The sequence below is a fragment of the Parafilimonas sp. genome, assembly GCF_051953455.1.
GTDB lineage: Bacteria > Bacteroidota > Bacteroidia > Chitinophagales > Chitinophagaceae > Parafilimonas.
The window spans coordinates 173,015-288,357 of sequence record NZ_JBQCIT010000031.1 but is presented as its reverse complement, the minus strand read 5'-3'; the positions used below and the strand labels follow the sequence as shown (position 1 = coordinate 288,357).

The 115,343-nt window shown below is 40.4% G+C and carries 109 protein-coding genes and 1 riboswitch (2 of these 110 running past the window's edge); of the genes, 52 read left to right on the top strand and 57 right to left on the bottom strand.

Annotation, left to right across the window (positions count from 1 at the left end; translation table 11 throughout):
* A protein-coding gene (locus ACTHN6_RS13015) for an alpha/beta hydrolase (protein ID WP_440436203.1) crosses the window boundary here: on the bottom strand, nucleotides 1-541 show its 5' portion. It extends 14 nt beyond the left edge of the window; the window shows 541 of its 555 coding nt (coding positions 1-541); the start codon lies at nucleotides 539-541; the stop codon falls past the left edge of the window.
* A gap of 254 nt (nucleotides 542-795) precedes the next feature.
* Here ACTHN6_RS13015 and ACTHN6_RS13010 point away from each other — a divergent pair, with 254 nt between their 5' ends.
* The gene (locus tag ACTHN6_RS13010) at nucleotides 796-1,206 is read left to right on the top strand and encodes a DoxX family membrane protein (RefSeq protein WP_440436202.1); all 411 of its coding nucleotides are present in this window, start codon (nucleotides 796-798) and stop codon (nucleotides 1,204-1,206) included.
* A 24-nt stretch (nucleotides 1,207-1,230) separates the two neighbouring features.
* Nucleotides 1,231-1,584: a dimethylsulfonioproprionate lyase family protein gene (locus tag ACTHN6_RS13005; RefSeq protein ID WP_440436201.1), complete on the top strand. Its 354-nt coding sequence runs from the start codon at nucleotides 1,231-1,233 to the stop codon at nucleotides 1,582-1,584.
* 476 nt (nucleotides 1,585-2,060) lie between these two features.
* Here ACTHN6_RS13005 and ACTHN6_RS13000 read toward each other — a convergent pair whose 3' ends face one another.
* The 5 genes from ACTHN6_RS13000 to ACTHN6_RS12980 all read right to left on the bottom strand — a co-directional run bounded on the left by ACTHN6_RS13000 (nucleotide 2,061) and on the right by ACTHN6_RS12980 (nucleotide 5,777).
* The gene (locus tag ACTHN6_RS13000) at nucleotides 2,061-2,477 is read right to left on the bottom strand and encodes an EthD family reductase (protein WP_440436200.1); all 417 of its coding nucleotides are present in this window, start codon (nucleotides 2,475-2,477) and stop codon (nucleotides 2,061-2,063) included.
* Nucleotides 2,478-2,617: 140 nt separating this feature from the next.
* Nucleotides 2,618-3,259 (bottom strand): hypothetical protein, encoded by a 642-nt coding sequence (locus ACTHN6_RS12995; RefSeq protein WP_440436199.1) that lies wholly within the window; start codon nucleotides 3,257-3,259, stop codon nucleotides 2,618-2,620.
* 85 nt (nucleotides 3,260-3,344) lie between these two features.
* On the bottom strand, nucleotides 3,345-3,980 hold the full coding sequence (locus tag ACTHN6_RS12990) for a hypothetical protein (protein WP_440436198.1): 636 nt from the start codon (nucleotides 3,978-3,980) through the stop codon (nucleotides 3,345-3,347).
* A 107-nt stretch (nucleotides 3,981-4,087) separates the two neighbouring features.
* A complete protein-coding gene (locus ACTHN6_RS12985) occupies nucleotides 4,088-4,354 on the bottom strand; it encodes a DUF7683 domain-containing protein (protein WP_440436197.1) in 267 nt (88 codons plus the stop codon).
* A gap of 109 nt (nucleotides 4,355-4,463) precedes the next feature.
* Nucleotides 4,464-5,777 carry a cryptochrome/photolyase family protein gene (locus tag ACTHN6_RS12980; protein ID WP_440436196.1) on the bottom strand — a complete coding sequence of 438 codons (1,314 nt, stop codon included), beginning with the start codon at nucleotides 5,775-5,777 and terminating at the stop codon, nucleotides 4,464-4,466.
* Nucleotides 5,778-6,023: 246 nt separating this feature from the next.
* On the opposite strand from ACTHN6_RS12980, the gene ACTHN6_RS12975 reads away from it, so the two are divergent.
* From ACTHN6_RS12975 to ACTHN6_RS12960, 4 genes are all read left to right on the top strand, one after another.
* Nucleotides 6,024-6,500, top strand: coding sequence for a hypothetical protein (locus ACTHN6_RS12975; protein ID WP_440436195.1), 477 nt, complete (start codon nucleotides 6,024-6,026; stop codon nucleotides 6,498-6,500).
* 8 nt (nucleotides 6,501-6,508) lie between these two features.
* A complete protein-coding gene (locus tag ACTHN6_RS12970; protein ID WP_440436193.1) occupies nucleotides 6,509-7,288 on the top strand; it encodes a DUF1828 domain-containing protein in 780 nt (259 codons plus the stop codon).
* Between the two features lie 267 nt (nucleotides 7,289-7,555).
* On the top strand, nucleotides 7,556-8,047 hold the full coding sequence (locus ACTHN6_RS12965) for a BON domain-containing protein (RefSeq protein WP_440436192.1): 492 nt from the start codon (nucleotides 7,556-7,558) through the stop codon (nucleotides 8,045-8,047).
* 10 nt (nucleotides 8,048-8,057) lie between these two features.
* Nucleotides 8,058-8,426 (top strand): LysM peptidoglycan-binding domain-containing protein, encoded by a 369-nt coding sequence (locus ACTHN6_RS12960; protein ID WP_440436191.1) that lies wholly within the window; start codon nucleotides 8,058-8,060, stop codon nucleotides 8,424-8,426.
* Between the two features lie 209 nt (nucleotides 8,427-8,635).
* Here the strand turns inward: ACTHN6_RS12960 and ACTHN6_RS12955 are convergent, their stop codons facing one another.
* The gene (locus tag ACTHN6_RS12955) at nucleotides 8,636-9,874 is read right to left on the bottom strand and encodes a TCR/Tet family MFS transporter (protein WP_440436190.1); all 1,239 of its coding nucleotides are present in this window, start codon (nucleotides 9,872-9,874) and stop codon (nucleotides 8,636-8,638) included.
* A 75-nt stretch (nucleotides 9,875-9,949) separates the two neighbouring features.
* Nucleotides 9,950-11,128: a nicotinate phosphoribosyltransferase gene (gene pncB / locus ACTHN6_RS12950; protein WP_440436189.1), complete on the bottom strand. Its 1,179-nt coding sequence runs from the start codon at nucleotides 11,126-11,128 to the stop codon at nucleotides 9,950-9,952.
* 43 nt (nucleotides 11,129-11,171) lie between these two features.
* On the opposite strand from pncB, the gene ACTHN6_RS12945 reads away from it, so the two are divergent.
* Together ACTHN6_RS12945 and ACTHN6_RS12940 are read left to right on the top strand one after the other, a co-directional pair.
* A complete protein-coding gene (locus ACTHN6_RS12945; protein ID WP_440436188.1) occupies nucleotides 11,172-11,876 on the top strand; it encodes a methyltransferase domain-containing protein in 705 nt (234 codons plus the stop codon).
* Nucleotides 11,877-12,177: 301 nt separating this feature from the next.
* Nucleotides 12,178-13,233: a hypothetical protein gene (locus tag ACTHN6_RS12940; RefSeq protein ID WP_440436187.1), complete on the top strand. Its 1,056-nt coding sequence runs from the start codon at nucleotides 12,178-12,180 to the stop codon at nucleotides 13,231-13,233.
* On the opposite strand, the gene ACTHN6_RS12935 is transcribed toward ACTHN6_RS12940, so the two are convergent.
* Nucleotides 13,230-13,919, bottom strand: coding sequence for a Crp/Fnr family transcriptional regulator (locus tag ACTHN6_RS12935; protein ID WP_440436186.1), 690 nt, complete (start codon nucleotides 13,917-13,919; stop codon nucleotides 13,230-13,232). The genes ACTHN6_RS12940 and ACTHN6_RS12935 overlap by 4 nt on opposite strands.
* Nucleotides 13,920-14,058: 139 nt before the next feature.
* Here ACTHN6_RS12935 and ACTHN6_RS12930 point away from each other — a divergent pair, with 139 nt between their 5' ends.
* The 3 genes from ACTHN6_RS12930 to ACTHN6_RS12920 are packed head-to-tail and all read left to right on the top strand — an operon-like array spanning nucleotide 14,059 to nucleotide 17,583.
* On the top strand, nucleotides 14,059-15,945 hold the full coding sequence (locus ACTHN6_RS12930) for a chloride channel protein (RefSeq protein WP_440436185.1): 1,887 nt from the start codon (nucleotides 14,059-14,061) through the stop codon (nucleotides 15,943-15,945).
* A gap of 27 nt (nucleotides 15,946-15,972) precedes the next feature.
* On the top strand, nucleotides 15,973-16,398 hold the full coding sequence (locus ACTHN6_RS12925) for a hypothetical protein (RefSeq protein WP_440436184.1): 426 nt from the start codon (nucleotides 15,973-15,975) through the stop codon (nucleotides 16,396-16,398).
* Between the two features lie 48 nt (nucleotides 16,399-16,446).
* Entirely contained in the window at nucleotides 16,447-17,583 is a 1,137-nt protein-coding gene (locus tag ACTHN6_RS12920; RefSeq protein WP_440436183.1) for a trans-sulfuration enzyme family protein, read from the top strand.
* Nucleotides 17,584-17,589: 6 nt separating this feature from the next.
* Here ACTHN6_RS12920 and egtD read toward each other — a convergent pair whose 3' ends face one another.
* From egtD to ACTHN6_RS12895, 5 genes are all read right to left on the bottom strand, one after another.
* A complete protein-coding gene (egtD, locus tag ACTHN6_RS12915; protein ID WP_440436182.1) occupies nucleotides 17,590-18,558 on the bottom strand; it encodes an L-histidine N(alpha)-methyltransferase in 969 nt (322 codons plus the stop codon).
* 73 nt (nucleotides 18,559-18,631) lie between these two features.
* Entirely contained in the window at nucleotides 18,632-19,777 is a 1,146-nt protein-coding gene (gene egtB / locus ACTHN6_RS12910) for an ergothioneine biosynthesis protein EgtB (protein WP_440436181.1), read from the bottom strand.
* 87 nt (nucleotides 19,778-19,864) lie between these two features.
* The gene (locus ACTHN6_RS12905) at nucleotides 19,865-21,436 is read right to left on the bottom strand and encodes an ABC transporter permease/substrate-binding protein (RefSeq protein WP_440436180.1); all 1,572 of its coding nucleotides are present in this window, start codon (nucleotides 21,434-21,436) and stop codon (nucleotides 19,865-19,867) included.
* Nucleotides 21,436-22,389 (bottom strand): ATP-binding cassette domain-containing protein, encoded by a 954-nt coding sequence (locus ACTHN6_RS12900; RefSeq protein WP_440436179.1) that lies wholly within the window; start codon nucleotides 22,387-22,389, stop codon nucleotides 21,436-21,438. Before ACTHN6_RS12900 ends, ACTHN6_RS12905 begins: the two co-directional genes overlap by 1 nt.
* A 168-nt stretch (nucleotides 22,390-22,557) precedes the next feature.
* Complete coding sequence (locus tag ACTHN6_RS12895; RefSeq protein ID WP_440436178.1) at nucleotides 22,558-23,817, bottom strand: ABC transporter permease; 1,260 nt, start codon at nucleotides 23,815-23,817, stop codon at nucleotides 22,558-22,560.
* A gap of 163 nt (nucleotides 23,818-23,980) precedes the next feature.
* Here ACTHN6_RS12895 and ACTHN6_RS12890 point away from each other — a divergent pair, with 163 nt between their 5' ends.
* The 3 genes from ACTHN6_RS12890 (at nucleotide 23,981) to ACTHN6_RS12880 (ending at nucleotide 27,559) form a co-directional block, all read left to right on the top strand.
* Nucleotides 23,981-24,682: a succinate dehydrogenase cytochrome b subunit gene (locus ACTHN6_RS12890; protein ID WP_440436177.1), complete on the top strand. Its 702-nt coding sequence runs from the start codon at nucleotides 23,981-23,983 to the stop codon at nucleotides 24,680-24,682.
* A 38-nt stretch (nucleotides 24,683-24,720) separates the two neighbouring features.
* Entirely contained in the window at nucleotides 24,721-26,694 is a 1,974-nt protein-coding gene (locus tag ACTHN6_RS12885; RefSeq protein ID WP_440436176.1) for a fumarate reductase/succinate dehydrogenase flavoprotein subunit, read from the top strand.
* A gap of 115 nt (nucleotides 26,695-26,809) precedes the next feature.
* The gene (locus ACTHN6_RS12880) at nucleotides 26,810-27,559 is read left to right on the top strand and encodes a succinate dehydrogenase/fumarate reductase iron-sulfur subunit (protein ID WP_440436175.1); all 750 of its coding nucleotides are present in this window, start codon (nucleotides 26,810-26,812) and stop codon (nucleotides 27,557-27,559) included.
* 48 nt (nucleotides 27,560-27,607) lie between these two features.
* Here the strand turns inward: ACTHN6_RS12880 and ACTHN6_RS12875 are convergent, their stop codons facing one another.
* Nucleotides 27,608-28,060, bottom strand: coding sequence for a hypothetical protein (locus ACTHN6_RS12875; protein ID WP_440436174.1), 453 nt, complete (start codon nucleotides 28,058-28,060; stop codon nucleotides 27,608-27,610).
* Between the two features lie 326 nt (nucleotides 28,061-28,386).
* Here ACTHN6_RS12875 and ACTHN6_RS12870 point away from each other — a divergent pair, with 326 nt between their 5' ends.
* The 6 genes from ACTHN6_RS12870 to ACTHN6_RS12845 all read left to right on the top strand — a co-directional run bounded on the left by ACTHN6_RS12870 (nucleotide 28,387) and on the right by ACTHN6_RS12845 (nucleotide 35,272).
* Entirely contained in the window at nucleotides 28,387-29,082 is a 696-nt protein-coding gene (locus tag ACTHN6_RS12870) for a hypothetical protein (RefSeq protein ID WP_440436173.1), read from the top strand.
* Nucleotides 29,083-29,191: 109 nt separating this feature from the next.
* Nucleotides 29,192-30,031, top strand: a complete 840-nt coding sequence (gene ypfJ, locus ACTHN6_RS12865) for a KPN_02809 family neutral zinc metallopeptidase (RefSeq protein ID WP_440436172.1) — start codon at nucleotides 29,192-29,194, stop codon at nucleotides 30,029-30,031.
* Nucleotides 30,032-30,227: 196 nt separating this feature from the next.
* Nucleotides 30,228-31,604, top strand: a complete 1,377-nt coding sequence (locus ACTHN6_RS12860) for a Mur ligase family protein (protein WP_440436171.1) — start codon at nucleotides 30,228-30,230, stop codon at nucleotides 31,602-31,604.
* A gap of 258 nt (nucleotides 31,605-31,862) precedes the next feature.
* The gene (locus tag ACTHN6_RS12855) at nucleotides 31,863-32,969 is read left to right on the top strand and encodes a hypothetical protein (protein ID WP_440436170.1); all 1,107 of its coding nucleotides are present in this window, start codon (nucleotides 31,863-31,865) and stop codon (nucleotides 32,967-32,969) included.
* A gap of 22 nt (nucleotides 32,970-32,991) precedes the next feature.
* Nucleotides 32,992-33,999 (top strand): T9SS type A sorting domain-containing protein, encoded by a 1,008-nt coding sequence (locus tag ACTHN6_RS12850; protein WP_440436169.1) that lies wholly within the window; start codon nucleotides 32,992-32,994, stop codon nucleotides 33,997-33,999.
* Nucleotides 34,000-34,138: 139 nt separating this feature from the next.
* Nucleotides 34,139-35,272 carry a lactonase family protein gene (locus ACTHN6_RS12845; protein ID WP_440436168.1) on the top strand — a complete coding sequence of 378 codons (1,134 nt, stop codon included), beginning with the start codon at nucleotides 34,139-34,141 and terminating at the stop codon, nucleotides 35,270-35,272.
* 63 nt (nucleotides 35,273-35,335) lie between these two features.
* Here ACTHN6_RS12845 and ACTHN6_RS12840 read toward each other — a convergent pair whose 3' ends face one another.
* Both ACTHN6_RS12840 and ACTHN6_RS12835 read right to left on the bottom strand, forming a co-directional pair.
* Nucleotides 35,336-35,836 (bottom strand): methylated-DNA--[protein]-cysteine S-methyltransferase, encoded by a 501-nt coding sequence (locus tag ACTHN6_RS12840; RefSeq protein ID WP_440436167.1) that lies wholly within the window; start codon nucleotides 35,834-35,836, stop codon nucleotides 35,336-35,338.
* A 59-nt stretch (nucleotides 35,837-35,895) separates the two neighbouring features.
* On the bottom strand, nucleotides 35,896-36,225 hold the full coding sequence (locus ACTHN6_RS12835; protein WP_440436166.1) for a tRNA-binding protein: 330 nt from the start codon (nucleotides 36,223-36,225) through the stop codon (nucleotides 35,896-35,898).
* 78 nt (nucleotides 36,226-36,303) lie between these two features.
* Between ACTHN6_RS12835 and ACTHN6_RS12830 the strand changes: the two genes are divergently transcribed.
* The 12 genes from ACTHN6_RS12830 (at nucleotide 36,304) to ACTHN6_RS12775 (ending at nucleotide 47,436) form a co-directional block, all read left to right on the top strand.
* Complete coding sequence (locus ACTHN6_RS12830) at nucleotides 36,304-36,717, top strand: OsmC family protein (protein ID WP_440436165.1); 414 nt, start codon at nucleotides 36,304-36,306, stop codon at nucleotides 36,715-36,717.
* Nucleotides 36,718-36,758: 41 nt separating this feature from the next.
* Entirely contained in the window at nucleotides 36,759-39,224 is a 2,466-nt protein-coding gene (locus tag ACTHN6_RS12825; RefSeq protein ID WP_440436164.1) for a penicillin acylase family protein, read from the top strand.
* A gap of 73 nt (nucleotides 39,225-39,297) precedes the next feature.
* A complete protein-coding gene (locus tag ACTHN6_RS12820) occupies nucleotides 39,298-39,645 on the top strand; it encodes a hypothetical protein (protein ID WP_440436163.1) in 348 nt (115 codons plus the stop codon).
* Between the two features lie 69 nt (nucleotides 39,646-39,714).
* A complete protein-coding gene (locus tag ACTHN6_RS12815; protein ID WP_440436162.1) occupies nucleotides 39,715-40,830 on the top strand; it encodes a glycosyltransferase family 4 protein in 1,116 nt (371 codons plus the stop codon).
* A gap of 49 nt (nucleotides 40,831-40,879) precedes the next feature.
* Complete coding sequence (locus tag ACTHN6_RS12810; protein ID WP_440436161.1) at nucleotides 40,880-41,266, top strand: hypothetical protein; 387 nt, start codon at nucleotides 40,880-40,882, stop codon at nucleotides 41,264-41,266.
* A gap of 214 nt (nucleotides 41,267-41,480) precedes the next feature.
* Nucleotides 41,481-42,500, top strand: coding sequence for an aldo/keto reductase (locus tag ACTHN6_RS12805; RefSeq protein ID WP_440436160.1), 1,020 nt, complete (start codon nucleotides 41,481-41,483; stop codon nucleotides 42,498-42,500).
* A gap of 18 nt (nucleotides 42,501-42,518) precedes the next feature.
* Nucleotides 42,519-43,268 carry a prolipoprotein diacylglyceryl transferase gene (locus tag ACTHN6_RS12800; protein ID WP_440436256.1) on the top strand — a complete coding sequence of 250 codons (750 nt, stop codon included), beginning with the start codon at nucleotides 42,519-42,521 and terminating at the stop codon, nucleotides 43,266-43,268.
* Nucleotides 43,269-43,420: 152 nt separating this feature from the next.
* A complete protein-coding gene (locus tag ACTHN6_RS12795) occupies nucleotides 43,421-44,833 on the top strand; it encodes a radical SAM protein (RefSeq protein ID WP_440436159.1) in 1,413 nt (470 codons plus the stop codon).
* A gap of 4 nt (nucleotides 44,834-44,837) precedes the next feature.
* Nucleotides 44,838-45,119 (top strand): hypothetical protein, encoded by a 282-nt coding sequence (locus ACTHN6_RS12790; protein WP_440436158.1) that lies wholly within the window; start codon nucleotides 44,838-44,840, stop codon nucleotides 45,117-45,119.
* Between the two features lie 3 nt (nucleotides 45,120-45,122).
* Nucleotides 45,123-45,416, top strand: a complete 294-nt coding sequence (locus ACTHN6_RS12785; RefSeq protein ID WP_440436157.1) for a hypothetical protein — start codon at nucleotides 45,123-45,125, stop codon at nucleotides 45,414-45,416.
* 185 nt (nucleotides 45,417-45,601) lie between these two features.
* Nucleotides 45,602-46,144 carry an RNA polymerase sigma factor gene (locus tag ACTHN6_RS12780; RefSeq protein WP_440436156.1) on the top strand — a complete coding sequence of 181 codons (543 nt, stop codon included), beginning with the start codon at nucleotides 45,602-45,604 and terminating at the stop codon, nucleotides 46,142-46,144.
* Entirely contained in the window at nucleotides 46,141-47,436 is a 1,296-nt protein-coding gene (locus ACTHN6_RS12775) for a hypothetical protein (protein ID WP_440436155.1), read from the top strand. Before ACTHN6_RS12780 ends, ACTHN6_RS12775 begins: the two co-directional genes overlap by 4 nt.
* 41 nt (nucleotides 47,437-47,477) lie before the next feature.
* Here the strand turns inward: ACTHN6_RS12775 and ACTHN6_RS12770 are convergent, their stop codons facing one another.
* The 6 genes from ACTHN6_RS12770 to ACTHN6_RS12745 all read right to left on the bottom strand — a co-directional run bounded on the left by ACTHN6_RS12770 (nucleotide 47,478) and on the right by ACTHN6_RS12745 (nucleotide 54,179).
* Nucleotides 47,478-47,651, bottom strand: coding sequence for a hypothetical protein (locus ACTHN6_RS12770; RefSeq protein ID WP_440436154.1), 174 nt, complete (start codon nucleotides 47,649-47,651; stop codon nucleotides 47,478-47,480).
* 162 nt (nucleotides 47,652-47,813) lie between these two features.
* Entirely contained in the window at nucleotides 47,814-48,521 is a 708-nt protein-coding gene (locus ACTHN6_RS12765) for a peptidoglycan DD-metalloendopeptidase family protein (RefSeq protein WP_440436153.1), read from the bottom strand.
* Between the two features lie 54 nt (nucleotides 48,522-48,575).
* Nucleotides 48,576-49,544, bottom strand: coding sequence for an ARPP-1 family domain-containing protein (locus ACTHN6_RS12760; protein WP_440436152.1), 969 nt, complete (start codon nucleotides 49,542-49,544; stop codon nucleotides 48,576-48,578).
* A 119-nt stretch (nucleotides 49,545-49,663) separates the two neighbouring features.
* Nucleotides 49,664-52,276, bottom strand: a complete 2,613-nt coding sequence (locus ACTHN6_RS12755) for a TonB-dependent receptor domain-containing protein (RefSeq protein ID WP_440436151.1) — start codon at nucleotides 52,274-52,276, stop codon at nucleotides 49,664-49,666.
* Between the two features lie 158 nt (nucleotides 52,277-52,434).
* Nucleotides 52,435-53,139, bottom strand: a complete 705-nt coding sequence (locus ACTHN6_RS12750; protein WP_440436150.1) for a LytR/AlgR family response regulator transcription factor — start codon at nucleotides 53,137-53,139, stop codon at nucleotides 52,435-52,437.
* Nucleotides 53,139-54,179 carry a sensor histidine kinase gene (locus tag ACTHN6_RS12745; protein WP_440436149.1) on the bottom strand — a complete coding sequence of 347 codons (1,041 nt, stop codon included), beginning with the start codon at nucleotides 54,177-54,179 and terminating at the stop codon, nucleotides 53,139-53,141. The genes ACTHN6_RS12750 and ACTHN6_RS12745 overlap by 1 nt, the downstream gene beginning before the upstream one ends.
* A 326-nt stretch (nucleotides 54,180-54,505) precedes the next feature.
* On the opposite strand from ACTHN6_RS12745, the gene rho reads away from it, so the two are divergent.
* Both rho and dnaK read left to right on the top strand, forming a co-directional pair.
* The gene (gene rho / locus ACTHN6_RS12740) at nucleotides 54,506-56,188 is read left to right on the top strand and encodes a transcription termination factor Rho (RefSeq protein ID WP_440436148.1); all 1,683 of its coding nucleotides are present in this window, start codon (nucleotides 54,506-54,508) and stop codon (nucleotides 56,186-56,188) included.
* A gap of 187 nt (nucleotides 56,189-56,375) precedes the next feature.
* Nucleotides 56,376-58,298 (top strand): molecular chaperone DnaK, encoded by a 1,923-nt coding sequence (gene dnaK / locus ACTHN6_RS12735; protein WP_440436147.1) that lies wholly within the window; start codon nucleotides 56,376-56,378, stop codon nucleotides 58,296-58,298.
* 225 nt (nucleotides 58,299-58,523) lie between these two features.
* On the opposite strand, the gene ACTHN6_RS12730 is transcribed toward dnaK, so the two are convergent.
* The 6 genes from ACTHN6_RS12730 to ACTHN6_RS12705 form a co-directional block, all read right to left on the bottom strand.
* Complete coding sequence (locus ACTHN6_RS12730; protein ID WP_440436146.1) at nucleotides 58,524-59,753, bottom strand: T9SS type A sorting domain-containing protein; 1,230 nt, start codon at nucleotides 59,751-59,753, stop codon at nucleotides 58,524-58,526.
* Nucleotides 59,754-59,803: 50 nt separating this feature from the next.
* Entirely contained in the window at nucleotides 59,804-60,613 is an 810-nt protein-coding gene (gene murQ / locus ACTHN6_RS12725; protein ID WP_440436145.1) for an N-acetylmuramic acid 6-phosphate etherase, read from the bottom strand.
* 115 nt (nucleotides 60,614-60,728) lie between these two features.
* Complete coding sequence (gene lptC / locus ACTHN6_RS12720) at nucleotides 60,729-61,271, bottom strand: LPS export ABC transporter periplasmic protein LptC (RefSeq protein ID WP_440436144.1); 543 nt, start codon at nucleotides 61,269-61,271, stop codon at nucleotides 60,729-60,731.
* A gap of 19 nt (nucleotides 61,272-61,290) precedes the next feature.
* The gene (locus ACTHN6_RS12715; protein ID WP_440436143.1) at nucleotides 61,291-62,682 is read right to left on the bottom strand and encodes a hypothetical protein; all 1,392 of its coding nucleotides are present in this window, start codon (nucleotides 62,680-62,682) and stop codon (nucleotides 61,291-61,293) included.
* Nucleotides 62,675-63,400 (bottom strand): type III pantothenate kinase, encoded by a 726-nt coding sequence (locus tag ACTHN6_RS12710; protein WP_440436142.1) that lies wholly within the window; start codon nucleotides 63,398-63,400, stop codon nucleotides 62,675-62,677. The genes ACTHN6_RS12715 and ACTHN6_RS12710 overlap by 8 nt, the downstream gene beginning before the upstream one ends.
* A 5-nt stretch (nucleotides 63,401-63,405) precedes the next feature.
* Nucleotides 63,406-64,053, bottom strand: coding sequence for an LON peptidase substrate-binding domain-containing protein (locus ACTHN6_RS12705; protein ID WP_440436141.1), 648 nt, complete (start codon nucleotides 64,051-64,053; stop codon nucleotides 63,406-63,408).
* Nucleotides 64,054-64,148: 95 nt separating this feature from the next.
* Here ACTHN6_RS12705 and meaB point away from each other — a divergent pair, with 95 nt between their 5' ends.
* Complete coding sequence (meaB, locus tag ACTHN6_RS12700) at nucleotides 64,149-65,054, top strand: methylmalonyl Co-A mutase-associated GTPase MeaB (protein ID WP_440436140.1); 906 nt, start codon at nucleotides 64,149-64,151, stop codon at nucleotides 65,052-65,054.
* 10 nt (nucleotides 65,055-65,064) lie between these two features.
* Here the strand turns inward: meaB and ACTHN6_RS12695 are convergent, their stop codons facing one another.
* Nucleotides 65,065-65,310 (bottom strand): hypothetical protein, encoded by a 246-nt coding sequence (locus tag ACTHN6_RS12695; RefSeq protein ID WP_440436139.1) that lies wholly within the window; start codon nucleotides 65,308-65,310, stop codon nucleotides 65,065-65,067.
* Between the two features lie 38 nt (nucleotides 65,311-65,348).
* Nucleotides 65,349-66,002 carry a DUF1361 domain-containing protein gene (locus ACTHN6_RS12690; protein ID WP_440436138.1) on the bottom strand — a complete coding sequence of 218 codons (654 nt, stop codon included), beginning with the start codon at nucleotides 66,000-66,002 and terminating at the stop codon, nucleotides 65,349-65,351.
* Nucleotides 66,003-66,148: 146 nt separating this feature from the next.
* Here ACTHN6_RS12690 and ACTHN6_RS12685 point away from each other — a divergent pair, with 146 nt between their 5' ends.
* A complete protein-coding gene (locus tag ACTHN6_RS12685) occupies nucleotides 66,149-66,733 on the top strand; it encodes a hypothetical protein (RefSeq protein WP_440436137.1) in 585 nt (194 codons plus the stop codon).
* Between the two features lie 5 nt (nucleotides 66,734-66,738).
* Nucleotides 66,739-67,503 (top strand): CPBP family glutamic-type intramembrane protease, encoded by a 765-nt coding sequence (locus ACTHN6_RS12680; RefSeq protein ID WP_440436136.1) that lies wholly within the window; start codon nucleotides 66,739-66,741, stop codon nucleotides 67,501-67,503.
* Nucleotides 67,504-67,596: 93 nt separating this feature from the next.
* Here the strand turns inward: ACTHN6_RS12680 and ACTHN6_RS12675 are convergent, their stop codons facing one another.
* Both ACTHN6_RS12675 and rpoN read right to left on the bottom strand, forming a co-directional pair.
* Entirely contained in the window at nucleotides 67,597-68,259 is a 663-nt protein-coding gene (locus ACTHN6_RS12675) for a hypothetical protein (RefSeq protein WP_440436135.1), read from the bottom strand.
* 29 nt (nucleotides 68,260-68,288) lie between these two features.
* Complete coding sequence (rpoN, locus tag ACTHN6_RS12670; protein WP_440436134.1) at nucleotides 68,289-69,779, bottom strand: RNA polymerase factor sigma-54; 1,491 nt, start codon at nucleotides 69,777-69,779, stop codon at nucleotides 68,289-68,291.
* A 70-nt stretch (nucleotides 69,780-69,849) separates the two neighbouring features.
* Between rpoN and ACTHN6_RS12665 the strand changes: the two genes are divergently transcribed.
* The 3 genes from ACTHN6_RS12665 (at nucleotide 69,850) to ACTHN6_RS12655 (ending at nucleotide 72,487) form a co-directional block, all read left to right on the top strand.
* Nucleotides 69,850-70,164: a hypothetical protein gene (locus ACTHN6_RS12665; RefSeq protein WP_440436133.1), complete on the top strand. Its 315-nt coding sequence runs from the start codon at nucleotides 69,850-69,852 to the stop codon at nucleotides 70,162-70,164.
* A 64-nt stretch (nucleotides 70,165-70,228) separates the two neighbouring features.
* The gene (locus ACTHN6_RS12660; RefSeq protein ID WP_440436132.1) at nucleotides 70,229-71,332 is read left to right on the top strand and encodes a Gfo/Idh/MocA family protein; all 1,104 of its coding nucleotides are present in this window, start codon (nucleotides 70,229-70,231) and stop codon (nucleotides 71,330-71,332) included.
* 45 nt (nucleotides 71,333-71,377) lie between these two features.
* Nucleotides 71,378-72,487, top strand: coding sequence for a hypothetical protein (locus ACTHN6_RS12655; RefSeq protein ID WP_440436131.1), 1,110 nt, complete (start codon nucleotides 71,378-71,380; stop codon nucleotides 72,485-72,487).
* Between the two features lie 19 nt (nucleotides 72,488-72,506).
* Here ACTHN6_RS12655 and ACTHN6_RS12650 read toward each other — a convergent pair whose 3' ends face one another.
* From ACTHN6_RS12650 to ACTHN6_RS12635, 4 genes are all read right to left on the bottom strand, one after another.
* On the bottom strand, nucleotides 72,507-75,848 hold the full coding sequence (locus ACTHN6_RS12650; protein WP_440436130.1) for a VCBS repeat-containing protein: 3,342 nt from the start codon (nucleotides 75,846-75,848) through the stop codon (nucleotides 72,507-72,509).
* 24 nt (nucleotides 75,849-75,872) lie between these two features.
* Nucleotides 75,873-78,095 carry an FG-GAP-like repeat-containing protein gene (locus ACTHN6_RS12645; RefSeq protein WP_440436129.1) on the bottom strand — a complete coding sequence of 741 codons (2,223 nt, stop codon included), beginning with the start codon at nucleotides 78,093-78,095 and terminating at the stop codon, nucleotides 75,873-75,875.
* Nucleotides 78,096-78,215: 120 nt separating this feature from the next.
* On the bottom strand, nucleotides 78,216-79,748 hold the full coding sequence (locus ACTHN6_RS12640) for a RagB/SusD family nutrient uptake outer membrane protein (protein ID WP_440436128.1): 1,533 nt from the start codon (nucleotides 79,746-79,748) through the stop codon (nucleotides 78,216-78,218).
* Nucleotides 79,749-79,799: 51 nt separating this feature from the next.
* Complete coding sequence (locus ACTHN6_RS12635; RefSeq protein WP_440436127.1) at nucleotides 79,800-82,964, bottom strand: SusC/RagA family TonB-linked outer membrane protein; 3,165 nt, start codon at nucleotides 82,962-82,964, stop codon at nucleotides 79,800-79,802.
* Between the two features lie 492 nt (nucleotides 82,965-83,456).
* On the opposite strand from ACTHN6_RS12635, the gene ACTHN6_RS12630 reads away from it, so the two are divergent.
* Nucleotides 83,457-83,969: a GNAT family N-acetyltransferase gene (locus ACTHN6_RS12630; RefSeq protein ID WP_440436126.1), complete on the top strand. Its 513-nt coding sequence runs from the start codon at nucleotides 83,457-83,459 to the stop codon at nucleotides 83,967-83,969.
* A gap of 270 nt (nucleotides 83,970-84,239) precedes the next feature.
* Here ACTHN6_RS12630 and folE read toward each other — a convergent pair whose 3' ends face one another.
* The 5 genes from folE to ACTHN6_RS12605 form a co-directional block, all read right to left on the bottom strand.
* Nucleotides 84,240-84,836: a GTP cyclohydrolase I FolE gene (gene folE / locus ACTHN6_RS12625; protein WP_440436125.1), complete on the bottom strand. Its 597-nt coding sequence runs from the start codon at nucleotides 84,834-84,836 to the stop codon at nucleotides 84,240-84,242.
* Nucleotides 84,837-84,859: 23 nt separating this feature from the next.
* Nucleotides 84,860-85,273, bottom strand: a complete 414-nt coding sequence (locus ACTHN6_RS12620; protein WP_440436124.1) for a 6-pyruvoyl trahydropterin synthase family protein — start codon at nucleotides 85,271-85,273, stop codon at nucleotides 84,860-84,862.
* A 3-nt stretch (nucleotides 85,274-85,276) separates the two neighbouring features.
* On the bottom strand, nucleotides 85,277-85,687 hold the full coding sequence (locus tag ACTHN6_RS12615) for a 6-pyruvoyl trahydropterin synthase family protein (RefSeq protein WP_440436123.1): 411 nt from the start codon (nucleotides 85,685-85,687) through the stop codon (nucleotides 85,277-85,279).
* Nucleotides 85,688-85,868: 181 nt separating this feature from the next.
* Nucleotides 85,869-87,269, bottom strand: a complete 1,401-nt coding sequence (locus ACTHN6_RS12610; RefSeq protein ID WP_440436122.1) for a hypothetical protein — start codon at nucleotides 87,267-87,269, stop codon at nucleotides 85,869-85,871.
* Nucleotides 87,232-87,792: an RNA polymerase sigma factor gene (locus ACTHN6_RS12605; RefSeq protein ID WP_440436121.1), complete on the bottom strand. Its 561-nt coding sequence runs from the start codon at nucleotides 87,790-87,792 to the stop codon at nucleotides 87,232-87,234. Before ACTHN6_RS12605 ends, ACTHN6_RS12610 begins: the two co-directional genes overlap by 38 nt.
* Before the next feature lie 119 nt (nucleotides 87,793-87,911).
* Nucleotides 87,912-88,142, top strand: a riboswitch (cobalamin riboswitch).
* Between the two features lie 120 nt (nucleotides 88,143-88,262).
* Here ACTHN6_RS12605 and ACTHN6_RS12600 point away from each other — a divergent pair.
* Nucleotides 88,263-90,122, top strand: a complete 1,860-nt coding sequence (locus ACTHN6_RS12600) for a TonB-dependent receptor plug domain-containing protein (protein WP_440436120.1) — start codon at nucleotides 88,263-88,265, stop codon at nucleotides 90,120-90,122.
* Between the two features lie 313 nt (nucleotides 90,123-90,435).
* Nucleotides 90,436-91,155 (top strand): diphthine--ammonia ligase, encoded by a 720-nt coding sequence (locus tag ACTHN6_RS12595; protein ID WP_440436119.1) that lies wholly within the window; start codon nucleotides 90,436-90,438, stop codon nucleotides 91,153-91,155.
* 49 nt (nucleotides 91,156-91,204) lie between these two features.
* Here ACTHN6_RS12595 and ACTHN6_RS12590 read toward each other — a convergent pair whose 3' ends face one another.
* Nucleotides 91,205-91,774, bottom strand: a complete 570-nt coding sequence (locus ACTHN6_RS12590; protein ID WP_440436118.1) for a MarC family protein — start codon at nucleotides 91,772-91,774, stop codon at nucleotides 91,205-91,207.
* A gap of 78 nt (nucleotides 91,775-91,852) precedes the next feature.
* Here ACTHN6_RS12590 and ACTHN6_RS12585 point away from each other — a divergent pair, with 78 nt between their 5' ends.
* Entirely contained in the window at nucleotides 91,853-92,344 is a 492-nt protein-coding gene (locus ACTHN6_RS12585; protein ID WP_440436117.1) for a thioredoxin family protein, read from the top strand.
* Between the two features lie 21 nt (nucleotides 92,345-92,365).
* Here ACTHN6_RS12585 and trmD read toward each other — a convergent pair whose 3' ends face one another.
* Together trmD and ACTHN6_RS12575 are read right to left on the bottom strand one after the other, a co-directional pair.
* The gene (trmD, locus tag ACTHN6_RS12580; protein ID WP_440436116.1) at nucleotides 92,366-93,052 is read right to left on the bottom strand and encodes a tRNA (guanosine(37)-N1)-methyltransferase TrmD; all 687 of its coding nucleotides are present in this window, start codon (nucleotides 93,050-93,052) and stop codon (nucleotides 92,366-92,368) included.
* A 41-nt stretch (nucleotides 93,053-93,093) separates the two neighbouring features.
* Nucleotides 93,094-93,486, bottom strand: a complete 393-nt coding sequence (locus ACTHN6_RS12575) for an RNA-binding S4 domain-containing protein (protein ID WP_440436115.1) — start codon at nucleotides 93,484-93,486, stop codon at nucleotides 93,094-93,096.
* Nucleotides 93,487-93,639: 153 nt separating this feature from the next.
* On the opposite strand from ACTHN6_RS12575, the gene ACTHN6_RS12570 reads away from it, so the two are divergent.
* Both ACTHN6_RS12570 and ACTHN6_RS12565 read left to right on the top strand, forming a co-directional pair.
* Complete coding sequence (locus ACTHN6_RS12570; RefSeq protein WP_090654430.1) at nucleotides 93,640-94,095, top strand: FKBP-type peptidyl-prolyl cis-trans isomerase; 456 nt, start codon at nucleotides 93,640-93,642, stop codon at nucleotides 94,093-94,095.
* A 199-nt stretch (nucleotides 94,096-94,294) separates the two neighbouring features.
* Entirely contained in the window at nucleotides 94,295-94,981 is a 687-nt protein-coding gene (locus tag ACTHN6_RS12565; protein ID WP_440436114.1) for a hypothetical protein, read from the top strand.
* A 22-nt stretch (nucleotides 94,982-95,003) separates the two neighbouring features.
* Here the strand turns inward: ACTHN6_RS12565 and ACTHN6_RS12560 are convergent, their stop codons facing one another.
* From ACTHN6_RS12560 to ACTHN6_RS12545, 4 genes are all read right to left on the bottom strand, one after another.
* Nucleotides 95,004-96,449: an efflux transporter outer membrane subunit gene (locus tag ACTHN6_RS12560; RefSeq protein WP_440436113.1), complete on the bottom strand. Its 1,446-nt coding sequence runs from the start codon at nucleotides 96,447-96,449 to the stop codon at nucleotides 95,004-95,006.
* A 23-nt stretch (nucleotides 96,450-96,472) separates the two neighbouring features.
* The gene (locus ACTHN6_RS12555) at nucleotides 96,473-99,637 is read right to left on the bottom strand and encodes an efflux RND transporter permease subunit (RefSeq protein ID WP_440436112.1); all 3,165 of its coding nucleotides are present in this window, start codon (nucleotides 99,635-99,637) and stop codon (nucleotides 96,473-96,475) included.
* A gap of 22 nt (nucleotides 99,638-99,659) precedes the next feature.
* On the bottom strand, nucleotides 99,660-100,847 hold the full coding sequence (locus ACTHN6_RS12550) for an efflux RND transporter periplasmic adaptor subunit (RefSeq protein ID WP_440436111.1): 1,188 nt from the start codon (nucleotides 100,845-100,847) through the stop codon (nucleotides 99,660-99,662).
* Between the two features lie 366 nt (nucleotides 100,848-101,213).
* On the bottom strand, nucleotides 101,214-101,762 hold the full coding sequence (locus ACTHN6_RS12545) for a hypothetical protein (protein WP_440436110.1): 549 nt from the start codon (nucleotides 101,760-101,762) through the stop codon (nucleotides 101,214-101,216).
* A 195-nt stretch (nucleotides 101,763-101,957) separates the two neighbouring features.
* Here ACTHN6_RS12545 and pepT point away from each other — a divergent pair, with 195 nt between their 5' ends.
* The 4 genes from pepT to ACTHN6_RS12525 all read left to right on the top strand — a co-directional run bounded on the left by pepT (nucleotide 101,958) and on the right by ACTHN6_RS12525 (nucleotide 106,245).
* A complete protein-coding gene (gene pepT, locus ACTHN6_RS12540) occupies nucleotides 101,958-103,208 on the top strand; it encodes a peptidase T (protein ID WP_440436109.1) in 1,251 nt (416 codons plus the stop codon).
* Between the two features lie 366 nt (nucleotides 103,209-103,574).
* Nucleotides 103,575-104,519, top strand: coding sequence for an SPFH domain-containing protein (locus ACTHN6_RS12535; protein ID WP_440436108.1), 945 nt, complete (start codon nucleotides 103,575-103,577; stop codon nucleotides 104,517-104,519).
* A gap of 56 nt (nucleotides 104,520-104,575) precedes the next feature.
* Nucleotides 104,576-105,532: a CvpA family protein gene (locus tag ACTHN6_RS12530; RefSeq protein ID WP_440436107.1), complete on the top strand. Its 957-nt coding sequence runs from the start codon at nucleotides 104,576-104,578 to the stop codon at nucleotides 105,530-105,532.
* Between the two features lie 104 nt (nucleotides 105,533-105,636).
* Entirely contained in the window at nucleotides 105,637-106,245 is a 609-nt protein-coding gene (locus tag ACTHN6_RS12525; protein ID WP_440436106.1) for a 2,3-bisphosphoglycerate-dependent phosphoglycerate mutase, read from the top strand.
* Between the two features lie 68 nt (nucleotides 106,246-106,313).
* On the opposite strand, the gene ACTHN6_RS12520 is transcribed toward ACTHN6_RS12525, so the two are convergent.
* The 4 genes from ACTHN6_RS12520 to ACTHN6_RS12505 all read right to left on the bottom strand — a co-directional run bounded on the left by ACTHN6_RS12520 (nucleotide 106,314) and on the right by ACTHN6_RS12505 (nucleotide 110,590).
* Nucleotides 106,314-107,555, bottom strand: a complete 1,242-nt coding sequence (locus ACTHN6_RS12520; RefSeq protein ID WP_440436105.1) for a glutamate-5-semialdehyde dehydrogenase — start codon at nucleotides 107,553-107,555, stop codon at nucleotides 106,314-106,316.
* Between the two features lie 117 nt (nucleotides 107,556-107,672).
* Nucleotides 107,673-108,707 (bottom strand): glutamate 5-kinase, encoded by a 1,035-nt coding sequence (gene proB / locus ACTHN6_RS12515; RefSeq protein ID WP_440436104.1) that lies wholly within the window; start codon nucleotides 108,705-108,707, stop codon nucleotides 107,673-107,675.
* Between the two features lie 148 nt (nucleotides 108,708-108,855).
* Entirely contained in the window at nucleotides 108,856-109,047 is a 192-nt protein-coding gene (locus ACTHN6_RS12510; protein WP_440436103.1) for a hypothetical protein, read from the bottom strand.
* A 382-nt stretch (nucleotides 109,048-109,429) separates the two neighbouring features.
* Nucleotides 109,430-110,590 (bottom strand): MFS transporter, encoded by a 1,161-nt coding sequence (locus tag ACTHN6_RS12505; RefSeq protein ID WP_440436102.1) that lies wholly within the window; start codon nucleotides 110,588-110,590, stop codon nucleotides 109,430-109,432.
* Nucleotides 110,591-110,741: 151 nt separating this feature from the next.
* Here ACTHN6_RS12505 and ACTHN6_RS12500 point away from each other — a divergent pair, with 151 nt between their 5' ends.
* The gene (locus ACTHN6_RS12500; protein WP_440436101.1) at nucleotides 110,742-111,278 is read left to right on the top strand and encodes a pyridoxamine 5'-phosphate oxidase family protein; all 537 of its coding nucleotides are present in this window, start codon (nucleotides 110,742-110,744) and stop codon (nucleotides 111,276-111,278) included.
* 5 nt (nucleotides 111,279-111,283) lie between these two features.
* Here the strand turns inward: ACTHN6_RS12500 and ACTHN6_RS12495 are convergent, their stop codons facing one another.
* On the bottom strand, nucleotides 111,284-111,664 hold the full coding sequence (locus ACTHN6_RS12495) for a hypothetical protein (protein WP_440436100.1): 381 nt from the start codon (nucleotides 111,662-111,664) through the stop codon (nucleotides 111,284-111,286).
* Between the two features lie 302 nt (nucleotides 111,665-111,966).
* On the opposite strand from ACTHN6_RS12495, the gene ACTHN6_RS12490 reads away from it, so the two are divergent.
* A complete protein-coding gene (locus tag ACTHN6_RS12490; protein WP_440436099.1) occupies nucleotides 111,967-112,725 on the top strand; it encodes a L,D-transpeptidase family protein in 759 nt (252 codons plus the stop codon).
* Nucleotides 112,726-112,774: 49 nt separating this feature from the next.
* Here the strand turns inward: ACTHN6_RS12490 and ACTHN6_RS12485 are convergent, their stop codons facing one another.
* From ACTHN6_RS12485 to ACTHN6_RS12475, 3 genes are all read right to left on the bottom strand, one after another.
* Nucleotides 112,775-113,878 (bottom strand): glycosyltransferase, encoded by a 1,104-nt coding sequence (locus tag ACTHN6_RS12485; protein WP_440436098.1) that lies wholly within the window; start codon nucleotides 113,876-113,878, stop codon nucleotides 112,775-112,777.
* A gap of 68 nt (nucleotides 113,879-113,946) precedes the next feature.
* Complete coding sequence (locus tag ACTHN6_RS12480) at nucleotides 113,947-114,891, bottom strand: sulfotransferase (RefSeq protein ID WP_440436097.1); 945 nt, start codon at nucleotides 114,889-114,891, stop codon at nucleotides 113,947-113,949.
* Nucleotides 114,892-114,915: 24 nt separating this feature from the next.
* Nucleotides 114,916-115,343, bottom strand: the 3' portion of a protein-coding gene (locus tag ACTHN6_RS12475; protein ID WP_440436096.1) for a sulfotransferase. Its footprint extends 487 nt past the window's final position; only the last 428 of its 915 coding nucleotides appear in the window; the start codon falls outside the window, past its right edge — the gene reads right to left on this strand; the stop codon is at nucleotides 114,916-114,918.

Here is a 115,343-nt window from a genome sequence, read left to right as displayed (position 1 = left end):
TATCACGGGCCACTAATGCCAGGCCGTTAGTGAACTGATGCCCGCCGTTGCCTGTTTCGCGGAAAACAGCCCACGGCACCTGTTGCTGGTAAATGGTGAAATGTTGATAGGGAACAACTTCATCGTCTTTGCACTGATAGAAAAACAAAGGCGTATTTGCCGGAAGTTTTGCTGCAAAATCTTTCTTTAGTTTGAGCGGTTGCACCCAGTCTTCCGTGCCGCTCCAGAAAGGCGGCGCCATAAGAAAAACGCCTGTAATATTTTTACCGTCTTTATATTCTGAAAGATATTTCAGCAACATGGAAGCGCCGAGCGAATGCCCTGCCACAATAACCCCGTCTTCAAAAGAAGCGATCTCTTTTTCCATTGTATTCAACCATTGCGGAACAAAATCTTCAACGGTTTCATCAGGAAGCATGCGGGGATAATGCACTGTATAATCCTTGCCCAGTTCTGTTTGCAATGCGGCCACCAATGTTGCATCTGCTTCATAACCGCCATTGCCGCCGCCCTGTATAAATAATACCTGCTTTAGGTGCATCGTTTTGTTTTTATAGGTTAAATGTCCAGGTTATTATACCCGTTATCGTTTTGAACGGTTGTTTTTTCCACCCGGTCAAAAATAGCCAGTTTTATTTTGATGCCAGGTGCTGCTTCATTCATCGCTTTACTTCAACTATGAAGGCATGTTTTTATTTGAAATATTACATGCTTTTCCCGGGATTCTCTATTCTTATTTAAGCATGCCCTGGTGAATTTTGCAACTGTAATCATCATTCATAAAACAATACAAAAATGACGAACATTGCTTCTTTATTACTCCGCTTATCGCTGTCTGCCGGCTTCTTATCAGCAGTGGCAAGCCGCCTCAATATTTTTTATAAAAACGCCGCCGGTTGGCAGGGCTTTTTGCAGTATACGGCACAGGTGAACTCCTTTTTGCCACAAAGCTTTATACCTGTTGTAGCCGTTATAAGCACCATACTTGAAACCATTTTAGCGCTATTGCTGCTTTTCGGTTATCAAACGCGTTATGCGGCCACAGGCACTGCCATATTAACCTTATTGTTTGCAGTTGCCATGGCCATATCATCCGGCATTAAAGAACCCTTGGATTATTCCGTATTTGCTTTTAGTGCCGGTGCATTTTTATTGTCCACTTTGCCGTCTTACAGGTGGAGTATCGACCGGCTTTTATCACAATAATTAATTGAATAAAACACATAGATCATGAAAACAAACATCCAGGATTACATTGTAAAAACATCAGCAAAAACATGGGAACCGCTTATAGAAAAAGGCGTGCATTATAAAGGCGTATGGGTGCAATCGTTGCTGTATAATGAAGAAAAAGGACGATCCACCACGATTAAATTAAAGTTTGAACCCGGCGCTTCCTATCCTTATCACAATCATCCCGCCGGTGAGGAAGCTTTTGTTTTGGAAGGCGAAGCTTATTTTAACGATGCCAAACTTGCTGCAGGCGATTATCTCTATACACCACCGGGATTTAAACACGCTGTTACATCAGAAAAAGGGTGCGTCATATTTTTTATGTTACCGGAAGAAGTGGAGCTTTTATAAAGCTGGTACTGGAAAATGATTTGCTTACCCGCAATGTCTCCTGGCCCTGCTTTGTGCAGGAAAAGGACATCGCGGTTTCATGTAGGCAATCTTGTAATTTGTTTCAACCGTTAATTATAATCGTTTAAAAATTTATGAACACTGGCGCAAGTATAAGTAGCAATGGATTGTGCTGTTGGTACTTGTGCTTATACCTATTTAAACGTTGCGTGCAAGGCACACGTAGCTGCGCTCAAAAGCTCTGCGACTTATGTTTGCGCCAGTAGGTGGCAATCGCCTGCGCCTCGTCCGTACCTCGTTCGCTCCATCTTCGCTGTGGGGGTAAGCAAGGCGAACATGGTACGAAGGAGAAACGAAGAAAGGGTTTTTGGAAAAAATGTGTCTTATACTGAAAAAATTTACAGTTTTAGGGTTAATACTGAATGAGGTTTACAGCAGGTTCTTACCTCGCAGAAGGTAAATGCCGGCCGGCCATCCTATCGCCACTGTTTAATTTCACTTATTTGAATAGTAGGCTGGATATTGGTATACTTTTTTATGTCGCTGCGGATGGTATCTATGTTTTGCTCAATTGCTTTATTGTATTCGGTCACATCATGCACATAAAAATAGCCTACAGCTGTAAAAGGGGCTTTGCCATCGGCTGTACGGCCGGATATACCTTTATCAATTTCATAAAAAGCCAGGTTCTTTCCTATAAACCCTGCCACCATCGGCATGTGGTTTTGTTCATAATAATCCATGTCGAAGCTCGTATTTTCCCCGGCCGGGTAAAGTATCATCACTTTAAACATGCCGCGCTTTGGAATGGCCGTACTGGTTGGCCGGCTTGTCTGGCAGGCCGTTACAGCTGTTACGGTGAAGCATAGTAAGAGAAATTGTAGTTTAGTCATTTGTCTTTGTTTATGATGGAAAATGAATGGTTAGATGACCGGTGTTTGACTGCTGCAGGTAACTGCTAACATGAGATAAATATACGCAACTCTGAATTGCTGTTATTGACGCCTGTATTGTACGATTTCCGGCGGGCGTTTTATATTGTCACCCGAACGCGTTTTTTAATGCTGCTCTTTTTATCACCGTACTTATGTGGGGTTGTCCACTTATAGCAAAGTATTTTATTGCTGATGGTTACGGTGCCCAAACAGGCATCATTGTTTGCCGCATCACATGGCTTATCTTTTTCAATGATAAATTGCATTGCCCCTGTTTTTAAATTATGTACTACTAACACCGTATCTGACAACGCTTCTGTTACGAATAAGTTGTGTGCTTTGTCAAAATAAAGTCCATTATTAAACTCCTGCACTTGTTCTTTATTGTTCAACGGCATTTCCAAATTCAACCAGCTACCCGAGCCTGTGTTATAATCTAAAATCAAATAATCTTTATTATCCCACTTTATTCTTAAGCTTTCTGCAAACATTAAATCAAGTGGCGTGTCATAGATCCGTTTTACAGTATCGTTGCCCCAGGTTATTTTAACGGTACTGTCGGAGAATCGTGTCAGCATGTAATAATTGCCATTTTCCGTAACATGCTTTTTCTCAAGATCCTGGATTACCAAAGGGTAAAGGTCTGCATAGTGCGTGGCGCCTTGCCGTTCTGCTTCCTGCAAACTGTCTAACGGTAAACTGCTTTGTTGAGGTGATGAACAAGCAACAAATGTCAACATTATGAAAGATAAAAGTTTGAGAGGTATCATAGTAAATGCAGGCTGGCGAACAGGTTTTTGGGTGGGTTTGTAAGCAGCGTTTTTGTCACTTATAATCTTCAAATTCCTCATTTGTCAAGTTTAAAATTTCTATGGCAGGTTGCACATAATGTTTTTTAGCCTTATCAAGAAGTTGATGTTCTTCTCCCATAGCAAAGCCAATTTTATAACCGATATTATCTTGTGTCGTCATATAAACATTATCCTGTTCTGTGTCGTCAGTTGGTACAAAGAGCATTACCTTCTGGTTGGTACTATTTTCCGTTATCCAGGTGTCGCTGCTTTTGGTTGTTGCCCATGCTGTAACGTCCGGCGACCATTTTAGTTCCATTGGGTATTTAATATAGTTGATGAAATAACAGAAGATATCAAAGTTTATGTCATAAGGAAATGTAATCGCAAAAACTTGTTCTGTGAGTTTTACCAGTCGCGGTTGAGCCTGCAAGCTTTCTTTGTTGTACATATTGCAAGAGCCTGTTAATACCTGTTTTAATTCAGGGTGCGAAATACCCTTTACTATAACAAGTTTGTCGTTTTGCTTTGTTTGTGTTGGCAATGATGTTTGCAATGGTTGTCTTGTATCAGTATCTGGCCGTGATTCTGATTTTCTAACTCTTGTCCATAAAACATAGAAAATAATGACTGCCAAAACCAGCCCGGTTACAATTAGTTGAGGTTTCATTAGAATTGATTACAATTCATAAATATACATAAGTCTTAAATTACCTGCATTTGCGCTGCTGCGTTTTACATTAGGGTTGCAAATACCAGCAAGCCAGTGGCAAAGATTCACTCATAAATCCCTGTACACTCAAGAACATAATAGTCCTTCTTGAAATCAATATTTATATTACCGCTTAGCGCTTTATTAAATGCAATAACTTGTTCGTTCGTTAAAGGATATCCATCATATAACGCAGGATCATCTGCTTTAGGAACTACAATGGATATAATTTCTTTAAATGGAATCAAATCAATATTACAATATTCAACCGGTTCTTCCCTTTCCTTATCATAACTGACAATTTCTCTTTCAATTCTTACAGGCTGCTTCATTTCAAAGGTTTTATTTTTTGCAACTGCACGATTTGTTTCTATACTACTATGTAATGTGATGAAGATCGCAAATTCCGCCAGATTACCAATGGTTAAACGCCGCAGGGCATTACCGCTTGCTGTTAGCTGCTTTTTTATAAGCCTGCAAAGCGCGTTCCCGCGAAAAGGCATGTTCAACAATCGGCGGCGGATAATCAAAGGAATCCAATTCCGGCACCCACTGCCTTATATACTTCAAATCTTTATCAAACTTTTTTGCCTGTACAGCCGGGTTAAAAATCCTGAAATACGGCATGGCATCGCAGCCGGTGCCTGCACTCCATTGCCAGCCGCCATTGTTGGCCGCGTAATCATAGTCCAATAATTTTTGTGCAAAATACGCTTCGCCCCGGCGCCAGTCTATCAATAAATGTTTGCAGAGAAAAGACGCCGTTATCATACGCACCCGGTTATGCATAAAGCCGGTTGCATTCAACTGGCGCATGCCTGCATCCACAATGGGATAGCCGGTTTCGCCGGTGCACCAGGCTTTAAACTCTTCCTCGTTGTTGCGCCATTCGATGTTTTCCATTTCACTTCTAAAAGCATGTCCTTTACGCACATGCGGAAAATGCCAGAGTATCGCCTGGTAAAAATCACGCCATATCAATTCATTTAAATAAGTGCTGTTGAGTTGTTGCGCCGTTGCAACCAGTTCGCGGATGCTGATGGTGCCAAACCGCAGGTGCACACTCATCCTGCTCGTACCTTCTATGCCCGGGTTATCCCTCGTTTTATCATAACCGCGTATGGTATCCACCGGAATTTCTTTTGGCGGAAAAGGTTTCCTGCTTGCTTCAAATCCCAGGCTGGTTAACGACGGCATTTCCTGCGAAGCATCTTTATAAAAGTTGTGGAAATAGTTTTCCGTGGGATAAGGTTTCAGATGAAATGGCGTAAGGCTGGCCAGCCATCGCTTACTGTAAGGTGTAAAAACCGTGTAAGGACTGCCGTCATCTTTCCGCACTTCATCCTTCGCAAAAATTACCTGGTCTTTATATAGCAATAGCTGAGCATGATGTTGTTGCAGCAGGTTGGCAATGGCATCATCCCGGTCAATAGCATACTGTTCATAGTCTTCATTGGCGAAAACTTTTTCAATGGTATATTTTTCCAGGAGCTGTTCAAAAGCATGCTGTGGTGTGCTGTGCCATACCTGCAGTGATGCCTGGTGTTGCTTCAGTTGTTCATTCATTGCTGTGAGTGCCGTATGAATGAATTCTACGCGCCTGTCTCTTTTATCTTCCAGGTCGTTAAGAATGTTTTTATCAAAAATGAAAACAGGTATAACAGGATTGCCCTGTTTAAGCGCATGGTATAAGGCTGCATTATCGTGCAGGCGCAGGTCGCGCCGGAACCACATGATATTGACTGTTTTTTTCATGAGTGTATAAACTGCAGAACCATATAGCTATTATCATACCGGAGGGGGATACCAAGATTAAAAAGCATCATGCTAAATAGCTGGGAATTTTGCAAAGGAAAGAGGAATTTAGAGAGTAAGTTGTTGAATAATAGTTCGCCTTTGTTTATGCTTTCAAAGAATAAGAAAGAAATATATTATTGGAAATTATGAAATACAGATTAATACTTAATTTACAAAATAATCTTAAACCAAAAGAATTGCAACATGGGATATGAATCTGTTACTGATGATAAAATTAAAGAGCTTATAGAAATGAAGAAAACAGTTAAGAATGCGAATGCTCGAAGATTAGATAAAGGAAGCCATTATCAATACAATTATAATGTTGAAGGAGCTGAGGGCTATACCTTTCAATTATACTTAAGACAAAATAAAGAATTAGAGGATGATTTTAGTTGTGGCTTGTGTTGGTTAATGCCAAGTGGAGATGTGTTGACCCTTTGCAGATATAATGGTTCAAGTCATAGTCATCCTAATATTATTGAAAAGGAGGTCTTAGGTTATAATTGCCATATACATTATGCTACGGAAAAATATATTATTGCAAACAAGAAGCCAGACGGGTATGCAAAAGCGACTAAAAATTATAATACTTTAAGCGGCGCACTGTATTGTTTACTAAAAGATTGTAATATTGAAGGATTAAATAGTCAACCAGATTCGCCAACACTTTTTGATTAAATTACAATATGCACCTTGAAATAAAGCAGCTTCAAAATTCTCTTTGCAAAAGCTTTTGTGCAGATATACAATTAATTCCCAAGAATGAGGATTTGCTTTTGATTGAAACACCTTTTTATTTTCCAGATGGAGACCCATATCAGATATATTTAAAAGAACATTCTGCTGGAAGTTTGATGTTAACAGACATGGGGCATACTTTAATGCATCTCAGTTATGAAAACGATATTGACAAATATCGTGAAGGCACTCGCGGGCAACTGTTTGATAAAATTCTTTCAGAACTTGATATAAAAGAAAAAGACGGTCAATTTTATATTATCACTACGCCTGGAGAAGTTTCAAAGTCGATCTTTAGATTTGGGCAGGCATTGACTAAAATATACGATTTGACTTTTCTTAATCGTGTAAGAGTTCAGGCAACTTTTTATGATGACTTAAAAGAAGAATTATATCGTTACATACCTGCTGAAAAAATTCACCCTGATTTTGTTTATAGCAACATTGAAAATGCTCAAGATTACCCGATTGATTACTTAATTGAAGGCAAAATTGCTCCTTTATATGTTTTCGGCATTCCTAACCGGGACAAGGCGAAGCTTACAACTATTGTGCTTGAAAGATTATTAAGAGCAAAAGCAGATTTTGAATCAATAATGATATTTGCAGACCAAACGCAAATACCAAGGGCAGACTTGTCAAGATTATCAAATGCTGGAGGTGAAATGATCGCCTCTCTTGATGCAAAAGATGATTTAAGAAGAAAATTATTACGGCGAGTTGCTTAAAGTTTAAGCCCATGAAGACATTTTTGTAGTTATGACTATGTTGTAATCATGACAATCGTGTAAGACACCACATCTTTACTAACAACTTTAATTCCCATGCTGGTACAAGTATAAAAATTGATGGGCTACTATGGCAGCATAAGATGATTTTTCAGTATAGAGACTGACTTTTAGAGAATCCCCACCTTGGCATGATTTTTAACGATTCTTGAAAGCGTATTGCTTTGCCAGTAATGGTATGGCTATTTTTCATCTCAACATTTCATCATGAAAAACTTTAACTCCGGGTGGCTCGCATGCATTGCGGCGCTCTGTATCCTTTTTGCATCGTGCAGCCCTAAAGATGCCGACATTCAAAAAGCCGTAAGGACGGAACTCGATAAAGATCCAGGTTTTGCAGGCATCACCGCCTCTGTAACCGCTGGCGTGGTTACACTTACCGGCAGTTGTAAAACAGAAGGCTGCGATGCTTCGGCTGAAGAAGCGGTTAAGAACGTAAAAGGCGTAAAAGAAGTAAAGAACACCATTGAGGTTACACCGCCGGCACCAGTGCAGGCGCCTGTACAAATTTCACCGGATGATTCCCTGCAAACGGCTGTCAATGATATTGTTTCCGGCTATAACGGCGTAACGGCCACCATCAACGACGGTGTTGTAACGCTTACCGGGAAAATTAAAAGGGCTGATCTGCAGGCTTTAATGATGAAGCTGCATGCCATTAAGCCAAAGAAAATAGACAACAAATTAACCATTGAATAAAACCAACATCATGGCACTACAGGATAAATATAATGAACTGGTTACAGCCGCTCAAACAGCGGGCGTAACCGGACTCCAGGTACGCGAACAGGATAATGTTCTGTACATAGACGGGCAGGCGCCCTCAGAAGAGGTAAAAAAACAACTGTGGGATATCTATAATAAAATTGATCCTGATTACCGCGCCGGTGACCTGGTGTTAAATATTACAACCGCTGAAGGTGCAGCAACAGAATATGAAGTGCAGGCGGGTGATAACCTCACCAAAATCGGTAAGCAGTTTGGCGTAAGCTGGCAAAAGATTTATGAAGCGAATAAGGATGTTATTTCAAACCCGGATTTGATTCAACCGGGCTGGAAGCTGAAGATTCCACGTTAGCTATAAAAAGCCGCTTCTGAAAGGAAGCGGCTTTTGTTTAAGTATTAAGGCACTGTGTTGTTTGGAAATTGAACTATTATGTTGAGTGCAGATGCCCAATTGAATTGGGCATGACGTGCCAGTGTGTACACCTATACCTGCTCTTCAATGTAAATTTTTATCACGCTCATACACGTCTTTCCCGCGGAAGCGGGAACCTGCCTGCCACATTAATGTTTAACCCTTTCTACCGCCAGTCTTTTCTCCCTGCTTAATACAAACCATATAATTATAAGACTGAACAGCATAAACACAGCGCCCAGTAAAAACGACACGCCGGGGAATAGGAACGGTGCTTTCGGGCTGGTAAAGAAAGTAAACAGGTTATTCATCAACAAAGGCCCGAGCACCGTGGTAAGGCTCATCAGGCCCGTTAAAGCACCCTGTAATTCTCCCTGCTGGTTAGGTGGCACATGTCCTGCCAGTGTTGCCTGCAGCGAAGGCCCGGCAACGCCACCAAGGCAATAAGGAACGAGGAAGGCAAACATCATCCAGGTGGAGGTGGCGAAGGCGAATAATACCAACCCGATGGTATATAATGTTAACCCGAAATAAATGCTTTTGGCATCGCCGATTTTCGGGTTCAGCACGCGGGTTAAGCCTACCTGTACAGCGCCCACCAGCACGCCCACTACGGCAAGGGAAACGCCTACGAGACCAGGCGTCCAGTTAAAACGGTACATGGTAAAAAAACTCCAGTTGCCCTGTACAGACTGTGCGGCCATATAGATAAGGAAAAAACCAAAGGCGAGCCCGCTGATAGCCGGCGTTTTTCTCAAAAACTGCAAAGAACCAAAAGGGTTGGCTTTTTTCCAGTCAAAGGGGCGGCGATGTTCTTTGCTTAACGATTCAGGCAATACAAAATATCCATACAGTGTATTTAATAAACATAACCCTGCTGCCGCGAAGAAAGGCGCCCTGATGCCCCAGCCTGATAATAAACCACCTAATGCAGGGCCGATAATAAAACCTAACCCGAAGGCGGCGCCTATTAATCCAAAATTTTTTGCTCTTGTTTCCGGTGTGCTTACATCGGCAATGTAAGCGGAGCCTGTTGTAAAGCTGGCGCCGGTAATGCCGGCAATCACACGCCCAAGAAACAGCCAGCCGAATGTGGGCGCCAGTGCAAGAATAATATAGTCTATACCAAAGCCCAATAAAGAGGATAGGAGCACAGGCCTGCGGCCATACCGGTCGCTTAAATTGCCGATTACCGGGGAAAACATGAATTGTATGATGGCATAAGTAGATAATAAAAGGCCGCCGTAAGCGCTTGCCTCATTGATGGAAATATGTTTCAGTTCGGCTATCAACTCGGGCAGTACGGGAATGATAAGCCCCCAGCCCATAGTATCGATTAATAAGGTAATAAAAATAAATCCGACTGCTGCTTTTCTGTCGTTAGCCATGTGTTTTTCTTTTTGCTGTGCAAAGGTGTAAGATTTTTTGTAAAAGGCATTGCACAGCTAGGGGAAACTGTTTGCTTAATCTTCAATCTGCAGGATGGTTTTGGCAAGTGCAATGCTGCCGGCATCGCCGGTATATTTTCCTTTTTCATCCGACAGTTTTACTACGTTTGTCCATCGCCCGCATTCAGGATAGGCTTCGGTTAGCTTCATTACAATATTCATGGGCGGGAGGCCCGCATCATTGGTGAAATTGGTGCCAATGCCAAACGATATACCTATTTTGCCTTTGGCGAAATCAGCAATGCGTTTTACTTTTTCATAGTTCAGTCCATCAGAAAATATAATGGTTTTGGAAAGCGGGTCAATGCCCAGGCTTTTATAATGGGCGATGGTGGCTTCCGCGAAATCAATGGGGTCGCCGCTGTCATGACGCACACCATCAAACAGTTTGGCAAATTTTTTATCAAATTGCTGAAAGAAAACGTTTGTAGTGAAGGTATCGGATAAGGCAATACCCAAATCGCCGCGATAAGTTTCCGTCCAATGTTCCAGCGCCATGGAATTGGCCATTTTATAACCGTATTTGGCCGCATGAAACATAAACCATTCATGTGCATGCGTGCCGATGGGTTTTGTGCGGTAGAGCTGTGCAAAATGCACATTGCTCGTGCCTACGAATGAGGCACCTCCATTTTCCTGCAGTGCACGCATAACAATTTTGTGCACTTCGTAAGAATGCCTGCGTCTTGTGCCAAATTCTGCAATGGTGATCCCGAGTTGATTATAGTTTTCTATCTTTTCTTTTGTAACCGCATATACTTCGGCATCACTTATGCGCTGCAGGTTATTCAACTTGTAGTACAACTCACTGATCATGCACAGCAATGGCACTTCCCATAAAATGGTGCGGTACCAATAGCCTTCCACGGCAACCAATAATTCACCGCCGCTTTGCTGTATATGCACTTCATTTGGATTATAACGGTAGCCTTCCAGGAAATCGAGGTAAGTAGGCGGCAGGTAAGGACATGCACCTGCAAGAAACTGCCGCTCCTGTTTAGTGAGTTTTAAGTTGCACATGGCATCTACCGATTCCTGCAGCGCTGCGGCAAAACCTTCGGGGAAGCGATGATTGCCGCGATTGATAAAATGATATTTTGCTTTGGCCCGTGGAAACAAACGCACTACGGCAAACTGCATGGTGAATTTATAAAAATCGTTATCAAGTAGAGAAGCTAAATAAAATTTCTGCATGGCAATTACAAAGCAATTTATGTACTGAAATTTGTAACGGAATTTGAAAATAGCATTTATTATGGAGGATGTAATGGGCGAAGCATTAAAAGATTACCAGCAGGGCAACGATCGTTATAAACTTTGGATTCATAATACCTATGGCAGGAAAGAAGCAATGCCTGTAGATATTTATTTCAGGAGCGGTAAAGAAATGTCGCCGCTGGAGTTGCTGGCACTGGAAGGTTGTGCAGGCGATATATTGGATGTGGGCGCTGCTGCGGGCTGCCATAGTTTATTATTGCAGCAAAGAAAACAGTGTGTCACGGCAATGGATATTTCAGCGGGGGCGGTTTGGGTAATGCAGCAGCGTGGCATAAAAAAAGTGGTGCATGCAGATATTTTTTCGTGGAAAAAAAAGCAGTTTGATACCTTACTTTTTTTAATGAACGGCATCGGGCTTGCCGGAACACTGGATGGACTGCAAATATTACTGCATCATCTCAAACAATTACTGAAGCCGGGCGGCCATATCATATTTGATTCTTCGGATATACAATATCTTTTTATAAAAAAAGAGCGGCCTGCGCATTATTATGGCGAGATCGATTATCGTTATGAATATCGCGGCAAAATCTCCGATTGGTTTAAATGGTTGTATGTGGATCAGTCAACTATGCAATTAGTTGCTTCGCAGTGCGGCTTTACAATGGAAGTATTGGAGGAAGATGCGTCGGGGCAGTATCTTGGGCGGTTAATTCTGCAATGAACAACTTTTTCGCACAGAGCAAAGGAGTGAACAGAGTAATACAATACGTCTGTTGGCTCTGTATTCTCCGGGCGAAAAAATTTCAACAGCTTTAAATTTTTGAATGATATGATGTAAAGCATGGTTGTCTTTTAAATTTGCAACGCTGATTTTCCCGGGTTAGGCAAATTAAAATGTATGTTGCAAATAAAAATCAACCCCTTTTTGCTTATGAAATATCTCATTATTGCTGCAATTGTTATTATAGTAAGAATTATTATTTTCTTATATAGAAAATAGAAATCAGCCACGAGTTACAATATTGGGACGTGAAATTGCTGCCGCAGATGAAAAAGAAAAACAAAGAATAGTAACGGGAAATTTTAAAGAATCGCCTCTGCTTGGCCTTAGCTATAGAAATTGGAAGGACGAACAAAGCTTAATAAATCCTGTAAAAAATGAGTTAGACTTAACTATAATAAACTTGTGTAAAAAGTTTATAAATGGTGATGAAAGTATAAGGACCGAAATACGCAACTCACTTAGCCAGGAAGATATTTATACTTTAATTGAATTTATAAAAAGGGCAACCGTTTTTGCGATCAGGAACAAAGAAACGGGCTATATAAATAATGGATTTACTGCGGTATCTATGATTGAAACTGAAAGATGCGATTTCAGGGATGTTTGGGTTGTATTAAGTTTTTTAAACTATGGATTGAAAAAATTTAATGCAAACAATAAAGAAATTTATGAAGAAACTATGCAACGCGCTGAACAAAAGACGGCAGGTTTGATCAAGAATTTTTTTGAACCAGCATTGAAAAGCAAAAATGTTAAAGGGCCAGATGGTTATATGGAAGTACAAACACCTTATGGAAGCGGCTTTGTACATACTTATTTAAAGAAGTATAGCCCAAAGAAAGATATTGTAAAAATGTTGTTTGAAATTTCTGATTATCTCTCAAAAGATAAATATGAAAATGGAGAAATAGTTGTAGGTTCTGATATAGACGCGATTTGGTTTGGGGCGAGAAATGATAAAAATATTGAACGACTTAATGCTAAAGCTAATGGATGTGCATTTATAAGAGCAACATTAAAAGAAAGCTTAGGTGTAAATAATGGTGAACAAGACCTATATGTTTATTTAACTGAATTCAATGATTTGGATATATTAAACATATTAAAAGGGAAGGCTGAGAGTAATACTTCTTCAAGCTTTGCCTGGCTTTGTTTCTCTGAAGATAATTTATTATGCATGGTCATTCAAAGATCTGTAAGACATGGTGTGAAAGATTATGAAACCAACGAAAGCCTTAAACGATTAGAAGATGGCTTAAGAGAAATTATTGCTGCAAATACGCACTCATCCTAAATTTTTGAATACGCCTCAAGTTTTGAGGGCTTAAGTATTTTCACTCTCTTGCCCGAATAACGAATGATTTTTTGTTTGGCAAATTCATTTGCTATGCGGAAAAATGTTTCATAAATGGTACCGGCAAAGGAGGCTATATCCTGCCGTGTCAGCACTACATCAATAAACCCTTCTTCATCTGTGCCGAATTTCTTTTGCAGCATTAAAAAGGTATCGGCGATGCGGCCCCGCACATCCATGAGGGCAAGATCGCGTATGCGTTTTTCAGCATCCTGCAATTCATCAGAATAAAACATCATTAACTGCAGGGCAAATTCGGGGTTTACCTGTATGGAACGGAGAAAAAAGCTACGCTCAATAAAACAGGCGGTTATATCCTCGAGTGCCGTGGCTGAAACAGGATAAATGGTATCGGTGCCCAGCCCGCGATGGCCGATAACATCTCCCGCTTTAGCGAAGCGGATTACCATTTGCCTGTCTTCCTCCCATGATTTATGCACTTTTAATTTGCCCTGTTTTAAAAAGAATATACCTTTTACGGCATCGCCTTCCTTAAACAATTGCTCACCTTTTTTAAGCCGCACCGTTGTTTTAAACTGTTCAATGGAGGGTACCCATTCTTTTAAGCAATGTTTGCACAGAAAGCAGATTTCGGGGTTGCAATCATTTTTATTCCTGCCATTCATGGCTCAATAATAAAGAAAATTTTTAAGCCGGCTAAGCCATTAAAAATATTGCTTAAGATATTTAAATTGTCATAAAATTTAGCAAATCGCTTCTATAAATATATTTTATGATATACTTTTGCATCCTTTAAATTACAAAATGATTCGAGCGAATAGTATTCCGGTATCACCCACATTGGATGAAAACTTTAAGCCGGAGACTATACCTGAAAGTGAGCAACCTGTTACCGGAAGGGTATTTTTACTGAGCCTCCAGGCTATTTTAAATGCATTGGTCATCGGCTTTATAGCCAAAGGCCTTGTAATGCTGATTGACCTTATTACCAACATATCCTTTTACGGAAAATTCTCTTTTGAGCCTTCAACACCGTTGCATAATACATTAGGCTGGATGGTAATACTGGTGCCCATTGCCGGAAGTGTTATTGTGGGCATTATGGCGAGGTTTGGGTCTTCTGCCATACGTGGCCACGGCATACCCGAAGCCATGGAAAAGATCATAACCGGTGAAAGCAAGATACCGGTGAAACTTACTTTTTTAAAGCCCATATCAGCAGCAATCTCTATTGGAACAGGCGGCCCGTTTGGCGCGGAAGGCCCCATTATAGCCACGGGTGGCGCATTTGGTTCGGTGAGCGGGCAGATCATGCGCATATCATCAAGCGAAAGAAAGATCATGCTGGCAGCCGGCGCCTGTGCAGGTATGGCTGCCATTTTCGGAAGCCCACTGGCTGCTACTTTGCTGGCCATAGAATTATTGTTGTTTGAATTTTCACCCAAATCTGTAATACCTGTTGCTTTGTCCTGCGCCACCGGCGCGGCTGTGCACCTGGTATGTTTTGGAAACACACCGGTTTTTGCAATGCCGGATATACCGGTAGCTTCAGGCATCGCATTGGTTACCTACGTTGCTATGGGTTTGGCAATAGGCGTTATTGCCGCCATCATTTCAAAATCGGTTTACCTGCTGGAAGATTATTTTGAAAAGATTCCTGTGCACTGGATGTGGTGGCCGGCTATTGGCGCAGTTGTAGTGGGCATTACCGGTTATTTTGCCCCGTCTACATTGGGTGTAGGATACTCCAATATCACCAACCTCCTCACCGGCTCACTGCCTTTAAGCATGCTGTTTATACTGTGCTTTTTAAAGTACATTTCATGGGTGGTTGCTTTAAGCAGCGGTACTTCGGGCGGAACGCTGGCGCCTTTGTTCACCATAGGCGGCGCTACGGGTGCATTGATCGGCGTATTGGTATTGCAGGTATTCCCGGGAAGTGAAATAAATATTGCCACGGCAGCATTAATAGGTATGGCTGCTATGTTTGCCGGTGCATCAAGGGCTATACTTACCTCGATTGTTTTTTTGATGGAAACCACGGCGCAGCCACATGCATTATTACCACTGATTGGCGCCTGCACCGCTGCTTATTCTGTTTCTTTCTTTTTGATGAAAGGAAGTATTATGACTGAAAAAATTCAGAGACGTGGCATACGCACACCAGATGTATATAAGCCCGATGTTTTGCAAACCATTAATGCATTAACTGTAATGGATGATGCGCCGGTGCTTATTTGCATTGATAACAAAATAGGCGATATTAAACAGTGGCTGCTGGATAATATCAATACTTACCGGGACAGCTCTCTTATTATAACAGATAAAAAAGAAAACTTTATTGGCTATGTGGAAACCGGCAAGGTGTTTACTGCCGATGACAGCATTGCTTCCAACTCCATTCAAACCCTGATTTCGGAAAGGCTGCCGGTTGTGCAGGAACGGCAAAGCCTGGCCGCGGTTTCTGAAGTAATGGCTAATTACGATATGCAATGTGTTGCGGTAATAGAAGGCAATAACAAAAAAGTAAAAGGTGTTATTACTTCAAACGATATAGTGCAGGCTTACAGCAATCATTACAAACAGGAGAATGATTACCAGGTTTCCATTTCTGTAAAGAGAAGAACGAAAAAGTTTTTGATTAAAGGGAAGTATTTCATGCAGTCAAAATTCTCAAAAGAAGACATTTAATATTTATAAAAACTAAAACATTTTAGTATGAATTACGATTATGAGCAAACGGAATTCTCCAAATCAGTATTATCGGGGTTGTTTGCCGGCATATTTGCAACATTTGCCAATCTTATCTTCAATTTTGCTTACCGCGCCATAACAGAGTACAATCCTTCGGCGCTTATTAATGTATCCTCTATCATTATTATTTCTGTATTGGTGGTAACCATAAGCGGCGTGCTGTTTTATTTTTTCAATCACTATATAAAAGGTGGAAGCATTATATTCAGAATAGTGTTTATTGCACTTACCGGAATTGCTGTTTATTATTCATTACATGCACCACATTCAGGCGATGCTGTTGTTGTAAAACAGTTTGATGAACTGCTGGCCGGAACGGTTTTGATATTAGGCGCTTTTATTGTTTTTTATGTGCCTTATTTATTTACGCACGAGCATGTATATAGCTGAGCTGCATAATTATTGTTCTGTTTACGAATTTCATGAGTAGCTTTAGGCATGAGAAATTTTGATACAGATTGTGTTCATCCGCTTACTGATGAATTATATAATGGCGCAGTTACTTCGGGTATTCAGCCGGCAGTTGCGTACCGGTATATAGACCGCGAAACATTACAATACCCGGGCTTTTATTCTACCTATAACCAGCAAAGGCTGGGGCAGATTATCTGCAACCTGGAACAGGGTGCATGGGGCATGGTTTTTAGTTCCGGCATGGCTGCCATCAGTACGGCTATACTTAGTTTTTTGAATTATGAAGACCACATCATCTTCTCCAAAGATTTGTATGGTGGTACGCTGAAATTTGCTAATGATGAATTGCCGAAACGCGGTATTGCATGCAGTTTTGCAGGCGATGCACAGGCGTTTAAAAGCCTTATCCGCAAAAACACCCGCATCATTTATATTGAAACGCCTTCCAATCCTTTATTGAACATACTTCCGCTTGAAGAAATTGCAGCGATATCCAAAGCCAATAATATTCTTACTATTATCGATAACACCTTTGCTTCGCCTATAAATCAGTTGCCGCTCTTGCATGGATTTGATATTGTGGTACACAGCGGCACAAAATACCTCGGCGGCCATAATGATCTTCCTTATGGCGCATTGGTTTCCAACAGCCATGAAAACAAAGACGTGCTTTTTAATACGGCCAAAATGTATGGCGGCTCATTAACGCCGTATGAATGTTACATGGCAGAAAGAAGTTTGAAAACACTTTCATTAAGAATTAAAAAGCAGAATGAAAATGCATTGGCTATAGCAGAATATTTAAATGCTAATGCCAATGTGGAGAAAGTATATTATCCCGGTTTATTTTCTCATCCGCAATATAATATGGCAGTAAAGCAAATGAGTGGTTTTGGCGGCATGTTGTCTTTTGAATTAAAAACAGGCTTTGAAGGTGTAAGGGCATTCCAGCAGAAACTTAGCTTAATCAGTCCGGCCTTAAGCCTTGGTGGAGTAGAAAGCTTAATATGTTCACCGGCTGTTACCTCGCATCGTTATCTTTCCAAAGAAGAAAGATATGCGATTGGTATAAAAGATAACCTGTTGAGGTTGTCTGTTGGAATTGAAGATGCAAGGGATATCCTTGAAGATATTCAGCAGGCCATGCGGCAGGCTTTATAGCTGCTTCTATATGCATTTCCACAATACATCGGCAAACCATTGTTTTGAATCGTAAAAATATTCAACAGGCTTAAAACCGCTTTTCGCCGCCATTTCATTTGTTTGTTTTATGGAATATTTTATGGAGATTTCTGTGTGAATGGTTTCATAAGCATCAAGGTCTATAAATTCGGTATCGCCAATAAAAACGCGTTGTTTGCAATTGCTTACAAGATAACTTTTGCATTCACCGCTTTCGGGATTATACACAGGAAAATGCGTAAACTTTTCAATAACAAAATCCGCATTCAGTTCCCTGTTTATTCTTCGTAAAAGATTAAGGTTAAACTCACGTGTTATACCTTTTTTATCATTATAGGCATTCAGAATAATTGAAGGATCTTTCTTCAGGTCAAAACCAATCAGCAGGTAATCATCTTTTTTCAAACAGTTTCTCACTTCTTTTAAAAATGCAACTGATTCCTCGTTATTCATGTTGCCGATATTACTGCCCATAAACAGTGCTAATTTTCTTCTTGATGAAATGGCTCCTGATTGTTTAAGCATGTCTATGTATTCGCCGTTAAGCCCGTGAATGTTTAATGCTTTAATTTGTTTGGGAAGCTCTTTTTCAATAAGTTCAATAACATGTTTTGAAATATCAATTGGAAAAAAAGTAAAACTGTTGTCAAGCTCGAAAATCTTTTTCAGAAGATGTATGGATTTGCTGCAATCGCCAGCGCCTAATTCAATCACATCAAAATCCTTTTCCATATTTTTTATAGATGAAATAATATTATCTGATTGTTGTTGCAGTATTTCCATTTCGCAATTGGTGAGATAATATTCATCGCAATTCATTATCTGCTGAAATAATTTATCGCCGGTTGCATCATAAAAATATTTTGAATCAAGGCGTTTGGGAAACGATCGCAACCCTTTCAAAACATCTTTATAAAATTTTGTTTTCTGATGTGTTATTGTTGCCAACTCCATAATAAATGATTGATAATTTAAAATTTTTTGCTGCGGGCTTTGTGTTGGTTAACCTCAAAGCCCGCAGCTTAATTTATTTAGCTAATCTTATGCCTGTATATTGCCATCTTAACGGCGGATGAAAAAAATTCCGGTATGTAATGCGGCTATGATTTGGCGGAGTTACGTCGCTTGCACCGCGCAATACTTTCTGGCTCACCATAAACTTGCCATTGTATTCACCAATAGCACCCGGTGCTTTTGAAAATCCGGGATAAGGAAGATAAGCGCTTTCCGTCCATTCCCAACGTTTGCCCCAGTTAAATTTTGTAGCAGCTATTTCCCATTCAGCTTCTGTTGGCAAACGCAAACCCTTCCATAATGCATAAGCATACGCTTCATAAAAACTAATGTGGCAAACCGGTTCAGGCTCATCAACGGGCAATAAACCGTGTAAAGTATAATTCATCCATTCGCCATCAATAAAATGCCAGTACATGGGCGCATTAATTCCATTGGCTTTTACCCATTCCCATCCCTCCATGTGCCAGTAAACAAAGTTTTTATAACCGCCTGCATGTATAAATTCAAGGTATTCTTTATTGGTTACAAGCTCACTGCAAATGGAATAATCATTTAAATAAACCTTATGACGGTTTAGCTCATTATCAAAACAAAAACCTTCTCCTTCAAAACCTATTTCATATACACCTTCGTCAATCTTTATCCATGTGTTTTTTGTGGGCGCTGATAATAGTTTCTCTTCATGGTATAAAGGAGGAAAGAGCGGGTTATTGCCTAAAATATATTTGATATCGGTTGCCAACAGCTCCTGGTGCTGCTCTTCGTGATTGAGGCCAAGCACAATTAAATCCTGTAATGCTTCGCTCAAATTGTTTTTTAAGAAATGCAGCATGGCTTTATCTACATGTTTGCGGTATTGATAAATTTCTTCAACAGACGGCCTGCTTAAATTACCGCGGTCTGTTCTTATAACCCTCGTGCCTGCTGATTCGTAATAACTGTTAAAAACATAATTATAGTTAGAATTGAACTGCTCATAATTTTCATCATTCGGCTTTAACACAAACTCTTCCCAAAACCATGTAGTATGGCCGAGATGCCATTTAGGCGGGCTTACATCTACCACCGGCTGCACCACATAATCTTCCGTTTGAAGATTGGAGCAAATGTCAATTGAATGTTGACGTACCTGTTTAAAGCGTTCTTGTAAATTCATTGATCAATTTTTTATTTTGAATCGTCAAAACGTGAACCGTGAATGCAAGTTGGTGTTTGCATCTTTCACGATCACCTTTCACGAAAATTATTTCTGCTTATCTATATAATTCGTTAGTGCACTTATTGAATGCACATTCAGTTCATTACTTTGTTTTCTTCTCATCATTAAAGCATAAGCATTATTAAAACCTATCGGCTTTAACCATGTTAAATTATATTTTTGTTTGAACTGGCCAGCCACATAATTATAAACGCTGTCTTTATTTTGTTTTAATTTATCCAATGTATTGGCTGATGCATTTAAAATAGCCAGTAATCCCGTTCCCGTATATTCAGGATACATATCAATTTGATTATTGGTTAATGCATCAAAGCAAATTTTTGTGCCGCCCAAACCTGTTTTTGTTTCAACATTTAAATCGGTATAACCCCTGATAAGCATTGCATACATACTGATGAGAATGTATTGCTCACCAAAAATTTTTGAACCTAAGCGTATCGTTCCTTTACTGCCATTTTGCGGCGGCTTATACAAATTGGTTTTAAGCAGAAAATTCCTTGCCACTTTTTTCGGCGATTGTTTTAAATAATCTACTTCATAATTCAATGCTGTCATTATGGAATCATTTATTTTTTCCGAAAGCATATTCAATATATTTTCGAGCTGCGGGTATTTTTTCAGCACATCTGCGCGAATAACGGGCGCTGCATAATATGGTGGGAAGATATGCCTGTCATCATCCAGTACAACAAGATCAAAAGCCTTTAACCTGCCATCTGTACTATAGCCACTTATTATATCCAGCTTTTTTTCATAAGCCGCTTTATACATTACAGCATCGCTGATCACTACATTTTTAATGTTGAGTTTATAAACTGATTTTAAGCCGAGGTATCCATCCTGCCGGCCCATAAATTCCGGCGTAAATCCTGCCAACAGTTTATTTTTTTCAAATGAAGGAATGGCATAGAATGAGGATAACAATAAAACGACAGCGGGCATTATCCAAACAGCCAGCCTTAATTTTTTTAAGTTGATTTTTTGAATGCGTGATAATAAAAAATCAAACAGGATAGCAAGCAGTGCAGCAGGAATAGCGCCTGCCAAAATCATATTGGTATTATTAAGCGAAATGCCGCCAAATATAAATTCGCCCAGGCCGCCGGCAGCAATGTATGCCGCTAACGTGGCCACACCTACATTAATAACAGTAGCCGTTCTTATGCCGGCAAGTATAACCGGAAATGCAAGCGGCAGCTCTACTTTGGTTAATACCTGCCATTTGCTCAAACCCATTGCTGTTGCGGCTTCCAGCACGCTGGCATCTGTTTCTTTAATGCCCGTGTAAGTATTCCTTATAATCGGGAGCAACGCATATAGAAACAAAGCTGTTATAGCAGGCAAAGGGCCGATGCCCAATAGCGGGATCATAAAACCGAGTAATGCAATGCTTGGAATAGTTTGCAAAATACCTGCAATGTTTAAAACAATGCCTGCCGCTTTTCTTCTCCTGGCAATAAAAATGCCCAGCGGCAAACCAATGGCAACGGCAATAAGTAATGAGATAAATGTAAGCCCAATATGCGCAATAGTCTGATCGAGCAGTTTATCCCGCTGTTGTACAATGAAGTTCCAAAGGCTTTGTTGCTGTTCCATCAATTGTATTTTTTATATTGATTGAAAGCATGCAGGAGCGAAGCATAATTTATTTGCTTAACTGCGCCATTATCTTTTGCACGAATGCCGTCTTTATTATCTGTATTTAAATATTCAAGTACCCGCCAAACATTTGACTGCGACGGAACTTCTTTTAATGATGGCGATGTGGCATTGTTATCCTCCAAAAATGGCCAGAGCATTTGCAGTGTTACAGATTTATATTCCAGTTGCAATCTTTGTTCATCGAAAAAAGTTTTTACAAAATTATCAGCAGGTTTAAACAGCAATTCAGCCGGTGTGCCCGTTTGAATTATTTTGCCTTTATCCATTAAACAGATCCTGTCTGCAAGTTCAAAAGCTTCCTGCACATCGTGTGTAACGAGCACAATAGTTTTCTTTTTAAACTCTTCAAGATTTATAAAATCTGTACGCACTTTTGTTCTGGTTATAGGATCGAGTGCACCAAAAGGTTCATCCATTAATAATATGGCAGCATCAGCAGCCAAAGCTCTTGCCAATCCTACGCGTTGTTGCTGGCCGCCACTTAATTCATTTGGATAAGCATTGTAATATTCTTTTGCAAGGTGCAGTTTGTGCATCAGCGCTTCAACACGTAATTGTATCTTCTCTTTATCCCATTTAAAAAGATTAGGAACAACGGCAATATTTTCTGCAACGGTATAATGCGGAAACAGGCCTGTGTTCTGCAATACGTAGCCAATACTTCTTCTGAGTGTTTCGGCATTTTGCTCTTTAATATTTTTTTGGTTGATATAAATGGAACCGGTGGTAGGTTCTATTAACCTGTTGAGCATTTTAAGCGTAGTGGTTTTGCCGCAGCCGCTTGTGCCGAGCAATACAAAGTTTTCTCCTTCTTTAATGTTAAAAGAAATATTATCAACGGCGGCCTGTTGTTTGAATTTTTTAGTAATGTTCTTCGCTTCAATCATTATGTTGCTGCAAGCTACAACATAGCTTTTATAACAGCTATTAGCTTAAACTTACCGTTATTAATTTTTGTTTACCGCAGATAAAAAATTGTGCACCTGTGGCAATAATTTTTTTAATGATTTTATAGAGATAGCTGCGAAATGCGCGATAACCCAATGAGTTATAAACTATTTGCTTCTTATAGCTACCACAGGATTCATACGTGCTGCAATTGATGCGGGAATAATACCTGAAAGAATACCAAGTATTACGCAAATGGAGAAAGCGAGTAAAATTATTTTCCCGGAAATAACAATTGCAAAAGGCAGGAATGCACTTAAAATGGCAGCGAGGCCCCACACCATAAGCAGGCCAATAAAACCACCAATGATACAGAGAAAGGCGCTCTCCAGTAAAAACTCAAGTAATATCGTTCTGCTTTTTGCACCAATAGCTTTTTTCAATCCTATCTGGCTGGTACGTTCACGCACGGTAACAAACATAATGTTGGCAACACCAAATGCACCCACAATTAAACTTAAGCCTGCAATAGCCCAGCCGCCAATATTTACGGTGCCAAAGAAACCACTTACAGCTTCGGTCATGAAGTTAATGTCGTTGAGCGCAAAATTATCTTCCTGTTTGGGGCTTAACCTGCGTATTTGCCGCATTACGCCTTCCAGTTCATCCACCAGCGCGCCTGATGGTACATTGGCCCTGCCTTTTACCAATACATAATGCTGGTTAAAAGGCTGGTTGGCGCCATATACTTTTGTATAAAAATGATAAGGAAGAATCAGGGATTCATCAAAATTGTAACCGGGGCCAAAGCTGCTTCCCTGCTTTTCTATAACACCTATAACGGTGGCTTTAAAATTACTGAACGTTACCACTTTGCCAACAGCACTGTTGGCTGAACCAAACAACAGCCTGGCGTTTTCATAACCCATTACTACAACAGGGTTTCCATTATTAAATTCTGTTTCCGTAAAGTAGCGGCCCTGTATAAGATCAATAGTTTGAATTTGATTGAATTCTTCGCTTACGCCATAAATGCTGGAGCTTTTTACTTCCTGGTTTTTGTATTTAAGATCGGCATTGTCTTCAATAAAAAAAGCAACATTTTCGGCGAGTGTGCTGCGTTGTTTTACCAGCTTTACATCGCGGAATTTCGGATCGGGCCTGTTTACAAATTTCCACCAGGGATAATCGCCATCATCACCGGCGCCGTATTGCCATTTATCAATATAAATTGTATTGGTGCCGAGTGCGGCAATATCGCTTTGAATTTTATATTCGAGGCTGTTCACAGTTGTAAGCACGCTTATAATACAAAAAATACCAAACGCAACACCAATAAGCGAAAGCCCGCTGCGTAGCTTATTATTTTTTAATTCGCCCAGCGACATCTTAAAGCTGTTCCATAAAATATTCAAAAGCTTTCGCATACACCAAAAGTATAAAACAGATTGGTAGTGAAAATAAATTTTAGATAAGCGGAAACTTTACGTGATTATCCCTGCCACAATTGTATAAATCATTTTTTTGACATGATTGTGACAATCGTACTGTAATTTTGCGGGCGGATTTTTCTAAACTAATCTTGCAAATATGACTTGGAAGCAGGTTTTTACATCTTCAATAGGTCAGAAAATTACGATGGCCTTAACGGGAATTTTTCTTATTCTTTTTTTAATAGTTCATGTAGGTGTTAACGCACTCGTTTGGGCAAATGATAACGGCGAAATGTTTAACAGGGCCGCCAATTTTTTAGGCGCCAATGTTGTACCGCGTATCCTGGAAATAGGTTTATTTCTTTTTATCATACTGCATATTGTTCAGGGACTTGTGCTGGAAGCCGAGAACCGCAGCAAACGCGGCGTTGGGTATGCTGTAGATTATGGCAACCGCGGCAGCCGCTGGTACAGCCGCAGCATGGGTTTGCTCGGCACACTCATACTGCTTTTTTTAATTATCCACCTTATCGATTTCTGGGTGCCGTCACGCTTTAGCCACATGCCTGAAGCGAGTATTAATAACGGCACAAAAGAAGTGCACGACCTGTATTCTTTAATGTACTACCGTTTTCAAACCTTATGGATTGTAGTTGTATATGTTTTGGGGTGTATTTCACTCGCTTATCATCTTTTACATGGTTTTTACAGCTCGTTTAAAACGATAGGCGTTTATAATAAAAGATATCTTGTACTAATAAGGTGGTGCGGGTACATATTTTCTATTGTTGTATGCCTTGCATTTGCCATGATGCCTGTAAGTTTCTACCTGGGCTGGCTTAGTGCGCCGGTAAACTGATTGTTTTTTATTCTTTTCTAAATTTTGAAACTTTCAATATGCTTGATGCAAAAATTCCAGAAGGAAAATTAGAAGATAAATGGACAGATTACAAAGGCCATTGCAAGCTCGTTAACCCGGCAAATAAGCGTAAAATTGAAATTATTATAATTGGTACCGGTTTGGCGGGAGCATCGGCTGCCGCCTCACTGGGAGAATTAGGTTATAAGGTAAAAGCATTTTGCTTTCAGGATTCTCCCCGTCGTGCACACTCTATTGCTGCGCAGGGCGGTATTAACGCTGCGAAAAATTATCAGAATGACGGCGACAGTGTTTTCCGTTTATTCTATGATACGATAAAAGGCGGCGATTACAGAAGCCGTGAATCCAATGTGCACCGTCTGGCAGAAGTAAGCGCCAATATTATTGACCAGTGTGTGGCCCAGGGTGTGCCTTTTGCCCGCGAATATGGCGGCCTGTTAAGCAACAGGAGCTTCGGCGGCGTGCAGGTGCAAAGAACTTTTTATGCAGCAGGCCAAACGGGCCAGCAGCTTTTAATAGGTGCTTACCAGGCATTGGAAAGACAGGTTGCTTTAGGCAATGTAACCATGTACTCCCGCCATGAAATGCTTGATGTGGTTGTAATTGACGGAAAAGCCCGCGGTATAATCTGCCGCAATCTAATAACCGGTCAGTTGGAAAGGCATTTCGGCCATGCCGTAGTGCTATGCTCCGGCGGCTATGGCAATGTTTTCTACCTTTCAACAAACGCTATGGGTTGTAATGTTACAGCCGCATGGAAAGCGCATAAAAAAGGTGCTTATTTTGGCAATCCCTGTTTTACACAAATACATCCCACCTGCATACCTGTGAGCGGCGATTATCAAAGCAAGCTGACACTCATGAGTGAGAGTTTACGCAACGATGGCCGTATATGGGTGCCCAGGAAAAAAGGGGATAACAGGCCGGCCAACCAGATTCCCGAGGAAGAAAGGGATTATTACCTGGAAAGAAGGTACCCGGCTTATGGTAATCTTGTTCCAAGGGATGTTGCCTCAAGGGCTGCGAAAGAAAGATGCGATGCAGGCTACGGCGTTGGTTCATCCAAACAGGCCGTTTATCTTGATTATGCATCTGCCATAGAACGTTACGGTAAAATTGAAGCAGGCAAGCGCGGCATAGAAAATCCATCATCCGAACAAATTAAACAAATGGGTGATGAAGTGGTAAAGGAAAAATACGGCAATCTTTTCGATATGTATGAAAAGATCACCGGAGAAAACCCTTATGAAGTGCCCATGCGCATCTATCCTGCTGTGCATTATACAATGGGTGGTCTTTGGGTGGATTATGAATTACAAACCACTGTTCCCGGTTTATATGCACTGGGTGAATGTAACTTCAGCGACCATGGCGCCAACCGTTTGGGTGCAAGCGCCCTTATGCAGGGTTTGGCAGATGGTTATTTCGTAATTCCATACACAATAGGAAACTACCTGGCTGATGAGATAAGAACGGCTGCTATTCCCACCACACATCCTGCATTTGAAGAAGCGGAAAAGAAAGTAGCGGAAAGGATGCAAACGCTAATGAATATTAAAGGCAGTGAATCTGTTGAAAGCCTGCATAAACGCCTTGGAAAAATTATGTGGGATAAATGCGGCATGGCCAGGAATGCGCAGGGGCTGAGGGAGGCAATTGAAGAGATCCGTGCGTTGAGAAAAGAATTCTGGAGCAATGTAAAAATACCCGGAAGCATTGATGAATTTAATCCTGAACTAGATAAGGCCGGCCGCGTGGCAGACTTTATAGAACTGGGAGAATTGATGTGCATTGATGCGTTAGACCGTAACGAAAGCTGCGGCGGGCATTTCAGGGAAGAATATCAAACAGAAGAAGGTGAAGCACTGCGTGATGATGAACATTATATGTTCGTTTCAGCATGGGAATATAAAGGCGATGAAGACTGGATGCTGCATAAGGAAACATTAGATTACGAGGTAGTGCATCCTACACAACGTTCTTATAAATAAGCATCAGGCCTTCCCGGAATAATTTTCGGAAGGCATAATAAACAGAAACTCGTAAAATTTTAAAATAAAAACTCTCTCCATTGGAGAGGTGGAGGCGGCAATGGAACATTACAACATGAATCTCACACTAAAAGTGTGGCGTCAAAGAAATACTAAAGAAAAAGGAAAATTTGAAACCTATAAAGTGGAAGGCATTTCGAGTGAAATGAGTTTTCTTGAAATGTTTGATGTGCTGAATGAGCGGTTAATTACCGAAGGCGGGGATCCTATTGCTTTCGATCACGACTGCCGCGAAGGTATCTGCGGCATGTGCTCTATGTATATCGATGGCAAGCCGCACGGCCCCTGGCAGGCAAATACCGTTTGCCAGTTGCACATGCGCGCTTTTAAAGACGGCGATACCATTATTGTTGAGCCCTGGCGCGCCAAAGCTTTCCCTGTTATAAAAGACCTGGTGGTTGACCGCTCTGCCTTCGACAGGATTATACAGGCTGGTGGTTATATTTCAGTAAACACCGGTAATGCCGTTGATGCAAATGCTATTCCCATTGAAAAAGAAAATGCTGATAAAGCTTTTGCCGCAGCAGCCTGTATTGGCTGCGGTGCCTGCGTTGCAGCCTGCAAAAACAGTTCCGCCATGTTGTTTGTATCAGCCAAGGTTTCTCACCTGGCTTTATTGCCGCAGGGCGATCCTGAACGCAAAACCCGCGTGGTAGCCATGATTAATCAAATGGATAAGGAAGGCTTCGGCGCCTGCACCAATACTAATGCCTGCGAGGCCGCCTGCCCTAAAGAAATTTCGGTGACCAATATTGCCCGCCTGAACAAAGAATATGCGATGGCTGGTTTTAGCGCTGATAAATAATTGCGGGTTTAAACTGGGAGGTTATTAAATTTTGGACGGGTTTTATTATTAATAAATCAATAAACTTAATGGATAAAACCAAAGTAACCAGGTTGCAAGCATTGCCAGCGGAATTGCAATTATCGTTGAAATATAATTAGGCGTTGTTATGTTTTGGCTTACCTCATAAGTTGACAATTTTGTACCTGCAATATAATCACCTAATCTTCTTTCAGTATTAATTAGCGCCATAATTACTTCAACCGGCCACATTAAAATTGTCAAATTTCTTATTAAGCACTTAATTGAATTTGCCGGTTTATTAGTTTTGAAATCCACAACCTGAAATTTAAAAATTCGTTTTGCCATGCTTCGGCCTTGCAGTAAATCCTTATTAAAATAAAGCGAAAAAACAAATACTTCATACCAGTTATATCCGGAGAAACTTTCAGGCATTTGGCCATTGTTTAAAGATGATAAGGCTAACATGTTGTTTATTATGAATGGTGCTTCAAACAACATGAGCAAAAAGCCATCATAAAATGATCAATAATCATTGTCAACATGCGGTTAGTTTTAGTGATTGATCTCATAAACAATCGCCTTTTTTCTTTGCTTCAGAGAAATGTCTTTGTATTTGAATGATAAAAGGAAGTCCCTGCACGAAGTTAGGTTGATGGATTCAGCATCAATCAAAAATTCAAACATTGAAAACAATTCATAGAATTGGGAACGATGTTTGAATAGCAAAGAGAGCTTTCAATATAAACAGGGCATGTGAAAAAATTTTTGGGATATAAGGAATGATATATGAGGTTATGCGCCAAAAAAAATCAAAAACTATCCGGATGAAAAATCTTTTTTTAATAATTATACTACTGTTTTTTGGAGCCTGTAATCAACAACCCAATACAGAAAATAATACAGCAGATTCCACTGCTACAACGAATGACATAAATCTTCGTGAAAGAGATTCTTCATCAGGCATAACCAACAGTAGTAAAACAAATAGCGATACAATTACAAACGAAGAACCTGCTGCCAATAAAGGGATAGTCCCGGGCAAAAGCATCGGAAATATTGAAATTGGAATGGACGACAGCAGGCTTGAAGCTTTTGGAAAACCTGATATGAGTGATGCAGCTATGGGCAAAGCATGGCTTACCTGGTATGGTAAAAAGCCGGATGAACATAATAATAAAACGCAGTTGAATGTTTATACCGCTTATAAAGACACAAGCATGCGGGCCAAGACGGTACAGCAAATTCGTACCACATCATCTTTTTTTGAAACAGCCGGCGGCTTGCATGTGTATGCTTCTTTGAGTGATATAAAACAGCAATATCCAAAGCTGAAAAAAGTGGCTGTTTATACGGATGACGGAAGAAAAATTGATGTATATGATGCGCAGCAGCAAGGCATTGCATTTGAAATTGTAAATGCCAACCAGCAGCAAATATGCACCGGTATTATCATACACAAGAGCGGTGTTAAAGTAACACAGGTATATATTTCGCTGCACCCGGACATAAAGGTTTTATAGTTGCAAACACTTACTGATACGAAAGTTTTTTGCGGGGAAAGTAACATTCAATAATCCTGCACTTTAATTTTTACTAATTTTCAAATAACTTCATTAAAAAAATTTCAATATGCAATGGAGAGGCCGGCGCGGAGGCGGTAATATAGAAGACCGCCGCGGAATGTCAGGCGGCACCCTGGCTTTTGGCGGCATTGGTGGTTTAATTATAGCCGCCATCGTTTATTTCTTAGGTGGCGATCCAAGCCAGATACCGCAGCAGGATCCGGGCCAGCAAACCCAGAGCGGTTACCAGGACCCTGATGATCCCAACGATACATTAAAACAATACATGGATGTAGTGCTTACTTCTGCCAACGAAGTATGGACTGATCAATTTAATAAGATGGGCAGGCAATATAAAGAGCCTACACTTGTTTTGTTTACAGGCGAAACACAGGCTGGTTGCGGATTAGCCAGCGCAGCAACCGGCCCGTTTTATTGCCCGCCTGATCAGAAAGTATATATCGATCTTTCTTTTTTTAATGAATTAACCAATCGATTCGGCGCTGAAAAAGGCGATTTTGCAATGGCCTATGTTTTGGCGCATGAAATAGGCCATCATGTGCAGCACATGCTGGGCATTACCGATAAAGTAGATGGTATGCGGCAACATTTAAGCGAAACGGGATATAATAAACTGAGTGTGAAACTTGAGCTGCAGGCTGATTTTCTCGCGGGTGTATGGGCGCACTATAATCAATCCTACCTTGACCCCGGCGATATTGAAGAAGCATTAAGTGCTGCCAGTGCAGTAGGGGATGACCGCCTGCAGAAAGCCTCGCAGGGCCGTGTTGTACCTGATGCGTTTACACACGGCACTTCAGCACAGAGAATGTATTGGTTTAAGAAAGGTTATCAAACGGGTGATATAAGCCAGGGCGACACTTTTAATGATCCCAACCTGGATTGATTTTCTTATGACTTTTCTTCGATTATTTTATTCTGAATGGAATGGAGTTCGCACAGATAGCTCAGATTAACACAGAAGAAAAGCAAAGCTGGGTGCATCTATGTAACCTGTGAGCCATAAACCGATAAACAACAACGCTAAATCAATGTTTAGCATACATCCGCTTTCTTGCTATATTGCTTCCGTTTAATAAGTTATGATCACTTCAATAAACGATTTCCAGAATGTTTTTTTTATAGGCATTGCAGGCACAGGAATGAGTGCGCTTGCCCAATATTTAAAATCCATCAATAAAAATGTGAGCGGAAGTGACCGCTATTTTAAGCCGGGTAAATTCAATGAAACAAAAAACAAATTAGAGGCAGCGGGCATAAGCTGTTTTCTTCAGGATGGTGAAGGCATAAACAGCGATGTGCAGCTTGTTGTGATTTCAGCAGCGGTAGAAGATACCGTGCCGGAAGTGCAGAAAGCAAAGCATTTGAATATACCCATTATAAAGCGTAGTGAGTTACTGGCGCTTATTACACAAACCAAGAGAACAATTGCCGTGGGCGGCACATCCGGCAAGAGCACAACAGTGGCCATGCTATTTGAAATACTGGAATATGCAGGCCTGCAACCCGGCCTTATAAGCGGTGCGGGTTTAACGCGTTTAATAAAGCAGGGCAAGATAGGTAATGCAAAAGCCGGCAATGGCGAATGGCTTATAATAGAAGCCGATGAAAGTGATGGCAGCATTGTACAATATCATCCTTCAATCGGGATATTATTGAATGTTGATAAAGATCACAAAGATTATCCTGAGCTGATAAAACTGTTTGCACAGTTTAAAAATAACAGCGAAAAATTTATTGCTAACCGCAACAATAAACTTGCTGCGGAACTGTCTCAAAACATAACGCACGATTTTTCTGGTGATGAAAAAGTAGAGGCCGGTTATACTGCAAAAAATTTTCAGCAGCATGGGTTTGAAATAAATTTTGAGATTGAAAACATATCGTTCAAGATGCATGTGCTCGGAAAGCATAATGCAGAAAATGCATTGGCTGCTATTGCTGCGGCTAACATTATTGGTGTTGATTTAAAGGTTTGCGCCCAGGCCTTGCAGCATTATGAAGGCATCTATCGCCGCCACCAGGTTATTGGTAATAAAAAAGGCATTTGGCTGGTGGATGATTACGCGCATAACCCTGCTAAATGCGCCGCCAGCATTAAGGCCTGCCAGCCGGTTGCTGAAAAACTGATTGCCTGGTTTCAGCCGCATGGCTATACACCAACAAAATTTTTACGCGAAGATTATGTGAGAGAAATGGCTGCAGCTTTGCGCCCGCAGGACGAAATATGGATGAGTGAAATTTTTTATGCTGGCGGCACAACGGTAAAAGATATTTCGGCCAGTGATTTGATTAATGATATAAAGACGCTGCATAAGAACGCTTTTTTTATTGAAAACAGAAACGATTTTCCGGTTGCTGTTCAATCGCATCTTACCAATGATTGCGTTGTATTGCTCATGGGTGCAAGAGATCCTTCACTGGAAAAGTTTGCCTACTATGTATGGGATCATATTTGAGTTTTAATTTTTTGGTGCTCCTTCAACTACATAATCTGATATTTTTTTGCTGCATCATTTCAGCTTTCATTGTATTTGCAGCAAATAATAAACCATCCACCGCAAATAATAACTGTCGCTTTTTCCAGGTTTTTTAAAGTCGTCAATTTATACTTAAAACCGTATTACAATATGGTTTCGAATGTAAAACGCTTGTTGTTTTACCAATAAAGAAACCAGGGTTAACCGGCTATTTGCTTATTAAAAAACTATGAAATCATGAAAAAGATTTACTTTCTAATTATGTCAGCTGCTATCCTGTTGCTGAATGTTCATACTGCCAGCGCAAAAATCTGGCGGGTAAATAACAAATCCAATTATAATGGCACCAGTATATACGGTGATAACTTGGGCGGAACATCAACCTATCCGGTATTTAACCAGATAAACCAGGCTGTAGGCTGGGCAGCTGTTGTGGACAACGATACGCTTTATGTTGAAGGCTCAACTACCGTATATGCAAGCGCAACTGTTACAAAAAAGCTGGCTATTATAGGCGCCGGTTATTTTCTCACAGAAAACCCAAAGGTTACAAACGATGCACTCGAAGCAAAGGTTAGCCAGTTAACTTTAAATGTTCAGGGTTCTTCCGTTATAGGATTAAATATTGTGGTTAATGGTTATGCCTCCGATGGGAAGGTTTACGTTAATGCAAACGGTATTACTGTTAAGCGTTGCCGAATTGAAAGAGGCATTCAATTCGCTACAGAATTAACAGATGTATATATCCTTCAAAATTTCTTTTCAAACATATCTGCAACCAATGCTTTTTATACCAATGGTTATGCAAGTTTTATTGCACCAACAGGTATTATATTCAACAATAATATTTGCCAGAAAACACTTAACTGGAATGCCTGGCCTGTAAAGCAATGCAAGAACAATATTTTCGACGGGCCTGTAAATGCAAGTCCTAACCTGCAGCTTCAGTTTACTACTTCAGAATTTAGCAATAATATTTTGAAAACAACCAATGCCTCTGTGAATATAAATGGTGGCAATAAAGAAAAACTAACTTATAATATTGGCACCTTATCCACGCAGTTCGGAACTGCCAATAACAATAAAGTTATTGCTGATATGACAACATTGTTTATTGCTCCGGGAACAAGTGATGGCAAATACCAGCTTAAGACTAATTCACAAGGCAGCAAAAATGGTTCAGACGGAACAGACCGTGGTGCATTTGGCGGCGCTGTAGCTCAAAATCGTTATACGCTTTCAGGATTAGCTAATATCCCGGTAATATATAAACTCACCACATCCGGTGTTGCTACGCAGTCTTCAGGTTTATCCGTAACTATAAGCGCCAGGACAATCAAATAATCATCGATCTAAAAACACGATTATGAAAACATTGCTAACGATGTTTTGTATGGCCTGTGCTTTGCTTTTAAATGCACAAAACCTTAAACAGGCAGAATACTTTTTTGATAAAGACAAAGGTGTTGGACTGAATACAAAACTCAATATTGCTGTTGCACCTGATAGCAGTTATGCTTTAAATATTGTAACTACATCGTTAAAGCCGGGTATGCATAAGCTGTATATACGCATGAAAGACAGTAACGGAAAATGGAGCATTATAAACAGCAGCAACGTAGAGGTATTGACAGCCGATTTGGAGGCTGTAATTATGGGCGGTGAATATTTTTTTGATAAAGACCCCGGCTTTGGGAAAGGCAAACAGGTAGCTGTGGATAACAACGATACCTCAATCGTAAAAAGCTTTATAGCAACAACTGCTTCACTGGCAGCAGGCTATCACAAATTGTACACACGCTTTAAAGATAATTATGGTAAGTGGAGCAGCACTAACAGTCAAAGTATTGAAGTTATTAAAACACCAGATACGGTTCATGTAATTGCAGTGGAATACCTGTTTAAGAATGATAAAGGTTTTGGTAAAACAACAGTAAAAACTTTTGCAACAATTTCACAAGACAGTACTTTTAAATTTAAAATATTGTATAGCGAAATACCTGCCGGCGCTGATAGTTTGTTTGTAAGAGTTAAAGATGATAATGGCAAATGGTCAACCACAAAAATTGCTGCATTCAGCATACAAAAACTACTTGGTCAGACTGCTGCTACTGCCAACGTTTTTATTGAAGATGATGATCAGTTAAAAGTATATCCTAATCCTGCACGGGATTTTATTAATATTAGTTTTCAATCTAAAAAAGAATCGGTTGTAATACAAATTTTTGCCGAAACCGGGAAACAGGTATTCCAGGGTATAATCAAACCCGGTTTTGCTAATAAGATAAGTGTAAATAGACTTGCTGCGGGTACTTATTTTATAAAAATAATTGATGGAGAAACATCGCAATCTGCTGCTTTTATTAAACAATAAAATGCATGCTGATGTTGAAAAGGGTTGCCTTTGATTAAAGGCAACCCTTTTATTTTGATAACTTTCATGCTTAAATTAACAAGTCAATTTTCTAATCTTCTTTTACATTTACAACTATTAAAAAATTTATTGTTACTGTATGAAAAAAATATTTTTAATATTAATTGCGGCATTCGCTATCCTGAATCTGAATGCTCAAAATCCTATTCAATATTTATTTGTTGGCACTTATACAGATGGTGGCGCAAACGATGGCATTCACGTGTATAAATTCAATCCCAATAAAGGCGAGGCAACGCTTGTAAGTAAAACAAGCGGCGTGCAAAACCCCTCGTGGTTGTGTGTTACAAAAGATGGAAAATTTGTATATGCAGTAAACGAGAACGGTGGCGATAAACCCGGCGAACTGAGCGCCTTTGCATTTGATAAAAAAACAGGCCAGCTTACGTTTTTAAACAAGCAGCCGACAGATGGTTATGCACCTTGTTATGTGAGCATTGATGCATCAGGCAAGAATGTTATTACTGCTAATTATGCAGGTGGAAATATTACCGTGTTTAAAACAAACGATGATGGTTCATTGCAGCCGCATGTACAGTTGGTGGGCCACGAAGGCTATGGCGTAAACGTTACCCGCCAGGAAATGCCGCATCCGCACCAGGTTATTTTTTCTCCTGACCAGAAATTTGTTTTCTCTCCTGATCTTGGAACAGACCGTGTTTATCAATATAATTTTAATGGCACAGATGCAAAAGACGTGCTTACGCCGGCAAATGATCCCGGTTATGTTACTGTAGATGATGGTTTTGGGCCAAGGCATATGGTGTTCAGCCCTGATAGGAAAACAGCTTATTTAATAAATGAGCTTGCCGGTAATGTTATTGTTTATGGTTATGCAGATGGCAAGTTCACACCAAAACAAACCATCGCATCTACAACAGCAGGCGATAAAAATGACCGCGGTAGTGCAGAGATCGCTATTTCACCAAACGGTAAATTTTTATATACCTCTAACCGCGGGGCAGCCAATAATGTGGCTTTGTATAAAGTGCAAACAGACGGCACATTGCTGGAAAACGGTACGCAGGCTGTAAATGCCAACCCGCGTGGTATGATGGTTGATCCTACGGGAAGATTTTTATTAGTTGCCAGCCAAAACAATAATACCGTTCAGATATTTGTTATCAATAAAAACTTTGGCTTGCTGCAGGATACCAATGTTAAGATAGATGTACAGAAACCGGTTTGTTTGGTAATGACGCCGGTGAATTAAGATCATTAAACAGTTTTAAATTATTTAGCCGCAAATGCATTTGTGCATCTGCGGCTTTTTTTATTAATCAAACAGTGTTTGTATGCCGTGGGAAATTTTAAACTCATGTTGCAGCAGCCATTTTTTTCTCCAAACGCCACCGGCGTAACCAATCAGGCTTTTATCGCTGCCAATTACACGATGGCAGGGAATGATGATGCCAATCTTATTTTTCCCATTGGTGGCGGCCACAGCGCGTACGGCTTTTTCATCGCCTATGAGGCGGCTTAATTCAAGATAGGAAATGGTTTTGCCATAAGGTATCTGCAATAGTTCGCCCCAAACTTTCTGCTGAAAAAAAGTGCCGGGCTGGTGAACGGGAATATCAAACTCTTTACGCTTGCCGCTAAAAAACTCTATTAATTGTTCTGTACACTGATGCATCACCTCGCTTATGCCCGGTTCGCCATGTTTCATTTGCCCCGGCTTATCAATAAATGATAATTCAGCAATGTAATGATCGGTGCCTGCAATTTTTATCATGCCAATCGGGCTTTGATAATATGTGTAGTAGAGTTCTTCCATTTGGCTTTATGGTTCATAATTTACGGCTCAAAACCTGCAGCCCGTAGCGCACGGCTTCTCTATCCCACCTTCATCCCATTCCTTACATTCTGTTCCGGCTGCAGTAATACAACATCATTGTTTTCATCATACACACCCAGCACCAGGCACTCACTGAAGAAATTGGCTATTTGTTTTACAGGGAAATTTACAATGGCAACAACCTGCTTATCCTTTAAATTTTCTTTTGAATAATGCTGTGTTATTTGTGCTGATGATTTTTTAATGCCCAGTTCACCAAAGTCAATCGTTAACTGGTATGCAGGCTTTCTTGCATTGGGAAAATCATGTACTTCTGTAACCGTTCCGCAGCGTATATCGATCTTCTCAAAATCATCCCAGCTTATCATATTTTGTTATTAGTGAATTTTGTTTATAATTTGTACCTATAAATTGGTTCGTAAATTAATAACAAAAAAATAATCTTTATGAAAAGACATGCAACAGCCGTTTGGAGCGGTTCAGGAAAAGAAGGAAATGGCACAGTAACTACACAAAGCGGTATTTTAAGCAATACACAGTATTCTTATAAATCGAGATTTGAAGAAGGCACGGGCACTAACCCCGAAGAACTGGTTGCGGCGGCCCACGCCGGCTGCTTTACCATGAAATTAAGTTTTGTTTTGGGTGAAGCCGGCTTTACGCCTGAGAGCCTTGAAACAACTTCCAATATCAACTTTGAAAATGGTGTGCTTACAGAATCTCACCTCGTTGTAAAAGGCAAAGTGCCGGGTATAAGCAAGGAAAAGTTTGATGAGTGTGTAAAAAATGCAGAAGAAAATTGCCCTATCAGCAAAGCATTGAATATGAAGATTTCATCTGAAGCAACGCTTGAAGCTTAACTTTAGCTGTATTAATTTTATTAATTAAATAATCTCATTGCATGAGGATCACCGGGTGCGTTATTGCTGCCATTATAACGATTGTACTTATTTATTTTTTGGATAACCAGCAAACTTTAAGTGGCAGTAAAACGCCCCGTTTTGGTTTTTTTCTTTCGCCGCAAAAGGGTTTCTGGCAGAATGCGGAGCCTGCAAATGAAACCTTTAATGGTAATCTTAATTTTCCGCAGTTAAAAGGCGCCACGGAAGTTTTTTTCGATGAAAGATTAGTGCCGCATGTATATGCCGAAAACGAAAACGACGCCTGGTTTGTGCAGGGTTACCTGCATGCAAAATTCAGGCTGTGGCAAATGGAATTCCAGGTATATGCAGCAGGCGGAAGATTGAGTGAAATAATGGGCGATTCGGCCAATGGCACCAATTTCTTAAAGATTGATAAATTTTTCAGGAGGCTTGGAATAGTATATGGTGCAGAAAAAGCCCTGCATGCCATGGAAAACGATTCGGAGATGAAAGCGGCCTGCGATGCTTATACGGCAGGGGTAAATGAATATATTAAAACCCTGAAAGAAAAAGATTATCCGCTCGAATATAAACTGCTTAATTACAAACCTGAACCATGGACCAACCTGAAAACAGCATTGCTTACAAAATATATGGCTTACGATCTGTCGGGGTATGAAGAAGATTTTGAAAGAACCAATGTAAAATCATTTCTTACCAAAGCGCAGTATGAAGCGCTCTTTCCCTATGTGCAGGATTCTATGCAGCCTGTTATAACCAGCCCCCTGCCTAAAATAAATTCAATTAAATTTTCAACGCCGCCGGCCACAACTGATTCTTTATATTTTAGTTTCAAAACGGTTGTTTCACCGCAAAATCCCGCCATAAAACCTGATAAAAATAATGGCAGTAATAACTGGGCTGTTGCAGGCAGCAAAACAAAAAGCGGCCGGCCTATTTTATGTAACGATCCGCATTTAGGGCTTAACCTTCCTTCGCTTTGGTATGAAATGCAGATATCTACGCCGGCGTTTAATACGTATGGTGTTTCGCTGGCGGGTGCGCCAAATATACTTATCGGGTTTAACGAAAATATTGCCTGGGGTTTAACCAATGCAGAACGTGATGTAAAAGATTATTACGAAGTAAAGTTTCGCGACAGCACCATGCAGGAATATTGGTTTAATGATGGCTGGCGCAAAGCAGAATTGCGTAATGAAATAATTAAGATACGCAACAAGCCAAGCGATACGGAACATATTGCCATTACGGTTTGGGGGCCGGTAATGTATGATCCTCATTATCCTGATAAACTGCATACAAATAAGTATTATGCTGTGCACTGGCAGGCGCATGAAGAAAGCGATGACCTTGCCTGCATCCTGAAATTGGTAAGGGCTAAAAATTATAATGAATATATTGACGCTATCTCCACATTTAGCTGCCCGGGACAGAATTTTGTTTTTGCAGATAAGGCTGGTGATATTGCCATCCGCCAGGCAGGAAAATTTCCTGCACTGTGGTACAGGCAGGGCGATTTTGTTATGCCTGGGCTTGACAGCACTTATGCCTGGCAGCATTATATTCCGGATAGCCTGGAAAGGCCAATGTATAATCCTGAAAGGGGTTTTGTAAGCAGTGCCAACCAGTCGCCTTATGATGTAAAAACCTATCCTTATTATACGCCGGGCAACTTTTCCTTGTATAGAGGCTGGCTTATTAACCGTTACTTATCATCAATGCAAAACATTACTACGGATGATATGGAAAAGCTGCAAAACAATAATTATAACCTGCTGGCAGAAAAGGCTGTTCCGCTTTTATTGTCGCAGATTGTTTACGCCAGGTTAGATGATAAAGAAAAGCAATATCTCTCCGCCGTGGCATCGTGGAATTTAGTAAACGATGCGGCATCTGAAGGCGCTACTATTTTTGATTTATGGATGGATAGTTGCATAAGCAGGATTTATGATGATGAGCTTCACCAGGCTTCTTTGCCCGTGCCACCGGTTGAGCCGGGCACATTGGTAAAAGGTATTTTAAAAGATTCTGTTGCATTATTTGCAGATGACATTAATACGCCTCAAAAAGAAACGCTGAAAGATGATGTTACGGCTGCATTTAAGCGTATTATACCCATATTGGAAAAAGCTAAAAATGATGATGCATTGGCCTGGGGAAAATTTAAGGATGGCGGCATTACGCACTTGCTTAAAATTTCCGCCTTCAGCAGGCCGCATCTGAATGTAGGCGGCGGTAAGAATATTATAAACGCTTTCAAAAAAGATCATGGGCCAAGCTGGCGGATGGTGGTTGAATTAACGGATGATATTAATGCTTACGGTGTTTATCCCGGCGGGCAAAGCGGCAATCCCGGCAGCAGGTATTACGATAATTTTGTAGATACCTGGGCAGCGGGTAAGTATTATCGTATAAAACTGTATAGCAAAAACGATATTGCCGGTAAAAGCGATAATCTTGGCAGGATGGTCTTTGAAAAATAGATTCAAAACAAAAATGATTTGAATTGCGGGCTTTTGGATTGAAGATTTCTGATTTAAAAAATTCAAAATTAATATGAAGTTTATAGTTGTTGTTTTGCTTACGGCATTGCTGGGTTATGCAGCGCCATTGTATTTCGCATGGTGGAGTTTTGCCGTTACTTCATTTATAATCGCCTTGCTTATTCATCAAAAAGCGCTTGCTGCTTTTTTAGCCACTTTTCTCGGTTTGTTTTTATTGTGGGGCGTTATGGCCTTGATTATTGATAACGCCAACAGCCATTTACTCTCTCAAAAAATTGCTGCATTGCTGCCATTGGGCGGTTCATCCCTGTTATTAATTTTTGTAACGGCATTTACAGGCGGACTGGTTTCAGGTTTCGCAGGATTAACGGGCAGTCTTGCACGCAAGCCTGCGGCATGATTTTTTGGAACGTTCATAAACAACTTTCATAACTTTTTATCAGTTTATTTGCGGCTATAATTAACGCCTGTGGCAAAGATACTCGACATAGTTCCGTATAAAATTTTACCTGCACAAATGGGCGGGCAAAAAAGTATTGCCATTTTTTGTAAATACCTGGGTGAGCAGAACGATCTCACCGTGGTTTCAGTTGAAGACAATGATATCAACCTTGCTGAAACCTATAACATGATACCGCTTTTTAGTAAGGAAAGAAGCAGGTATATTAACCCGTTTTATGCATCGCGGATAAAAAAAATAATGAAGGAAAAGGGAATTAAGAATGTTATTACCGAACATCCTTACATGGCCTGGATGGGATGGGTTTTAAAAAGAAGCCTTGGTGTAAGATGGTTTGTGCACACACACAATATAGAACATGAGCGCTTTAGAACCATTGGCAAGTGGTGGCATGGCCTTTTAAAAATTTATGAAAGCGCTGTTTATAACCATGCCGATAAAGTTTTCTTCATAACAAAGGAAGATATAGAATTTGCCATCGCAAAAAGAATGGTAAAGAAAGAGAATGCGGTATGGGTGCCTTTTGGAATTGATATTGATAAAATGCCTGCTGATAAACCTGAAATAAAACAGGCCATATATACAAAGCATAATATTCCAACTGATGCAACGCTGCTGTTTTTTAATGGGACACTGGATTATAAACCCAATCTTGACGCGCTGTTATTTATATTGAATGAATTAAACCCGGCATTACTTAAAACCCCGTCTTTTAATTACCGTTTTCTTATTTGCGGCAGGGACCTGCCCGCTTCTTTTAATAACCTTCAAGATTATGCTGATAAAAATATTGTGTATGCAGGTTTTGTAGATGATGTATATGCATACTTTAAAGCGGCTGATATTTTCGTTAATCCCGTTATAACAGGTGGCGGCGTTAAAACAAAAATAGTGGAGGCAATGGGTTATGGTGTAAGCGTTGTTTCCTGTGTATCCGGTGCGGCTGGCATAGAACTTTCTGTTTGCGGGGAGAAAATCAAGGTGGTAAACGATAATGATGTTCCTGCCTTTGTTGCCGGAATAATCAATCATGAAAGTATGCATGCAGATACACCGCGGCAATATTATGATTATTACTCATGGCGCAACATTGTAAAAAAGCTTCAATCTTTATTTAATGCATAACTGCATAAATAAATTTTTATAAAAACAAAAAAATTTATTTACTAATGGATTGTTTTTTGTAAAACATTTTTACCTTACAATCCATTTCTATAAAAGAAAAATTCACATCATGGCAAAAGCAAATAAAAAAGCTGTAAAGAAAGCAGCACTAAAGAAAGCTGCTAAGAAAGCGGCTCCCAAAAAAGCTGCTAAGAAAGCAGCACCAAAAAAAGCTGTAAAAAAAGCAGCGCCAAAAAAGGCCGTTAAGAAAGCTGCTCCTAAAAAGGCTGTGAAAAAGGCAGCACCAAAAAAGGTTGCTAAGAAAGCTGCTCCCAAAAAAGCTGCACCTAAAGCCGCAGAACCTCAACAACCCGAATTACCACCAACAACTACCGATGTTCAGCCAGCGCCAGAAGCGCCAGCGCCTGAAGATACAGGCACAGAAAGCGCATCTTAAAGTATTACAAGCCCCGTTCGGGGCTTTTTTTATTATGAGGCCTTTCATTACTTAGTTGACCAGAATATCTCTGCATTTTCATCAGAGTTTAATTGTTTAAACCTGTAAATGCTTTATTATTTTTGTAGTGCATGAAACCAGCATGATAATTTTTGAAGCAGACAGCATACATGGCGAAATTTCATGGAACGACTGAAGAAATAAATATGCACGAATGAAATATAAATTACTTGGCAGGAGCGGTTTAAAAGTATCGGAATTATGTCTTGGCACTATGGGCTTTGGAACAGAAAACGGCTGGGGTGCAGACAAAGAAGCCAGCTTTGCCATAATGGAAAAATATGCAGAAGCAGGCGGTAATTTTTTAGATACAGCAAATATTTACAAGTTTGGTACCAGCGAGAAAATAATCGGTGAATTTATAAATGCCCGCGACCGCGACTATTTTGTGATTGCCACAAAGTATTCTTTGCATGATAACAAAACCAATCCCAATGCCAGCGGCAATAACCGCAAGAATATGATGCGCAGTGTGGAAGCAAGCCTGCAACGGTTACAGACAGATTTTATTGATGTTTTGTATCTGCATATATGGGACGATCTCACGCCCGTTGATGAAGTATTACGCGGCCTGGATGATCTTATAAGGCAGGGCAAGGTTAATTATGCAGCTATAAGCGATACGCCTGCATGGATAGTGGCTAAGGGTAATACTATGGCAGAATTAATGGGCTGGAGCCAGTTTATTGCATTGCAGGTTGAATACAGCTTATTGCAGCGCACACCGGAACGTGAATTGCTGCCCATGGCAAAACATTTCGGTATGACGGTAACGCCCTGGGCTCCCCTGGCCGGCGGCGCATTAACCGGCAAATATTTGCGCGGTGATTTTGGAAGAATAAAAGAAGGCAGCAACAGGTTAAATGAAAACAGCCAGCGGGTTACAAAAGAAGTAATAGATATAGCAGAAAAGTTAGGCGTTGAACCATCACATGTGGCTTTAAAATGGACAATGCAGCAACCACTGTCCGTTATTCCCATTGTTGGCGCAACAAAGCTTTCACAGCTTGAACAGAATTTAAAAACGGTTGATATTACCATCCCTGAAGAAGATATGCAGCATCTTGATGAAGTAAGCGCCATTGACCTGGGCTTCCCGATGAAGTTTTTTAAAGAAGAGAACGTAATAATGAATAATTATGGAGGCTTTTATGATAGGATTGAAAAGCGCTGAACTATTAAAATAACATAACTGCAATTTCCTGTAACCATAACAATCGGCAACAGTAATATTTTGCTGCATACCATTACTGAATTTGCAGGTTTGTTTGTTGGCTTTCGGTACTACTTGTTTTTAAAAAGAAAACGGGGCGATATAATTGAAGCGCCTAACCGTTTATCCATTATAATTGGTGCAACACTGGGCGCTTTTATTGGCAGCAGGTTAATTGGTGGTTTGGAAAACCCCGCAGCATTAGTACAGGCCGGAAATTTTTTGTTTTATTTCTATTCAAACAAAACAATCCTGGGCGGTTTATTGGGCGGTCTTATTGGCGTTGAGCTGGTAAAAAAGATCATACATGAAGAAACAGCTTCCGGCGACTTATTTACTTATCCCGTTATACTGGCTTTGATCATTGGGCGCATTGGCTGTTTTAGCATGGGTATTTATGAAGAAACATACGGATTGCCAACAAACCTTCCGTGGGGTATGCATTTGGGCGATAGTTATTACCGGCATCCCGTGGCTTTATATGAAATTATTTTTTTGATATTGCTATGGATGGCACTCGTTCAAATTGAAAAAAATTATACGCTGCAAAACGGGGCGCGGTTTAAAATATTTATGATCGCTTATTGTTTCTTCCGCTGTATCCTTGATTTTATAAAACCGCATTATACTTTCAGCATCGGCCTTTCCACCATACAAATAACGGGGCTGCTTGGCTTAATATATTATTACAGGTATATTATTCATCCGCAAAAATTATTGCAGCATTAAACAACCTGCCTTATGCCGGGATGTTATTATAAAATTGTTTCGACTTCGCTCAACAGCAATTGTCTTCGGCTTCGCTCAGCCAATTTTTAATAACCCGTTTCTTTTTACAAACAATAAACAGAACATTTATCTTTATAATACATATACCTTTTATGCCTGAGCGGCCATATACCTACTATGATTTTACAATAAGCCTTTGCCCGGTTTGTTTAAGAAGGATTGACGCAAAAATTGTGTTTGAAAGCAATAATGTTTTCATGCTGAAGAATTGCCCGGAACATGGATTTCAGAAAGTGTTGATGGCAACCGATGTTGAATATTATAAAAATATCCGCAACTACAATAAGCCCAGCGAGATGCCTTTACATTTCAATACAAAAACCTTATATGGCTGTCCTTACGACTGCGGCTTATGTGCTGATCACGAACAACACAGTTGCTTAACGGTTGTTGAAATTACTGACCGTTGCAATCTTACCTGCCCCACCTGTTATGCCATGAGTTCCCCACATTATGGAAGGCACAGAACGATTGAAGAAGTTGAGAAAATGCTGGATTTAATTGTTGCCAATGAAGGCACGCCGGATGTGGTACAGATAAGCGGTGGCGAGCCAACGGTGCATCTTGATTTTTTTGAGATACTGGATATTGCAAAAAGCAAACCTATCCGCCATTTGATGGTAAATACAAATGGTATCCGCATAGCAAAAGATAAAGCGTTTGCAAGGCAGCTTGCCTCGTATATGCCCGACTTTGAAATTTACCTGCAGTTTGATTCTTTCAGGCCGGAAGCATTGCTGCAACTGCGTGGTAAAGATTTAACGGATGTGCGAAAGAAAGCCCTGGAACATTTGAATGAATTTAATCTTTCCACCACGCTTGTCGTTACATTGCAAAAAGGCGTAAATGATGATGAGATTGGGGAAATAATTGACTTTGCTTTAAAACAGCCGTGTGTAAGGGGCGTAACATTTCAGCCTACGCAAATTGCAGGAAGGGTGGAACATTTTAATCCTTCAACAGACAGGATAACCATGACGGATGTACGGCAAAAAATATTGGAACAAACAAATGTGTTTCAGCCAAATGATCTTATTCCTGTTCCTTGCAACCCCGACGCTTTGGTAATGGGTTACGCATTAAAGCTTGCAGGTCAGGTTTTTCCAATGACACGTTATGTGAACCCCGCGCATCTTTTAAATAACAGCCGCAACACAATTGTGTATGAGCAGGATGAGCAACTGCATGCGCACATGCTTAAAATTTTCAGCACAGGCATTTCGGTTGACCGCGTGGAAAATAATTTTAAAGAGCTGCTTTGTTGTTTACCACAAATTCATGCGCCGGGTTTAAGTTATGAGAACCTGTTCCGCATCATTATTATGCGCTTTATTGATGCGTACGATTTTGATGTGCGGGCTATTAAAAAAAGTTGTGTGCATATTGTAAATAAAGATGGCCGCATTATTCCATTTGAAACCATGAATATGTTTTACAGGGATGAAAAGGAAATGTATATAACGCAATTACAAAATGAACGTAATCCATTGCTCCATAAACTATAGATATATGAACAACTGGAAACTTGCTTATAAAATTACAGCCATCAATTGCGGTATTGTTGTGCTTATCGGTATTATTTGCGGAGCAGTTAATTACCGGGATGGTTTTGGTTTGATATTAGGGCTGGCTTGCCTGACAGGCGGATTAATAGATTTGGTTTTGGGTATCTTAATTATATTGCTGGGATCAAAAGCCTGGGGCAAAGGGCTTTTAAACAGTGCAGGCATACTGTTATTGCTAAGTGGTATATCATGCAGCATTGGTTTTTCCAATATTAATTTTCACTGATTTATGACCTACGATGAATTTATATTAACTATTGAAAACGATGAAGCGCCTGCCTCAAACCTGCCATTATATGTTCAGGCTTTGTGGTGGGACGCTAAAGGCAACTGGGATAAGGCGCATTCATTAATAGATGCATTGGATGATAAAAATTCGTGCCGGGTGCATGCTTACCTGCACCGCAAAGAAGGAGATATTTGGAATGCAGATTACTGGTACAGGCGCGCCAATGAACAACGGCCTGCTGCAAGCCTGGAGGAAGAGTGGAAAAACCTTGCGCTGAAATTGGTGCTGCCATAAAATATGCAGTACAAGGGAGTGACACAAGGAACGATGCCATAAAGTGCTGCTGCCGGCTACCCAAAAAAATAAGTCAAACAATTTTTTAATATAAAAGCAACTGTTTTGCAAAGGCGGCCGTTAAATAAAGCATATCAAAATATTTGCACTGATTGAATGATCTTTTATACATAATGAAAGGCTGCATGGAAAACGATGCAAAGTGCCAGAAGCTGTTTTATGAAAAATATCTTCCGTATGCACTGCGCATTTCCTATCGTTATGTGCATTCTTTTGATAACGCCGCACTTGCCGCCAATGATGCTTTTGTAAAGATTTTTAAGAACCTTCAAAAGTTCGAGATACGCGATCATAATCATGTGGAAACAATGCTGCTTGCATGGATAAAGCGGATAGTAATAAATGCATCTATTGATTTTATGGGCAGGGAAAACCTCGTGGCGGCGAATGGCAGACCACATAATGAAAACGGGGAATATTTAACAGTGAATAACAGCGGCGAGAATAAGCTGGTGTATAAAGAACTGGTGGAACTGGTAAGAAAACTGAGCCCGGCTTATAAAGTTGTTTTTAATCTTTATGTAATTGATGGATATACCCACCAGGAAATAGCTAACATGCTTGGTATTTCCGTGGGCACATCAAAATCAAACCTTTCAAAGGCAAGGGCTTTTCTTCAAAAATATTTAGTAAAAGATGACAAAGGCAATGTATTATGCTTTACATGAAGGAAGACGATATGGATGAAATGATGCGTAAAGCTGCAGAGAATTACGACATTGATGCCGGCAAGGCTGCCGACTGGAATGCTGTATATAATGCCGTGCATACAACTGAACCGCCATTGCCGCCTGTTGCAGAAAAAAAGCGCCGGCGCCGCTTTGCCTTTTGGTGGTTACTGCTTATCCCGTTAGGCTGGATAGCAAGTAATGAATACAATAAATTTAAAGCTGTGCCACATGATGAAACCGTCAAAAATCAAGCGCAGGTAAAACAGGAAACAGTTAACAGCCAGCAATCTGCGACAGTAAATAAGGAACAAACGGAAACAGGGCCAGTTAATAATCGTAAGGAGGATATTATTGCAAACAGCAATGAAAACAACAACAACCAGCACAATAAGATTGTCAAAACGCAAAACAATAGGCAAACGGCAAAGAATAATATAACAGCTCTCCATCCTTCAGCGGTTAAAGATGAACCTGCCATCAATCAATCATTTATAAACAAATCCAAAGAAAACCGGGCGGGCTTGCCAACGGCAAATAACAGCGGTGTTAATAATGACACGCTTAATTCGAACAAGAGCGAACAACAGGTTATTACACAAAACAATCTTCCCGGTTTATCCAAAACAAAAACAGAAACGGATAATACGCAGATTAATAGAGGCAATACTTCAAAAAAAATAATTAAAAATCCTAAGGGTAATAATCATTATTTCTATGCAGGGCTAGCTGCCGGAACTGATTTAAGCTTTATAAAATATCAAAGCGCACGGCCATTGGGGTACAATGTGGGTTTATTGGCGGGTTATAAGTTTAATAAACTAAGTATTGAAACAGGCTTTTATATTGATAAAAAGAACTATTATACCAGTGGCAAATATTTTGATAAATCGAAAATTGCGTATTTTCAGAATGCAAAGATTTTAACGGTAGATGGTTACTGCACCATGTTTGAAATTCCCGTGAATTTTAAATATAACTTCATTGAAAAGAAGAATCATGTATGGTTTGCAACAGCCGGTGTTTCTTCTTATTTAATGAACAAAGAATTCTATAATTACGATTATTTGCGCGATGGTGAAGAACACCAGGGCAGCCGCGCTTATTATCATGCACCGCAAAACTGGTTTTCTGTTTTAAACCTGAGTGCGGGCTACGAACTTAAAACAGGAAAAAAGACAAGTCTTCGCATAGAGCCTTATTATAAAACTTCACTCAACGGGTTAGGCACCGGCAAGCTTTCTATATCAAGCACCGGCATTAATGCAGGCCTGGTAAGAAGAATACCTTAGCCGCATTATTTTAAGCGGGAAACTATTTGTTTAACGGATTTTTAATAACCCGGTTCCACAACGGTTGTGTTATAATGCCTTTCGCCGTGATCATCATGTTCAAAATCACCTTGCCACAGCATCATCAGCATAGTAAATACAAATGCAACAACAATACCTGTAAACAGCACTACGGTAAATTTCCTGGGATCGTTTGGAGAAGTATGTCCAGACATATTTTTTTGTTTGATGATTCGGCTCAAAAATAATAAATCAATTAAACTTTATTGAGTGGCCTGAAAATATTTTGTTGTTCACAGATTGCATAGATGCCCACAGGTCTGTTCTTCCGCCGTTTGATCTCAGCTATCTGTAATAAAAACTATTGCCAGGAAAAATTAATCCTTTGCATATTGCATCATATTTAAAACCAAATCAGGGTCGGGACAGTTCCTGAGGTATTTATCTTTTTCTCCATAAGCGCAAACACCGGGATAATCGCCTTTCTGCATTTCCATATCGTAAATAAGCTGAAAGTGTAAATGCGGCGGCCAGTTACCGTTTTCTTCAGGCTTGCCAAACTGCGCAAATCTTTCGCCCCTTGTAATATACTCACCGGCGCGGCGGTTATTGATATCGTTTAATGAAATATGGCCGTACAAACTATAAAATGCAATGCCATCTAGCTGATGCAATAAAATTAATGTAGCGCCATAATCACCAAAGCGGTTGTTGAAAGCCAGGCTATGGATCATGCCGCCCATGAAGGCAAAAACCGGTGTGCCTGCATCGCCCCAGATATCTATGCCCAGATGCAGGCGCCGCGGCTCGGCGCCAGGCACATCAAATACGTCGCTGCGGTTATAAATAGAACGGTATTCTGTATAGCCGCCAATGCCATAAACAGCACCTGCATCTTTTATTTTTCTATCTATATACGCGGAAAACTTGCCGGCATCTTCCAGCTCTTTGTCATTTAAATCGGCATTGGTTGCGGTGAAGTTCATCAGCAATAATTTATCTTTTGCCGCATTGAATGGCACCACCGCGTGGAATGTATCCTGGTATTTTTTTAAGACCGAAGTGAACCTTGGATTATTGAGCATGCGTTAAAATTACAAAGCAGGGCGTTAGTATCGTCGGCAGATTTCATAAAGAAGCTACTCGTCATCATACGCAACCAATTGAATTATTACACCATCATTATAATAAATGCGGCCATTTTTGACGAGGTATTGTTTTTGCGTGGTTTTATCTTTAAGGAATTTATCCGTAAAACCTTTTATAGCCTCTTTAGATTTTGATGGAATGCCATCCGCCGGTTTCAATGTGTGCACATAACTTTTTATATTTTCAATGTAAGCAGCAAGGCAGAGATCGGTGCCGCCAAAAATATCCGCTCTTATAATACGGTTGCCTGTAATAGCAATAAAACCTGCATAAGCGCTGTCGCTGCTTTTCATTTTTTCAATAAAATAATGCAGGTACGATGTATCAAAATAAGTGCTGTCGTTATACGCTTTCAGGTAAGCTGATGTTTGATTCTTTTTATTCTTTTCTGAGAGTTCACTGTCAATCTGTTTCCACACTTTGCTTTGCCGTTTGGAAACATCAATCTGTTTGCGCACGCCGGCATCTGCGGTGCCTGCATGCCTGAAAGATTTTGCCTTATTATCCCATCTTCCTTTTTCAACACAAAAAACCTGCACATAGTTTTTCCGCCTGCCCTTTGGAATGATCGCTGTTTCTCCAAAAGCACGGTCCTGCTTGCCGCCCTCTACCATTTCGCCACTCATGAGCATTATATTTTCGTTCGACCGGTTTTTAATCATCAGCGTTGATACGTCTGCCCCGCCCTCGCTCATTTCCTTCACGATTATTTTGCGCCTGCGCATGGCATCATCAAAACTGGTTATTTTTCCATTAAACATTTGCTTATTGGCATAACCAGTGTCGCCACCAATATTTTTAAAACGGATGGGAATGAGCTGCAATTTTTTATATGTCCACGGGCTGTCGTATTGAACGCTTAATTCGTTGTAGGTAAGCTGGGCAAAGCTTTGTGCATGACAGAAAAAAATAACCGTCACCAAACAATACCATTTAAAATTAAGCAGAAGTTTAAGCATGCACTGCAATCTTATGGTCACAAGTTATAAGAATTATTTATACCTGAAGATGGATAAGCAGTAAAACAAAAGCCCCGCAACAACTGCGGGGCTTTTATATGTTTATTTATACATTGATATTACATGCCTATTTGCGATTGATCTATAGTGCTCTGGTTCTTGTTCTGGCGTTTGAACAATGAAACATCCATCTTGCCAAAACGGTAAGAGAAGTTTATGCGTACCAGTTGCGGATTGTTTAACCTGTAATAATCCTGGTAGAAGTTATCCGCAAAAGAAATCTGCCTGCTGGCGCTTGTTCTGAAAATATCGTTTACACTAAGTGTAACAGCCGCCGCCTGGTTTTTGAAAAACGTTTTTTTGATAGCAATATCTGTGCGCCAGAAAGGTTTAATATAACCCTGCGAAGCTGATTGTGCAGACTGCGGCGGGCCAAACATCTGGCGGCCCTGGTTAACCGGCAGGTTTGTTTTGCTCTGGTAATTGGCCGACAACTGAACGGTGAAGTTGGCAGGCAATTTAATATTGTTATTCCATTTGCCAAACCAGCTAAGCAAAGCATCCTGTGAAAATCCATTTATATTATCTGAATTGATTTTTGACTTATAAAGGTTAACGTTCAAATTAAAATCCCACCACTTTGTTACATAATTTACAGAGGTAAATTCAGCACCATAAGAATAAGCAGAATTTGCGTTTTCGTATGTATAAATCCATTCTTCCCTGTTCAGTGTGGGATTGAATTCAGATTTCTGATTTCCGGTTATAAGATCGTTTGTGTATTTATAATATAATGATGTAAGAAACATATTGTTCTTGCCATACGTTTTACTGTAAGAAAATTCAAATGAATTGGTGAATTCAGGGCGCAGGTCAGGATTACCACGCGTTATATATAAACTGTCGCTCCTGTCAGTATAAGGAATTAGCTGGAAGAAGCTGGGCCTGTTTATACGCCGTGAAAAATTTGCCTGCAGCTCCTGCCGGTTTTCTAATTTATAACTTAAGAAAACAGATGGAAACAGGCTAATGGGATAATCATTGGTAAAACGTCCCGTATCATTCAATATGCCTTTATAATTGCTTCTTTCTGCACGCAGGCCTACCTGGTAGCCAAATTTTTTAATGGAACTTGTTATAGTAGCATAAGCCGCATAAACATTATTGGTATTGTTATATTCTATTCCTGATAATGGCACCTTAACACTTTCGGAACCGTTTACATAATATAACTGATTATTGTTGTCAACTTTATTAATCTGTGCTCTTAAGCCAGCTTCAAGTTTTATATTTTTTGTAATTGGATTGGTATAATCTGTTTGAATAGTAAAAAAGCTGTTTTTGCCATCTGATACCTGGCGCTGATTGCTGATGCCATTGGAACCGCCCGTAAAAGTATTGCTTGTTATATACTGTACACCATCATTTTTTCCGCCAAAGTAGTTCAGATCGGCCGTAAGCTGGTGCCCGTCTTTGGTGAAGTTGTGCACCACTCCACCCTGAATACCCGTTCCGTTAAAGGTCCTGTTGTTAGTAGATAACCGGTTGCCCGTCAGGTTTACTGTGTGGTCATTGTAAATACTATCGGTAGCAATGTCGCTTATGGAGGTGGGTTTAAACTCGCCATGCACTTTTGTTCCGGATATAGACAGGGTGGTTCTATTGGTTACAAAATAATCAAGGCCTATTCTTCCAAACATAAAGCCGCCGTTGTTTTTGCTTTCCGTATTTTGAAAGCTATGCACATTTTTCAGGTTTAAAGTATCATAAGAATAAAGCTGATCGGTTGTGCCCTTGGTAAGGCTTCTGCGGTTGTTTAGCATTGCAGCCGCTGTAAAATTTACTTTACCCTGTCTTACGCTGAAGTTACCACCGGCATTATATCCGCCACGACTGTCAACGCCGGCCATAATGTTACCATTATAACCGGTTTTCTTATTTTTCTTTAAAACAATATTTAAAATGCCTGCATTGCCGCCACTCGCATCATATTTAGCAGAAGGGTTTGTAATTACCTCCACGCTTTGAATGGCATCTGCGGGAATCTGGTCTAATGAAAGCGTTGTAGGCCTGCCATCAATATATAACTGCGGCGTTGCATTGCGCAGCTTAACATTACCGTCAATATCCACTTGCAAGGAGGGCACATTTTTCATTATATCTACAGCGGTTCCGCCTGCGCTTACTATATTTTTATCTACATTAAATGTTTTCTTATCAATATCCATTTTAAGCGCGCCGGAAGTACCGGTAACGGTAACGGTTTGTAAGGTATTGGTTTCATCGGGCATAAGTTTTATGTTGCCGAGATCTTTATCCAGTGCGCTCAGCATACCGCCGCCGCCCATTGGCGAGCCTTGCTGTGAAGGCGCATTTCCACCACCGGCTTTCATTTGAAAGCTTATTTTTTCTTCATGCATTTTATAACCCACAGCGGAAATTCTTAAAGTAATCCCGAATAAAGGCAGGTCGCCGAAACTAAACTCACCATTGGGTTCTGTTGTAGCGCCCTTAAATAACACTTGTTTTGATTTTTTTGTGGCGCTGTCATACTGGTTTTGCAGCAGGATTATGGTTGCTTCAGATAGCGGCTTACCAATACTGTCAAGCACTTTACCATAAATATGACCAATGCTTGGCACCTGGCGGCCCTTTCCACCACCTGCGGGAAACTGGGCAAATATGCCTGAAGTTGTAATCAGCAATACCGCCGCCATTAATACTTTTTTCATAAATTCTGTACTTGTAATTTGAATGGCAAAATTATTTACAGCGCGGACGATTATAAGCCAAATGAGACAAGCGGATGAAATAATGCGACAAAAGGCTAATGAAATTTTGCGGTTGTTTTATGATTGATTTTCAATGCAAAAGGAAGGTGAATTTATTGTTAATGTTTGCCTGTTAATTCGGCCACTGCATCCTTATAACTATCGCCAACAGGTATCTCCATATCATTTATAAAAACACTGTTTTTGCGTATGGATGTGATATAGTCTTTGGAAACAATAAATGATTTTTGAACGCGTATAAACATGGAAGCGGGCAACTGCTCTTCTATAGCTTTCATTGTAATGCGGGCAACGAGCGGTTTTGATGAGCTTTTAAGATGGATTTTGAGATAATCTTTCAACCCTTCAATCCACATAATATCAGTAAAAATTACTTTTACAAGGCTGTAATCTGCATTAATAAAGAAATAAGGCGGCGCCTCAAACCCGGCCTGTTTTTTTGTTTTAAGCTGGTGCAGTTCCCAGGCTTTATTACAGGCTTTAATAAACCTGTCGAGCGATACCGGTTTCACAAGATAATCAACCACATCAAGCTCGTAACCCTCCAGGGCATATTTTTCATACGCCGTAATAAGTATAAACATGGGTTTGGCCGTAATTGTTTTAATAAACTGTAAACCTGTTAAGCCCGGCATTTGTATATCAAGAAAAATGAGATCAATTTCTTCCCGCTGCAATAGCTGCATGGCCTCAAGCGGGTTATTGCAGGCAGTAACCAGTTTAAGAAAAGGCACCTTGCTTATATTATCTTCAAGTAATTCCAGCGCCAGCGGTTCATCGTCTATTGCTACACATTTCAACATTAATGTAAATTTATTTGAAGCGAAACAGTAAACCACCCATCTTTTTTATTAATGAGCAGGGCATGATTGCGGCCATACAATAAATTTAGCCTTCTTTGCACGTTATTTAACCCTATACCGGAATCTTTATCTTTTATCGCGTTCAGCGCATCGTTATATTTATTGCTAACAATAAACTGAAGAATGCCATTTTCAACTTTCAATTCAACTTTTATAACAGCATCTTCTATAATACCAGTACCGTGTTTAAATGCATTTTCAACAAATGGAATTAAAAGCATAGGCTCTATTTCGTTGCTAGCGCCTATTTCATTAAAAGAAGATTGCACTTTTACGTTTTTGCCAAACCGTTGTTGCTGAAGGTCGATATAACTTTGAATATATTCCACTTCTTTTTCAAGCGGCACCTTCTGCTCATCTGTTTCATAAAGCATATAGCGCATGAGCGATGAAAGTTTTATGAGCGAATGTTCCAGCAGATCAGATTTTTTACGCGCCAGTGCCACCATATTATTCAGCACATTAAACATAAAGTGCGGGCTAACCTGCGACCGTAAAAACAGTAATTCTGTTTTAAGGTTTTCCGTTTCTTTTTCCTGTGACCGTTTTATTGACTGTTGCCTTTCGAGCAGGAAAAAATAAGCCGTGCTGCTTGCAATAATAAAGAAGTAGGTGAATATATTATAAATGAAAAAATTTTCTGCTTTAAAAGGCACATGGTGCACGAACAATGAAAAATAAAGGGAATGCAAAAAGTATACTGCGGCCAGTGCAAGAACATGCAGCGAAATAAACTGCCACACTTTTTTTGTGCGTAACAAAAATGGTAAAAACATGTAAGCGTTCAGGTAAAAGAGGCCGGCCCAGATACCGCTGCTTAAAAAATAAAAATAGAAGAGGGATGCATCATCGGGTTGCGGAGGGCGACGGTCTCTTTTATAGGTAGCCTTTAAGAAAAATGGGAAAGAAAAGAGTATGACCCAGCAAACAGCATGCAATAAGGCCACCACCCATTTTTTTCTTAAAAAATTATACTTCATTTTGTCAAAGTACTTAAGAAAAAACCTAACAATGGCTGAAAGAGGAAAGATTGCGACAAAAACAAATTTTACATAGATGAAAACTTGTAAAAACGAAAGGGTGTGGGATAATTATGGGAAAGGTTTACAAGTACGAAAGCGTTAGTTAAAAGCTTCAAAAAATTTATTTCATTTCAATTTTTTCTGTAACATTGCAGCCGGAAACAGCACATAGTCCAATCAAAAAATCACACTCGCCTGTTTTCTTTTTAACCAAAAAATTTCTTCCAAACCGTTTCAAAAAAGTTTTGAGAAATTACATTATTCCATAAGGATTATTATTTTTTATGTACGACATTCTCCAATTGAACGACATGCTGGTGCCAGAGCTTCTCGACATCGCTGAGCACCTTGACATTGCTGATGCTGGAAAGCTAAACAAGCAGGACCTTATTTACCGCATCCTTGATAAACAGGCATTAACGCCGGCAGCAGCTACTGCAACCGCAGAAAAGCCCAAACGTAAACGTACGGTAAAAGCAAGCACCGCAAACACTACAGAAGAAGCAGAAGTAATGACAGATACAGTGCAAAAACCTGCAAAAGAAACAAAACATTCTTCAAAGGAAAAAGCCTCAAAAGATGATGCAAAAGAAGACAAGCCCAAGCGGGCCCGCGTAAAGCTTAAGGCCGCCTCTGAACCTAAAAAGGAGGAGCAGCCGGAGGAAGAAGAAGCTGCTGTATCAGCTGAAGATTATGTTGATAGCGATGATGCCCTCACCCAAATGGGCGCCAATTTATTAAGCATGCTCGGTGATGACGAACCTATAGTTTATCCTGATGAAGTTGAAATTGCTGAACCTGTTGCAAAGCCTTCAAGCCCGGGCCGCAAAGAGCCCGCATTTAACATAGAGTTCGATGGTATTATACAGGCTGAAGGCGTTTTAGAAATGATGCCCGATGGTTATGGCTTTTTACGAAGCAGCGACTATAATTATCTTTCTTCTCCGGATGATATTTATGTTTCGCCTTCACAAATAAAATTATTCGGCCTTAAAACCGGTGATACCGTTTTTGGCGCTGTGCGCCCGCCAAAAGAGGGTGAAAAATATTTTGCTTTATTAAAGGTTGAAACCATTAATGCAAAAAGCCCGGATGAGGTAAGGGACAGGGTGCCTTTCGATTATCTTACACCGCTTTTTCCTTATGAAAAGCTGAACCTTTTTACTTCTCCCTCTGATTATTCAACACGTATTATTGACTTGTTTACGCCAATTGGTAAAGGCCAGCGTGGCTTAATTGTAGCGCAGCCCAAAACAGGTAAAACCATGTTGTTGAAAGCCGTGGCTAATGCCATTGCAGCCAACCATCCTGAATGTTATTTAATGGTGGTACTGGTAGATGAACGCCCTGAAGAAGTTACCGATATGGAGCGCAGCGTAAGGGCTGAAGTAATTGCCTCCACTTTTGACGAGCCTGCAGAAAAGCACGTTAAGGTTTCTACTATCGCTTTGCAAAAAGCAAAACGGCTTGTTGAATGCGGCCATGATGTGGTGATTCTGCTTGACAGCATTACCCGCCTCGCCCGTGCTCACAATACGGTGGCCCCGGCCAGCGGTAAAGTGCTGAGTGGTGGCGTTGAAGCTAATGCCATGCAAAAACCCAAACAGTTTTTTGGCGCTGCCCGTAAAATTGAAAATGGCGGTTCTTTAACCATTCTTGCAACTGCGTTAATTGATACCGGCAGTAAAATGGACGAAGTGATCTTTGAAGAATTTAAAGGCACCGGCAATATGGAATTGCAGCTTGACAGGAGATTGGCAAACAGGCGCATTTACCCGGCTATTGATCTTGTGGCCTCATCCACCCGCCGTGATGATCTGTTGCTCGACAGGGATGTACTTCAACGTATGAATATTCTTCGCCTTTATATCAATGATATGAATACTGAAGAAGCCATGACAGAGCTATTGAAACGCATGCGCGGCACAAAAAGTAATGAAGAATTTCTTGCAAGCATGAACGGATAAGATTTGTTTTATAATAATAAAAGAGGTTGCCCGGCTATGGACAACCTCTTTTATTTTGCTGATCCTTATTTGATTGTCTTTTATTCATATTATCATAACATCTGCCATTTTTACACCTTTTGCGGCCATGGCATAATGATTGAGCAAATGGGTAATAACTTAAATCTTAAAGAATTAATCAATTAATATGGGAAAAATAATAGGGATTGACTTAGGTACAACTAATAGCTGCGTTTCAGTTATGGAAGGTAACGAACCGGTTGTTATTGCCAACGATGAAGGCCGCCGTACTACGCCTTCCGTTGTTGCTTTTTTAAAAAACGGTGAACGTAAGGTAGGTGATCCTGCCAAGAGGCAGGCCATAACAAACCCGCAAAACACTATTATGAGTGTGAAGCGTTTTATGGGCCGTCGCTACGATGAAGTAAAAGAAGAAATCAGCCACTGGAGTTACAAAATAGTTCGTGGTGAAAATGATACAATACGCATAGATATTGATGGCCGCTTATATACACCGCAGGAAATTTCTGCCATGATTCTTCAGAAGATGAAGAAAACAGCAGAAGACTATCTTGGCCAGGAAGTAAATGAAGCCGTAATTACAGTACCTGCTTATTTCAATGATGCACAAAGGCAGGCTACTAAAGAAGCTGGCGAAATTGCTGGTTTAAATGTGCGCAGGATTGTAAATGAACCCACTGCCGCAGCATTGGCTTATGGTTTGGAAAAGAAACACGCTGATCAGAAAATAGCCGTGTTTGACCTTGGTGGTGGTACATTCGATATATCTGTACTGGATTTGGGTGATGGCGTTTTTGAAGTAAAATCAACTAATGGTGATACGCATCTTGGCGGTGATGACTTTGATAAAGTGATCATGGATTGGCTGGCTGATGAATTCAAAAAGCAGGAAGCTATTGATCTCCGCAAAGATCCCATGGCCTTACAGCGTTTAAAAGAAGCTGCTGAAAAAGCAAAAATCGAATTGTCTTCTTCATCAGAAACAGAAATAAACCTGCCTTATATTACTGCAGTTGATGGTGTGCCGAAACACCTTGTTACAAAATTATCCCGCGCAAAATTTGAACAGCTCGCCGATAATTTATTTGCAAGATGTTTAAAGCCTTGCGAGCAGGCATTAAAAGATGCGGGTTACAATGCTTCTCAAATTGATGAGGTGATCCTGGTTGGTGGTTCTACCCGTATCCCTAAAGTGCAGGAAATTGTAGAAAAATTCTTCGGAAAAAAACCGCATAAAGGTGTAAACCCTGATGAAGTGGTAGCAATTGGTGCAGGTATCCAGGGTGCCGTTTTAACCGGTGAAGTGAAAGATGTACTGTTACTAGATGTAACGCCGCTTACACTTGGAATTGAAACTTTGGGTGGTGTATTAACGCCAATGATTCCTTCCAACACAACCATTCCTACAAAGAAAACAGAAGTGTTCTCTACCGCCAGCGATAACCAGCCCGGCGTGCAGATACATATTTTGCAGGGTGAAAGAAGTTTGGCGAAAGATAACAAGAGCCTGGGTGTATTCAATCTTGATGGCATTCCGCCTGCACCAAGGGGTATTCCGCAGATTGAAGTAACATTTGATATTGATGCGAACGGTTTGATTCACGTGAGTGCAAAAGATAAAGGCACCGGCAAAGAGCAGAAGATTCGCATTGAAGCCGGAAGCGGATTAAGCAAGGAAGAAATTGAAAAGATGAAGACCGATGCCAGGGCACACGAAGCTGAAGATAAGGCAGCCCGTGAAAAGATCGACAAATTGAACCAGGCAGACAGCCTTGTTTTCCAGACAGAAAAACAATTAAAGGAATTTGGTGATAAAGTGCCGGCTGATAAAAAAGCGCCTATTGAAGCTGCTTTGAATAAATTAAAAGAAGCGCATAAGAGCCAGGATGTTGCCGCTGTTGATACCGCGATGAATGAACTGAACCAGGCATGGACTGCAGCCAGTGAGGAACTGTATAAAGCACAACAAGCCGGCGCACCAACAGCCGATGCAGGTGCCCAGCCAAATGCAGGCGCATCCGATAACGGAACTGGCCAGCAGCAGGGAGGTGAAAATGTTACCGACGCAGAATTTGAAGAAGTAAAATAAATAATTTGTCTCAATCCCGGATCAAGGGTTGACAGATTAAAGAATTATAAAAAAAGCCTCCGCAATTGCGGAGGCTTTTCATTTTAAGCAGTTAATGAATGTTATGATATTAAATAAGGTGTGTTATATCAAAATGTTTACAACTTGCTGTGCTAAAGCAAGGGATAAAATAGAAAATCCCGGCATATATTTCTACCGGGATTTTCTATCAGGTAGCGGGAACCGCTAATCTTTGCTTACAATAATTTTATTGCTATAAACGGTTTCACCGTTTGCAGTAATTACACTTAGGAGGTAAGCACTGGCTGCTGCTGATGCCACTGAAATGTTTTCCGTTTGAGTGCCTGTGATTTTTACCTCTTTTTTTAATATTGTTTTACCACTTGTCTCACTGAGCATTATTATGTATTTACCGTTTTTAAAATTGCTGAACTGTATTTGCAGTCGTCCTGTGGTTACGGGATTGGGATAGGTGCTTACCGTGCTTGTTTCAAGCGTTTTTGCTATGGCATCCGTTCTGTTATCAAAAGCAAAATTGGCATTGGCAAAATCTGAAACGTTATATACCTGTTCTGTTGTATTTATAATAGCAGCCTGCAATGTAATAAGGTTTACTTTGTAATAACCGGTTGTTTTGGTGGAACTGCCCACGATAATATTCTCTGCATCTTCAACCATTGCGGCATTTATATTATACTCTTCGGGAATGTTTTTTATCTCACCAAGAAAAGTAGCAAGCCTTGTATCCGGATTGATCTTATAAACCTGGCGCGTCATAGTAAAAAGATAAAGGTTGCCATTCGCATCTGCAATCATATCGCCGCCCCAGCTTGTAAACTGGGTTCTTACCGATTTATCTCCGTTTGCCGGGGCATCCAGCAATCTTCCCAAATCTGTAATCTTTGTTTGCTTTCCTGTTGAGAAACGTATGAGGTGCTCATTATCATTTGTTAGAGCATACCCGTTGCCATCTGATGCAATCACCATTCTTGTAATTACAGAGGCTTCGCCGGCTGCATTCTTAAAGTTTTTCAGCAACTGCGTGGTTACTGAGTAGGCTTTCGGCGTAGTGCTGTTTAAATCAAGATAGCGCAGTTGGTTGCCCAGCATTTGCGCATAATATAACCTGTTGTTTTTTGCATCATAAGCAATTGCCGCTACCATCCTGCTGTTGATGCATCCGCAGTTTTGCAACGTGGATATGGTTTCGGCTTTAGCATCAACGTTTATAATTTGTGCACCTGATGCGGCATCATAAACAGCTTCGTTCGCTGCGGCTGGTATGTAAACAGTCCTGGTAGTTTTTGTATTTAGATCAGCCTGGCGAAAAGCAATCCAGTTAGTGCTGCCAAACTGTTCACCTGTAACTGCAAAGAATTTTTTTGATTGCGTTGAAGCATTTAAAGTGAAAAGCAGTGTAAAGGCTAATAATGCAAGGGGTAAAGATGATTTCATAATAAATGATTTTCAAATTGAAAATTACTTATAAAACTGAAATAAAACAATCAGCTTTTATGAATGGATTGCACGGCTTTTTTTACACTTCCCTGTTTTACCAATAAATTTTTTGCTTCGGAATAGTCGGCAATATTTGCCTGCTGCATCAGCATTTTTACGCCGCGGTCAATAAGTTTTTCATTGTTAAGCTGCATGTTTACCATGCTGTTATCTTCCACGCGGCCCAGTTGTATCATTATCGTGGTAGAAATCATATTCAGCACCATTTTTTGTGCGGTGCCTGCTTTCATGCGCGTGCTGCCGGTTACGAATTCAGGCCCGGTAATTACTTCAACCGGGTAATCGGCTGCAGCGGCCAGCGGTGAACCGGCGTTGCAGGTTATACAACCCGTTTCAATAGCATGTTCGCGGCAATGATCCAAAGCGCCGATAACGTAGGGCGTTGTGCCGCTGGCGGCTATTCCCACTACAAAATCCCTGTCAGAAATATTTTTTTCCTGCAGGTCAAGCCAGCCCTGTTCGCGGTCGTCTTCAGCAAATTCCGCTGCACGAACAATGGCACTGTAACCTCCGGCAATCAGCCCCTGCACCAGGTCATAAGGAACACCATAAGTGGGCGGGCATTCGCTGGCGTCTAAAATGCCGAGCCTGCCGCTGGTGCCGGCGCCTACATAAAACAGCCTTCCGCCTGCAAGCATTCTATCTGCAGCCGCTTCTATCAGCTTTTCAATTTGGGGCAAAGCTTTTTCAACAGCAAAGGCAACCGTTTTATCTTCTTCGTTTATATGCGTAATTATTTCTTTTACCGGCATATCTTCAAGATGCCTGTAATGTGACGATTGTTCAGTAGTAAGCATTAATGCAAATGTATTAAAGAAATAAAATTTTATTGCCCTGTGAGTTTTGCACTTCTTTTTGAGATGCTGTTATTATCTGTAAAAACATCCATAACAATGAATGCTAAGCAGGATTTTAATTTGCAGGAAGCGTACTATCCGGCACATTAATCGGCCCTCTTGCATTGAAGATGGTGTAATGATTAAAATTCTGATCAGCCGTCATGCTATCACCATCAAGCTTTTCATCGGGCTTGCGTATATGCACGGGCAGGGTAGTATAAATTATCTCCTTATCCTGGTCCCACCATAACTCTTCGCTGCGCAAAGTATCTCCCTGCACATTAAATACAACCACGCTGTCTCTTAAAAACACTAAATGTTTATTGGGATAATACAGCCCATATTTTGCAAACAGCTTGCTTTGCAGTTTCACGCTGTCATAAAAATCCACATGAAGCGTTTTGGGAAATTCTGTTTTAGGCGTATCCCCCTGTGCCATTGTCATTAAAGGAGTGGTAAGCTTTGCTTTTGTAATACCGCCCTGGCTAAAATAGGTTGTAACATTTGTTGCCTTATCTGTAGGTATTGTTTTTTTGGCAAGGTCCTGCACCTGCTGGTAATCGTTATGGCAGCTATATAAAAAAAAGCAGCCGGTAATAAGGGCTGCTTTAAACATCTTTATATAAAGCAATTTATTAATCATACTTCCGCTTGATGAACCAAATATCGCTTAAAGATAAGCCTACAGAAATTTTGAAAAAGTTTTCTGTTACATTATTAACAGTGCTGCCTCTTTTTCCAAATTCAAGCGCCGTGTTTATCATGGTAAACTGCCTGTCGTAAGAATGATATTTTCTTAAGTTGAAAGAATAACCCAGTGAAAATGCCTGTGTTTTATAGCCACTGCCGTCAGCATTTATATAATCCTTGCCATTATAATATCCAAACCTGTAAATACCGTTTGAAAAGATGCCTTTGCCGGTAAGCGGGTTTGGAGAAAACTCTATACCGCCACGGATAAACCAGCTATTATTTAATTTATCGGGCTGGCCATAATCGCGGTATTTTGACCATTGTGCAAAATTATATTCTACGCCAATACCCCATTTTTTTACGCTGAATGGCCCGTTGGAGAGCATATTGCTCAACATTAACCCGCCGTTAAAACTCATGGGCAGTGTTATGTTGCCATGCTCTGTGCCCACCCTGTAGACGCTGTCAACAGCCACTATATCGCCGTCGTCTTTATAATAAAAAGTTTCGCTTGTAAGGTCCCGTGAAGCGTCCAGTTTTTGCTCTAAAGTTCCCGAAGCGCCAACCGTAAGTACATAGGAATTTTTTAGTTTGGAAATGGGGTCTGTTTTTTCACCTATGGTAAAACTTGCCATAAAGCCTGGATTGAGAAATAATCCCCAGAAATGCGTGGAATCGGTTGAGTTGGAATTATACCAGGTTTGGTAAGAACTGTCAGAAGGGAAACTAACTTTATTGCTTATAAACTTGGTGCCCCATTCATAACCGGCATTAAATCCAAGACTGAAACTATTATTGGGATTTTTCTTATTCTTCCATGTTTTGCCAATTCCCAAAAAAACCTGGTTTAACCCGCCATTCCCTTCGTGCAGGGTCTGCAGGCTGTCGGTAATACCAAGGCTGTCATAACTAATACGGCTACTTTCTTCAATGCTATAATTTATTCTGGTGGCCGGCCTTAACCCAAAAACAAGCGCTGCGCCATTTATGTTGCCTGGCTTTGTTAAAGGCATGCCTAAGGTTATGTAGGAAGGAATAAAATTAACTGACTTGTATTTGTTTGCCGGCGTTTTGCTTAACAGGGAACGGCTGTCAACAGTTAAAGCGAAATCATACGTAACAAGTCCCAGGGAACCATAGCTGGCCGGGTTTATAGTATTAATGAATTGCGAGTTTGAAACAGTGGCACCCAGGCCTCCCATGCCCCTGGCAGCAATATTTTGCTGCGGATAAACATCTCCGATTCCATACCTGGAAAATGGAGAATTTTCCTGGCTAAACGAAGTACTGCAAATCAATATCAAAAGAACACAGAAAAAAAAATATTTAGCCATTGGTTTCACTAAGTGCATACAAACCATTAAAGATTAAATGAGGGTTTGCAAATATCTTGTTTTTGATAAGAGGCACAAAAAAGCTCATATCACCTCCGGTTAAATGCACGTTAAAGTTACTGTACCTAAGGTTGTACTCGTCAATAAATCCATCCATTTCTTTAGCCATGCCCAGGATTGCACCACTGTGCAAATTGGTCTTTGTGTCGTAACCCACAAGCGGAAAATTTGAGTTGGGGGTTTCGAGCGGCAGTTTTGCCGTAAACTGGTTCATGGCTTTAAAACGCATGTTTAGCCCCGGTGAAATAGCGCCGCCTAAAAACTCGTGCAGCTTATTTACAAAATTGTAGGTAATACAGGAACCTAAACCAATAATAAGATTGTGTTGTTTGGGATAAAAATAAACGGCGGCAGCAACCAGCGCCAGCCTGTCTGCGCCAACTGTTTCCGGCTTGCCCACCGGTATGGTAAAAGGCAGTTTTGATTTTTCGCTGAGCTTATGAAATTTTGTTTTTGCTTCGAGCAGAATTTCTATTTCAGGGTTATGATTGATAACCGATGATAAAATAGATTGCTTAGGCTTTTCTTCGGCAATAATTTTTTCTACCGATGCTACGCTGTCATCTTCAAGTGTTATTACTTTTTGTATTTCCTTATTATTGAAAACAGCACATTTAAGGCGCGTATTACCAAAATCGAAGCAGAGCGTAGTTTTCATGATTACTATTTACCGAAATTAAAATCAAATCCTTTTAATTCTTTAAAATGCCCGTTCAACTGAATCTTCTTTTTCAGGGTTTCTATGCCGGCCACTACGGGAATTGTTTTTTGCAGATGACGGCGTAAATATTCCATCCGCTGGTCTTCGCGCAATAAGCATAAAAGTTCATACTCTTCTTCCAGCGAAAGCGCCGCATGGTGCGCAATGTCATAGCTTTTTAATATTTCATCCGGTTTATTAAAATCTTTCTGGATGTTTAAAAGACGATGCAGTTCCCGCAAACCATCAATTATTGTATGCGTGTACCGGCTTATACCATCTTCATCATTTGGCAGATGCTTTACAATAGCGCCGCTATACAGTTTGGCCGGTATGGAGTTAATTACTTCAAGCACCCTGAATACGCTCACGCCTTCAGTCTTTACATCCATCTTTCCATCCGCATATTGCTTTACAATTTCAGTAACCCTCACCAAAGTGCCTGTTTCAGCAATTTTGTTTTTTAAAACAGGCGGAATGCCAAACATTTTTTTTTCTTTAAAACATTCGGCTATCAGTTGCTTATACCTTTCTTCAAAAATATGCAGGTTAAGATGTTCGCCCGGGTAAACTACAATTTCAAGAGGAAATATTGGAATAAAATTCGTCATAACGTAAAGGCAAAAATAAACATTGAGCCATACTTCGAAAACAATCGGCTTATTTTTGATAAATCTTTAAAGCTGATTATAAACGGGTACCTATAATGCAGTGGAATAATTTATTGCAGGAAATACAAAACAAGAATGTTAAAGCGCTTGCCCGTGCTATTTCGTTAATTGAAAATGAATTTGCAGGATATGAAGATTTTTTAAAGCTGCTGCCTTTTTCCACTAAAAAAATAATCGGCATTACCGGCCCGCCCGGTGCAGGAAAAAGTACAATTGTTGATTGCCTCATCAATGAATTTGCTGTAAACAATAACAGGGTTGCTGTGTTATGCATTGATCCTTCTTCACCTTTCACACAAGGCGCCTTGCTTGGCGACAGGATAAGAATGAATGAATGGTATAATAATCCAAACGTTTATATACGCTCGCTGGCAAGCCGTGGCAGCATGCATGGCCTTCATCCAAAAATAATTGAAATAACAGATGTGCTGAAGGCGGCACCGTTTGATATTATTATAATTGAGACCGTTGGCGCAGGCCAGGTAGAAACAGAAATAGCACGGCTTGCCGATACTTCTGTGGTAGTACTGGTGCCTGAAGCAGGCGATGAAATTCAGAATATGAAAGCCGGGCTGATGGAGATTGCCGACATATTTGTTATAAATAAAGCCGACAGGCCGGAAGCCGATCGTTTTGTAAAAAACCTGAGGGCAATGCTGCCGCTTTATTTACACGAGAAGAAAAAAAAAGCGCCGGTGCTTAAAACAATTGCCACAGAAAAAAAGGGTATTAAAGAATTGTTGGAAACGATTATTAAGCATCAGCAAACTGAAACAGAAAAACTTAAAAGTTTTATGATGCAGGCAGAAAAAGTTTATAAACTGATAGAACAAAAAAGAATGAGCGATATTGATATAAAAAAACTCGCTTCGGAAATAGAAAGATTATCAGCAGATAAAAACTTTAGCCTTTACCGGTTTGCAGAAACATTCGGGAAATGAATGGAAAAGATTAATTGTTCTCTCCGGCTTCGCCCTCTTTAAGCGCCTTTTCACTGCGCCACCAGCGATAACCCAGAAAGCCGGCAATGGTAAGTGGTGTAAACATTAAATAAATAATGCCACCATTTAAACCCTTGCCCTGTTTTTCTCCTAATTGGGAAGCGGTTTTTGTACAAATTGAACATTGGGCACCGGCTGTATTTGCCTGCAATAAAAATAATAAAGCGATGATAAAAATAAAAGCCAGCTTCTTCATGATCCACTTATTTCGGCTTCAAAGATACGAAGCCCGGGCTACATTAACCTAATCCGTTCAAAACGGTTTAAGTGTTTAAAACCGGCATAAATAAGATCTATTAAAAATACCAGCGTTAGTATAGTAAGCCATGCATGCAGATTGCTTTGAGGAGCTAAAAAATCTTCTTCGGCTGCATGGAACATTTTTCTGAAATCGGCGGCTATATTCCAGCTTCTGAAATGCAGGAACCTTGCTAAAACTATATTGTAGCTGCTTAAAAAGATAAACAATAATATGGAAAGCCTTACTAGGAATGCAGGAAGATGATTGCTTAAAAAGATTTCTACTTTTCTTAACGACATTAGCCCCGGGAGTATGCCTGTAACGGCAAATGATAAGAACATACATACGTCGTACACCAGCGGAAAATTGGTTTTACGCATTTGCAGCATGTCGGTAAAAAGATAAATGCACGATGGAAAGAATAATAGCCATAAAATGAGAAGTGAAAATGCCCGTGCATTTAAAGTTTTACATTTTAAAAGCTGCTTGCTTATTACGTATGGCACAAAGGCAATTAACAGGTTCCAGAGGAAAAAAGTATAATTAAGGGATAATGAAAAAAGACAGCGGTAAAACAGTAAGCCAAATGAAAAAAATGATGCAAACATCATCACCCTTTCAAAGTAAGGCAACTTAGCGGAGCTCATAATTTTTTTTAAAATTAGAACACAAAGTTGGCCACAGTTTAATTAGATATTACCGCTTTCACTTTTTTTTAAAAATGAATTGTTATAGCAGGTTTTTATCCTTTGGTAATACAAATATTTTTTTGATTTAGATTCGTTATATATACGTGCTTTCTGAAGAAAACATATTATACATTAAGCAGGTTGGTGCCTTGCAGCCACAATCGGCAAAGGCAAACCCTGCAGCTTTAATTTGTTACCATTGCAGCTATGTAAATGAAACTGAATTTTCGTATTGCACTAATTGTGGTTATCCTTTACAAAACAAGCCAGCCAGCAATAGTTATAAACAACGTATGGAGCAACGCAAAACAGCCTTGCTCAAAGCAGAAAACGCGGTATTGGCTGCAAGGGTGGTTTTGTATGTTATTGCTTCATTTTTATCGCTGGGCCTGTTTTTCATTTTTGCTGAAAGCAACCAGAAATATATTGTTGTATTAATGGCATTATTATTTTCCGGCTTATTCTTTTCGCTGGCTTTCTGGAGCCGCAAAAGCCCTTTTCCGGCATTGCTTACATCTTTTATAACGCTTATTGCTTTTTCAACAATTAATATCTTCAGGAGCCTTACAATTTCCGTTATAACATTACGCGGCATAACCGGCATTTTAATTTGCCTTGCTTTATTAATAGTAATATTAAGAGGGCTGCAGGGCGCATACCGCATTAATTTAATTAAAGAAGAATTGTAAATAAAATGATATCGCCCAAAGCCAGTGATACCTGTTGCAAAGCCTGCAACAGCAGCGTAAAACCCCATCATCGCTTTTGTTATAATTGCGGCGCTTATCTCGGCACAGATAATACGCCTGTTACAATTTTCAATAACCGGGATTTAAGGTCAGCATTTATTTTCTTTATTGTGTATTTGTTTGTTTGCCTGCTGGTGCAGTTTACAAGCTGGTTTAATATTTACAGCCGTTTGTTTTGGGTTGAAATATTTCTTGCAGGCTTTACTTTATTTCATGTATATAAAAACTATGATGCCATTAAGCCTTTGCTCAGGTTTAATAATTTTAATATAATAAGATTAACCGGTTGCATCTCATTTGCTGCAGCAGCATCGTTTGTAGTGAACATTATTGTTACCAAAATGAACTATTCATTTTTCAGGACGGATATAACGTATTATCATCTTTACAGCGCTTACAGCATGCCGGCGCTTATCATGATCTATTCTATTGCACTCAATCCTGCCATAATTGAAGAGCTTGCTTTTCGCGGCGTATTATATAATTATCTCAGCACTTTTTTAAATGAACGGCTTGTTATAATTGTTACCGGTTTTGTGTTTGGTATGATGCATCTTAGTTTTATCTCATTGTTCTGGCTGGTACCTTTTGGTATTTTAACCGGCGTTATGCGCCGGCGTTTCGGCACGCTATGGTATGGTGTTGTGTTCCATTTTGTTTTTAATCTTATTGCTGTATTGTTTGATTTGTACAGGCATGGACATTTATAAGAAAGCTGCAAGTTTCACGCTTTAAGCTACAAGCCTGGAAAAATAAGCCGGGTTAAAGTTTTGACGCTTGCAGCGTGTAGCTTGCGGCTATTTTCACAACGCAATCCACAAGCCCAGCAACTGGGCGAGCGCCCCCACAATTAATCCTGCATAAATTTCTGCGGAAGAATGCTGGTTAAGCAGCAGGCGTGCAGTGCAAATAAGGCCACACAAAAAAGTAGCAATCATAATATCTGCACCTAAAAAAATCTGATACCGTGCACAGGTTAAAATTAAAAATGCAAGCATGGTGCCGGCGCCCATTGCATGCATGCTTATTTTGATGAAATTATTGATAACAAGTCCAAAAACGGTATTGAGAAAAATGCCGAAATAAAAGGATTTTAATACATCGGGCTGATCAGTAAAATTTCTGCTTAAATACCAAAGCCACCAGTAAAATATCATAGTAATGATATAAGGGATAATGCGGTCTTTTTGTGTGCGCAGGAAGATGCTTTCAATAAATTTCAGCCGCCATAAAAGGAACACGGCAAATGCCGGGAAAAAACTTGCATTTAAAAAAACGCTAACTGTTTTTAAGGTTAAACCCGCCGTGGTTAAATCATTAAACTGAATGGGAAAACGCTGTGTGAGCCAAAAGAAAATATAACTAGGAATAAACAGTGGGTGCAAAACATAAGAAATAATTTTTGCGGGAATTTTTAATGCAGATGATCGATACAATTCGTTATAATCCAGACCTTGATCAACCATATATGCCATTAAAATTTTAAAACTGTTTACTATAATTCTTTGCGCAAACGTGCAACGGGAATATTTAATTGTTCACGGTATTTGGCCACTGTGCGCCTTGCAATATTGTAACCTTTTTCCTGCAGTAATTCCGTTAAGCGTTCATCACTCAATGGCTTCTTTTTGCTTTCCGCTTCCACCAAGTCACTCAATATTTTCTTTACTTCTCTTGTGCTTACCTCTTCACCGCTATCGGTGCTTAAAGATTCGCTGAAGAAAAATTTAAGCCTGTAAGTGCCAAACTCTGTTTGCACAAATTTGCTGTTGGCCACACGGCTTACGGTAGAGATATCAAGCCCCGTAATCTCTGCAATATCTTTTAAGATCATCGGCTTAAGTGTTGTTTCATCGCCGGTAAGAAAAAAGTCTTTCTGATAATGCATGATAGCGCCCATGGTGCTCAGCAAAGTATTTTGCCGCTGCTTTATCATATCAATAAACCATTTAGCCGAATCAATTTTTTGTTTGATAAACATTACCGCTTCCTTCTGCCGCTTATCTTTTTTGCTGCCGCGGTCGTATTCTTTCAGCATATCACGATAGCCTTCGCTTATGCGTAAGTCCGGGGCATTTTTTGAATTGAGTGTAAGCTCCAGTTTGCCCGCATTGTTTATAATAAAAAAGTCGGGGATAATATAGCTTTCGGCTTTGTTTATTTCACCCACATTACCGCCAGGCCTTGGATTTAATTTCAATATGAGATTGATAACTTCCTTCAGTTCTTCATCTGAAATACCAAGCCCACGCTGAATTTTTTCGTAATGCTTTTTGGTAAACTCGTCAAAGTATTTCTCAATCACCTGCATTGACAGGGTAACATCGCGGCCGTCGGCCTGTTGGCGAAGCAACTGCAGCATTAAGCATTCCTGCAAGTTCCTGGCGCACACGCCGGGCGGGTCAAATTGCTGTATTAGTTTTATGAGGCTTTCAATTTCGGCCTCGTCAGAATCTATATTTTGCCTGAAAGCAAGGTCATCAACAACGGAAGATAGTTCGCGGCGCAGGTAACCATCATCATCTATACTGCCTACAATCTGCTCGGCAATTTTTAATTTTCTTTCATCAAGCGATAACATGCCCAACTGGTCGGCCAACACGTCATGCAACGTTGTTTCAACCCTTAACGGAACTGTTTTTTGTTCTTCATTATCGCCGTAATTATCATCACGCAGTTTGTAATCGGCAATCTCATCATCGCCGTCATTCACATATTCTGAAATATCGATATTACCATATTCCTCTTCACTGCCATCATATTCTTCATCATTATTCTGTTCAAATTCATCATTGTTATGTTCATGTTCCTCAAAACCTTCTTCACGGCCTTCTTCTCCCACTTCCAGCGCCGGGTTTTCTTCCAGCTCCTCTTTAATCCTTTCATCGAGATTTGCAGTGGGTATTTGCAGCAGCTTCATCAACTGAATTTGCTGCGGCGATAACCTTTGTAATAATTTCTGTTGTAATGATTGACTTAATGCCATGCTTCTGCGGGTAAAGTTTAATCTGATTTTAGCAATGCAAAGTAATTACAATACTTAATTTAGCGCAAATATGCTTTCGAAAAATAAAACATTCATTGCATTTACTGTTAAATTCCTGTTTGCTGTTTCTGCATTGCAGGCGCAACCAGCAAACGATTCAGCGAGGCGGAATATAGATTCGCTTGCAGTAATGCGGCAATTTATATTTTTGGTAAAGCAACCGCCTCTGCCAAAACAATTGCCGGGCAACTTTTATGCAAAGCAATTACCGTTTTTCTGCAATAAGGAATTGCAGGTTCAAAAAGCTGTTGGCTTCCCGGTAAAATTCCGTATCGGTTCCGTTGAATACTGCGACAGGCTGGAGGGAAAAACAGGTAAGTTTTAAACAGGTCTCCCCCAAATAATCAAAACGTTTAACGCTCTTTGTTAACTTTATAAAAATCTAACGTATGCTAACATCATCCCGCAGAACTGTATTGAAAACTTTAGGCATTATGGGCGGTGCAATAGCCTTCTCGCCTAACGTACTGTTATCAGCCACAGGCAGAAAAAAAGAGAAGCTCGGTGTGGCGCTGGTGGGGCTTGGGTATTACAGCACCGATTTGCTTGCACCTGCTTTGCAGCAAACAAAATATTGTTATCTCGCCGGCATAGTTACCGGCACACCTTCAAAGGCTGAAGCCTGGAAAGCAAAATATAATATTCCTGATAAGAACATTTATAATTATGAAACAATTGGAGATATTGCCAATAATCCTGACATTGATGTAATATATATTGTGTTACCGCCATCAATGCATGCGGAATATGTAATTAAGGCAGCCGGTACAGGCAAGCATGTATGGTGTGAAAAACCTATGGCTGTTACTGCCGAAGAATGTAAAAGCATGATAGATGCCTGCAATAAAAACAAGGTAAAACTGGCCATTGGTTACCGCTTGCAGCATGAACCCAATACAAAAGAATACAGGCGTATAGTGCAAAATAATTTATTAGGCAAAGTAAAGAAGCTTAATTGTGCTGCAGGCTATTATGAAACACGCACCAATCACTGGAAGCAAAAAAAGGAAATGGGTGGCGGGGTAATGCCAGACATGGGTGTTTATGCCATACAAGGTGCAAGGTTGGGAACGAATATGGAACCTGTATCAGTCATTTCCGCAAAGGCTTCTACCACAAGGCCGGATATTTATAAAAACGGGCTGGATGAAACGATGGTGGCACAGCTTGAATTTCCCGGTGGCGTAATGGCTGATATAAAAGCAACGTTTGGAGAGAATGTAAATTTTCTTGACATAACCTGTGATAAAGGCGTTATAAAAATGGCACCATATTCTGCTTATAATGGTGTAAAAGGCTCAAGTGCTTTGGGAGAGATTAATCATCCTTATGATGTTCCCTGGCAGCAGGCGAATCAAATGGATGATGATGCGCTCTCCATCATACAAAACAAACCCATGCTTGTGCCCGGTGAAGAAGGGTTGCGGGATGTGCGCATTTTCCAGGCAATCTACGCCTCTGCAGCAAGCGGCAAGCCGGTTTCGCTGGTGTAGCTGCCGTATTTTAAATTGACTATAATCGCTAACCTGTAATTTTCTATGGCAAAAATGTATGCTGAAAAGCAAACCGCTACTGCTGCTCCTGCAGTTAATACAAGTTTTTTTGCGCCCAGAAATGTCATCCAGCGCCAACCGGATGCGGTGGAGTCTGTAAACTATCTCAGCATGATAAATATGGACGAAGCCAATAAATCGAACATCAAAAACCTTAACCAGTTTTCCAACGAACGTTACCTGCTTTCTTTATTCCTGGATGTACCCATGCAGGTTACTACATCAAGACCTGCCAGCAATGAGGCTGAAGATATATCGCCTCTGACGCTGGCTATCGTTGCCTGGCAATATGACTATATAAACGATAAAAGCGGCAAGTTTAAAAAGGAAAAAAGTGCAGTTACGGCTGTAACCGGCAAGTATAAAGATTCTCTTAGCGCCATGCTGGAAAACGGTTTTGACCCGAAGGGAAAAACACAGGATTGGAAGACAATTGACAGGAATGATGCAGGCGCTGTATTGGAGGCTGAAAAAACTTACAAAGAATCTATTAAAGATAACGCAGGTGATGATGCAAAGCGGCAAGCTATAGTAGACCTTGCGTCATCGCAGGCAGGCACTGTGGTGGCAGTTGACCGTGGTGATGGTTCAAAATTCGGCTGGGAGCGGATAGCGCGTTTTTATGAAGTGGCGCAGGAAGAATTTAATGGCCCGGATCAATTTAAAAGAACAAGAAATACTGAAGGCGTTCCTGCAGATGACCCGAAAGAAACAGATCTTAAAAAATCGAAACTGGCAGGCATTAAAGCAGCCAACAAGTTTGCAAATGATAAAACCGCAGACTGGTCGTGGTGCGGCATTTTCACCGTTTGGGCAATACGTAGTATAACCGGTAAGGGCAGCTGGAATGCAGGACCGCAGGGCTTTGGAGATAAAAAAGGTGATATAACCAATGCAAAAAAAGGCGACATTATCAATATAAAACCCGGCTCTAATCCAAACAATCATCATTTTATACTGGCACAGGATATTCCATCCGATGCAACAGACAGTTATGTTTTATATGCAGTGGAAGGGAATATAGATTTACAAGGTATTAAGGCTACACATAGGTGGAAGCTCAGTGATGTGTCAGGTTATTATTCAACGGTGTGATGCCTGTTTATTGTAAACTTTATTTAATTTTAAATACCCTTAAGTAATCATCATTTACTGCAACAAGAATAAGCTTTTCATTAGTTGCCGTTGTTATCATCTTCATGTCTTTTACATCGCCGTCAATTTTAAAACCTGATACAACAGGTGAAATTGCTTTAAATTGTTTTTTATCCTCTCCTTTTAAAAAACAGCCATACGAGGCATCATATCTTCCTGTTGCAACTTCTGTTTGATATTCATTGCCGGCGAGTAAAATATCTTTAATACCGTCGCCATCCATATCAGCACAAACAATGGCGTTTACCGGGGCAAACTGGGCTTCAGCAGGCAATGCATGCATTTCAAATTTGCCGCTGCCTTTATTCTCTATCCAGCAACTGCGGGTTTCATCGCACGTTAAAACCCGCAGGCTTTTACTGTTGCCAAAAATTTTATCAGCAGTTGCTGTTGCAAAATCTTTATTGGTTGCAAATTGTTTATTTATCAAGGGCACCTGCATTGCCAGTTGGCTTTTATTAATGGATGGATATAATTTTCTTTTTCCATCTGCATCTTTTATATAGTAAAATAATACGGGGTCAATGCTTCCGTTTTTATCAATATCATCAGCATATAATTTCACGGGATATGCTGCTGACGCCTGGTAGTTGCAATTAGCTCCTAAATTGCCGGCGATAAAATCTATATCGCCATCGCCATCAACATCCGCTGCAACAAGGCTGCGCCATAATCCATCCATGTGCTGCAAGCCTGTTGATGCAGTCGCTTCAGTAAAAGTTGCACCATTATTTTTGAAGAATCGTACCGGCATATATTCACCTGCGATAATTAGATCAGGATGTTTATCGTTGTCATAATCTGCCCATTGCGCAGCGGTTATCATGCCGGCCTTTGATAAAGCAGGGCAAACTTTATTCGTTACATCTGTGAAAATGCCTTTATTGTTTTGCAGCAAATAACTATTGGGTGGTAATGGATATTGTTTGGAAACACGCCCACCGATAAATACATCCTTATCACCATCGCCATCATAATCTGCAATGGCAACACAGCCTGCAATAGTCCTTACATGCGATGGAATCGCGTTTGTACTTAAGGAAAAGTTTCCTTTGCCATCATTCAGGTATAAACGCGGCTGATAATATATGGATGTATCATTGAAACGAACGTCTCCATAAGTTATCAATAAATCAAGATCGCCATCGTTGTCAGCATCAAACAATGCACTGGCTGCATCTTCTTCAAACCTGGAACCTTGTGTGAAATCTTTTCCATTAAAAGCGCCCTCCTTTGTTTGCGTAAAAACTTTTCCATTTGAATTGAACCCGCCGCCAATATAAAAATCTGCATTGCCATCGTTATCTATATCGCCTGTGGAAATAAATGGCCCTGACTGAGAATATTTTTGCGGCAATAACTGTTGTTCTGCAAAATCATTAAATATATAATCGCTATGTTTATATGCCGCATTTACAGCAGCCGTAACATCAATTAAAAAAGATGGATTGATATCGGAAGATGGCTGCCATGTTTCGTTTGCGTTTTTTTGATATAAAGTATAAGTGGAATCTGTATTTATGTTTTGCAATACCTGTTTTTTATTATTCGGCCATATAACAATAACTGAATCTGCTTTTGCATTGTTTGCCATGCCAAATAAAAGCTTAGTATCAACAGAAGATAAATAGCCACGAACCGGATATTGTTCCTGCACCTGCGCTGTACCGTTTGAATAAACAAAAAGTTTAGCGCCAAAACCATTTGTGTTTAAGCTATCGCCTTTTAATATGAAACTTACACTGTGATTTGTTGTTGGCTTGCCCGGCTGATTTTCATTATTAATTAAAATGTATGCTTCTTTATTAATATTGTTTATAACCAGGTCCAGATCGCCATCATTATCAAGATCAACGTAAGCAGCGCCGTTTGATAGCGAATTTTGTTTGATACCTGATGAATCTGTTATGTTTGAAAAAGTATAATCGCCGTTATTGCGAAATAAATAATTGGGAAGCGCTACATGATTGAGTGCAACCAGCTTATCTTTTAATATTTGTCTTGACTGTACACCACTGATATTGTTATCATTTGTTTGACTGAAGGAAATAAAATCGGCATTTATAAAATCCCTGCCAATGCCATTGGTTATATGCAGGTCTTTATAACCATCGTTATCAAAATCTGCAAAGAGGATGCTCCAGCTCCAGTCTGTTTCGCTTATGCCTGCCAGTTGTCCAATTTCACTGAAAAAAGGAAACAGCGTATCACCTTTGTAATAGTTGCCATTATTTAATTGCAGCATATTGCGCGAAAACTCCGGCGCATATCCCATTTCTCTTTCCTGCTGGTAACGGTCATAATTCATGAAAAAGAAAGTTTGCTTTTTGCGGTAATTGTCTTCCGGCATCATATCAACCGATGCAAAATCAAATTGGTTATCATTGTTTATATCTGCAGCATCGCTGCCCATGCTGCTATAGCTCTGGTGTTTGGTGGCTGCATCAAGCGCATTGGTAAATATGCCGTTTTTATTATTGAGCCATAAGTTATCATTCGAAACAAAATCATTGCTTACAAAAACATCAGGCCAGCCATCCATATTGAAGTCGCAAACAGAAACGCTAAGGCCATAACCATCTTCTTTTATGCCCGCTTCCATTGACGCATCTTTGAATACCGGATGCCCGTTTTTATTGCCATCATTTTTATAAAGCCTGTCGTTTGCAGGAGAATTGCCGGTGATGTTTTTCTGAAATAAATAATTAGCTGAATACGATGCGTTCAACATGTAATTGGATAAATACATATCGAGATCGCCATCTTTATCATAATCAAAAAAAGCAGCCTGTGTTGAATAACTTGTATCAGCCAAACCATATTCAAAGGCTTCTTCTTTAAACGTATTATTTTTTTGATTGATGAACAGCAAATTGCGGGCACGTGCATTTGAATTATTGCTATACGTGCATAGATAAAAATCATCGTAACCATCGGCATTAATATCAACAATGCTTACGCCCGTAATCCAGTCTTTGGTAGCAACGCCTGCACCTGCAGTTATATCTTCAAATTTATTATTGCCTTTATTCAGATAGAGCTTGCTGCTAACCTGGTTGCCACAAAAGAAGAGATCTTTTAAGCCGTCGTTGTTTACATCTAAAACGCCAACGCCGCCACCCATGTAGGCAAATTCATTCAGGGCTTCGCCTGCTATTTTTGTTTCATCAATAGCATTAGTGAATGTTATACCTGTTTGGGTTGAAGGCAAAAAAGTAAATAGCTGTTTTTGTTTTTTTGCTTTGCAGCTAAGCATGATACAGGAGACTATTAAATAGAAAATAACATTGCTATATTTCATACAATATTAATTAATAGGCTTGCTTTAATGATGTTGTTCAGTATGATCATGCATAAGCTGTTTGCCATGTGTAAAATCAAATCGTTTAAGTTGATAGGTGTTGTAATTTCTATCGCCTTCACGTATTTTAATATTTGTATTTGAAGGCAGGTTTTCAAACACCTGCACCTTTCCTGTTACGGGCCATGTTATTTCAACTTTGTCAACAGCAGTTGCACCGCCAATGCCAATATGTTGAAGCAAAGGATTGGCGCCAAAGCTGCCGCCGCTGTTTACATCGCGGTAAACAGAACGTGCTGTATTGCTGTCTTTGAATGTAACCTTTATTCTTGCACCGATGGCTGCTCTATTTGAAATTGTTCCTTCAAGGGAAAGATTTATCCAGTGATTATTATTTTGGCCGGGGTTTAAATACAATGAATTTTCATAGGCATCGCCCGAATAAGCGCCACCCATTTTTATATAGATATCTTCATTGCCATCGTTGTCAAGATCAACAAAAGAAACGCCATGGCCTTTTTGCAAGTTGCCCACCCGTGCAGCCGTTGTAATATCTAAAAACCTTTCACCATTTATGTTTTTAAACAATTTATTTGGCACTGCCGATTTAAGATTGGGATTGCCGGTGCCGAGATAAAAATCGAGGTAGCCATCATTATCTATATCGCCAAAATTGGAGCCCATTGCAAAGGCAATCTTATTTAGTCCCACTTTGGCAGATACATCTTCAAATGTGCCATTATGTTTATTTCTGAACAGGAAAACCTTTCCGGCATTGTTTACGGGGGCGTTGGCGGCTTCGGCACCTGCATAATAAGCAAGCGATTCGGTGAATTCATAACAGCACACTAAAATGTCAAGCCAGCCGTCATTATCATAATCCCAAAACCATGTGGGGAAGCTGCGGGTGACGTTATTGCTAAGGCCTGACTGTTTGCTTACATCTTCAAACTTTACGGCACCGTTCTTAACCGAAATGTTTTTCAATAATATTTTATTGCCATTTAATGTAGAAATAAAAATATCTGTTAATCCATCGTTATTATAATCGCCGGATGTAACGCCCTTTACAAACTGTGTTATAGCGCAGCCTGCTTTTGCCGCGGCTTCGGTAAATGTGCCGTTTTTGTTATTCATATACAATTCGCATGGATGCATTTCGCCTCCAGGTTCTGTTTCGTTGCCTATGAAAACATCAAGCCAGCCATCATTATTAAAGTCGGCCCAGGTTGCCGTTTGTGTTGGATGAAATGAAAGCAGGCCGCTTTCTTTTGTAACATCGGTAAAAGTGCCATTACCATTATTTCTTAATAAAGAATTGGGGCTTTTTCCATAAGCGCCTTTCCAGCCGCCCCTTGTTATAAAGATGTCTTTGAAACCGTCGTTGTTATAATCTGTTTGCATCATGTTAAGGCCGCCGGTTAATTTGCATAGCCAGGACGAATCAGCGATATCAGTAAAAGTGCCATCAGCGTTGTTCCTGTAATAATGCATTGGCTCGCTGAGCGACCAGCTGCTTATTACTATATCGGGATAGCCATCATTATTAAAATCATCAACAATATTGCCACCTGCCTGGCATTTATAGTTAAGGCCAATGTTTGCCGCTACATCAATAAATGGTTTTACACTATGCAGGCTGTCATCATTTTTTACAGCTAAAAGAAATTGCGGCGGCACCTGTTTGGGATATGCGCCTATTGTCATATAAGCAATATTCAATAACCATTTTGATTCAAGGTCGCCGGGGTTATCCATTAATACCTGCGTATATAACTCAATGGCTTTTTCGGAAGGCGTTTTGTTTTTGTGAATACCGCCATTTGCAATAGGATAGATGCAGGATGCTGCACTGTGGTTATTAATGCAGTTCATTCTTTCGCCTAATCTTAAATAGGAGATGGCAAGATCTTTCAGGATGGATTGCCGCCGGTCGAGATCACCACCGGTTTTATCAAGCATATCCTGAAAAATATCAATTGCTTTTTGTTCTTCTCCCAACTGTAAAAGTGCATTGGCTTTTTTGTTCAGTGCCTGGAATATCATCTCTTTATCAGAAGTGTTGTTCAATACGGAGTCGCAAAGTTTTACTAAAGCAGACGGGCTGAAAAGATTGTTTGGATTGTTGTATTCTTTTTCTTTTGCCTTCAAAATATCAATCATGTATTGATTGGGCAATGGTTTCTGCTTGCAGGAAGCAATAGATATTGCGAAAAGTAAAAGTATAATTATGCCTTTTTTTGACATTGCGCCCTTCTTAAAATTATTATATCAAATAAAAGAATTCAAATGGAAATATATGTGAGTTGTCAATAAAAAAATAGAGGCTACCAGGTAGCCTCTATTGCATTGAAAACGATCATTAATTTATTTTACCAATGGATTAGCGGCTGTTTCGCTGGCCGGGATCGGGAAGAATTCTACCTGCCCGGGTTTTGGATCAGGGCGTATGGATGGATAATAACCTTTTGCCCGCCATCTTAAAATGTCAATATTGTTTACTTCTTCACCACATAATTCTACTGTTCTTTCATGCATTACAGCTGCAATTGCCTGGTTTTTTGTAGCAACTGTAACCGGAGGCATATTTACACCTGGCCTTGCGCGCACTTCGTTTATGTATTTGGCGGCATTGGCCGGTGTGCCGGCTTCTGCTTCACATTCGGCGAGCATCAATAATACATCGGCATAACGGATTATGCGCTGGTTTAAACCATCCGGATGAAAACCATCGGCAGTCCAGTCAAGAATTGAATATTTGCGATATACCCTTTTTTTCTTTACGCCATTCCTGGTACTTTGGGCCACGTTCATTCCTGATTCAGTAAGTTGTGTGCCTGTTTGTGTGCCAGCCATGGTTTCAATCATGTCGCCGGATTCAAAAAAGGTATATTTATACCTTGGGTCGTTGGGCTCAAATTCATCCAGTACCGCATCGGAAGGAACTACGTTGCCCCAAACTATTCCATACTCCTGGCTGCGCATAGTACTTGCGTTTGCGGTGGGGCCTTCACCTGTATAACCCCAGTTAAAGTTATTATCGCCTTTATCCACAAAAGCTACCTCAAAAACAGATTCGGCATTGTATTCATTCCCTGTTGCAATCTGGTTGCCTCCCAATTTAACGTCTCCATCAAAATTATGCAGAAAAGGTACGAGGCTGTATTTGCCGTATATTTTCAGCAACGCTTCTTTTGCTGCTGCATAATCTCCTTTTTGCATTTGCACTTTGCCAAGCATGGCATAGGCAGCGCCTTTTGTTGCGCGACCAGGCTGGGATTGAGCATCGGGTAATTTAGCTGCTGCATCTGTAAGATCACTTATTATTAAAGAATAAATGTCGGCGGCTGCAGATTTCCCTTTATAATCGGATGGTGTTGCAATAGGTTCTGTGTACATGGGGACATCGCCCCACATTGTTACCAGTTCAAAATAGGCCCATGCCCGCAGGAATTCGGCTTCTCCAACCGATATATCTCTTGATGCCACATCATCTGTTACATCAGGCGCTTTTGCAATAACGAGGTTAGCCCTGTTTATCATTTGGTAACATCCACTCCAAACGCTCGTGATTACGGTATTGGAAGCGGATGGTGAGGCTTGCTTCAACAGCTCAGCTCTTGGAGCTTCCAGTTGAGAGCCGCCCGCTGCGGTTTCGGCGCCCCGCATATCGTGCGTGAAAAACCATTCGCGGCCAACCAAATTGCCGGCGCGTAAAATAGAATATATACCGTTTACGCCGTTTTGCAACTCGGTAGCGGTTTTAAAATAGCTCTGTACAGTGGGGTTATTCTGGTCGGTAACATCCAGTTTTTTATTACAGGCTACTATGGCAGCTGTACCTATCACAGTGGTTACAGCCAGTACCGTTATGTTTCGTTTTATATTATTTGGTTTCATCTTTTAATTTTTGTGTGTTAATCAGACGCTTGCTTTAAACACAGGCGTTTTTTAAAAGTTTACGTTAATACCTACCTGATAGCCTTTAGGCTGCGGATATACGGCATAGTCAATGCCATTGGTTAGCGATGAACCACTTGGATTTCTGTTACCCACCTCAGGATCATAGCCGCTGTATTTTGTAAACGTCAGAATGTTTTGTGCTGATACGTAAATAGTAAGGTTCTTAACTGCTCCTCTAGTAATAGACTGCAATGATTTATCTGCAACATTATAGCTCAACATGATATTTTTAAGACGGAGATAAGAGCCATCTTCCAAAAAGCGTCCTGAAGGCCTGGCATTCTGATTAGGATCAGAAGAGACAGCACGGGGAACATTGGTATTTGTATTCGACGGCGTCCACGCATCTAATACTCTGGTACCGGCATTAAAGAAACGTACCATTCCTTCTGTGGTAGTGCGCAACGCATTGTATATTTTGTTGCCTTGTACACCCTGGAAGAAAACAGTCAGGCCAAACCCTTTATAGTTCGCGCCGGCATTAAGTGCATACGTGAATTTTGGAATAAAACTGCCTAAAAATGTACGGTCATTACCGTCAATAACACCATCACCATTCAGGTCTTTGAATTTAAAATCGCCGGGGGATGTACGGGGTTGTGATGGATCCTGAGGGGCAACCTGTGTTGCATGTTTATCAATCTCATCCTGAGATTGAAATATCCCTTCTATTACCCAGCCATAAAAAGATTGAACTGGATGGCCTGGTGCCGTATTGGTAACATTGTACCCTTCCGTGAGGTCAACATCTGAACCGGCTTCTATATTAGTTACGCCTTCTGCAAGGGAAAGTACTTTATTGGAAATAACGCTGAGATTGGCTGTTGCGTTCCAGGTAAAATCACCTTGCGTTTCGTTATAACCTAACTGAAACTCAAAACCATTGTTTCTCATTGCTGCTACGTTTTGATTCACAGTACCGTTTAAGAATCCAAGTGAAGGTGCGATGGGAAGTGCAATGATCAGGTTATCTGTTTTACGCTGGTAATATTCGGCTGATAAGGTGATTGAATTATTCAGCAAGCCAAGATCCAAACCTATATTTAGCTGTTTGGTAGTTTCCCAGTTCAAATTTGAATTACCTAATGCCTGAATTGAAGACACCGGGCCACTTGTTAGAACATCACCAAAAGGATAGTACGCGCTGTTGGAACTAACACTTACCAGCCAGGGTGTATTCCCTAAAACAGTACCATTAAGGCCTGTGACACCATAACCAGCACGTACTTTCAGTTCAGAAATCGTTTCCTGGTCTTTCATAAAATCTTCCTGGTCTATTCTCCAGCCTACAGAACCGGACGGAAAGGTTGCCCATTTTCTGCCTGGAGCCCACACAGAAAGGCCATCCCGGCGTATGGCGCCGCTTAACAAATATTTTCCTTTATAATCGTAGGTAACACGACCGAGATAGGATATAAGGGAATTTTCTCCAATAAGCGTTTGAACAGAAACATTACTTGCATTGTTCAAGGTTTTGAGTTCATTGGAAGCCTGGTTGCCGCTTGCATTTTCATTGCGTACCCGCTGGCCCTGGTATTCATATACAGCAGTTGCCGTTACATGATGATCGCCAAATGTTTTATCAAACGAAAGCTGTTGAGTATATAACTGAACAGTAGAAACTGACCTGTTGTTAGTAATGGTAGCCAGTATGGCACTTGAGCCGGCTACGGTACCACCATCATTAAATATGGGTGCAAAGCGATAGTCTAATCCATTGGCATAATCAATACCCATTGTGGAGCGAAACTTTAACCAGTCAGTAAAATTTATTTCAGCATATGCTGTTCCTAAAATTTTTGCCACTTTCCTGTTGCCCGGGTTTTTCACAACTGCATCTTCAATTGGATTGGTGGGGTCGCCGCCGTCCAATACAGAGTTTACACCCCTAAAGCCATCTGAAGTGGTAGGGTCGTACACCGGCATATAAGGCATCAGTTTAATTACATTCACCAGGTTTGACCTTGTGCCTGTTTCATTATTGTCATAAGCCTGGTTGCCATAAGCCATATAGAGGTTTTCGCCAAAAGTGAAGACCTTGCCAATTTTATGTTCTGAATTTATACGGAAGTTATAACGACGATAACCTACGGTAGGTGAGGTGCCTTTTTGATCAAAAAAGCCGGCAGAAGCATAAAAGCGGGAAACATCGTTACCGCCACTTAAACCTATATTGGTTTGCGTCATTGAACCTTGTTTAAAATATGCATCCTGCCAGTCGGTAACATTATTACCATAAGTGGTGGCAGCGCCGTCGTAGATGGGCTGGTTAACCCATACCGGATCGTAGCCCGGATCACGCCTGGGCACTAAACTTCCTCTGTAAGCAATAGCATATTGATCAAATTGTTCAGGATTTAGCAGGTCTAATCTTTGGGTAATATCCTGAATGCCATAATAAGAATTAAGGCTTACATGAAATTTGCCATCCCTGCTGCCTTTTTTGGTAGTAATCATAATTACACCGCTGGTGGCGCGGGAACCGTATATAGCGGCTGCGGAAGCATCTTTCAATACATCTACAGATTCTATATCCCTTGTATCAATGGTTGAGAGATCGCCTGTAGGGAAGCCATCCACCACATATAAAGGGTTAGAAGCATAACTAATAGAACTTATACCTCTTATTGTAACAATCGGGGATGTGCCGGGGCTCCCGTTGTTTACAACCGAAAGGCCAGGCACACGGCCCTGTAACGCCTGCTGCACGCTTACAACAGGAACTTCATTTAATGTTTTATTGTTAACCGTTGAAATAGCCCCCGTCACGTTTGTACGTTTTTGGGTACCGTAACCAACAACAATTACCTGCTCAAGCTGGGAATTAGTTGAGGTTAATGAAACGGTTATGTTGCTTTGATTGCCCACCGCAATTTCCTGGGCGGTAAAGCCTACAGAGCTTATTACCAGCACATCCGCAGGCGATGCGGATATAGAAAATGCTCCGTTTTCATTGGTGGTAGTTCCTCGGGAAGTTCCTTTTACGGTTACGGAAGCTGCGGGTACAGGTTTGCCTGTTTCATCCGTAACTTTTCCCTGTACTGTCTGGGCATTCGCAGTGGTTTGAAGTGCCGAGAAAAAAATAAACGTTAAAATGGTCAGTACCTGTTTTCTGGCAACAGCAAACAAATACCTCGTTAGTCGATTTGGCATGTTGATAATCATAAGAGTTGTTTTTAGAAATAAAAAGCTGTATTAGGTTATAGATTAAGTTCAGTGAATACAAATCAAGAATAGTAAGCAAACAATTATATCAGTCGTCGTACTAAAAATATTAATGGAAAAACAAAGCAATCATCTATTCCGGATTTGCGATAGTTTATAGAAACCGATTACGGAGAAGACACCTGTTTTTAGCTTAGCGCTGCATTTTCATCTTATTTATTTTCTGCACAATCGTTACATTTTATCCTATAAAAGATCGATTTCGGAGCTAAAGTAACATTTTATTTATTTTAGCAATCGATTGCATCAATTTTTTTTTAATTTGCTGCCAAATTGAAAAAATGGTCACGAAGGATGTATAAAAAGATAAATTCCAGTGAAGCGAATGCAATCAGTTTTTTGTCTCATAAACAAGCAGTCAGTTTAAACAGCTTTAGTCTTAAAGCTGTTTTTAATATGTTCAAAGTGTAAACTACAACTATGATTTTTGAAACAACGAGATTGACCGTGCGGGAATTTACATACGATGACGCCACCTGCTTTTTCCAGATAAATGGCAATGAGACTGTGATGAAGCATATAAGAAAAGCCTTGACCAGGACAGCATCTGATAGTTTTCTGAATGAAAATATTCAGTTTTACAGGCAACATGCAGGACTTGGCCGCTGGTGTGTTACAGAGAAAACCGGCCGTAATTTTATTGGCACTTTTGCACTTATTTACCTGCCTTTTGAAGACGAGAAGCATAAAGTACAAATTGGTTATGCGCTGCTGCCCGGTGCCTGGGGCAAAGGCTACGCCACAGAACTAACAATGGCTGGAATAGACTATTATTTTAAGCATCATGCATATTCAGAATTGCACGCTATTACAACCGTGCAGAATGATGCTTCTAAAAAAGTTTTACTTAAATGCGGGTTTAAGGAAAATGGAATAACACAAAATGGAAAGGAATTAGCGCAACGATATATTTATATAAACGAGACAGTTTAAAGAACGTGCTATTTAAAAAAATAGGCCTGCCCTGAAAAGAGCTGGCCGTTGCTAACCTATGAAAAACACCAAGTTAAATATCGTATGTATTAAGTTAATACTTATTTATGTAATCAATTGCAAAGATAATTATATTATTAAAAGTAACACTGTGTCAAATGACACAAACTCCCCACATTTTATTTACCAACCGTTTTTAACACTCTGTTTAATAGTATTTAATGGATGGAATTTTTATCATTCCGCATCAAAAAACCTGATAAGCTTCAATTAATCAAGATCGGATGCAATAAGCTTTAAAAATTCGTTGCGGGTTGGATATTTTTCAAACTCGCCAAAAAAAGCAGATGTAGTTGTTACTGAATTTTGCTTCTGAACGCCACGCATCATCATACATAAATGTTTTGCCTCAATCACTACTGCCACGCCAAGAGGGTTTAACGCTTCTTTTATAGCATCAAGAATTTGTGTTGTAAGCCTTTCCTGCACTTGCAGTCTTCTCGAAAAAACATCCACCACCCTGGCAATTTTGCTTAAACCGGTTATATAACCATTAGGTATATAAGCAATATGCGCTTTGCCAAAAAAAGGCAGCATGTGGTGTTCGCACATGCTATACAGCTCAATATCCTTTACAACAATCATCTCGCTGATATTTTCATGAAACTTGGCTGAATTTAATATTGCAATGGCATCCTGGCTATAGCCCTGCGTATTATGCAACATGGCTTTTGCAATACGCTCGGGCGTTTTCAGCAAGCCTTCACGCTGCACATCTTCGCCAATACTTTCGATTATATTACTATAACTTTTCTTTAAGCTGTTAATGGCTTCCTCATCATAATAGATTTTCTTTTCGTATAACATCGCTCTCCTTTTGTGTTAAATATTTATGCAGGGTACTCTACAAAGTTCCTTTCAGTTTCGTACAGGCGCACCTGTAAATCAAAATCGCTCTTTATTAATGGCCGCAGTATTTTATAAATGATAATAGCAATATTTTCTGCAGTAGGGTTTAAGTTTTTAAATTCTTCAACATCGAGGTTGAGGTTTTTATGATCGAAACGTGCCAAAACATTTGCCCGGATGATTTCACTTAATTCCTTAAGATCAATTACAAAGCCTGTTTGCGCATCGGGCACGCCTGTTATTTTTACTATCAGTTCATAATTATGGCCATGAAAATTTGGATTGTTGCATTTACCAAATACCTTTTCATTGGTGGCTTCATCAAAAGCATTGTTATGCAGGCGGTGCGCTGCATTAAAATGTTCTTTGCGGTAAACGGCTACTTTTTCGTTCATAATTTATTCTCCAAAATACTCTACATAAATTCTCGGCGTTTCATATAGTTTTAAGCTGTGTAAGGTAACATTTGCAGGAATATGTGGCTGAAGCTGTTTCCATATTTCAACTATCAAATTCTCTGTGCTGCACATTTTTCCTTCGAGGAATTCTACGTCGAGATTAAGATTTTTATGATCGAGCTTTTCAATTACACGCTCTTTTATAATGCGGCTTAATTGCTTGGCATCCATTATAAAACCGGTGTTTTTATCCGGAACGCCCTTCACGGTTACGAAAAGCTCAAAATTGTGTCCATGCCAGTTTTCGTTGGCGCAGGCCCCGAACACGGCCTCATTTCTTTCCTTGCTCCACGCGGGATTATATAGTTTATGCGCTGCATTAAAATGCTCCAGCCTCGTTAAATAAACCATCGCTGCTTTAAAAAATTTGCGCAAAGTTACGGCAAACGAAGGCTTTTGGTGCAAGCCTCGTACTATAAGCTATGTTTCAGGAAATTCAGTATTAATATTGTGAAACAGTTGAAAAGGAACAGGTTTTCATGGCCAAAGCTTTATAACCTGGTACGGTAGTATAACGTGCATAACAATACCGCTATTTTTTATGAAAAAGTAAGCCTGCTTTTAACCCGTAAGTCATGAAATGAAAATTGCCGTTGTCTTTACTTTTTGTAAAGTTTGATAAGCTGTAAGAAACCTGCGGGCCGGCATAAACAGACGTGTTTTTACCGGTGTTGAATTTAAAATTAAGCCCCGCCTGTAATTGCCATTGCGTTTTACGCAGCAAGTCGGGATTTGAAAAATAGATATTGCTTTCTTCGTTATAAATAAGAGAATTTGAATTGAGCAATTGCCGCACAGAAAACCCTGCATTATAACCGAATGCAAACACTTTGCGCTGAAATAAATGCTGCTGAAAAGAAACGGGTAATTCTATAAAGTTATATTTATTGGTATAATCTTTCACAATGCCCGGCCGGTAATAATTGTTTACGATATTATTGGGGCTTATAGCATAATTCGCATTAATCACACCACGTACGTTAGATTCTGTTGAAAGGTGCGTAAAATTTAATCCTGCGGCTATTACACTGTTCTTTGATACGCTGCGTTGTACTTCAATCCCAAAACTGTAAGCTTTTGATAAAGTATATGCATGTTTATTGAAAACCGTGTCACCACTGATTATAGCTGTGGGAGAGTATAATGCCTGCGATGCTAACTTTTCGGGTTTGCCAAGGCCTTTAATTGCATGGTTCATTCCATAAGAAGCATTTACACCCCACTGCCATTTAGGAAGTTTATTGTTTTGCAAAACCGGTTTTGCAATTTCTATATTATTGTGCAGCGTATTGCTTGAGTCGTTTTTAGCAATGTTATTATCAATGGTAACCGGCGGTTGATTGATGGCCTGGGTTGTTTCAGGATTCTCTTGTGTTATATCTTTTTGCAATGCATCAGCTTTATCGTTATCACTGTTAGCATTTGTTATAACATTACCGGGCTGTTCTTTGCTGTTTAAGGCATTGCCCTTTGTTATAGTTGAAGGAATAGGAGTTTGATTTTTTCCGATGCTTTTGTTAATACCAACCCCATGCCCGTTTTTGCTGATGAAGTTAACCTGGCTTTTAGCTGGCGGCAATGGAGATTTGCGGCTATCAATATTGTTCTTTTCAACTTCATCGTTTATTGCAGCTACACCTGAGTCGAAGGCTGCGCTATCCTGTGCAATAGCTGTATTGCTGTTATTTGTTGCAACTGTATTTTGTACTGTGTCTTTTTTATTGCCTGTGTAATAAAATAGCAATCCCGCAGCAGCCAAACCTGTAGCCAGCAAAAAAACGAAGGGCAACCTGCGCCGGCGCTTCTCCTTCAGCCTGCGGCTTATTTTTGCCCAGGCTTCATCAGACGGAGCCGGCTTAAAGCCCTCCATCAAATTTTTCACCTGTTTTTCAAATTCATTTTCCTGCATACCGCTGTTGTTTAATTTTCTCATTTCTTTTCTCAATCCAGGCAACCATCATTGTTCTTGCCCTCGCATACTGCGATCTTGAAGTGCCGGTATGTATGCCCAGCATTTCGCCAATCTCCACATGCGTAAAACCTTCCACTGCGTGAAGGTTAAAAATAGTTTGGCATCCGGTTGGCAATTGCCGTATTAAATCTGCCAGTTCTTTTGCCTGTAAATGAATCATCGGATTTTCTGTAGATACCGGGTGAAGATTGTCTTCTTCATATAGCATTTCTGTGCTGTAGCGTTTACTCTGCTTAAGATAATTCAAGGCTGTATTTACCATGATGCGCCGTATCCATGCGCCCAGCTCGCCCTCCTGCCGGTAGTGCTGAAGATTGCGAAAAACCTTTATAAAACCTTCCTGCAAAACATCTTCCGCATCGGCTGCAGATTTAGTATATCTGTAGCAAATGCCATACATGTCAGCTGCAAAATGATTATATAGTTGTTTTTGCGCTTCCGACTTTCCTCTAAGGCAATTCTTTACAAGTTCTTTATAGTCCATCCGGATGTTTAGCTGACAATGGCAAATGATAAAGCGTTGCAATAACGGCTAAAATTTTTGTTGCCTGCCGGAAATTTTATGAAAGGAAAATCATTTCTTTTTTGATATTTTCAAATAACTACATTTGCCGCCGGTTTGGTTTTGAAGGATGGAAGAATTTTCATCTGACAAATTAAAAGGGAATCCTGTTAAAATCAGGAGCTATCCCCGTAGCTGTAAGCTTTGTGAATTATGAGTATTCTATCTTATTCATTATTCACCTGCTGAATATAAAACCACTGTTCGGGAACGAACGGGAAGGATTTCAGCAGCCGGCAAGCCAGAAGACCTGCCAAACAAAAATATTATCTGGGCTTTCGGGTGAAAGGCAGAATGATAAGGTCTTACTGCAGAAGACATTTTCATTTCTATTATTCTTCGCGAAAGTTCATTCTTCAAAAACATTTAAAACATTCAAAAGAAGAATGAGCATGAAAAAAATTATTGTTACCGCACTTGTATTGGCGCTTACACAATTTGTAAAAGCGCAAACAGATTCATCAGAAAATTTATTGGATGATGTAGTAGTTACCGCAACAAAATCGCCCAAGAAAATGAGCGAAACGGGCAAGGTTATTAAAGTAATTACCAAAGACCAGATTGAACGCAGCGGCAGCAAAGACCTGGCGCAAATATTAAATGAACAGGTTGGCATTACTATTAACAGCGCAACAAGCAATCCCGGCAAAGACAAATCATTATACCTGCTTGGCGCAACAGATAAATACACCCTGATTTTACTGGATGGTATTCCACTCAATGAACCTGCAGGCGTTGGCGGCAGCTTTGATTTGCGTTTATTATCGCTCGACAATGTTGAGCGCATTGAAATTTTGCAGGGCAGCCAAAGTACTTTATATGGGTCCAATGCAGTGGCCGGTGTTGTAAATATCATTTCAAAAAAACCGGATACAAAAAAGCCGCAGTTAAACGGGTTGCTTACTTATGGCAGCTATAACAGTATTAAAGGCAATGCCAATATAAGCCAGAAAGCTAAGTTGCTGGAATATAATCTGAATTATACTTATTATAATACTGATGGCATAAGCGAAGCAAAAGATACAACAGGCAAAGCAGGTTTTGATAAAGATGGATTTACGCAGCATGCCTTGCAGGGAATTATTGGTATTAATATAACGGATAAGTTTAAGCTTTCACCTTATTTCCGTTACACGCATTTTAAAGGCGGTTATGATGCTGATGCATTTATGGATGCACCAAACACATATATCTCTTCGCTTGTAAATACAGGGCTTAACGGCAACTATAATTATAAAAATGGCAGCTTGCATTTTAATTATGGCTATGATTTCACAAAACGTGATTACAGGAGCTCGTATGCTTTTCAGTCGAGCGGGAAGTTTAATCATGCGGAAGCCTACGTCAATCAAACCTTCAGCAGGCATATACAAATGGTGGCAGGATTGAATTATCAATCTTATAGAATAAAAGATGTTGATAGCACCAACAGCATTATCAGCCCGTATATATCTTTCTTTTTACACAGTAATAATGGTTTTAATCTTGAGCTCGGCGGCAGGTACAATCATCACAATCAATACGGCGATAACCTTACATACAGTTTTAATCCTTCTTATCTTATAAACAATACCGTAAAAATTTTTGCAAACGTTACAAGCGGTTTCAGGGCGCCTTCTATCAGCGAATTGTTTGGGCCTTATGGCGCTAATCCACGCCTGAAGCCCGAAAAATCAAACACGCAGGAAGCCGGTGCGCAAACTTTTTTTATAGATAAAAAATTAGCGGTTACGGTTAATGGTTTTAACCGTTATATCAATGATGTAATTATTTATGGCGCCAATGGTTATGAAAATTTAAACAGGCAACATGATTATGGCGTACAGGCTGAGGTGAATTACAATAACAAAAATTTGCAATTAAGCGCCTCTTATGCGTATATAACCGGCAAGCTTACAGATAAAACTTCCGGTAAAGACACCAGCTATTTTAATCTTGTGCGCAGGCCGAAGAATGCTGTTAAACTATTTGCAGGTTATAACATAACACCGTCTTTGTATGTAAGCACCACTTTGCAGGTAACGGGCAAGCGCACCGATAATTATTTTGATCCGGAAACATTCCTGTCTTCCCAGGTTGATTTAAATGCTTACACTTTATGGGGCGCTTATATTCAATACAGTTTTCTGAAGAAACATTTGAATGTTTTTGTTGATATAAAGAATATTGCCAATACCACAAACTACTATGAAGTGTATGGCTATGCTGTACAAGGCACAACGGTAAATGCCGGCCTTCGTTTCAAATTATAAAGCGCGTATAAGAATGTTGCCGCGGTGTTTGGATGTCCATAAAAATCTTTATTTGGTCAAGGCAAAGAAATATTGAAGAGGCATAATATTGTATGCCTGCTTATGAAGAAAAGATTTGTCCGCGTTGCGGCTGTATCTTTGAGCGCAAAGCAGGCAATATATTACAGTGCCAATGTTACGGCATACAATTCAGTATCGAGGAAAGGATTTTATTGAAGATCGTTACCGCGATTGTTTAGGCGCAAACTGTTTGCTGCTGCTTAGAACAGGAATGTATTATTTAGAAAAGATATTTACTCAAACCAAAATAACCATGTTGAAGACACCTTCATTTTTTAACTGGAGCGGGGGAAAAGATGCAGCATTAGCTTTACATAAGGCATTGCTTTCAGGGGAGTATGATATTCAGTATTTGCTTACAAGCTTTAACAGTGTTCATAACCGCGTATCCATGCATGGTGTACGAAGGTCTCTAACGGAAGCGCAGGCTGCGGCTATTGGATTACCGTTAATTACAGTTGAATTATCCGAAGATCCGTCAATGGAAGAATATGAAACAAAGATGCGCGAAGCATTGACTGTATTAAGAGATAAGGGCTGCTATACATCCATCTATGGTGATATTTTCCTGGAAGACCTTAGAACATACCGGGAAGAAAAACTAAAATCCGGCGGCCTGGAATGTGTTTTTCCATTGTGGAAAACGGATACCGCTGTTTTAATAAAAGAATTTGTAGATACTGGCTTTAAAGCTGTTATCGCATGCGTAAATGCTGCTTTTCTTGATAAAAATTTTTGTGGAAGATTGATAGATGAATCTTTTATTAATGACTTGCCAAAGAATGTTGATCCCTGCGGTGAAAATGGAGAGTTTCATTCTTTTGTTTTTGACGGCCCTATATTTAAACAGCCCGTAAAGTTTAAGCAGGGAAGAACAACGTATAAGCAATACGAAGTGTCAAGATTGAATAATGTGGACGATGTAAAAAAGAAATATGGATTTTGGTTTTGCGATCTTGAAATGGTGAATTAGTGGGATTAGCCACAGCTACACAAATAAAATCTATGCATCTGTGGCAATATTATTTCCCGAATGCCTGCAGGCTGCTGCCGAATATTTTTACCGCGATAGCAAGCAGTATAACGCCAAAAAATTTACGTATCGCAATCAGGCCTGCTTTACCTAAAATTTTTTCAAGCCATTTTAATAAATGGAGAGCTATGAAAATAATTACAAGGTTTATGAGAATGCCCATAAGTATATAATTGTCTTCAAAGTTTGCTTTAAGCGACATAATAGTTGTGAGCGTTCCCGTGCCTGCAATCAGCGGAAATGCAATGGGAACCAGCGTTCCGGTTGAGCCCGGCTCTTCTTTAAAAATATCAAGGCCCAGCACCATTTCAAGCCCAACTAAAAACATAACAATGGAACCGCCCACAGCAAAGGAATGCACATCCAGGTTCATTACTTTCAATATGGGCCTGCCGGCATACAAAAACAACAGCATTAAAACACCGCTTGCCAGTGTTACTTTCCATGAATTAAGCTGGCCGGTTTTATTTTTTTGCGCTATAAGCACTGGTATTGAACCTATAATATCAATAACCGCAAATAATGTAAATGTTACTGTAAGTATTTTGTTTAATTCCATACCACGGTTTATACAAAGTTAATTTCGTTTGCAAGACATTAAACGATGAATACATTTGCATTCAATTAAATTTATATAATGAAAGGATTTTTATTTACGCTGGGCCTGTTTATTTTTTTACAGGCGCAATCGCAAAGCACCGATACTGCACATTTATATAATCCCAAAGCTAATGCTGAAAAAGAAATTGCTGCAGCCGTTAAACTGGCAAAGTCAACCCATAAATATGTATTGATACAAGGCGGCGGCAACTGGTGCAGCTGGTGTAAACGCTTTAGCATAACGGTTGCCAATGATGCAAAGCTCGATTCAATAGTGAATGCAGATTTTGTGGTTTATCATCTTAACTACAGTGAAGAAAATAAAAATCAAAAACTGTTTGCCAAATACGGTTACCCGCAGCGTTTCGGTTTTCCTGTTTTTATAGTGCTTGATGAAAACGGCAACCGCATTCACACGCAAAACTCTGTTTATCTTGAAGAAGGCAAAGGTTATAATAAAGAAAAAATAGCTGATTTCTTTACAGCATGGAGCCCGGCAGCATTGGATCAAAAGAGTTATAAAGAATAAAGTGATCAACAGCTTTTCCTGTTATACATCATCCTCTTTCAAAAGTTCCGGTCTTTTCAGCCTGGTGAGTTCAACGGCTTTATCATAGCGCCAGGCTTCTATTTTTTTGGGATCACCGCTTAACAGAATTCCAGGAACTTCCCAATCCCTGAATTTTGCAGGGCGTGTATAAACCGGCGGCGCCAATAAATCGTCCTGGAAAGAATCAAAGAGGGCAGAAGTTTCATCATTCAGCACGCCGGGAATTAACCTGCCAACGGCATCAACAATAATAGCAGCCGCAAGCTCACCGCCGCTTAAAACAAAATTGCCAACAGAAATTTCTTTCGTTATATAATTATCGCGTATGCGCTGGTCAATGCCTTTATAATGCCCGCAAATAATGAGCAGGTTTTCTTTCAGCGAAAGCTGGTTGGCCATTTTTTGATTGAATATTTCTGCATCAGGTGTCATGTAAATAACCTCGTCATAATTTGTTTCGAGCTTCAGTTCATCAATAGCATTTGCCAAAGGTTCGCACATCATTACCATGCCTGCGCCGCCGCCGTATTGATAGTCATCCACCTGGCCGTAATCATTCACCGCCCATTTGCGTAAATTGAATAGCCGCACGGTAAGCAGGTTTTTTTCCTGTGCCCTTTTCATGATGCTGTGATTTAACGGGCTTTCCAGCAACTCAGGCAAAACAGTAAGGATATCAATCTTCATCCCGCAAAGATAAAAGGCTATAGCAGTGTGGTGTTTTTTAATTAAACATCATCCTTAAATTCATCCAGGTTACGTCTTTGTTTTTTAGTAGGCCTGCCGGTTTTGCTCAGGCGTTTGCCGGTATAAAAACTTGCTGCCTGCATTTGTATTTTTTCTTTTTCTTCTTCAGGTGTAAGATCAATATAATATTTAATGGCTTCGCTGTGCTGCACGCGATGATCAAGCAGGCCACTCACTTGTATCAACCATTTTCTATCATTTGTTTTAACAGCATATGTATCACCAACGTTTACATTTCTTGAAGCTTTCACCGGTGCATCATTCAATCTAACGCGGCCTTTTTCGCATGCCTCGGAAGCTTGCGCCCTTGTTTTAAAAATGCGGATACTCCATAAATATTTATCAAGCCTTAACTTTTCTTTTTCCTCTTTCATTAATAAGTGAGTTGAATAGTTTGCTAAAATAGAACACTTACCCCTTTATTTTTCGGGTGCATAATTATTAAATAATACATTTGCCGCCGGCCTATCTTAATAGTTCCGCACACAATTTGATTGTAAATTATTATTCATCATAAAAATTATTTTATGCAACAAGTAAAAAAAGGTGACCAAATAAAAGTACATTATCATGGCCGCCTTACAGACGGCACAACATTCGACAGCAGCGCAGGCCGCCAGCCACTTGAATTTGAAGTGGGCAGCGGTATGGTGATAAAGGGTTTTGATGAAGGCGTAACCGGAATGGCTGTTGGTGACAAAAAAACCATCTCTATACCGGCTGATGAAGCTTATGGCCCAAGACAGGAAGAAATGGTAATTGAATTTCCGATTAAAAATTTCCCGCCGGATATTACCCCTGAAGTTGGCATGACCCTGCAAATGCATGGCGACAATGGCCAGGAATTACCGGTTGTAATTACAGCCATTAATGAAGAATCTATTACACTTGATGCCAACCACCCACTTGCCGGCAAAGAGCTTGTATTTGACCTGGAGCTGGTTGATATTAAAGGCAAAAGCCCGTTGATCATCGCTCCTTAATGCTATACACTAAAGTTTAATGTTGCTGTACCTGCACTTGATGCCTGCAACATTAAACTTCTTTTTTACCCTTTTCCATTTGCAATACCGGATTACAATTGTTTAATTGCCAACAAAAATTATTAATGCTTTTTACCGGCAGGTTAATATGTTTCGTTTTCATAAACTGAGTAAATTGCTATTTGCTTATGCTTATTTTATGAAAAAACATTTTCAACTAATTGCATTTATAACTTTTTATTTCTGCAGCTCCTGTTTTGCCCAAACATCTGAAAAGAAAACAGTTAAGGCGGGTGAAAGCCTTTCCTCCATATCCTATTATCTTTTTCCGCGTTTCAGTGATGCTATCGTAAAATTGAAAGATGGCAATACGCTTAAATCGAAGATGAATTTTAATTTAACTATCTGCCAGCTGGAATTTATTTCCCCGCAAGGCGATACCCTTGTAATTGCAGAGCCTTCAACAGTGGATTCTATATACATTAACAACGAAGTTTTCTTTTTTGCCAATAATGTATATTATCAGGTTGTTGCAGCTACCGGTGCGGTAAAACTTGCAGTTGAACGTACAGCCAGCTACATACCCGTTAAAATTGGTGCGCTTGGTTTGCCAAACCATGTGGGATCGGGCATTGAAACTTATAAGAATTTTTTTCTGTACACCGGCCTGAAAACACTTGTGGCGAGTGAGGATATTGAAATAACAGTGAGAACAACATACGTGCTGGTTACGGGCAATGCACAATTTAACAGGGCTAATAAAAACTCGTTTATGAAAGCATTCCCCGCAAATGAACAAAAAATTAAAACCTACCTCAAACAAAACAGGGTGAGTTTTGATAAGGTTGATGACCTCGAAAAATTATTCCTGTTCTGTTCAGCTTAAAGAGTAAACAGGTAATTGTTTCCTATTTCCAGCCACCGCCCAGCGCCCTGTACAATTCAACTATTGCCTGCAATTCCTGCAGCTTATCGTTTACCCCGCTTAATTGCGCAGCCAATAAAGATTGTTCTGAGGTAAGCACATCCGTATAATTTGTTGCAGAGCTGTATTGCAATAATTGCTTTGTATAGTTAACCGCTTTATTCAGCGATTCTATTTGCAATCCCCGGCTTGTCTCTTTTTCGATTGCTGTTTGATAAGCATACAATGCATTCGATACTTCTCCGCCGGCATTTAGCAAAGTTTGCCGGTAGCCATAATAAGCTTCCTGCTGCTGCGCCTTCGCTATGCTCAAACGCGCCTTGTTTAGACCTTTATTGAATATAGGTTGTGTAAGGCCTGAAACGATGTTGTAAAAGATTGACATGTCAAACAGGTTTTTAATAAGCAGCGTGGAAGCACCCCCCTGTGCCGTTAATGTTAGCTGGGGATAGAAATAAGTACGCGCCACATTCGTATTTTCAAATGCCGTTCTGAAGGCTAATTCAGCCTGCTGCACATCGGGCCTGTTTTTTAACAGGAGTGAAGAAACGCCGGTTTGCAGGTTGCCATAAGGCTTTTGCTCATCCATTGATGTGCGTTTAATGGCACCGGGCGTTCTTGCCAGCAAAACGCATAATGCATTTTCTGTTTCGCGTATATTTCTTTTCAAATCCGGAATCAACACTTCAGCGGCATACCGGTTGGCTTCGCTTTGCACCACGGCAGCACCGGTTACTACGGCGCTTTCCTTTAATGCCTTCATGGTTTTTACTTCGTCAATCCTGGTTTTTAAAGTTTCTTCTGTAATTTTTAATTGCTGGTCCAGCGAAAGCAGTTGATAATAATAAGTGGCAATGTTGGCAATTAATTGCGTTTGCACGGCACGTGTAGCAGCTTCGCTTTGCAGCCAGTTGGCAAAAGCTGCCTTTTTTGTGCTTTTTAATTTGCCCCATATATCTGCTTCCCAGCTCGTAGTTAGGCTTAACTGGTAATTAGTGGTACTGAGGGGAAAAGTGCCGATATATTCCGGTGGAAGATTAAGGGCGGCAGCCGATTGCTTGCTGAAGGTAACATTTGCGCCTGCATCAAGACTGGGCCAGAAAGCGGCTTTGCTTTGCTTTAAATTAGCATACGCTTCATTAATGCGCTGCATGGCTGTTTTTAAATCAAGATTTTCATGTATGCCTTCAGCTATAAGGTGCTGTAATACTGTATCACTGAATAGTTGCGTGTAAGGCAAATCAGCAATGGAAGATGTATCGCCGCTTGTTAAAGTGTCGCTGATTGTAGCAACATTAGCTGCTGTATCCCGGTATAACTGCCCGTTTACATCCATGCCTGGCTGCTGGTATTTCTGCGTAACGCATGATGTTGCCGCCAATATAGCTGCAAGAATTATGTATTGTGGTTTGAAATATTTTCTGATCATGGTTCAATCAACTGTTTTGATAATTATGATTGATTTGATGAAGATTCATTTCCTGCATTTTGCGCAGCAGGCAAAGGCTTACTGCTGATTTTTTCCTGCAGGGATTGAAAAATGATGAATAGCGTTGGAATAACAAATACGCCGAGTATGGTGCCGATCAGCATGCCGCCAACAGCGCCTGTGCCAATAGAGCGGTTACCGGCCGCCCCGGCGCCCGCTGAAACCATCAATGGCATAATACCAAATATAAAAGCCAGCGATGTCATTAAGATGGGGCGCAAACGGGCAACTGCGCCATTAATAGCTGCCTGCACAATAGTTTGGCCTTCCCGCCGCCTGGCGGCGGCAAACTCCACAATTAAAATGGCGTTCTTGGCCAGCAGGCCAATAAGCATAATAAGTGTTATTTGCAGGTAAATATTATTTTGAACGCCAAATAAATTGGCGAATATAAATGCACCGGCAAGACCCATGGGCAACGACAACAGTACGGCAAAAGGCAGGATATAACTTTCATACTGCGCACTTAGCAGGAAATACACAAACACCAGGCACAAAATAAAAATGTAAAGGGTTTGCCCGCCACTTGATATTTCTTCCCTGCTTAATCCTGAAAACTCGTAACTATAGCCTTCCGGTAAAGTTTCTGCAGCTGTCTCCTGTATGGCTTTAATGGCATCGCCTGAGCTATACCCTTTATTCGGAGAACCGGATACGGCAATGGAGGTAAACATATTAAAGCGGTTGATGAACTCCGGCCCATACACTCTTTTTAGCGTTACGAATTCCGATACCGGCGCCATTACATTATTATCGGTTCTCACATAAATATTGTTAAGGCCCTGCACCGTACCACGGTAATCGGCATCGGCCTGCACCATTACGCGGTATTGCTTGCCAAATTCATTAAAATTGGAGGCATATAATCCGCCATAATAACCCTGCAATGTGCCTAAAACGGCAGCCGGCGAAACATTGGCTTCTTTACATTTCGGTACATTCAGCTCCACCTCGTATTGCGGAAAATTAGTATTGAAAAAACTCGTGGCATATTGTATTTCGGGCCGCTGGTTCAGGGCTGCAAGAAATTTATTGTTTACCTGTACAAAGCTGTTAATGTCGCCACCCGTTCTGTCCTGCACCTGGAACTCAAACCCGCTGGTATTACCAAAACCTTCCAGTGTCGGGGGTGCAAAAAACAGGATATTGGCACCTTTTATACCGGCTGTTTGCGCAAACATTTTCTGTATCACGGCATCAACAGAATGTTCGTCGCCTTTGCGTTCATCCCAGGGTTTTAATTCCATAAAGAAAGCTGCATACGAACCGCCATTGCCTCCGCTTAAGAGCCCGAAACCGCCTACCTGCGTTACCGATGCCACTTCCGGCATGCTGCTGCAGATCTTTGCTACCTCGTCGGAAATAACAGAAGTGCGTTCAAGTGAAGAGGCCGGTGGCAGGGATATATCCGCCATAATAAACTTCTGGTCTTCATTCGGCACAAAACCGCCGGGCGTGGTTTTCATTAAATACCATAATAAAAAACCAAATGCAACAATGCCTGCCAGTGCTATCCATTTACGCTTTGCCAAAAAGCTTACAGAGCGTTTGTACTTATTCGTCATGGCGCCAAAACCGGCATTGAAGGCTGCATAGAAACGTTGCATAAAACCTTTGCGTAGTTTGTTTTCATGGTGTGGTTTTAAAAACAACGCACAAAGCGCCGGGCTGAGCGTTAAGGCATTTACAGCAGAAATAATGATGGACACGGCCAGCGTTAAACCAAACTGTTTATAAAAGATTCCTGTGGAACCGGTGATAAAAGTAACAGGCAGGAATACCGCCGCCATTACGAGCGTGATGGATATTACGGCGCCGCTGATCTCACTCATTGCTTCCAGGGTGGCTTTGCGGGCAGATTCAGCGCCATGATCCAGCTTGGCATGCACGGCTTCTACCACCACAATGGCATCGTCCACCACAATACCAATGGCCAGTACCAGCGCAAATAATGTAAGCAGGTTAATGGTAAAGCCAAACAATTGCAAAAAGAAGAAAGTGCCGATAATAGCCACCGGAACGGCAATGGCCGGAATTAAAGTGGAACGGATGTCCTGCAAAAAAATAAACACAACTATAAACACCAACACGAATGCTTCAAGCAATGTTTCGACAACTTTTTCTATGGAGACATTTAAAAAATCGTCTGCGGAAAAAATCATGGTTTTGGTAACGCCGGGGGGAAATGTTTTTGCCGCCTGGTCTAAAGTGCGGTTAATTTCCCCGATCATTTCATGCGCATTGGAACCCGCTGTTTGAAAGATCCCTAAAACAATGGAAGGCTGCCCATCCGTTAAGGACGTAATATTATAATACAATGAACCGAGCTCAATACGCGCCACATCTTTCAGCCTTAATAACTGGCCATTTCGGGCAGAGCGGATGACAATGTTTTCATACTCTTCCGGCTTTTCAAGCCGGCCTTTATATTTCAACACATATTCAAAAGACTGGTTGCTGTTTTCGCCAATCTTTCCCGGCGCTGCTTCTATATTTTGTTCGGCCAATGCATTCGTAATATCATCCGGCACCAAACCATAAACGGCCATGGCATTAGGGTTCAGCCATATCCGCATGGAGTAATCACCCGTGCCCCAGGCCTGCGCATCACCTACGCCGTTAATCCTTTTGATCATGGGCACAAGGTTGATATTGGCATAGTTCTGCAAAAACTTGGCATCAAAAGATTTGTTGCTGCTGTTCAGGCCAAACACCATTACCATGCTGCTCTGTTGTTTGGTAGTGGTAACGCCGGCCCTTGTTACCTCGGCAGGTAACAGCGGCGTTGCCCTTGACACGCGGTTTTGTACGTTTACGGCTGCGAGATCGGGGTTGGTGCCTTGTTTAAAATAAATAGTAATGCCTGCAGAGCCGTCGTTGCCGGCAGAAGAGGTCATATAGGTCATGTTCTCCACGCCGTTTATCTGTTCCTCCAGCGGAACGATAACGCTCTTCATTACCACATCGGCATTAGCACCCTGGTAAAAAGCTGAAACGCGTACCGTGGGCGGCGCAATATCCGGGTATAGTGTAATAGGTAAAGTAAAGATGCCGATGAGCCCCAATATGACAAGTATAACCGAAATTACCGTTGAAAGAACGGGCCTTTCTATAAATGTTTTTAGCATAAATCAGTTTAAATAAGAATGATCACTTAAGGTTGTACACCTTGTTTTCCGGCTGCATATCCGGTTTAATAACTGTGCTGTCCTGTAAGGAAGAGGTGCTTTCATACACCACGGTGTTACCGGGCTTTAAACCACCGGTAACAACAAAATACTGACCTGCGGCAACAGACATCACTTCTATTTCGGTGCTGATAACTTTATTGCTGTCGTTTACGAGATAAACAAAACGCTTGCCCTGCAGCTCGTACGTTGATCTTTGCGGAACGATGATGGCATCGTTAATGGTAACAGGTATTTCAATCACCGCACTGGCGCCGCTGCGCAGCAGGTGAACCGGGTTTGGAAATACAGCGCGGAAGCTCGCCGAGCCTGTTTCTGTATTTAATAGCCCGGCAACTGTTTCCACACGGCCTTTTTCCGGGTATTCACTGCCATCAGCTAATATGAGTGTTACAGCGGGCAATTGTTTAAGTTTTGCCTCCAGGGTGTTGCCTTTATATTCCCGTGAAAAATCGAGCAACTGTTTTTCATTCATGGAAAAATAGGCAAACACATTATTGATGCTTGAAACAGTCGTCAGCGGCATCGTTGTGGTGCTGCTCACCAAACTTCCCAGTCTGTACGGAATAGTGCCAACCACGCCGTTTACAGGGCTTGTTACATCGGCATAACCAAGATTTATTTTGGCATTGGCAAGGTTAGCCCTGGCCTGCGCCAATGTAGCCTTACGTGCCTGTAAAGTGTATTCAGCAGATTCAAGTTCATACTTACTTACAATATCCTGCTCTACCAGCGGCTTTACTTTTTTTACCTGCAATTCAGCAGCACTTACATCGGCTTCGGCACTGCTTATGGCGGCGGCGGCATTGTTTACATCCTGCTGGTATTGCGGGGCATTGATGCGGAAAAGCAACTGTCCTTTTTTTACAACGGCTCCTTCATCTACATATATCTTTTCTATATAACCATCTATTTTGGGACGTATCTCTATGTTTTGCTCACCCTGTAATGTGGCAGGATAATCTGTTTTAATAGTGCTTGTTTGAGCGATTACCTTAAAAACCGGGTAAGCCGGTGGCGGCATATCGGCCGCTTGTCGCTGGCCTGCTTTATTGCCACAGGAAGCAAGAAAAAATAAGCAGGCGACGGGTATAAATGAACTTATTAAACGCATTTTGCCTGTTCTGAAATTATTTATAGTTGGTTTCATGTGCTGTTTGTTTTGTTAAGGCATCCGGCCGGCAGGTTAGCATTGTTAAATCCTGTTCGGAGCTACCAGCGGAAAATGATCGTGCAAAAATTGCACATCTGAGCCCAATTTTTCAGGCGGCAAAGAAACATGTTTTGCCTGTTTTTTCCCTCAAAAAATCACAAACTTGTAGGCTTTACAGCAATAAACAAAGTTTTTAATGATGAGTGGCAGCGCAACATTTATTCAACTTAAAAAAAGCTGCACAAATGATACTTATGGGGGATGCTATAAATAACGGATGGCATGCTAAATTTTTAGCATAGGCCTTTCCAATTGGAAATGGCATCCTGAACTTTTTTAATAAGGCGTTGCTTTTATGCCGCGCTATACTTTTTTCCTGTTGAGCCACCATCCAAGCCAGACGCCCGTTGCGCCCCAGCTAACAAGATTATCTATAAAATGCGCTTCCAGGTCAAAGGTTTGATACCAGATATGAATAATATAATTGGAGTAAAGCGAAATGATCAATGCCGTTAATAAAGCTGCAAGAAAAGTTTTGCCGAAACTATTTGCTGTAAACCCGGAGACTATCCAGCAGAAAAATAAAACGATGATGATATCGGTAATCAAGGCCCTTACAATATTCATCCCCATGCTGGCATCATAAGATTTATGATAGGCAATCTGTGCCCAGGGCTTGCCCATAGCGTTTTCCTCAAACTTTTTCATGTCATCCTGCGAAGCATCTTTGGGCAGGTTAGGCATAAAGTAACCTCCGCTGGAATCAAATTGTGTATTTAAATAAGCCATTATGCTATCCTGTTTTGGCGTGTACTGCTGGGCAGGTTCGTGAAGGTTAAGCATCGTCCATGAAAGAAACTGCCATATAAAAATGATAATGCCGCCAACTATAGAGCCGATAAGTATTTTCATGTTTGTATATTTTTATTTGAATTTTGTTACATGGTATTTTGCATAAAAGTTTTTATTGCTTTAGGTATGAATTTGTGCAAAAACTTTTATGGTGATTTCATCGTTGCTGTTTTTTGGTTAATGAAAATTAAGCATTAATTTTTTTATAGGGAAATAATTGACAGAAACCGTTTATTTGTTGCTCAATTATTCAATATGATTAAAGGATATGAGCATACCGTTACAGAAAGATTTATGCGCTATGTAACGATTGATACGCAAAGCGATCCTGAAAGTGACAGGCATCCATCAACAGAAAAACAAAAGCATTTAAGTAACCTGCTTGCTGAAGAACTGAAGGCGCTCGGCCTGAAAGACGTTCATACAGATAAATATGCATACCTGTATGCAACCATCCCTTCCAACACTAATAAAAAAGTGCCGGTTATTTGTTTCTGCAGCCATATTGATACAGCGCCTGACTGCAGCGGTACAAACGTAAAGCCCATACTGCATAAAAATTATAATGGGAAAGATATTGTGCTGCCCGATGATACCACGCAGGTTATTTCAAAAAAAGATTATCCTTATTTAAAAGAACATAAAGGACATGATATAATAACAGCAAGCGGGTTAACTTTATTGGGTGCAGATGATAAAAGCGGTGTTGCCATTATTATGGACCTGGCCAATTATCTTGTTACACATCCTGAAATAAAACATGGCGAAATAAAAATCTTATTTACACCGGATGAAGAAGTGGGGCAGGGTACCGCCATGCTCGATCTTAAAAAAGTGGATGCTGATTATGCCTATACTTTAGATGGCGGCGAGGCCGGCACACTGGAGGATGAAACCTTTAGCGCAGATGCCGTGCGCATAACTATTCATGGTGTGATAGCGCACCCGGGCTATGCAAAAAACAAATTGGTAAACGCTATTAAAATTGCAAGTGCCATTGTAGATGCTTTGCCTAAAGATGAATGGAGCCCGGAAACAACTTCCAAAAGAAAAGGTTTTGTGCATCCGGTTGCTATAAATGGTGTGGCAGAAAAAGCAACCATCGATTTTATTGTCCGCGATTTTGATACACTTGAGCTTAAAAACCATGAAGAACGGCTGCAAACTATAGCTGCAAAGGTTTTAAAGAAATATTCCAAGAGGGCAAGGATGGAGTTTAAAGTAACGGAACAATACCGCAATATGAAGGAGGTTTTGGATCATTATCCAAAAGTTATATCGTATGCAAAGCAGGCATACAAACGTGCCGGTTTAAAAATAGAAAATGAACCCATTCGTGGTGGTACAGATGGCAGCCGCTTAAGTTTTACGGGTTTGCCCTGTCCTAATTTATTTACAGGTATGCAGGCCATTCACAGCAGGCATGAATGGGTTGGTGTAAAAGATATGCAAAAAGCGGTTGAAATGCTGTCGTATTTGGTGCAGGTGTGGGAAGAGGCATCATAATAAGTTCACTTAAAGTTTTTATAGACTTTGCTATAAAACAATATGTTTACTGTTTATATAACCATCTCCGGAAGTATAAGAATAGCTGCATGTGCAATGCCACAGAAGCTGTTGCCAGCGCTGCCAATCAAAAAATAACCAGGCCTTAAAAATCAGCGAAACGCAATGCCCGGCTCAAAATTCTATTACCGCTTCTTCCCGGGCTGCCGCTGTTTGGCATTGTTGGTATTCACTCAATGATTGCGCTTCAGGTTACATTTGTGGAAAGCTGATTGCTATCGTATAGTATAATAAGCCGTGTTTATTATACGCAAAACCGCCCTGTTATGTTTAACTCTTATTATCTTTCCCAAAAATTAATTACTTATGGAAATACTTAACTACTGGTGGCTGGCTGTTCTGCTGTTCATTGTTTTCAGCGGGCTTGTAACCGTTAACCAGGCCACAATTGCAGTGATAACCATGTTTGGAAAATACCAGCGCATATTAAGGCCCGGCCTTAATTTTAAAATACCAATACTCGAACAGATATACCGCCGCATCAGCATTCAAAACCGTTCTGTGGAACTCGAATTCCAGGCCGTAACACAGGACCAGGCAAATGTTTATTTTAAAAGCATGCTGCTGTATGCCGTAATGAATGCAGAAGAAGAAACGGTAAAGAAAGTGGCGTTTAAATTTATTAGTGATAAAGATTTAATGCAGGCACTGGTGCGCACGATTGAAGGAAATATCCGTTCCTATGTGGCCACAAAAAGGCAAAGCGAAATACTTGGCTTGAGAAAAGATTTGGTGGAATCTGTAAAGTTTGAAGTGGACCATGTGCTGGAAGACTGGGGCTATCATTTACTTGACCTGCAAATAAACGATATCACTTTTGATAAAGCTATCATGGAAAGCATGAGCAAGGTGGTTGCCAGCAATAACCTGAAAGCTGCTGCAGAAAATGAAGGCCAGGCTTTACTCATCACCAAAACAAAAGGCGCAGAAGCAGAAGGTAATGCTATAAAAATTGCTGCCGAAGCAGAACGCGAAGCCGCCCGTTTGCGTGGCCAGGGTGTTGCACTTTTCCGGGAAGAAGTGGCACGTGGTATGAGCCAGGCGGCCGAACAAATGAAACAGGCCAACCTTGATACAAATGTTATTTTGTTCAGCATGTGGACGGAAGCCATAAAAAACTTTGCTGAATATGGTAAGTGCAATGTAATATTTCTCGATGGCAGCACTGAAGGCATGCAAAAAACGATGAACCAGTTAATGGCCATGCTCAAAATGGGGCCTGCGCCAATCAATAAAAATTTTGATCAATAAAACTCCATAACAAACTTTTTATACAGGTAGCATAGTTTTTGCTTATGCACGCCCCAATGAATTGGGTAGATGCGTTATTAATTGCAGTTATGCTGCTGGCAATGTGGGCGGGCTGGCAACGTGGTTTCTTAGCCGGCAGCCTTGGATTATTCGGCTGGATAGCCAGCATTTGCTTCGGGTTTGTGTTTTATCCTTTCCTTGCGAAACTTATTGAAAAATATGTGCCATCGCTTGGCGTATGGAGCGCACCATTATCACTCATAATTGCTATAACCGCAATCCGGTTATTGTTATCATTTATTATTGATGCTATTTTAAGTGCAGCCAGTATGCGTATGCACCGCAGTGCAATTAATTATGCTGCAGGCATGATACCGGGGTTTATCAACGGGCTGATACTGGCGTCCATACTTTCTGCATTACTATTTTCCCTGTCCATTTCCAAAGATGTGGCCGATGCGGCGCGTAAGAGTATTGTGGCCGATAATTTCGTGATGCCTGCAGAGTGGCTGAATGAAAAATTATCCCCCGTATTTGATGAGGCCGTTAACCGGAGCATGAATAAATTAACGGTGGAGCCGGAAAGTAATGAGATTGTAAAGCTGCCGTTTAAAACCTCTGATTTTATAGAACGTTCTGACCTCGAAACAAAAATGCTGGATCTGGTGAATAAAGAGAGGCGCAAGGCAGGGCTGTCTTTGCTCGCTGCGGACAGTGCACTAAGGAAAGTGGCGCTTGTACATTCGGCGGATATGTTTAAACGCGGTTATTTTGCGCATCTCACACCCGAAGGCGCTAATCCGTTTGACCGTATGCGTGAAGCCAATGTTCATTTTACACTGGCCGGCGAAAACCTTGCGCTTGCCCAAACACTTTCACTGGCACATGAAGGATTGATGAATTCCAAAGGGCATCGCGAAAATATATTAAGACCAGGCTTTGGCAGAATCGGTATCGGTATTCTTGATGGAGGCCGTTACGGTATTATGGTTTCGCAGGAATTCAGGAACTAATGGCAGTTATCCTTTGCCGGATCATCAATTAACTTATTTCGCAACCCAAAACGCAGTTCTTTAATTTGCACCTGTTGTGCAATTCAAAAGAAATTCCATTGAATGTGAAATTAATATTATTAAGGCACGGCCAGTCGCTGTATAACCTTGAAAACAGGTTTACCGGCCAGCTTGATATTGACCTGACAAAGACCGGCTGCCATGAAGCGGAAGGCGCCGCCAATCAGTTAAGATCAGAAAAAATTGATATAGCTTTTACATCTATGCTGAGAAGGGCACAACATACACTGAAGATAATACTGGATAAATGCGGGCTTCAAAATATCCCGGTAATAAAAGATGCGGCTTTAAATGAAAGAAGTTATGGCGAACTGGAAGGGTTAGATAAGACGAAAACGGCCATTAAATACGGAGCGGAGCAGGTGCAGGTCTGGCGCCGTTCATTTGATGTGGCCCCGCCTGGCGGAGAAAGTTTGAAGGATACATACCAACGTGTTGTGCCCTATTTTAAGAAAGCTATTTTGCCTGAATTGCTTAAAGGAAAAAATGTTTTGGTTGTAGCACATGGCAACAGTTTGCGCAGCCTTATTATGTTTATTGAAAACCTTACCCCTGAACAAATTGTAGCGAGGGAGTTGGCAACATGCGTTCCGGTAATATATGATTTCAATGATGAAGAGCTGAAAGCGATGGAAGAAGGTAATATCTTATAAATAGTCAAATCAAATACTCAATAATCATTTCTTTTCAATAGAAAGTTGAGACGAATATTAAAAAGCGGCTATCTCACTTGCCCGTTACCCCTCACCACCCATTTTTCGCTTACGAGTTTTTCCAGGGCAAACGGTCCGCGGGCATGTAGCTTTTGTGTTGATATGCCTATTTCAGCGCCAAGGCCAAACTCTTCCCCATCCGTAAACCTGGTGGAAGCATTGGCATAAACAGCAGCAGCATCCACTTCGCGCAAAAAACGCTCACAGCTTTTTTTGTTTTTTGATATGATAGCTTCGGAATGTTTGGTGGAATGTTGGGCAATATGCGTTAATGCTTCGTCTATATTTTTTACCACTTTTACAGCACACTTCAGGCTTAAAAATTCCCGGTCGAAATCTCCAGGTTTTGCATGTTGCAGGTGCTGATAGCCTTTCAGCAATGTATAGGATTTTGTATCAGCAAAAATTTCAACAGGATATTTATCAAATAAACGCTGTAGCCTATCTAAAAATGGTTTTGCTATTTTTTCATCCACCACAATGGTGTCTAATGAATTGCAAACAGCGGGCCTCGTGGTTTTGGCATTCACCACAATATTCACTGCCTTATCTATATCGGCATTTCCTTCAACATATACATGGCAAACGCCGGCGCCTGTTTCAATTACCGGCACCAGGCTGTTTTTACGCACAAACTGTATGAGGCTGTCAGAACCACGGGGAATAATTACATCCACATATTTTGTTGCCGAAAATAACTCCTGCACTACTTCCCTTTCGCTTGGTAAAAGCGTTATGCAATCCGCATCAATATTATTGGCGTTCAAAACATCTTTAATAATTTTTATAGATGCTTTATTGGTTGCCTCCGCTTCTTTACTTCCTTTTAATAAACAGGCATTCTGGCTGCGTAAACATAAGCTGGCTATATCAAACGTAACATTGGGCCTTGATTCATATACTGCGCCCACAATGCCCAGCGGCACACTCATTTTTTCCAGCTCAAGTCCATTAGGCAAGGTGCGTTTATCCAATATTTTATTGGAAGGATTGGGCAGCTTACTTATTTTCCTGATGCTGTTGGCAATGCCTTTAATGCGTTCTTCATTCAGCATCAAACGGTCAACACGCGGATCGTTTACATCCTGTTTAGCTACATCCTTTTTATTGGCTTTTAAAATAATGGCAGTATTAGCTTCCAGTGCATCAGCCAGCATGTTCAATGTCTTTTTTATTTGCACATCAGCACAATTACGAAGATGAACAGCGGCTTTATGTGTTTTTATAATGAGTGGTTGTATTGATTGCATGTTGAACCTCTCCTGGTCCTCTCCAAAGAAGAAGACTTTTTGCCCCTAAAATATTAAAAGAATAATAAAAGGATGTTCGTTTCTTTTCCCTTCCCTTTGGGAAAGATGAGATGAGCTTTAAAAGATCACAATATCATCGGCATGCGCCGCCACTATATTTTTTTGTGCTATTTGTGCACGCATTTCTTTTGCATCCAGTTTTACTTTGGCAACACCTATTATTTCCTGCACATCATTCATAAGCTGAACCACTTCCCCCGCAGTAAAACTGCCTTCCACCTGTTTAATGCCCACTGTAAGCAGGCTTTTCCGGTTAGCCAAAGCTTTTACGGCGCCGGCGTCAAGCGCAATATTGCCCAGCGTAATTGAACCGCTGGCAAGCCATTTTTGCCGGGCTTTAAAATTCGATTTCTGCGGAATAAAAGTGGTGCCATTTAAACCCTGCAATGCCGACGTAAAAAAGTCCGGCATCTTTAATCCGCAGATAATCACTTTTATTCCAAGCGATGTAGCAAGCCTGGTAAACGTAAGCTTTGATAACATGCCGCCCAGGCCAAGGCTGCTTTTATCGTTTTGAACGTAGCCCTGTATATTTTTATCTATTTTTTCAATAACAGGAATTATCTTTTTTTCACTATCCAAAAAACCGCCGACGGAAGTACAAACAATAAGCGTTGCCGCATCAAACCCTACGGCAATTAACGTGGCAAGTTCATCATTATCGGAAAATTTTAATTCGATATTGCTTACAAGATCATTTTCATTTACTACCGGGAGAATATTATTGTTCCAGAAAGCGGCGAATGTTTCTTTAAGCTGGAGAAACTGCAGGCGGTTGGAAAAATGATGCCTTTCGCATAAAGCCTGCGCCACTGAAATGCTATGCTTTGAAAAATATTTATGGTATAACTGTATAAGTATGGGATTGCCTACTGCCGCAGCCGCCTTGCGCTCGGTTATGCTGCCTTTATAATTTTGAATGGATGATTTGCCGCTGCCCACTGCGCCGCTTGATACCAGCACTATGCGCCAGTGGGCAGACAGCGCAGCAATTTCATCGGTTATCTTTTTTATAATGGTTTTATTAATAGAGCCGTCAGCTTTGCTGATGGTTGCAGAGCCAAGTTTTATAACCAGCACAGGTTTTTGCATGAACGAAACAGTTTAATAGTTGCTTTGTTACAACGGCCTGCAAAACTATAAGCAGAATTAATTTACTGCGTGTTAAACTGAAATTGTATAAATAAAAAAATCCCATGATTGCATGGGATTTTTTTATATGCGTAAGAGAACAATGACGTTAACAAATACGTAATAACTCATTTAAACGTTTATCTACATCTTTTAAAGTGATATAAATAGTTTTCACCTCATTTAATTTTTCGCCATTGGTAATAGCATTGTTATAAATGGCGGTAAGTTCCTCCTTTTGTTTCTGGAGCTGGTCAACAATAAGTGACAAACCAGATTTTGTAGCTGTTATTACGTTCATTGCACAAGATTTAAATTTTAGGAAAATCAACCCAAATTTTATACCCAAAAAAGATGGCAAAAAGAAATTTAAAATTATATAACTAACTCATTACCTGTTGTGTATAACGTACATAGTCTTTGTATAGCCGTTTTACGTCAAGTCTTTATTCAACAGTATTTTTTTTCTATACGTAATATATTCCGGCACTGCTTATTAATTTTTAAATAAGCATGGGCATTCCTTGTGCAGCATGATTTTTTTAATTTATAAACCCTTGTGTTTTTAAAATAAAGAAGGCTGTGTGCACACTTAACAACCTGTAATGCCTAAATATGTTTTGGGTATTTCTTTGGATAATCTTTTCCTGGATTTATAAAAGGAGACGCATGGTTAATCTGTTTTAACCTTCATCTTTCTTAATTGTTGAGGCCAGCAGGAAGATGGCTGCGCCGAAAAGGGCGATGATGCCGAACGACCATCTTAAACCAATTGCCTGTGCTATAAAACCTACGCCGGGAGGAACAGCTAAAAAACCAAAATAGCTAACGGTGGATACAGAAGCGATGGCCGTACCACTGCTCATGGTGGTAGACTTCCCGGCAAGCCCGAAAATAAGCGGTATAATGCACGATACCCCAAAACCGGTAAGCACGAAACCTATGGATGCCGGTATTATGTATGGAAAGAGGCTGGCTATTAATAGTCCCGAAAAAATGCAAAGGCCGCTATATTTTAAAATGGTGCTAGTGCCAAACTTCGGTACAATCCTGTCGCCTAAAAATCTGCCGGTTGTCATACAAACCATGTATAAAACAAAAGCGGCGGTAGCAGTATCTTTTGGTGCAAGCACAGCTTTTTTAAAATAGATGGCGCTCCAGTCGTACATCACATTTTCGCAAGCCATAGAAGCAAATGCAATGAGCGCAAAAACAATTAGTGCTTTATCGGGCCACACAAAAAACTTTTTACGCTGGCTGGTTTGCTGCAAAATATAATAGGTGTTGGGGTAGAAGATAATTGAAAGAAGGATGAGGATTATACTCACAGATAAAAAATGAACGCTGAGCGGTAAACCGGAAACAACAAAAAGATAACCCACGGCAGCGCCCGCAAAACCAGCCATACTCCACACCGCATGAAAGCTGGTGATGATGGACCGATCGTATAAACGCTGCACCTCAACACCCTGGGCATTCATAGATAAATTGAGCAGGTTGCGCGAAGAGCCAAAACAAAATAATACGATGCATAATTGCCATAAATGGGTGGTGAATGCCAACAGGGCCAGCATTACATTATAAAAAAGCGCTCCGAGGATCATAATGCTCTTACTGCTGTACCGGTTTAATAAATTACTCGTAAAAGGAACCGTTACCAGCACTCCTATGGGCGCAGCCAGTAAGGCGGCACCTAACTGCGCTTCGTTTATATGCAACTGCTGCTGGATACCGGGTATGCGGGAGGCCCATGTGGAATAGCCAAATCCTGAAAGAAAAAAATATACCAGTGCCGCAGTGCGGTGCTTTATACGCGGCAATTCTGTTTTTGAAATCAATTGCATGCAACAGGGAAATTTAAAAAGCTTTTTGAGGTTATTAATGCCCGGTAATCGTCAGGCACTAACAGACTGTGCTGCATTTAATAAACAAAATTAAAATAGGTAACCCTGTAGAAAATAAGGTATTTATTTTGATAGCTTTTATAAAAAACTTATGGATAGCATTAACAAACAACAGCCAGAAAAGAACCGCGAAAATTTAGCAGGCAACGAGGCGGCGAAAAAAATTAAGGAATTGGTAAGCAGTGCAAAAACATGTTTTTTCTGTACCAATAAAGTTCCGGGCGATGAATTTACAACACGGCCAATGTCGGTACAAAAAATAGATGATGAGGGTAATCTTTGGTTTCTAAGTGCAACTGACAGCCATAAAAATGAAGAACTGCAAGCCGATAAAAATGTGCAGCTCTTATTCCAGGGCAGCTCGTACAGCGACTTTTTAAGCATTAGCGGCAAGGCCACAGTAAGTACTGATAAGGAAAAGATTAAGGAATTGTGGGAACCGGTTTTAAAAGCCTGGTTTACCGAAGGCCAAAACGACCCGCGTATATCAGTAATAAAAGTTGAACCTTCGGAAGGTTATTACTGGGATACAAAACATGGTGCTGCCATAGCATTTGCTAAAAAATTAATAGGTGCAGCTATGGGCAAAACACTTGACGACTCAATTGAAGGCCAACTAAAAGTATAGCAGAATTACTCCTGCATAACTGTTTTTAATCTTTCACCCAGCAGCTTCATTTGCCTGTAGGCAGCCGGTGAGTTTTTTTCTTTATTGAATTTGATGGAAAGATATCCCGGCTGCTTTTTTATATAAAATCCTGTGCCATCATTAAGCGTAAGGGTTGCATCCATCACAGTATTTTGGAATGAAAAATTTTTATACTTATCAAAATACCGGTCCATAAACCTGTCAACTTCTTCTGATTGTTGTTTATCATACTTTGCACGGATTGTAAAATATGTTCCCGATTCACTTACCTCGTATGTAAGACTATGGCCGCCTACCTGAGAACAGGAGAGTATAAAGCACAATACAAACAGGTTGCATACAACTAACCATGAAATTTTTTTCATACAATATCATTATTTGAATAAATAAAGCTGGTTAAGTTGCCGGGATGATTAGTTCAGAAGATTGGAAGCGCAAAATACCTTTCTTTTAATTGATTGCATAATTAATTGATGAGTGGTTGACTGAAGTCTTTGCGCTTATTTTATTGGCAATAAACTATTGCTGTTTCAACATTAACAAAGGATAATTTCATATCCCGCCTTTTTTAAATTATTTTGCAACTATGAAATGCACATATTAAATTATCGTACAGCATAATATATTAAGTCGTTTCGCCTCACTATAAAAAACAAAAAATATACGGATGAAGTCTTTTCTTTTAGCTGCTTTGGTTTTTGTGGGTTTGTGTGCAGCAGCGCAGCCGTCATTCATAGATTATCAGTCTAATTTTCCCCGCGTAAGCGAGGCCATGAACCGCAAGGCAGATACCTTAAAGAAACAGTTAGCCGCTGCCGGTTTGCAATGGCCTGTGAAGCAGATGTATATCCGTTCCTTTAAATACGACAGCCAGTTGGAAGTATGGGTGCGCAATAACAGGAATGAGCCATTTAAATTATTTAAAACCTACTCTGTGTGTGCATTGGCGGGCACTTTAGGCCCTAAACGCATGCAGGGTGATTACCAGGTGCCTGAAGGTTTTTATTATATCAATGAGTTTAAGCCCAACAGTAACTACCACATGTCGCTGGGATTGAATTATCCTAATGCCTCCGATAAAATTGTATGTACTACTAATAAATTTAATCCCGGTGGTGATATTTATATTCATGGAAGCTGCATAACAGTTGGCTGCATCCCCATTCAGGACCCGCAGATTGAAGAATTGTATATTCTGGCAATGAGCGCCAAGAGTAACGGGCAGGATTTTATTCCGGTGCACATTTATCCCGTTCGTTTCGATAATCCCAAGAGTATGGCTTACCTGGAAAAGACAACCAAAGACCAGCCTGGCCTTCAGGTATTTGCCGATAAGCTGAAAGAAGTATATGATTATTTTGAAAAGGAAAAGAAACTACCGGTAATTTCAATTGATGCCAAAGGTGATTATGTGGTATTGAAATAATAAGATTCTTACATCCCTTCTGTTCTGTGCAGCAACTATAATTAATAGTTTATATTAATTCCCTGTACAAATCCACTATTTCATGCACCTGTTTGGTAAGTGAATAATTTTGCTCGACAAAACTTCTTGCACGCTGGCTTTCCATTTTAAATTTCTGAGCATCATTTGCATAAGCCGCAATAACCCTGGCAATTTCTGCGGGATTGAAATCATCAAACTTATATCCAAAGCCATCGAATGGCAATTGCTTAATGCCGCCAACATTGCTTACCACCGGTACGCAGCCCGTGCTCATGGCTTCCATAATGGCAAGGGGTAATCCTTCAAAATCACTCGTCAGTAAAAAAATATCAATACGTTTAAAGGCGGTTGCCGTATCGCTTAACATGCCGGGCAATTCAATTTTGCCTTCCATATTTAAGGTTTTTATCTTTTCCCGCAGCATATCATCATCCGGCCCGTCGCCCACCATCAGGAATTTTATATTTGGGTTGAGTTTATGCACTTCAGCGGCTACTTCTGCCCAGCGGTCAACGCGCTTTTGCGGGCGAAACCTCGCCACCAGCCCTACCGTGAAATTGTTGTTGGCATTATCATAATCGCGGTGTGCGTTGGTAAATTTATCTGTATTGATGCCGTTGAGGATTGTAACGGCTTTCCGGGTTTTATAAAACCAACCTTTTTGCATTTTTTTTATTACTTCTCCCACCTCGTAAGAAACAGCAACCAGGCAATCGAAAAAGCCATAAGTAAGGCCGCTTAAATAATAATTGTATTTGGCGTAAAAATTTACAAGGTTATGCTCGCTGTAAATAAATTTTGTTTTGCGATTAAATAATTTCGCGGGTATGGTCATCCATCCTGCAACGGGCAGGTGCATGTGAACAATATCGTATTTGTCTTTTATAATATGCCGCAAAAATTTTGCATACGCTATCGGGAACTTCGGTGTAGTAATCCTGTAGTAATGAATTGAATTAACATTGGGTTTTACTTCCGGAACAAGGCCAAGTTTTTTGTGATCAAGGATATATAGATCTGATTCTACATTTTCTTTAAAATAGGGATGGGCAAAGCATTCACGCAATAACACTTCTGCGCCGCCATAGCTGAATACGCGGATTACGTGGGCTACTTTTAGTTTCTTGTCCATGCTTTTTTTGTTGATCGGTTGACTGCTTGATTGGGTGACTTACTGTCAACAACCTACATATCAATTGTTCAATTATAATTGCCTGTAATTGCTAAAATCTGCTGTTTCGTTTCTTCCGGCATTGCGCTTTTCTTACTTGCAGATTGCCGCTCATTGCGGTTATCCACAATCATATTTTCAAGATAGGCATCCACATTTTCTGATGGCGGCAATTGCATAAAATCCATCATTTTATGAATGAAGGTTTTGGGATCTTTTACAAAATCTTCATAGCGGCATTCATACACTTTCAAACCCAGCTTATCAATTTCCTGCTGCGTGGTTTCCATCAGTTTTTTGTATTGAAGAGCCGTTATTAATGCAGGCTTGTCTTTTATAGTTTCTGAATAAGCAATTTCTTCAGGCGTGTAAGCGCCGCGCCACCATAATTTGTCAATGCCCATGCGCTGCCAGAAGCCCACTTCGAGCCAGGAACGAACAGTGGCAACCGGATCGCGGATAACATTTACAATAACCGCATCCGGAAATATACTGGTTAAATATTCCAGCCGGGCAGGGCCGGTAAATTTCATGATGAGCCTTTTTTTGCCCTGGTATTTTACCTGCTTATTTAAAAAAGAACGAATGCGTTTCACCTCTTCCGGGGTGGCTTTTTCATTTAATAAAAAGCCACGTGAAAAATCTATGCGTTTACCCGTGATGTGTTCCCAGAAATTATAACGCTCAATCGGATTGAATAGAACAAGATCAATTTTTGACTGGTGTTTTTGCCGCGTATTCTTGCTTACGCCAACATATTTGTAAAACCTTTTAAGGCCCCAGAATTTATTATGCATGAGCGGCCTTAATAAATTTATCAATGGCGTAAACACAATTATCTCCTGCCAGTTGGAATGCCAGGCAAGGTCTTCATGCTGAAAAATAATTTCAGACATAATGGTAGTGCCGGAGCGCCCGCTGCCAATAATAATGATAGGTTTATCAAGATATTTTTCACTCCCAACTGTTGCCATTATTTATGTGTTTGGTAAAAGCCATCAGGCGTTTACAATTTCCATGATTTGCTGTTTGATTTCCGGCGTTATTTCAGACTTTTCCGAAACTGCTTTTCTTTCATTGCGGTTAGCAATAGATAATTTTTGCATGAAAGCATCCACCAGTTTCGACGGTTGCAAATGCACAAAATCCATGAGGTTTTTTATAAATACCTGCGGATCTTTTACAAAATCTTCATAGGAAGTTGTATAAATATCAGGCTGCATTTTTTCAATTTCCTGCTGCGTTGTTTCCATCAGTTTCCTGTATTGAAAAGCGGCAAATAAGAATTTGTCGGAAGATAATTCTTCCGCTTTTTTCAACTCTGCTTCTGTGTAAGCGCCCTGCCACCAAAGCTGGTTGGTTATTTGTTCGTTCCAGTAAATTTCCATCCATGAACGAATGGTAGCGACGGGGTCACGCTGAATAT

Coding starts and splice junctions, on each gene's coding strand:
- ACTHN6_RS12615 (WP_440436123.1), bottom strand. CDS start 85,687: ATGGTTTATTTAACGAGGCTGGAGCATTTTAATGCAGCGCATAAACTA.
- ACTHN6_RS12955 (WP_440436190.1), bottom strand. CDS start 9,874: ATGGCTAACGACAGAAAAGCAGCAGTCGGATTTATTTTTATTACCTTA.
- ACTHN6_RS12520 (WP_440436105.1), bottom strand. CDS start 107,555: ATGCAATCAATACAACCACTCATTATAAAAACACATAAAGCCGCTGTT.
- proB (WP_440436104.1), bottom strand. CDS start 108,707: ATGCAAAAACCTGTGCTGGTTATAAAACTTGGCTCTGCAACCATCAGC.
- ACTHN6_RS12965 (WP_440436192.1), top strand. CDS start 7,556: ATGAAAAACTTTAACTCCGGGTGGCTCGCATGCATTGCGGCGCTCTGT.
- ACTHN6_RS12860 (WP_440436171.1), top strand. CDS start 30,228: ATGATCACTTCAATAAACGATTTCCAGAATGTTTTTTTTATAGGCATT.
- ACTHN6_RS12705 (WP_440436141.1), bottom strand. CDS start 64,053: ATGACGAATTTTATTCCAATATTTCCTCTTGAAATTGTAGTTTACCCG.
- ACTHN6_RS12635 (WP_440436127.1), bottom strand. CDS start 82,964: ATGCCAAATCGACTAACGAGGTATTTGTTTGCTGTTGCCAGAAAACAG.
- ACTHN6_RS12630 (WP_440436126.1), top strand. CDS start 83,457: ATGATTTTTGAAACAACGAGATTGACCGTGCGGGAATTTACATACGAT.
- ACTHN6_RS12985 (WP_440436197.1), bottom strand. CDS start 4,354: ATGAAGCAGCCTGTAAGAATTGAAAGAGAAATTGTCAGTTATGATAAG.
- ACTHN6_RS12805 (WP_440436160.1), top strand. CDS start 41,481: ATGAAATATAAATTACTTGGCAGGAGCGGTTTAAAAGTATCGGAATTA.
- rho (WP_440436148.1), top strand. CDS start 54,506: ATGTACGACATTCTCCAATTGAACGACATGCTGGTGCCAGAGCTTCTC.
- dnaK (WP_440436147.1), top strand. CDS start 56,376: ATGGGAAAAATAATAGGGATTGACTTAGGTACAACTAATAGCTGCGTT.
- trmD (WP_440436116.1), bottom strand. CDS start 93,052: ATGAAGATTGATATCCTTACTGTTTTGCCTGAGTTGCTGGAAAGCCCG.
- ACTHN6_RS12660 (WP_440436132.1), top strand. CDS start 70,229: ATGCTAACATCATCCCGCAGAACTGTATTGAAAACTTTAGGCATTATG.
- ACTHN6_RS12855 (WP_440436170.1), top strand. CDS start 31,863: ATGAAAAAGATTTACTTTCTAATTATGTCAGCTGCTATCCTGTTGCTG.
- ACTHN6_RS12870 (WP_440436173.1), top strand. CDS start 28,387: ATGAAAAATCTTTTTTTAATAATTATACTACTGTTTTTTGGAGCCTGT.
- ACTHN6_RS12655 (WP_440436131.1), top strand. CDS start 71,378: ATGGCAAAAATGTATGCTGAAAAGCAAACCGCTACTGCTGCTCCTGCA.
- ACTHN6_RS12970 (WP_440436193.1), top strand. CDS start 6,509: ATGCACCTTGAAATAAAGCAGCTTCAAAATTCTCTTTGCAAAAGCTTT.
- ACTHN6_RS12990 (WP_440436198.1), bottom strand. CDS start 3,980: ATGAAACCTCAACTAATTGTAACCGGGCTGGTTTTGGCAGTCATTATT.
- ACTHN6_RS12575 (WP_440436115.1), bottom strand. CDS start 93,486: ATGAAAGAGGAAAAAGAAAAGTTAAGGCTTGATAAATATTTATGGAGT.
- ACTHN6_RS12600 (WP_440436120.1), top strand. CDS start 88,263: ATGAAAAAAATTATTGTTACCGCACTTGTATTGGCGCTTACACAATTT.
- ACTHN6_RS12570 (WP_090654430.1), top strand. CDS start 93,640: ATGCAACAAGTAAAAAAAGGTGACCAAATAAAAGTACATTATCATGGC.
- ACTHN6_RS12605 (WP_440436121.1), bottom strand. CDS start 87,792: ATGGACTATAAAGAACTTGTAAAGAATTGCCTTAGAGGAAAGTCGGAA.
- ACTHN6_RS12640 (WP_440436128.1), bottom strand. CDS start 79,748: ATGAAACCAAATAATATAAAACGAAACATAACGGTACTGGCTGTAACC.
- ACTHN6_RS12505 (WP_440436102.1), bottom strand. CDS start 110,590: ATGCAATTGATTTCAAAAACAGAATTGCCGCGTATAAAGCACCGCACT.
- egtB (WP_440436181.1), bottom strand. CDS start 19,777: ATGAATTTACAAGAACGCTTTAAACAGGTACGTCAACATTCAATTGAC.
- ypfJ (WP_440436172.1), top strand. CDS start 29,192: ATGCAATGGAGAGGCCGGCGCGGAGGCGGTAATATAGAAGACCGCCGC.
- ACTHN6_RS13010 (WP_440436202.1), top strand. CDS start 796: ATGACGAACATTGCTTCTTTATTACTCCGCTTATCGCTGTCTGCCGGC.
- ACTHN6_RS12900 (WP_440436179.1), bottom strand. CDS start 22,389: ATGATTGAAGCGAAGAACATTACTAAAAAATTCAAACAACAGGCCGCC.
- ACTHN6_RS12765 (WP_440436153.1), bottom strand. CDS start 48,521: ATGCTCAATAATCCAAGGTTCACTTCGGTCTTAAAAAAATACCAGGAT.
- ACTHN6_RS12905 (WP_440436180.1), bottom strand. CDS start 21,436: ATGGAACAGCAACAAAGCCTTTGGAACTTCATTGTACAACAGCGGGAT.
- ACTHN6_RS12535 (WP_440436108.1), top strand. CDS start 103,575: ATGGAAATACTTAACTACTGGTGGCTGGCTGTTCTGCTGTTCATTGTT.
- ACTHN6_RS12620 (WP_440436124.1), bottom strand. CDS start 85,273: ATGAACGAAAAAGTAGCCGTTTACCGCAAAGAACATTTTAATGCAGCG.
- ACTHN6_RS12690 (WP_440436138.1), bottom strand. CDS start 66,002: ATGAGCTCCGCTAAGTTGCCTTACTTTGAAAGGGTGATGATGTTTGCA.
- ACTHN6_RS12760 (WP_440436152.1), bottom strand. CDS start 49,544: ATGCTTAAACTTCTGCTTAATTTTAAATGGTATTGTTTGGTGACGGTT.
- ACTHN6_RS12835 (WP_440436166.1), bottom strand. CDS start 36,225: ATGATAAGCTGGGATGATTTTGAGAAGATCGATATACGCTGCGGAACG.
- rpoN (WP_440436134.1), bottom strand. CDS start 69,779: ATGGCATTAAGTCAATCATTACAACAGAAATTATTACAAAGGTTATCG.
- lptC (WP_440436144.1), bottom strand. CDS start 61,271: ATGTTTAAAGCAGCCCTTATTACCGGCTGCTTTTTTTTATATAGCTGC.
- ACTHN6_RS12555 (WP_440436112.1), bottom strand. CDS start 99,637: ATGCTAAAAACATTTATAGAAAGGCCCGTTCTTTCAACGGTAATTTCG.
- ACTHN6_RS12715 (WP_440436143.1), bottom strand. CDS start 62,682: ATGGCTAAATATTTTTTTTTCTGTGTTCTTTTGATATTGATTTGCAGT.
- ACTHN6_RS12585 (WP_440436117.1), top strand. CDS start 91,853: ATGAAAGGATTTTTATTTACGCTGGGCCTGTTTATTTTTTTACAGGCG.
- ACTHN6_RS12885 (WP_440436176.1), top strand. CDS start 24,721: ATGCTTGATGCAAAAATTCCAGAAGGAAAATTAGAAGATAAATGGACA.
- ACTHN6_RS12480 (WP_440436097.1), bottom strand. CDS start 114,891: ATGGCAACAGTTGGGAGTGAAAAATATCTTGATAAACCTATCATTATT.
- ACTHN6_RS12875 (WP_440436174.1), bottom strand. CDS start 28,060: ATGTTGTTTGAAGCACCATTCATAATAAACAACATGTTAGCCTTATCA.
- ACTHN6_RS12730 (WP_440436146.1), bottom strand. CDS start 59,753: ATGAAATCATCTTTACCCCTTGCATTATTAGCCTTTACACTGCTTTTC.
- ACTHN6_RS12645 (WP_440436129.1), bottom strand. CDS start 78,095: ATGTCAAAAAAAGGCATAATTATACTTTTACTTTTCGCAATATCTATT.
- pepT (WP_440436109.1), top strand. CDS start 101,958: ATGATTAAAGGATATGAGCATACCGTTACAGAAAGATTTATGCGCTAT.
- ACTHN6_RS12890 (WP_440436177.1), top strand. CDS start 23,981: ATGACTTGGAAGCAGGTTTTTACATCTTCAATAGGTCAGAAAATTACG.
- ACTHN6_RS12675 (WP_440436135.1), bottom strand. CDS start 68,259: ATGGTTGATCAAGGTCTGGATTATAACGAATTGTATCGATCATCTGCA.
- ACTHN6_RS12790 (WP_440436158.1), top strand. CDS start 44,838: ATGAACAACTGGAAACTTGCTTATAAAATTACAGCCATCAATTGCGGT.
- ACTHN6_RS13000 (WP_440436200.1), bottom strand. CDS start 2,477: ATGACTAAACTACAATTTCTCTTACTATGCTTCACCGTAACAGCTGTA.
- ACTHN6_RS12680 (WP_440436136.1), top strand. CDS start 66,739: ATGATATCGCCCAAAGCCAGTGATACCTGTTGCAAAGCCTGCAACAGC.
- ACTHN6_RS12920 (WP_440436183.1), top strand. CDS start 16,447: ATGAGAAATTTTGATACAGATTGTGTTCATCCGCTTACTGATGAATTA.
- ACTHN6_RS13005 (WP_440436201.1), top strand. CDS start 1,231: ATGAAAACAAACATCCAGGATTACATTGTAAAAACATCAGCAAAAACA.
- ACTHN6_RS12590 (WP_440436118.1), bottom strand. CDS start 91,774: ATGGAATTAAACAAAATACTTACAGTAACATTTACATTATTTGCGGTT.
- ACTHN6_RS12820 (WP_440436163.1), top strand. CDS start 39,298: ATGAAGTTTATAGTTGTTGTTTTGCTTACGGCATTGCTGGGTTATGCA.
- ACTHN6_RS12560 (WP_440436113.1), bottom strand. CDS start 96,449: ATGATCAGAAAATATTTCAAACCACAATACATAATTCTTGCAGCTATA.
- ACTHN6_RS12500 (WP_440436101.1), top strand. CDS start 110,742: ATGGATAGCATTAACAAACAACAGCCAGAAAAGAACCGCGAAAATTTA.
- ACTHN6_RS12510 (WP_440436103.1), bottom strand. CDS start 109,047: ATGAACGTAATAACAGCTACAAAATCTGGTTTGTCACTTATTGTTGAC.
- ACTHN6_RS12785 (WP_440436157.1), top strand. CDS start 45,123: ATGACCTACGATGAATTTATATTAACTATTGAAAACGATGAAGCGCCT.
- ACTHN6_RS12665 (WP_440436133.1), top strand. CDS start 69,850: ATGCTTTCGAAAAATAAAACATTCATTGCATTTACTGTTAAATTCCTG.
- ACTHN6_RS12550 (WP_440436111.1), bottom strand. CDS start 100,847: ATGAAACCAACTATAAATAATTTCAGAACAGGCAAAATGCGTTTAATA.
- ACTHN6_RS12530 (WP_440436107.1), top strand. CDS start 104,576: ATGAATTGGGTAGATGCGTTATTAATTGCAGTTATGCTGCTGGCAATG.
- ACTHN6_RS12595 (WP_440436119.1), top strand. CDS start 90,436: ATGTTGAAGACACCTTCATTTTTTAACTGGAGCGGGGGAAAAGATGCA.
- ACTHN6_RS12780 (WP_440436156.1), top strand. CDS start 45,602: ATGGAAAACGATGCAAAGTGCCAGAAGCTGTTTTATGAAAAATATCTT.
- ACTHN6_RS12545 (WP_440436110.1), bottom strand. CDS start 101,762: ATGAAAATACTTATCGGCTCTATAGTTGGCGGCATTATCATTTTTATA.
- ACTHN6_RS12895 (WP_440436178.1), bottom strand. CDS start 23,817: ATGCGAAAGCTTTTGAATATTTTATGGAACAGCTTTAAGATGTCGCTG.
- ACTHN6_RS12710 (WP_440436142.1), bottom strand. CDS start 63,400: ATGAAAACTACGCTCTGCTTCGATTTTGGTAATACGCGCCTTAAATGT.
- ACTHN6_RS12845 (WP_440436168.1), top strand. CDS start 34,139: ATGAAAAAAATATTTTTAATATTAATTGCGGCATTCGCTATCCTGAAT.
- ACTHN6_RS12960 (WP_440436191.1), top strand. CDS start 8,058: ATGGCACTACAGGATAAATATAATGAACTGGTTACAGCCGCTCAAACA.
- ACTHN6_RS12565 (WP_440436114.1), top strand. CDS start 94,295: ATGAAAAAACATTTTCAACTAATTGCATTTATAACTTTTTATTTCTGC.
- murQ (WP_440436145.1), bottom strand. CDS start 60,613: ATGCTTACTACTGAACAATCGTCACATTACAGGCATCTTGAAGATATG.
- ACTHN6_RS12485 (WP_440436098.1), bottom strand. CDS start 113,878: ATGGACAAGAAACTAAAAGTAGCCCACGTAATCCGCGTATTCAGCTAT.
- ACTHN6_RS12755 (WP_440436151.1), bottom strand. CDS start 52,276: ATGAAAAAAGTATTAATGGCGGCGGTATTGCTGATTACAACTTCAGGC.
- pncB (WP_440436189.1), bottom strand. CDS start 11,128: ATGCAGAAATTTTATTTAGCTTCTCTACTTGATAACGATTTTTATAAA.
- folE (WP_440436125.1), bottom strand. CDS start 84,836: ATGTTATACGAAAAGAAAATCTATTATGATGAGGAAGCCATTAACAGC.
- ACTHN6_RS12850 (WP_440436169.1), top strand. CDS start 32,992: ATGAAAACATTGCTAACGATGTTTTGTATGGCCTGTGCTTTGCTTTTA.
- ACTHN6_RS12975 (WP_440436195.1), top strand. CDS start 6,024: ATGGGATATGAATCTGTTACTGATGATAAAATTAAAGAGCTTATAGAA.
- ACTHN6_RS12830 (WP_440436165.1), top strand. CDS start 36,304: ATGAAAAGACATGCAACAGCCGTTTGGAGCGGTTCAGGAAAAGAAGGA.
- ACTHN6_RS12980 (WP_440436196.1), bottom strand. CDS start 5,777: ATGAAAAAAACAGTCAATATCATGTGGTTCCGGCGCGACCTGCGCCTG.
- ACTHN6_RS12750 (WP_440436150.1), bottom strand. CDS start 53,139: ATGTTGAAATGTGTAGCAATAGACGATGAACCGCTGGCGCTGGAATTA.
- ACTHN6_RS12825 (WP_440436164.1), top strand. CDS start 36,759: ATGAGGATCACCGGGTGCGTTATTGCTGCCATTATAACGATTGTACTT.
- ACTHN6_RS12880 (WP_440436175.1), top strand. CDS start 26,810: ATGAATCTCACACTAAAAGTGTGGCGTCAAAGAAATACTAAAGAAAAA.
- ACTHN6_RS12745 (WP_440436149.1), bottom strand. CDS start 54,179: ATGAAGTATAATTTTTTAAGAAAAAAATGGGTGGTGGCCTTATTGCAT.
- ACTHN6_RS12770 (WP_440436154.1), bottom strand. CDS start 47,651: ATGTCTGGACATACTTCTCCAAACGATCCCAGGAAATTTACCGTAGTG.
- ACTHN6_RS12695 (WP_440436139.1), bottom strand. CDS start 65,310: ATGAAGAAGCTGGCTTTTATTTTTATCATCGCTTTATTATTTTTATTG.
- ACTHN6_RS12775 (WP_440436155.1), top strand. CDS start 46,141: ATGAAGGAAGACGATATGGATGAAATGATGCGTAAAGCTGCAGAGAAT.
- meaB (WP_440436140.1), top strand. CDS start 64,149: ATGCAGTGGAATAATTTATTGCAGGAAATACAAAACAAGAATGTTAAA.
- ACTHN6_RS12610 (WP_440436122.1), bottom strand. CDS start 87,269: ATGAGAAAATTAAACAACAGCGGTATGCAGGAAAATGAATTTGAAAAA.
- ACTHN6_RS12495 (WP_440436100.1), bottom strand. CDS start 111,664: ATGAAAAAAATTTCATGGTTAGTTGTATGCAACCTGTTTGTATTGTGC.
- ACTHN6_RS12995 (WP_440436199.1), bottom strand. CDS start 3,259: ATGTTGACATTTGTTGCTTGTTCATCACCTCAACAAAGCAGTTTACCG.
- egtD (WP_440436182.1), bottom strand. CDS start 18,558: ATGGAGTTGGCAACAATAACACATCAGAAAACAAAATTTTATAAAGAT.
- ACTHN6_RS12935 (WP_440436186.1), bottom strand. CDS start 13,919: ATGAATGGCAGGAATAAAAATGATTGCAACCCCGAAATCTGCTTTCTG.
- ACTHN6_RS12490 (WP_440436099.1), top strand. CDS start 111,967: ATGAAGTCTTTTCTTTTAGCTGCTTTGGTTTTTGTGGGTTTGTGTGCA.
- ACTHN6_RS12795 (WP_440436159.1), top strand. CDS start 43,421: ATGCCTGAGCGGCCATATACCTACTATGATTTTACAATAAGCCTTTGC.
- ACTHN6_RS12840 (WP_440436167.1), bottom strand. CDS start 35,836: ATGGAAGAACTCTACTACACATATTATCAAAGCCCGATTGGCATGATA.
- ACTHN6_RS12925 (WP_440436184.1), top strand. CDS start 15,973: ATGAATTACGATTATGAGCAAACGGAATTCTCCAAATCAGTATTATCG.
- ACTHN6_RS12650 (WP_440436130.1), bottom strand. CDS start 75,848: ATGAAATATAGCAATGTTATTTTCTATTTAATAGTCTCCTGTATCATG.
- ACTHN6_RS12930 (WP_440436185.1), top strand. CDS start 14,059: ATGATTCGAGCGAATAGTATTCCGGTATCACCCACATTGGATGAAAAC.